Source organism: Larkinella arboricola (genome assembly GCF_003259745.1).
GTDB lineage: Bacteria > Bacteroidota > Bacteroidia > Cytophagales > Spirosomataceae > Larkinella > Larkinella arboricola.
The window spans coordinates 945,643-1,052,218 of sequence record NZ_QLMC01000002.1 but is presented as its reverse complement, the minus strand read 5'-3'; the positions used below and the strand labels follow the sequence as shown (position 1 = coordinate 1,052,218).

64 protein-coding genes, 1 tRNA gene and 2 pseudogenes (1 of these 67 cut by a window edge) are annotated in these 106,576 nt (G+C 53.7%); 35 read left to right on the top strand and 32 right to left on the bottom strand.

Features of this window, described 5'->3' with window-relative positions; translation table 11 throughout:
- The 7 genes from LX87_RS11385 to LX87_RS11345 form a co-directional block, all read left to right on the top strand.
- Positions 1 to 2,700, top strand: a 2,700-nt coding sequence (locus tag LX87_RS11385; RefSeq protein WP_211325295.1) for a PKD domain-containing protein, incomplete at its 5' end; no start/stop codon positions are given.
- A gap of 432 nt (positions 2,701 to 3,132) precedes the next feature.
- The gene (locus LX87_RS11380; RefSeq protein WP_229310628.1) at positions 3,133 to 3,570 is read left to right on the top strand and encodes a YsnF/AvaK domain-containing protein; all 438 of its coding nucleotides are present in this window, start codon (positions 3,133 to 3,135) and stop codon (positions 3,568 to 3,570) included.
- Positions 3,571 to 3,606: 36 nt separating this feature from the next.
- Positions 3,607 to 4,494 (top strand): YsnF/AvaK domain-containing protein, encoded by an 888-nt coding sequence (locus tag LX87_RS11375; protein WP_111628308.1) that lies wholly within the window; start codon positions 3,607 to 3,609, stop codon positions 4,492 to 4,494.
- Between the two features lie 771 nt (positions 4,495 to 5,265).
- Complete coding sequence (locus tag LX87_RS11365) at positions 5,266 to 9,018, top strand: malectin domain-containing carbohydrate-binding protein (RefSeq protein ID WP_111628306.1); 3,753 nt, start codon at positions 5,266 to 5,268, stop codon at positions 9,016 to 9,018.
- 465 nt (positions 9,019 to 9,483) lie between these two features.
- Complete coding sequence (locus LX87_RS11355) at positions 9,484 to 12,108, top strand: malectin domain-containing carbohydrate-binding protein (RefSeq protein ID WP_170139346.1); 2,625 nt, start codon at positions 9,484 to 9,486, stop codon at positions 12,106 to 12,108.
- 268 nt (positions 12,109 to 12,376) lie between these two features.
- Positions 12,377 to 14,569 (top strand): malectin domain-containing carbohydrate-binding protein, encoded by a 2,193-nt coding sequence (locus LX87_RS11350; RefSeq protein WP_111628303.1) that lies wholly within the window; start codon positions 12,377 to 12,379, stop codon positions 14,567 to 14,569.
- Between the two features lie 341 nt (positions 14,570 to 14,910).
- The gene (locus LX87_RS11345; protein WP_111628302.1) at positions 14,911 to 16,929 is read left to right on the top strand and encodes a PAS domain-containing sensor histidine kinase; all 2,019 of its coding nucleotides are present in this window, start codon (positions 14,911 to 14,913) and stop codon (positions 16,927 to 16,929) included.
- A 111-nt stretch (positions 16,930 to 17,040) separates the two neighbouring features.
- Here the strand turns inward: LX87_RS11345 and LX87_RS11340 are convergent, their stop codons facing one another.
- Both LX87_RS11340 and LX87_RS11335 read right to left on the bottom strand, forming a co-directional pair.
- On the bottom strand, positions 17,041 to 18,750 hold the full coding sequence (locus LX87_RS11340) for a RagB/SusD family nutrient uptake outer membrane protein (RefSeq protein ID WP_229310627.1): 1,710 nt from the start codon (positions 18,748 to 18,750) through the stop codon (positions 17,041 to 17,043).
- A gap of 32 nt (positions 18,751 to 18,782) precedes the next feature.
- Positions 18,783 to 21,695, bottom strand: coding sequence for a SusC/RagA family TonB-linked outer membrane protein (locus tag LX87_RS11335; RefSeq protein WP_229310626.1), 2,913 nt, complete (start codon positions 21,693 to 21,695; stop codon positions 18,783 to 18,785).
- A 457-nt stretch (positions 21,696 to 22,152) separates the two neighbouring features.
- On the opposite strand from LX87_RS11335, the gene LX87_RS11330 reads away from it, so the two are divergent.
- The gene (locus LX87_RS11330) at positions 22,153 to 23,343 is read left to right on the top strand and encodes a T6SS phospholipase effector Tle1-like catalytic domain-containing protein (protein WP_111628299.1); all 1,191 of its coding nucleotides are present in this window, start codon (positions 22,153 to 22,155) and stop codon (positions 23,341 to 23,343) included.
- A 31-nt stretch (positions 23,344 to 23,374) separates the two neighbouring features.
- On the opposite strand, the gene LX87_RS11325 is transcribed toward LX87_RS11330, so the two are convergent.
- The 3 genes from LX87_RS11325 to LX87_RS11315 form a co-directional block, all read right to left on the bottom strand.
- Positions 23,375 to 24,391, bottom strand: coding sequence for a dienelactone hydrolase family protein (locus tag LX87_RS11325; RefSeq protein ID WP_229310625.1), 1,017 nt, complete (start codon positions 24,389 to 24,391; stop codon positions 23,375 to 23,377).
- Positions 24,392 to 24,502: 111 nt separating this feature from the next.
- Entirely contained in the window at positions 24,503 to 25,603 is a 1,101-nt protein-coding gene (locus LX87_RS11320; protein ID WP_111628297.1) for a hybrid sensor histidine kinase/response regulator, read from the bottom strand.
- A 52-nt stretch (positions 25,604 to 25,655) separates the two neighbouring features.
- Positions 25,656 to 29,003, bottom strand: coding sequence for a PAS domain S-box protein (locus LX87_RS11315; RefSeq protein ID WP_111628296.1), 3,348 nt, complete (start codon positions 29,001 to 29,003; stop codon positions 25,656 to 25,658).
- Between the two features lie 1,218 nt (positions 29,004 to 30,221).
- On the opposite strand from LX87_RS11315, the gene LX87_RS11300 reads away from it, so the two are divergent.
- The 4 genes from LX87_RS11300 to LX87_RS11285 all read left to right on the top strand — a co-directional run bounded on the left by LX87_RS11300 (position 30,222) and on the right by LX87_RS11285 (position 37,238).
- Positions 30,222 to 32,627: a beta-galactosidase gene (locus tag LX87_RS11300; protein ID WP_170139345.1), complete on the top strand. Its 2,406-nt coding sequence runs from the start codon at positions 30,222 to 30,224 to the stop codon at positions 32,625 to 32,627.
- A 270-nt stretch (positions 32,628 to 32,897) separates the two neighbouring features.
- Entirely contained in the window at positions 32,898 to 34,526 is a 1,629-nt protein-coding gene (locus tag LX87_RS11295; RefSeq protein ID WP_111628292.1) for an NADP-dependent glyceraldehyde-3-phosphate dehydrogenase, read from the top strand.
- A 220-nt stretch (positions 34,527 to 34,746) separates the two neighbouring features.
- Positions 34,747 to 35,637 carry a cupin-like domain-containing protein gene (locus LX87_RS11290; protein ID WP_111628291.1) on the top strand — a complete coding sequence of 297 codons (891 nt, stop codon included), beginning with the start codon at positions 34,747 to 34,749 and terminating at the stop codon, positions 35,635 to 35,637.
- A 197-nt stretch (positions 35,638 to 35,834) separates the two neighbouring features.
- On the top strand, positions 35,835 to 37,238 hold the full coding sequence (locus LX87_RS11285; RefSeq protein WP_111628290.1) for a glycoside hydrolase family 140 protein: 1,404 nt from the start codon (positions 35,835 to 35,837) through the stop codon (positions 37,236 to 37,238).
- 48 nt (positions 37,239 to 37,286) lie between these two features.
- On the opposite strand, the gene LX87_RS11280 is transcribed toward LX87_RS11285, so the two are convergent.
- Both LX87_RS11280 and LX87_RS29365 read right to left on the bottom strand, forming a co-directional pair.
- Positions 37,287 to 39,011 carry a thiamine pyrophosphate-dependent enzyme gene (locus tag LX87_RS11280; RefSeq protein WP_211325294.1) on the bottom strand — a complete coding sequence of 575 codons (1,725 nt, stop codon included), beginning with the start codon at positions 39,009 to 39,011 and terminating at the stop codon, positions 37,287 to 37,289.
- On the bottom strand, positions 38,993 to 39,103 hold the full coding sequence (locus LX87_RS29365) for a twin-arginine translocation signal domain-containing protein (RefSeq protein ID WP_374755121.1): 111 nt from the start codon (positions 39,101 to 39,103) through the stop codon (positions 38,993 to 38,995). The genes LX87_RS11280 and LX87_RS29365 overlap by 19 nt, the downstream gene beginning before the upstream one ends.
- A 215-nt stretch (positions 39,104 to 39,318) precedes the next feature.
- Between LX87_RS29365 and LX87_RS11270 the strand changes: the two genes are divergently transcribed.
- A complete protein-coding gene (locus LX87_RS11270; RefSeq protein ID WP_111628288.1) occupies positions 39,319 to 40,230 on the top strand; it encodes a cation diffusion facilitator family transporter in 912 nt (303 codons plus the stop codon).
- Positions 40,231 to 40,285: 55 nt separating this feature from the next.
- On the opposite strand, the pseudogene LX87_RS29105 reads toward LX87_RS11270, so the two are convergent.
- Positions 40,286 to 41,755 (bottom strand): annotated as a pseudogene (locus LX87_RS29105) (putative Ig domain-containing protein); the annotation flags it as partial.
- Between the two features lie 370 nt (positions 41,756 to 42,125).
- On the opposite strand from LX87_RS29105, the gene LX87_RS29100 reads away from it, so the two are divergent.
- On the top strand, positions 42,126 to 42,440 hold the full coding sequence (locus LX87_RS29100) for a hypothetical protein (protein WP_229310623.1): 315 nt from the start codon (positions 42,126 to 42,128) through the stop codon (positions 42,438 to 42,440).
- A gap of 137 nt (positions 42,441 to 42,577) precedes the next feature.
- Here LX87_RS29100 and LX87_RS29360 read toward each other — a convergent pair.
- A pseudogene (locus tag LX87_RS29360) lies at positions 42,578 to 44,416 on the bottom strand (leucine-rich repeat domain-containing protein); the annotation flags it as partial.
- 172 nt (positions 44,417 to 44,588) lie between these two features.
- Positions 44,589 to 45,503, bottom strand: coding sequence for an alpha/beta fold hydrolase (locus tag LX87_RS11260; RefSeq protein ID WP_111628286.1), 915 nt, complete (start codon positions 45,501 to 45,503; stop codon positions 44,589 to 44,591).
- A gap of 153 nt (positions 45,504 to 45,656) precedes the next feature.
- On the opposite strand from LX87_RS11260, the gene LX87_RS11255 reads away from it, so the two are divergent.
- The 4 genes from LX87_RS11255 to LX87_RS11240 all read left to right on the top strand — a co-directional run bounded on the left by LX87_RS11255 (position 45,657) and on the right by LX87_RS11240 (position 49,984).
- Complete coding sequence (locus tag LX87_RS11255) at positions 45,657 to 46,385, top strand: hypothetical protein (protein WP_111628285.1); 729 nt, start codon at positions 45,657 to 45,659, stop codon at positions 46,383 to 46,385.
- A gap of 237 nt (positions 46,386 to 46,622) precedes the next feature.
- The gene (locus tag LX87_RS11250; protein WP_111628284.1) at positions 46,623 to 47,609 is read left to right on the top strand and encodes an SPFH domain-containing protein; all 987 of its coding nucleotides are present in this window, start codon (positions 46,623 to 46,625) and stop codon (positions 47,607 to 47,609) included.
- 18 nt (positions 47,610 to 47,627) lie between these two features.
- The gene (locus tag LX87_RS11245) at positions 47,628 to 48,731 is read left to right on the top strand and encodes a TFIIB-type zinc ribbon-containing protein (protein WP_111628283.1); all 1,104 of its coding nucleotides are present in this window, start codon (positions 47,628 to 47,630) and stop codon (positions 48,729 to 48,731) included.
- Positions 48,732 to 48,982: 251 nt separating this feature from the next.
- Complete coding sequence (locus LX87_RS11240; protein WP_111628282.1) at positions 48,983 to 49,984, top strand: ABC transporter ATP-binding protein; 1,002 nt, start codon at positions 48,983 to 48,985, stop codon at positions 49,982 to 49,984.
- On the opposite strand, the gene LX87_RS11235 is transcribed toward LX87_RS11240, so the two are convergent.
- The gene (locus tag LX87_RS11235) at positions 49,981 to 50,676 is read right to left on the bottom strand and encodes a head GIN domain-containing protein (RefSeq protein WP_111628281.1); all 696 of its coding nucleotides are present in this window, start codon (positions 50,674 to 50,676) and stop codon (positions 49,981 to 49,983) included. The genes LX87_RS11240 and LX87_RS11235 overlap by 4 nt on opposite strands.
- Positions 50,677 to 50,743: 67 nt before the next feature.
- A complete protein-coding gene (locus tag LX87_RS11230) occupies positions 50,744 to 52,126 on the bottom strand; it encodes a sulfatase-like hydrolase/transferase (protein WP_111628280.1) in 1,383 nt (460 codons plus the stop codon).
- A 63-nt stretch (positions 52,127 to 52,189) separates the two neighbouring features.
- Here LX87_RS11230 and LX87_RS11225 point away from each other — a divergent pair, with 63 nt between their 5' ends.
- From LX87_RS11225 to bshB1, 5 genes are all read left to right on the top strand, one after another.
- Positions 52,190 to 52,822 (top strand): 7-carboxy-7-deazaguanine synthase QueE, encoded by a 633-nt coding sequence (locus tag LX87_RS11225; RefSeq protein ID WP_229310622.1) that lies wholly within the window; start codon positions 52,190 to 52,192, stop codon positions 52,820 to 52,822.
- Positions 52,777 to 54,804, top strand: a complete 2,028-nt coding sequence (locus LX87_RS11220; RefSeq protein WP_111628279.1) for an OmpA family protein — start codon at positions 52,777 to 52,779, stop codon at positions 54,802 to 54,804. The genes LX87_RS11225 and LX87_RS11220 overlap by 46 nt, the downstream gene beginning before the upstream one ends.
- Positions 54,805 to 55,002: 198 nt before the next feature.
- A complete protein-coding gene (trxB, locus tag LX87_RS11215; protein ID WP_111628278.1) occupies positions 55,003 to 55,956 on the top strand; it encodes a thioredoxin-disulfide reductase in 954 nt (317 codons plus the stop codon).
- 145 nt (positions 55,957 to 56,101) lie between these two features.
- Positions 56,102 to 57,175: a M23 family metallopeptidase gene (locus tag LX87_RS11210; RefSeq protein ID WP_111628277.1), complete on the top strand. Its 1,074-nt coding sequence runs from the start codon at positions 56,102 to 56,104 to the stop codon at positions 57,173 to 57,175.
- A 61-nt stretch (positions 57,176 to 57,236) separates the two neighbouring features.
- Entirely contained in the window at positions 57,237 to 57,971 is a 735-nt protein-coding gene (gene bshB1 / locus LX87_RS11205; RefSeq protein WP_111628276.1) for a bacillithiol biosynthesis deacetylase BshB1, read from the top strand.
- A 28-nt stretch (positions 57,972 to 57,999) separates the two neighbouring features.
- Here bshB1 and LX87_RS11200 read toward each other — a convergent pair whose 3' ends face one another.
- From LX87_RS11200 to LX87_RS11185, 4 genes are all read right to left on the bottom strand, one after another.
- Positions 58,000 to 58,551, bottom strand: a complete 552-nt coding sequence (locus LX87_RS11200; RefSeq protein WP_111628275.1) for a hypothetical protein — start codon at positions 58,549 to 58,551, stop codon at positions 58,000 to 58,002.
- An 84-nt stretch (positions 58,552 to 58,635) separates the two neighbouring features.
- A complete protein-coding gene (locus LX87_RS11195) occupies positions 58,636 to 60,069 on the bottom strand; it encodes an efflux transporter outer membrane subunit (RefSeq protein ID WP_111628274.1) in 1,434 nt (477 codons plus the stop codon).
- A gap of 17 nt (positions 60,070 to 60,086) precedes the next feature.
- Positions 60,087 to 63,263: an efflux RND transporter permease subunit gene (locus LX87_RS11190; protein WP_111628273.1), complete on the bottom strand. Its 3,177-nt coding sequence runs from the start codon at positions 63,261 to 63,263 to the stop codon at positions 60,087 to 60,089.
- Between the two features lie 51 nt (positions 63,264 to 63,314).
- Complete coding sequence (locus tag LX87_RS11185) at positions 63,315 to 64,352, bottom strand: efflux RND transporter periplasmic adaptor subunit (RefSeq protein WP_229310621.1); 1,038 nt, start codon at positions 64,350 to 64,352, stop codon at positions 63,315 to 63,317.
- A gap of 375 nt (positions 64,353 to 64,727) precedes the next feature.
- On the opposite strand from LX87_RS11185, the gene LX87_RS11180 reads away from it, so the two are divergent.
- Together LX87_RS11180 and LX87_RS11175 are read left to right on the top strand one after the other, a co-directional pair.
- Positions 64,728 to 65,798 (top strand): sensor histidine kinase, encoded by a 1,071-nt coding sequence (locus LX87_RS11180; protein ID WP_111628272.1) that lies wholly within the window; start codon positions 64,728 to 64,730, stop codon positions 65,796 to 65,798.
- Between the two features lie 15 nt (positions 65,799 to 65,813).
- Complete coding sequence (locus tag LX87_RS11175; RefSeq protein ID WP_111628271.1) at positions 65,814 to 66,536, top strand: LytR/AlgR family response regulator transcription factor; 723 nt, start codon at positions 65,814 to 65,816, stop codon at positions 66,534 to 66,536.
- Between the two features lie 4 nt (positions 66,537 to 66,540).
- Here the strand turns inward: LX87_RS11175 and pdxH are convergent, their stop codons facing one another.
- Complete coding sequence (gene pdxH / locus LX87_RS11170; RefSeq protein WP_111628270.1) at positions 66,541 to 67,182, bottom strand: pyridoxamine 5'-phosphate oxidase; 642 nt, start codon at positions 67,180 to 67,182, stop codon at positions 66,541 to 66,543.
- Positions 67,183 to 67,275: 93 nt separating this feature from the next.
- Here pdxH and LX87_RS11165 point away from each other — a divergent pair, with 93 nt between their 5' ends.
- The 5 genes from LX87_RS11165 (at position 67,276) to LX87_RS11145 (ending at position 75,605) form a co-directional block, all read left to right on the top strand.
- Positions 67,276 to 69,510 (top strand): DUF349 domain-containing protein, encoded by a 2,235-nt coding sequence (locus tag LX87_RS11165; protein WP_111628269.1) that lies wholly within the window; start codon positions 67,276 to 67,278, stop codon positions 69,508 to 69,510.
- 103 nt (positions 69,511 to 69,613) lie between these two features.
- Positions 69,614 to 69,686, top strand: a tRNA-Thr gene (locus tag LX87_RS11160).
- 1,151 nt (positions 69,687 to 70,837) lie between these two features.
- A complete protein-coding gene (locus tag LX87_RS11155; RefSeq protein WP_111628268.1) occupies positions 70,838 to 73,042 on the top strand; it encodes a hypothetical protein in 2,205 nt (734 codons plus the stop codon).
- A 5-nt stretch (positions 73,043 to 73,047) separates the two neighbouring features.
- Positions 73,048 to 74,214 (top strand): hypothetical protein, encoded by a 1,167-nt coding sequence (locus LX87_RS11150; RefSeq protein ID WP_111628267.1) that lies wholly within the window; start codon positions 73,048 to 73,050, stop codon positions 74,212 to 74,214.
- A gap of 365 nt (positions 74,215 to 74,579) precedes the next feature.
- Positions 74,580 to 75,605, top strand: a complete 1,026-nt coding sequence (locus LX87_RS11145) for a rod shape-determining protein (protein WP_111628266.1) — start codon at positions 74,580 to 74,582, stop codon at positions 75,603 to 75,605.
- Between the two features lie 102 nt (positions 75,606 to 75,707).
- On the opposite strand, the gene LX87_RS11140 is transcribed toward LX87_RS11145, so the two are convergent.
- The 3 genes from LX87_RS11140 to LX87_RS11130 form a co-directional block, all read right to left on the bottom strand.
- Positions 75,708 to 76,709: a chemotaxis protein CheB gene (locus LX87_RS11140; RefSeq protein ID WP_111628265.1), complete on the bottom strand. Its 1,002-nt coding sequence runs from the start codon at positions 76,707 to 76,709 to the stop codon at positions 75,708 to 75,710.
- Positions 76,710 to 76,760: 51 nt separating this feature from the next.
- The gene (locus LX87_RS11135) at positions 76,761 to 81,671 is read right to left on the bottom strand and encodes a PAS domain S-box protein (protein ID WP_111628264.1); all 4,911 of its coding nucleotides are present in this window, start codon (positions 81,669 to 81,671) and stop codon (positions 76,761 to 76,763) included.
- A 651-nt stretch (positions 81,672 to 82,322) separates the two neighbouring features.
- A complete protein-coding gene (locus LX87_RS11130) occupies positions 82,323 to 82,577 on the bottom strand; it encodes a hypothetical protein (protein WP_111628263.1) in 255 nt (84 codons plus the stop codon).
- 421 nt (positions 82,578 to 82,998) lie between these two features.
- Between LX87_RS11130 and LX87_RS11125 the strand changes: the two genes are divergently transcribed.
- A complete protein-coding gene (locus LX87_RS11125; RefSeq protein WP_111628262.1) occupies positions 82,999 to 83,184 on the top strand; it encodes a hypothetical protein in 186 nt (61 codons plus the stop codon).
- Between the two features lie 126 nt (positions 83,185 to 83,310).
- Here the strand turns inward: LX87_RS11125 and LX87_RS11120 are convergent, their stop codons facing one another.
- From LX87_RS11120 to LX87_RS11105, 4 genes are all read right to left on the bottom strand, one after another.
- Positions 83,311 to 83,727: a helix-turn-helix domain-containing protein gene (locus LX87_RS11120; RefSeq protein WP_111628261.1), complete on the bottom strand. Its 417-nt coding sequence runs from the start codon at positions 83,725 to 83,727 to the stop codon at positions 83,311 to 83,313.
- Positions 83,728 to 84,204: 477 nt separating this feature from the next.
- Positions 84,205 to 84,468 (bottom strand): hypothetical protein, encoded by a 264-nt coding sequence (locus LX87_RS11115; RefSeq protein ID WP_111628260.1) that lies wholly within the window; start codon positions 84,466 to 84,468, stop codon positions 84,205 to 84,207.
- Positions 84,469 to 85,102: 634 nt separating this feature from the next.
- The gene (locus LX87_RS11110; RefSeq protein WP_111628259.1) at positions 85,103 to 85,492 is read right to left on the bottom strand and encodes a response regulator; all 390 of its coding nucleotides are present in this window, start codon (positions 85,490 to 85,492) and stop codon (positions 85,103 to 85,105) included.
- A 191-nt stretch (positions 85,493 to 85,683) separates the two neighbouring features.
- The gene (locus tag LX87_RS11105) at positions 85,684 to 85,872 is read right to left on the bottom strand and encodes a hypothetical protein (RefSeq protein WP_111628258.1); all 189 of its coding nucleotides are present in this window, start codon (positions 85,870 to 85,872) and stop codon (positions 85,684 to 85,686) included.
- A gap of 178 nt (positions 85,873 to 86,050) precedes the next feature.
- Here LX87_RS11105 and LX87_RS11100 point away from each other — a divergent pair, with 178 nt between their 5' ends.
- Positions 86,051 to 86,857 carry an MBL fold metallo-hydrolase gene (locus tag LX87_RS11100; RefSeq protein WP_111628257.1) on the top strand — a complete coding sequence of 269 codons (807 nt, stop codon included), beginning with the start codon at positions 86,051 to 86,053 and terminating at the stop codon, positions 86,855 to 86,857.
- Positions 86,858 to 86,996: 139 nt separating this feature from the next.
- Here LX87_RS11100 and LX87_RS11095 read toward each other — a convergent pair whose 3' ends face one another.
- The 4 genes from LX87_RS11095 to LX87_RS11080 form a co-directional block, all read right to left on the bottom strand.
- Positions 86,997 to 90,485, bottom strand: a complete 3,489-nt coding sequence (locus tag LX87_RS11095; RefSeq protein ID WP_111628256.1) for a PVC-type heme-binding CxxCH protein — start codon at positions 90,483 to 90,485, stop codon at positions 86,997 to 86,999.
- Between the two features lies 1 nt (position 90,486).
- Positions 90,487 to 91,749, bottom strand: coding sequence for a GDSL-type esterase/lipase family protein (locus tag LX87_RS11090; RefSeq protein ID WP_111628255.1), 1,263 nt, complete (start codon positions 91,747 to 91,749; stop codon positions 90,487 to 90,489).
- Between the two features lie 97 nt (positions 91,750 to 91,846).
- Positions 91,847 to 93,745, bottom strand: coding sequence for an AAA domain-containing protein (locus tag LX87_RS11085; protein WP_111628254.1), 1,899 nt, complete (start codon positions 93,743 to 93,745; stop codon positions 91,847 to 91,849).
- A 56-nt stretch (positions 93,746 to 93,801) separates the two neighbouring features.
- Positions 93,802 to 94,293 (bottom strand): GNAT family N-acetyltransferase, encoded by a 492-nt coding sequence (locus LX87_RS11080; RefSeq protein WP_111628253.1) that lies wholly within the window; start codon positions 94,291 to 94,293, stop codon positions 93,802 to 93,804.
- A gap of 279 nt (positions 94,294 to 94,572) precedes the next feature.
- On the opposite strand from LX87_RS11080, the gene LX87_RS11075 reads away from it, so the two are divergent.
- Both LX87_RS11075 and LX87_RS11070 read left to right on the top strand, forming a co-directional pair.
- Entirely contained in the window at positions 94,573 to 95,838 is a 1,266-nt protein-coding gene (locus LX87_RS11075) for an MFS transporter (protein ID WP_229310620.1), read from the top strand.
- Positions 95,839 to 95,926: 88 nt separating this feature from the next.
- Complete coding sequence (locus LX87_RS11070) at positions 95,927 to 96,718, top strand: NIPSNAP family protein (protein WP_111628251.1); 792 nt, start codon at positions 95,927 to 95,929, stop codon at positions 96,716 to 96,718.
- Positions 96,719 to 96,763: 45 nt separating this feature from the next.
- On the opposite strand, the gene LX87_RS11065 is transcribed toward LX87_RS11070, so the two are convergent.
- The 4 genes from LX87_RS11065 to LX87_RS11050 form a co-directional block, all read right to left on the bottom strand.
- Positions 96,764 to 97,615: a hypothetical protein gene (locus tag LX87_RS11065; RefSeq protein WP_111628250.1), complete on the bottom strand. Its 852-nt coding sequence runs from the start codon at positions 97,613 to 97,615 to the stop codon at positions 96,764 to 96,766.
- Positions 97,616 to 97,785: 170 nt separating this feature from the next.
- The gene (locus LX87_RS11060; protein ID WP_211325292.1) at positions 97,786 to 99,255 is read right to left on the bottom strand and encodes a RagB/SusD family nutrient uptake outer membrane protein; all 1,470 of its coding nucleotides are present in this window, start codon (positions 99,253 to 99,255) and stop codon (positions 97,786 to 97,788) included.
- Positions 99,256 to 99,382: 127 nt separating this feature from the next.
- The gene (locus tag LX87_RS11055; protein ID WP_111628248.1) at positions 99,383 to 102,811 is read right to left on the bottom strand and encodes a TonB-dependent receptor; all 3,429 of its coding nucleotides are present in this window, start codon (positions 102,809 to 102,811) and stop codon (positions 99,383 to 99,385) included.
- A 130-nt stretch (positions 102,812 to 102,941) separates the two neighbouring features.
- Positions 102,942 to 104,039, bottom strand: a complete 1,098-nt coding sequence (locus tag LX87_RS11050) for a FecR family protein (protein ID WP_111628247.1) — start codon at positions 104,037 to 104,039, stop codon at positions 102,942 to 102,944.
- A 207-nt stretch (positions 104,040 to 104,246) separates the two neighbouring features.
- On the opposite strand from LX87_RS11050, the gene LX87_RS11045 reads away from it, so the two are divergent.
- Positions 104,247 to 106,576, top strand: partial view of a VCBS repeat-containing protein gene (locus LX87_RS11045; protein ID WP_111628246.1) — the 5' portion only. Its footprint extends 1,015 nt past the window's final position; the window shows 2,330 of its 3,345 coding nt (coding positions 1-2,330); it begins with the start codon at positions 104,247 to 104,249; its stop codon lies off the right edge, out of view.

Sequence of the window (106,576 nt, the reverse complement as noted above, 5' to 3'; positions counted from 1 at the left end):
AACCACATCACCTTTGCCGTCGACGGCATCAACATCGATGATACCCACGGGGGCGTCTTTGAGAACAACAAGATCTACCGCGATGGCTCGGCCCGTTACCCCACCACGCTGGTCAATCACGTGCTGGTGATGAACTTTGCCGACAACGTGGCCGTGCTCAACAATCTCTTCAAGGTCATCAACGGACCGGCTCAGAACAGCAACGATGGCGAGACGATCATCGCCGAAGGCGGAGGCAAGACCCGCCCCGATGAAGAGACGGGCACCGTCAGCGGGGCTTCGGCCACCACCCTGCGGGATGATAGTAAGAACTGGGGTAGTGTCAAGCAAAGTCCGGTAGTAGCCATTGTAAACGGCAAGGGCATGGGCCAGTGGCGCAAGATCGTCAGCCGCAGTGGTAACACGCTGACGCTGGACCGGGCCTGGGCGGTGGTGCCGGGGGCGGGCAGCCGGTATGCCATCTTCAACTGGGGTGCTCAGAACTGGCTCATCAAGGGCAACACCATGGAGGGTAACCGGCGGGGCATTACCTTGTATAAGAATGCCACTACGCAGGTGGCCATTGTCGACAACACGCTGCTCAACAGCGGCTCGATTGACCTGATGCCTTCCCAGCAGATGCGGGGCAGTATGCAGACGTTGATTCCTATGTATAACAACCAGATTGTGGGCAACAATGTCTCGAACACCGACCGCAGCAATGGCAACTTCATTGGGATTCACCCGGTGCAGCACTCTCAGGAGAAGACCTTTGGGACGACCTCGATCGGGTTGGAGATGCGCGGCAACCGGCTGACGGCGGGAGTTCCCAATGTGGGGGCGGTGGTGGATGGGGATCCGTATCCGGAGGGGTATTTGAACTATCTGGAGTATCACCCGCCGGGCAAGTTCTATGTTGATGAGCAGATTCCCTCGGTGCTGGGCAGTATCCTGGAGAACAACACGGCTATCAACTGTGATCATGCGATCCATCTCAACACGGGCACTTATAATACCTATGTATGTGGAACGAATGTAAGCAATGTCAAAAATTTAGTGAATGATGTGACCTTCGATAAGGTGAGCCACGGGGCGGTGCAGACGGGTTCGTGCACGCCGATAGCGGCTCAGCTGACGGCGGATGCAGGAGCGGACCGGACGCTGGTGCTGCCCACCAACAGTGTGGTGATTACGGGTGTGGCCACCAGCAGTCCTGCTGACAACATTGCCAGTGTGTCGTGGGTAAAGGTGTCGGGTCCGAACCCGGCCATCTCAGGACAGAGCACCTTGAATCTGGCCTTGAGCAAGATGCCGGTGGGTACTTATGTGTTCCGGCTGACGGTGAAGGATAAACAGAACCGGCAGGTGACCGATGAGGTAACGATTGTAGTGGCGTCTTCGGGTTCTCCTTCTCAAACGCCTGAGCCGTCAACTCCCTTAGCGCCTTCAACCCCACCATCGCCAAGTACGGATCAGCAATCGGTGGCCAGCTTTAGTTTGATGAATGCCGATACGGACAGGGAAATTGAAGTATTGTCTGATGGAGAGGTCTTAAACCTGGCGACGTTGCCGACGCGGAATCTGAACATCCGCGTCAACACCAACCCCACGCTGGTAGGGTCGGTCAAGATGGAACTGACGGGTAGACAGACCAAAACCCAGACGGAAACAGCCGCTCCTTACGCTTTGTTTGGCGATACGGATGGCGATTATAGAAACTGGACACCCACCACCGGTAGCTATACCTTAAAGGCAACACCGTATACAGAAGCAGGAGGAAAGGGAACCGCTGGTAAAGCTTTAACCATCAACTTTACGGTGGTGGACATGGTGGTTAACCGGGCTCCGGTGGCACCGGCATCCATTGCCGGGTTGTCGGCTCAGGTGGGCGTTTCGTTCACTTCGGGGGTACTGGCGGCTTTTACCGATCCGGAAGGCGGCTCATTGGCGTACACGGTCAGCGGCTTGCCACAGGGTCTGACATTCTCACCGCCCAGTCGGGTGATCAGCGGTACGCCCACGCTGGCGGGTAGCTTTACGCTGATTTATACGGCGACTGATCCGCAGGGCGCAACTGCCCAACAGAGCATGACACTCATCGTAAACCCCGCTGCTCCCGCCCTGGTAACCGGAAATTTTGAAGGTTTTCTGGATAAAGTGGAATGCGGCACAATCCGGGGCTGGGTGTGGGATAGAAACAAGCCCAATACCCCGGTTACCGTCGAGTTTTACACTGGCTCCACCGTCTGGGGGCGCACCGAGGCAAACATCTACCGGTCTGATTTAAAAACGGCAGGCAAAGGCGACGGAGCTCATGCCTACAGCTTCGAGGTGCCAGCGTCATTAAAAGGAACCGGTTCGAATGTGATTTATGCCCGGGTGCAGGGGAGTACGTATGTACTGAAAGAATCAGGTAAAACGCTCAACTGTCCTGTTCCGGCCCGGCTGTCGGCCGAAAGCCCCCAGAAGCTTCAGGTTGTCGTATTGGGCAATCCGGTTTCGGATCAGATACGGATGGAAGTGCTTGGCGCTGAAGGGAAACCCCTGCGGTTGCTGGTTACAGACCTGAGTGGCCGGCTCGTTGCCGAGTCGCAGGTTGATCAGGCCAGCGCCGTCGAACGTCCAGTGCTATCGGTTAGTAAAGCCACAACCGGTGTGCTGTTGCTCCAGGTCATCATTCCTGGGGAGTCCATAACTGTCAAAGTGCTGAAAGCGCAGTAAGAGAAGGCCACACCTACGCTATGTTAGGTTCTCCGGCAGATTCAGGCCAACAAAGTCCAAACGTTAAGTAATCGGCAGGTTTTTAGGTACCCACGTTATTAGCCAGCAGAAAATCGGCCAGCCCATACTCTCATGGGCTGGCCGATTGATTTATAGCTATTCCAGGCAAATTCAGGGTGCAAAGGGTCAGACAAATCCGCATCCGCAAGACAGATCCGTTTATGTTCTCGACTGATATTCAAATAAATAATACTGATAGGTCCACTTAAGGGATTAATGTAGAAAAAAACTCTTTTTCTGTAGAACGATCTACCCGCATCCCTCCTCCAGCATTTCTGTAAAGCGCTGGTTTTTAGTACTTCTTTCAACTTTCGGGCGCTGGCATAGATCTTGACAATTGGGGGTAACAACTTACTCGTGGGTCCAATATATATGATGCCGCAGCAACAACCCTCTGAAAACCAGCCTGTCGTGCAGAAGCAGACGATTCCAGTCATCGAAGAACAACCCGTGTTTGGTAAGCAGGTGGTTGAAACCGGGCGGGTGCGGGTTACCAAACGGGTCTACGAGGAAGAAAAAAACTTCGAACTTCCGATGCTAACTGAAGAGTTCGAAGTGGAACGGGTACCAATAAACCAATACATCGAATCGCCACCGCCAGCCGTCCGCTACGAAGGTGATACGATGATTGTACCGGTTCTGCAGGAGGTTATTGTGGTGGAAAAACGGCTGATGCTGGTCGAGGAGGTCCGCATCAATAAGCGGCAACGCATGTCCAAGGTGTCGAAATCGATAACGCTTCGCCGGGAAGAAGTAACCGTAGAGCGAACTGCCATTCCACCAGAAAATGAACAGCAAGTAAGTAGTTAATTATCTCAATTATTCAACGTTAAATTAGAAGAAATCATGGCACAAACAGTGATTGGCTTGTTCGACAATGAAATGGAAGCCAGAGAAGCCGTCGAGAAGCTGGTAAGCAAAGGGTTTACGTATGAGGATGTTGACCTGTCAACGCAGAACGCAGCGCTTTCAGAAACCGATCAGGCCACTTACCGCACCAGTAAAGACGACGAGGAAGGTTTTGGCGATAGCATTGGCAATTTCTTCGGGTCTTTGTTTGGCAGCAGTGATGAGGCCGATCGGTATAGCGAAGTAGCCCGTCGGTTAAAAGCGCTGGTCACGGTACATGCTCATTCCTCGGAGGAAGCCGAACGGGCAGCCGATATTCTGGACGATGCCGGTGCCGTGGATGTGAATGAACGCGCCAATCAATACGGCTATTCATCGGGCCTAAATACCACTGCAGGAACGGTATATCCGGAGTCGGATACGGCTTTGACCAATACAATGCGCACCGACATTGATATCGATAACCTGACTGACACAACCCGTGTTGATACGGATATGGATAAATCGATTCCGGTGATTGAGGAAAACCTTCAGATCGGTAAACGGGAAGTAACAACGGGGGGCGCCCGGTTGCGAAGCCGCATTGTGGAGCGCCCCGTGGAAGAGACGCTTCGGTTGCGTCAGGAGCGGGTAAGCGTTGAACGTCAATCGGTTAATCGGCCAGCTACGGCAGCAGATTTAGCGAACTTCCAGGATGCGGAAATTGAACTGACGGAACGGGCAGAAGTACCTGTGGTAAACAAAGAAGCACGGGTAGTGGAAGAAATTTCGCTAAGTAAAGAGGTAGACGAACGGGAAGAAACAATTCGCGATACGGTTCGTAAAACGGAAGTGGATGTTGAAAATCTGGATAAAGATCAATTCCGGGATCGAACCATTGATTAAAAATAGAATAACAAGTCAAGTAAAGAAAAAGAGATCGCTCATCATCAGCGATCTCTTTTTCTTTTAACAGCATCCTGACCAGAGGAGCGGACGTGACGAAATCATCAGGTTGTCTGCTGTATAGGCTGTGAAGTCACTTCGTGTAAAACCGTTAACTCACTTTTTTTCTAATACGTTTTTAATTTCTGGCCACGTTCTCTGCGATCCTGCCACCCCTGGCAACACCACTCTTTTCAAAACAGCATATGATCGGTTATGGTCTGAAGGGTAGGGCTTAATGTTCAAATAAATAGACAGATAACGTATAATAAAGTAACTGATTTTGCTTTCAATAACCGCTTGATTGTACGTTAGAAGAGGAGTTTAGTACGAAGTTTTGAACGCTATCCGGTTTGCTTCTTTTCTTGCGTTCTCTAATAAATTTTTAATATTTGCGTCCGTTACTTTCTTCATGTGATGATTTCTCCGGATTTCATCAAGGAGCTGGCTTGGCGACTGCTGTTTAACCACATAGCCAAGAAGCTGAGCCATATCCTCTCTTATGCCCAAACACGGTGCTGAACTTTAGCCCTGTAGGCGGCTGGGTTTGAGCATACAATTCCCTTGTCACACCAGGAATCTGTTGATAACGTTCAGGCTGCATAGGCGTGCCGTACACGGCTAATGGGTAGCGGTGGGCCTCTGTCTATTTGACGGAAAGACTTCATCCGTAAGTGCCTGTGCGCCCGATTCAATGCCTCTAATACATTTTAATACCTAACTCAACTTCGAATGAAACAAATCGTACGGAAACTCAAAGAACACTGGATTTTAGGGTGTTGCCTAAGCCTCCTGATTTTCGGTCAACGTCAGACGTATGCTGATAACCAGAACCGATTTAGCCGCATTAATCCCGCTCGACATGCGGAGCGGACTTCCAATAAAACAGAGGACCGGGCTAACACCCACCTGACAACCCTCGCCAAAAAAGCCCTTGCACTCGGGGCGGTAACTGTGCAGGGGGAGCTAAAGAAATGGCATAAAATCACCCTGCTGATTGAAGGTCCTACTACCTCCGAAACCAACGGCTCCAATCCCTTCCTCAACTACCGGCTCAACGTAACCTTCACCAACGGTTCTAAAAAATACGTGGTGCCGGGCTACTTTGCCGCCGATGGCAATGCGGGAAATACCGGGGCGACAGCAGGCAGTATCTGGAAAGTCCACTTCGCACCCGACCAAACCGGTACCTGGACGTACGCGATCTCCATGCGTAGCGGGACCAACATCGCCGTCAGCACGGATGCCGGTACGGCCGTATCCGCCCTCGATGGCAAAACGGGTTCTTTTACGGTATCAGCATCGGATAAAACCGGGTCGGACCTGCGGGCCAAAGGGCGGCTCAACTACGTCGGGGCACACTACCTGCAATTTGCCGAAACCGGCGAGTACTTTGTGAAAGGGGGCGTGGATTCGCCCGAGAATTTCCTGGCCTACGACGATTTTGACAACACCCCCGACAACGGAGGCAAACGCAAAAGCTGGAGCCCGCATGTGCAGGACTGGCGCTCGGGCGATCCCACCTGGAAATCGACCAAAGGCAAAGGTATCATTGGAGCCATCAACTACCTGGCCAGCGAAGGCCTGAATGCCTTTTCGTTTCTAACCATGAACATTGCCGGTGACGAAAAGAATGTTTTTCCGTACGTTTCTTCCAGCGACTACACCCGCTTTGACTGCTCGAAGCTGGATCAGTGGGAGGTGGTTTTCAATCATGCTGATAAGTTAGGTCTGTATCTGCACTTCAAATTGCAGGAGCGGGAGAACTGTAACCTGCTGGATGGGGGTAATCTGGGGGTGCAGCGGAAGGTGTATTTCCGGGAGTTGATTGCCCGCTTTGGTCACCACTTGGCCCTGAACTGGAATGTAGGGGAGGAAAACATCCAAACTGACCAGCAGCGCAAGGACATGGCGGCTTATCTGAATGCGACCGACCCTTATAAACACCCCATTGTGCTGCACACCAATATCAAAGAACACGATGCGGTTTATACTCCGTTGTTAGGCAGTAAGTCTGAGTATGTGGGCGTATCCAATCAGTCTAATTGGAATTATGTGTATGAAGAAACCCTGAAATGGGTTCAAAACTCGGCCAATGCAGGTAAGAAGTGGATTGTTGCCAACGACGAGCAAAACTCGATGGGCGTCGCCTGCGATGCCACCTATACCGGAGATCGGGGAACGGTAGCCGACAATCAGGACGATATCCGTAAGAAGTCACTCTGGGGATGCCTGATGGCCTCCGGGGCCGGGGTGGAGTATTATTTTGGTAATCTGACGGGCGAAACGGATTTGACTGCCGAAGACTTCCGGTCACGGGCGAAGATGTGGCGCTATAATCGCCACGCACTGAACTTCTTTAAGGCCCACGTGCCCGTAACGGAAGTCAAGCCGTTGGCGAGTGCAAGCCGGGGATGGTCGCTGGGCAAAGAGGGGCAGCTTTATGTCGTGTACTTACCCGATGGAGGCAGTGCCAACCTGAGCCTCAGCAGCAGTGGTACCTACACGGTAGACTGGTACGATCCCCGCAACGGAGGTGCGTTACAAAAAGGGTCGGTCAGGAGTTTATCGGGAAGTGGTACAAAATCGCTCGGCAATCCTCCTAATTCGGCGGGTCAGGATTGGGTGGTTCTGATCAAGGCGGAGGGCGAAACCGTTGCCTCTTCTTCCTACCGGATCAACGTGGGGGGCGGGAATTACACCACCTCGGATGGTAAAGCCTACAGCGCCGATAACTACGCCAGCGGAGGCAGCACCTATACGCGGGTGGGCGACATCACCAATACAACCCAGGATGCGCTCTACCAGACCGAACGCAACGGCGCCTTTTCATACAACTTTCCCATCAGCAACGGCACTTATACGGTCGTGCTACATTTTGCCGAGATTTATGCCACGGGCGTCAACCAGCGTAAGTTTAACGTCGATATCGAAGGCCAGCGCAAACTAACCGAGTATGACATTGCGGCCAAAGCGGGCGGGACCTGGAAAGCCGTCCAGGAAAGCTTTACGGTGGCCGTAACCGATGAGATGCTGACAATCAATTTTCTGAACGGTAGCATTAATAAAGCAAAGGTGTGCGCCATTGAGATTTTGAAAGGGGGGACGGCCGTCGTTACCACGCCGTTTAGAATTAATTCGGGTGGGGTCAGTTGCATCACCCCGGACGGCAAGGCTTTTGGGGCCGACAGTTACTTTAGCCGAGGGGATACCTATACCCGTGCGGGCGACATCACCAACACTACCCATGACGTGCTTTACCAGACCGAGCGCAACGGCGCCTTTTCGTATAATTTCCCCATCAGCAACGGCACTTATACGGTCGTGCTACATTTTGCCGAGATTTATGCCACGGGCGTTAATCAGCGCAAGTTTAACGTCGATATCGAAGGCCAGCGCAAACTAACCGAGTATGACATTGCGGCCAAAGCGGGTGGAGCCTGGAAAGCCGTGCAGGAAAGCTTTACGGTGGCCGTAACCGACGGCCTGCTGACGGTAAGCTTTTCGAATGGAAGCATCAATACGCCCAAGATATCCGCCGTTGAAGTGCTGGCTCCAACTACCAACACCGCACCGGTACTGGCGACGATTGGGGCTAAAACCGTCAACGAGGGCAGTGTGTTAAACGTCCCCTTATCGGCCACCGATGCGGATGGGGATGCGGTGACAATAACGGCCACGAACCTGCCTGCCTTTGCCAGTCTGAGCAACAATGTGCTGACGTTTGCTCCGGGCTCTCAGGCAGCGGGCAGCTACGCCATCACCGTACAGGCGACGGATAGCCGACAGGCCACCGATCAGGAAACGTTTACACTGGTGGTCAATGATGTACCAACGGCGGGTCCGGCGGTGGTTAACTTTACCCTGATGAATGCTGACAACGAGCAGGCAATTAAAGTACTGACCTCTGGTGAGCAACTGAACCTGGCGACGTTGCCGACGCGAAATCTGAACATCCGTGTCAATACCAACCCCACGACCGTAGGGTCGGTCAAGATGGTGTTGAGTGGTCAGCAGAAACGCACCCAGACCGAGACGGGCGCTCCCTACGCACTTTTTGGAGACAGCAACGGAAACTACAACAACTGGACACCAACCGTGGGCACATACAGCCTGACGGCTACGCCCTACAGCGGAGCCAGTGGCACAGGGACAGCAGGAACGGCGCTCACAATCAGCTTTCGGGTAATCAATCAGGCGGGTACGGCAAAAATAGGTGTAGAAGCCGATGCCGAAGAACTGCCGGTGGTTTACTACCCCAATCCGTTCCAAAACTCGTTTACTTTAAAAGTCCCAACCCGCCGGGAAGGGCCCTTGCCGGTACGGCTTTACGACGGCTACGGGCGGCTGGTGTATAAGCTGACGGATTTGTCGGACCATCAGCAGGTGATTGATCCGGGGCAAGGGCTGGCTGCCGGTTTGTATGTGCTACAGATCGGGGAGGGCCAAAGCGCCCGACGCTATAAGCTGATGAAAATCCACTGACAAAAATCCCTCCTGCCGAGCAGCAGGAGGGATTTTTGTATTACTACCGGGTAGTTTATGCTGCTCCGGTAGGCTTTGCGTTGTACCCAGCCACGTATACATATGAAGGTCCGTACAATAATATTTACAAATTCGTATGGGCGCAAAAGCTTGTATTTTTTAATCTCTTTTTAATTTGGTGCAGGCTTTTCCGGAAGCCGCTTTACCTGCTGTTTTAATTCGATCTGGCTACTTATGTAACCTCCTAGTTGATCGCACAGCCGTTAGCTGCCAGTCTCTAATCGTTAAAGGCCATTCCGGTCTACTAAAAAATCAAGTACAGAAAAATGCCTTTTCTTATCTTTTGTAATACACATAATACACAGTCAGGAACGAAAGAGCGGCTTACGTATAGCACAAAGGATGCTATGCACGTCGCTGTATATCCTATCGTTCCGAAGCATTTTTAACTTTTTTCCCGAGTATATGAACCTACTACGTTTACGTTTATCTGTCTACCTTTCCTGCCTGCTGATTTTGCTCAACCTCTGGTCGGGTTTTGCCCTCCAGGCCGCTCCGGCCCTCCAGGACCCTTTCTACCCGGTCTGGACACCCCGGACCCCCGGTCAGAACAAACGCGTTGAGGCTCCCAGCATTGTCTACAACAAAAAAATCTACGTCTTTGCCGGACTCAATCCGAAACTCGACATCAACAACTCCAACGAAGTCTACGACCCGGCCACCAACACCTGGACCTACATTGCCCCCATGCCCCTCGATGCCCAGGGCAAACCCCAGGCCCTCACTCATAACGGTATTGCCCTGGTCGACAACATCGTCTGGCTGGCCGGCGGACGCGTCGGTGACAACCCGGGGCCGGTTACCGATAAGGTCTGGCTCTACAACCTGACAACCAACACCTGGGCCGAAGGGCCGCGTCTGCCCGCACCCCGGGCGGCTGGTGGACTGGTGCGTCTGGGCCGTCGGCTGCACTTCTTTGGCGGCTTTGGTCCGGCCGTCTGCAACGACGACAGGGCCGATCATTTCGTCTACGACCTCGACCAGCCTGCGCTAGGCTGGCAGACGGGGCTGGCTCCCCTTCCCATACCCCGCAACCACTTCGGTACTGTTACGGTGGGCGGTCAGATCTACGCCATTGGTGGGCAGTACGGCCACGACTGTGGGGGCGGTCAGGATCAGAAAATGGTGCATGCGTATGACCCCGCCACCAACACCTGGACCCAGAAAAAGGATCTGCCCTATGCCAACTCCCACATTGAGCCGGGCAGCTTTGCGCTGGATGGTAAGATTCTGGTCACCGGTGGAGAACGCAATGGGCAGAATATCCTGCAATACGATCCGGCTACCAACAACTGGACGATCATCGACCAGATGCCCACGGCCCTGATTGCGCCTTCGGCGAAGGTGATCGATAACTACTACATTGTCTCACACGGCGGGGCACCGGGCAGTCAGCAAAGCCAGGAAGCCGCCTGGATCAAGAGCATCACCCGCAGCAAAAACACGCAGCTTGATTTCTGGCCTAATCAGTTGACGGCTTCGGCCGCGGCTGGTCAGCAGGTTACGGTAAAGGCCCTGTTAGGAACCTTCTCCGATCAGGCCACTTACACCATCAACACGGCCTCCTTACCGGGCTGGCTAAAGGTCAAGACGGCTTCCGGTACCACCGATGAGGCTGGTGCACCGGTGGAACTGACGCTGAATGCCGCGGGTTTACCGGCGGGTAATTACAGCTACACCCTGACGGCAACGGCAGCCGGTTACAGTCCGGCCAGTGTGGAGGTCCGCCTGACGGTGGAGGGCGGTTCAGGGGCGCCCACGCTGCTGGCGCGCATCAATGCGGGCGGTCCGGCGGTAACCAGTAACGGGGTGTCCTGGAGCGGCAGTGAGTATTTTTTTGGCGGTAAAACCTACACTAATTCCAAGGTGAAGGAGATTGCCGACACGCAGGATGATGTGCTCTACCAGACCGAGTACAGCGCCACCAGCAACCTGAGTGGTTTTGGGTTTGCCATGCCGGTTCCGGTTCCGGGTCAGTACACGGTGAAGCTGCACTTTGCCGAGATTTATTGGGATGCTACCGGCGGTCGGGCAGGTGGTGTAGGCCAGCGGGTATTCAGTGTGAACCTGGAGGGTGGCCCTGTCGAGCTGGCTAACTACGACATTTTGGCCGATGTGGGCAGCATGCGGGCAGTGGTCAAGACCTATACCGTGGAGGTCGGTGACGGGGTGTTAAACATTGACTTTTCAGCCTCGGCCAACCAGCCCAAAATTTCGGCCATTGAAGTGATGGGTCCGGCTCCGGCTTCTTCAGAAAGTGTCCGGTTAAACGCCGGGGGAGCGGCTTTTCTGGCTTCGGGCAGTCGGCAGTTTGCCGCAGACACGTACGTCACGGGCGGCAGTACGACAACGGTGGGGAACGTACAGATTGACAACACCGCCGATGATGCCCTCTATCAGACCGAACGCTATGGCACCTTCAGTTACAATGTCCCGGTAAGCAATGGTTCCTACAACGTAATCCTGCACTTTGCCGAGACGTATTCGAAGGTGATCAACGGAACCATCAGCCGCAAATTTCATGTGGATATCGAAGGCCAGCGCAAGCTGACCGAGTATGATATTCTGGCTAAAGCCGGTGGGGCCTGGAAAGCCGTGCAGGAAACGGTTGGTGTGACCGTCAACGATGGCGTTCTGACAGTAGCTTTCGTGCCGGGATCATCGCAGAATCCCAAGGTCTGCGCCATTGAAATTGTGCCGACCACGGTTTTGGCCAGTCCGTCACGAATGCTGTCAGCAACGGTAGCGAATCCTGAAACCACCGGGAAGGCTGACCTACAGGTTAAAATTCTGGGTAATCCCATTCAGCAGGATGGCCTGGACGTTGAGGTGCAGGGGGCAATGGGCCAGCCGTTGCGGTTTAAGTTGATCGACGCAAAAGGACAGGTTGTTGCCGAACATGAAGTCGCTAAAGCGGGTATTCGTGAGCAACACCGTTTGTCGGTTACCGGACAGGCTGCGGGTTTATTTTTCCTGCGGGTCAGTACCCCGGAGCAAAGCCGGACCCTGAAAGTACTAAAATCAGAATGATTATAACAAGCAGGCCCGTAATACGGTTTGTAGTTAAAAATATCCCACGTAGGGAAATTTGTCCAACGCCCTGATTCTATACCAGTTACTTGAATCGGGTAGAGGGTCGGTTACTTCCCCGCCAACAGGTACGGCGGGGAAGTGAAATGGCGGGGTAGCAGCCCTCCGGAGCCTGCCACACCAGATTTAAACAGTAAAGTTTTCCGGATTTATTATGTATGGTCGTACCGTTAAATGTCAACAATGGTAAGTTAAACGCTAAGTTCTTATGAAAAACGCTCTTTACTTATTACTAATCTGTTTACTGGTCCTTCGAACGGGGACATCGGTAATCGCACAGGGGACGACGTGTCCGGCTCCTTATGAGGAAAAAAACGGGATAGTCGTTATTGAAACCGAGAATCTGGGCCTGCCTTCGGGCTGGCAGAAAAAAACCGCTGTTGGCGGCTATACCGGCAGCGGATACATTGAATGGACGGGGGCTGAAAACTTTTCAAGAACCGGCGTGGGCCTGATCGAAACTACCGTCAAAATCAACCGAACCGGAAAGTACATCTTTCAGTGGCGCAACCGGGTAGGTAAAGGCAACTCGCTGACCGAACACAACGACACCTGGCTGCGCTTCCCCAACGCCAGTGACTTCTACGGCGAGAAAGGTTCCCGCAAGGTCTATCCGTATGGAACCGGAAAATCGCCCAACCCCAACGGTGCCGGGGGCGATGGCTGGTTTAAAGTCTATTTCAATGCCGGTGTCTGGGACTGGGCCTGGACAACCTGGGTTAGTGACCGCGATCCGATGCAGATTGTGGTTGAGTTCGATACCCCCGGCATCTACAAGCTACAGATCTCGGCCCGGTCAGCGGCCCATTTGCTCGACCGGATGGTGATGTTCCATTCCTCGGTGAGCGCTTCAACGGCTCAGGCGGCTGCCGAAACCAAATGTACCACCGGCAGCACACCCACCAACCAGCCCCCGGTGGTCTCTACACCGATTCCGGATCGTACTGCAACGGTGGGCGAAGCGTTTAACTACACCTTCCCGACCAACACGTTTAGTGATCCTAACTCAGACGCCCTGACGTACCGGGCTACCTTATCCAGCGGAGCTGCGCTGCCTTCCTGGCTAACGTTCAATGCCACTAACCGCACCTTCAGCGGGGTGCCCACCGGCACCGCCACGTTAACCGTTCGGGTAACGGCCAATGATGGCAAAGGAGGCCAGGTCAGTGACGATTTTTCCCTGCGCGTCAATGCCGCTCCAAGCAGTCCGGCTACGACCTACCGCATCAATGCCGGGGGCGGCAATTACACCACCTCGGACGGCAAAGCCTACAGCGCTGACAACTACGCCAGCGGAGGCACCGCCTATTCGCGTTCGGGCGACATCACCAACACCACCCAGGATGCGCTCTACCAGACCGAACGGTATGGTAACTTTACCTACAATTTCCCCATCAGCAACGGTACATATACGGTCATTCTGCACTTTGCCGAGATTTACGCCACGGGTGTCAACCAGCGCAAGTTTCATGTGGACATCGAAGGTCAGCGTAAGCTAACCGAGTATGACATTACGGCCAAAGCGGGTGGGACCTGGAAAGCCGTTCAGGAGAGCTTTACGGTGGCCGTCAGTGACGGTACGCTCAACGTGCGGTTTCTGAATGGGAGCGTCAACAACGCCAAAGTCTGTGCCATTGAGGTGGTGCCGGCTGGGTCGGGTATTGCCATTCCCTACCGCACGAATGCGGGCGGCAATAGCTTCACCACCTCGGACGGCAAAGCCTACAGCGCCGACAACTACGCCAGCGGAGGCACCGCCTATTCACGTTCGGGCGACATCACCAACACCACCCAGGATGCACTCTACCAGACCGAACGGTATGGCAATTTTTCGTATAACTTCCCCGTTGCCAATGGTACGTATACGGTCATTCTGCACTTTGCTGAGATTTATGCTACGGGTGTCAACCAACGCAAGTTCCATGTGGACATCGAAGGTCAGCGCAAGCTAACCGAGTATGACATTGTGGCCAAAGCGGGCGGGACCTGGAAAGCCGTCCAGGAGAGCTTTAGTGTCTCGGTCAGTGATGGCACCCTGAACGTACGGTTTCTGAACGGTAGCGTCAACAACGCTAAGGTCTGTGCCATCGAAATCCTGCCCGCCGGTTCGACGGCCCGGTTGGCCGATTCTTTGGCTCCGGCCAGCGCCGAAGGAGGGCCGGTGGTCCGGACGTATCCGAATCCTACGCCGGGAACGGTAACCATCGACGGAATCAATACAACCTGTTCCGATTTTCGGGTTACGGTAGTTCAGGGGCTTTCGGAGTCAGAGCCTCAGCAGGTAATCACCTCTGATTCTCAGGTACAGTTGCAACTGGGGAACTTGCCCACGGGATTGTATATACTGCGCATTCGTCAGTGCGGCAATTCACTCACGGAAAAAGTCATCGTTGCCCCATAACCGAGGGGTATTGCACGGACTAGAAACGTGCTTTTAAGGTATCATGAAATGGATTTTGGTCTGTAAGCGCCAAAATCCATTTTTTTTAAGACGAAACCCGACCCTGGCTCTGCTTTTTCAGCTTACGTTCAACCTATAACGTTACCGTAAAGAAACCGCGTTTGGGGGGCGGATGGCGGTAGTTTTGACAGAGCGGATGGGACTCAAAGCATAGAAAAGTACCCCCATGATGGTACCATAAAAAAGGATTGTTGACTTCCTGAAGAGGAATGCCGGGCTTCGTTGTTTAGTTTTTACTACCTTCATGGCCCTGTAAAAGTCATGTTGTATTCGCTTTTACCATGCTACCGAATTTCGAATTACTGCTTCAAAATATTCCTGAAGCCCTGTTTATACTCAATATCGATGGTTATATCACCTACGCTAACCCGGCGGCCAGTACGATTACCGGGTACGCCAGTGACGAGTTAATCAACCAGCCGCTTACCCGGTTTTACCCCAATGCGCATGATGCCATCAGGACGGAGTATGAACTGAGCCAGGTTCGTAAACATGGAAAACTGATCACCGAAGGGTGGAAGTTAAAAAAAGACCAGACCCCATTTTGGGCCGAAATGACGCTGGCGCCCATTTACGACAGGCAACAGACGCTCACGGGTTATAATTGCCTGCTACGGGATACGTCGGAAAAAAAACAGCGGGAGCTTGCGCTTCGGGAAAACGAAGAACGGTTTCGGCTGATGGTGGAAGGGGTACGGGATTATGCCATTTTTCTGCTGGATGTCAACGGCTATATAACCACCTGGAACGAAGGCGCTCAACGGACGAAAGGGTACAGCTCCGGGGAAATTATTGGCAAACACTTTTCCACGTTCTATACCCTCGAAGACCTCGAAGACCGAAAGCCGGAACGCGAACTGAAAATTGCCATTGCAACCGGCAAGTATGAGGAAGAAGGCTGGCGGGTCAAAAAGAACGGCTCGGTTTTCTGGGCCAATGTGGTGATTACGGCCCTGTTCAACAGCGAGAATAAGCACATTGGTTTCTCGAAAGTAACCCGCGATCTGACCGAACGAAAACAGGCTCAGGAGTTACTGCGCCTGAGCGAAGAACGGTATCGCTCCCTGGTCGAGCAGGTGACGGATTACGGAATTTTCATGCTGGATGATAAAGGGCGTATCATTAGCTGGAACGAAGGAGCCCGACGAATAAAGGGGTACAACGCCGAGGAAATCATCGGGAAATACTTTTCGATTTTTTATACCCAGGAAGACCTGTTTAACAATAAGCCAGCGAACGAATTAAGAATCGCCATAGAAGTTGGTAAATACGAAGAGGAAGGCTGGCGGCTTCGGAAAGACGGCAGCCTGTTCTGGGCGAATATCGTGATTACGGCGGTTTATAATACGGACGGAACACTCATTGGTTTTTCAAAAGTAACCCGCGACCTGACCGAACGAAAAGCGGCTGAAAAAGCCCTGCGGGAAAGCTACGATCAGCAACGGATCCTGGCGGAGCAGTTGAAAATGACCAACGAAGAACTGGCCGCCATCAACGAAGAACTGGCCGTAACGAATGATGATCTGGCCGAAACCAACCGACTGCTGCTGCGTTCCAATCAGAGCCTCCAGCAGTTTGCCTATGTCGCCAGCCATGACCTTCAGGAGCCGCTGCGCAAAATTATTTCGTTCAGTACACTCTTGCAGGAACAGTATGCGGAGCGGTTAGGAGAGGGAACCGATTACCTGGAGCGGATGCAGTCAGCGGCCAGCCGTATGTCGACGCTCATCCGGGATTTGCTGGCTTTTTCACGGCTTACGACCCGGAAGGATACCGCCGGTGTTGTCGCGTTAACGGAGGTCGTGAATCAGGTGCTAACGGACCTTGATTTGACCGTTCAGGAAACCGGGGCTACTGTGGAGGTCGAACCGTTGCCAACCGTATACGGCGATTCCTCGCAGTTGCGGCAACTTTTTCAAAACCTGATCAGTAATGCCCTTAAGTTTCGCCGGGCCCAGGTGACCCCTGTGATTCAGGTGACCACGCACCTGATGCCTTCGGTAGACCTTCCGCTTTCCGTAAAACCAGCCCGGGCCGCTGCGGCTTATCACCGGTTCGATGTGTCAGACAACGGCATTGGCTTTGAGGAGAAATACACCGAGCGCATCTTTGAAGTCTTCCAGCGGCTGCACGGGCGGAGTGAATATGCCGGAACCGGTATTGGTCTGGCCATCTGTGAGAAAGTAGTCATGAACCACGGCGGGGCCATTACGGCGGTCAGTAAGCCGGGTGTGGGCAGCACCTTTATTGTCTACCTGCCTGCCGAACCCAACTCCATGCCCGTTGCGCAGGCTGAATAAAAAGTCAGGGACGCTTTCGTGGGTTTGAAAAATAAAAACAGCCGCCCCGAAAAATGCTATTCAGGGCGGCTGTTTACCAGATAAGGCCGGTTTCCGGTTACAAATAACCAATTAATATCCGGGGTTCTGTTTGAGTTGGGGAGACACATTCAGGACGTTCTGACCGATGGGGAAAATGGCGGTATGATCGTCGGGATCGGGTTCCTTGTCCCACCACCGGCCGGTATTGAACACGCCCCAGCGAATCAGGTCGGTCCGTCGGCGTCCTTCAACCAGAAATTCGCGGCCCCACTCATCGAGCATTTCCTGATCGGTTAGCTGACTGCCATCGGGTTTGTATAAACTCGGCGAACCCGCCGGGTAGTTTCGCGCCCGCACTGTGTTGAGCAGCACCGCAGCCGCAGCCTTGTTGCCCGCCCGGTATCGGCACTCGGCCAGTGAATAATAAATTTCCGCCAACCGGATTTCGGCATAGGCCGAAGAAATCTTGTTCGGATCGTCGCTGGGGTAGAAGGGGTATTTAACCGGAAAGACGCCCGAGCTGTGATCGCCGTGGTTCATGTTCGATTCCTTGTCGGCGATTTTGGTGCCGGGCTTAGCCCCCAGGAACATACCGACCTGATCCCGGAAGAAAAGCGCGTACGGGCCCTTGCTGCCCCGGACGGTATCCACCCTGCCGCTCGAATTGACATAGGGCAGATAACCGTACAAAAACATACCTTCCCGTTTGCTGTTGCCCAGGTTTTTATACTTTTTAACCCGGTAATCATCCGCATATTTCTGGAACTTTATGAACGGCTTGCCCAGCGCAAAATTGTACTCTACGCTGTCGACATCCCGGCCCGGTTGCAGGGCATACTTCGGGTTGGAGTCGCCCCAGTCGGTAAAGCCGAAGTAGCGGGGGGCCTGAATGGGCATGGCCCACCAGTACATACCGCTGTCGTACTGCCAGTGGGTTAAGCCGAAGCTGCCGGGAAATCCGAAAATGGTTTCCGGCGAGTTGGCGTTGTTGTAATCAAACGGCGCATCCCAGCGTGTTTCCAGGGCATAATTACCGTATTTGCCCGCAATAATATCCTGGCATACGGTCGCGCAGTCCGCAAACCGGTCGGTGCCCGTATAGACTTTCGCGTTAAGGTACAACCGGACGAGCAAAGCGGCTGCTCCACCCTGGGTCCAGCGGCCAACGGCGTTTTCGCCCAGACTCTGGCGGGTGGGCAGTTTGGGCAGGGCGTCTTTCAGCTCCTGTTCAATGAAGGCCACGGCCTCCTGGGGTGGTACCTGCGGCCCGCCCTGGCTCTGGCCCTTTATTTGGGTCACCAGCACAATGTTGCGGTAAAGGTCCAGCAGACGGATGTTCAGCCAGGCCCGCAGCGTCCGGAGTTCGGCAATCATACCGTCCAGTTCGGCCTGGGTCATTTCAAATTTGGCCGGGTCGGTAATGCCCTGCAAATCTTCCAGCGAATTGGTAGCCAGGTTAACGCCCTGATAGAGTGCATTCCAGGCGTCGCTGGTATACCCGTCGTTGGGCGTCCAGGTGTGGTAGTGAACCCGCTGGAACTGCCCGCCGTCGTACCAGTCGCCCTGGCGGTTGATGGTCATCAGTTCGTCGCTGCTGTTTTCCTGAAGCATGAAGGTGTTACCGCCCTGAATACTCCAGTAGCAGTGTTCAAACGCCCGCAGAAAGTCCCGGGTTACGTCGGCCCGGGTTTGTAAAAAGTTTTCGGACGTAATCCGGTCATAGAGAACTTCGTCCAGATTGGTGCAACTGCTGACGACCAGGAGCAGTGACAGCGCCGTCCACCGGAGTATGGGAGCCATAAAAGGAATTCGTTTCATGGTTGGTAAGCAGATTAAAGAGTAAGTTGAAGACCAAGCAGCAGTTGGGTGGTCGATGGATAATACGACAGCGAATTGTTTACACCGGGATACAGACCGTTCACCTGAATCAGATCCGGATCGCCCCCGGTAAATTTGGTGAACGTGGCCAGGTTGCGGCTCGTCGCGTAAATTCGGACCGATTGCAGAAATTTAACCTTCAGCGGCTGGGTGTAACTCAGGGTTACGTTGTCGAGTTTGACGAAGCTGCCCGATTCCAGAAAATAATCCGACAGGGCCGAGTACGTGGCTGCGTTGGTTAGTCTGGCGTATTTGCCGCCGTCATACGCCGATTTGAGCGTGTTCGCATTTTCCTGGGTGGCCGGTGTTCCCAGGTAAAACGCGTAGGTATTGAACAGGTCATAGCCGAACGTACCCCGGAAGAAAAGGCTCAGATCCCACTGCTTGTATTTGAAGTTATTGCTCAGACTGCCCGTGAATTTCGGCAGACCGTTGCCCACAAACTGCCGGTCGTCGTTGGTGGCTTTGTTGGCCAGAATGACGTTGCCGTTTCGGTCGTATACCTGCAAGGCCCCGGTTTCGTCAACACCTGCCGATTTTAACGTGTAAAAGCTGCCGATTCGGGTGTTTTCCCGCAACCGCTGGATGTTGCCCGGACTGCCCGGCGCGGGCATTCCCACCACATCAATGTAGGTCTGGCCCTGGTAGGCATCGTTGGAGAACGACACAAACTTGTTGCTGTTGGTGGCCCCCACGAAGGCTAGATTATAACTGAAATCATTCCGGTTGACGACCGATGCGTTCAACTGGATTTCCAGCCCCGAGTTTTTCATCGTACCTACGTTGGCAAACGTGGTTCCCTGAATGTTGGGCGGGTTGGGCACCGAATAATCCCCGAGCAGGTCTTTGTTGGTGCGGATGTAGTAGTTCAGGCTACCCGAAAGCCGGCTGTTGAGCAGTTCAAAATCAAGACCGACGTTGAAGTTGATGGCTTTTTCCCAGCGGAGGTTGTAGTTCGTGTTCTGACTCGGCCCCCAGACCTGATACGAGACTCCGTTGTAGAGGTAATAACCGTATCCGCTGTAGGTATCCAGCGACAGGTAATTGCCAAAATCCTGGTTACCGGTTACCCCGTAATCCGCCCGGAGCTTCAACTCGTTCAGCCAGGGAATACCCTGCAAAAACGATTCCTGGGTGATGCGCCAGGCTGCCGAAGCCGCCGGGAAATTACCCCATTTGTTGTTGAAGCCGAATTTGGATGACCCTTCCCGCCGGAGACTGGCCGACAGGTAGTATTTCTGATCGTAATCGTAGTTCACCCGTCCGAAAAACGAAATCAGTTTCGAACTGTTCCGGTACGAACTTACGCCGTTGACGCCCGAGGTCAGGTTCCAGGTGCCCGAACCCAGGTTGTTGTAGGTCAGTACGTTGGACGGGAAAAGCTGGTTGGAAGCATCAAAACCGGATGAGGTAAACAACTGGTAGGAATAGCCGCCCAGGAGCTTAACGGAATGTTTCTGAACGTCCAGCGCGTAATTGCCGGTCCATTCAAAGCTTTTCTGGTCGTTTTCGTCCAGGTCCTGAGAGGCCGTATTCCGGCCACTGCCGTTGAGTACCGTCGTCAGGGTGGAGGGCGTAAAATTGTAATTTCGGAACGAGGAGTTTACCTGACCGATGGTCACCGTTGAATAGAGGTTATCGAGCAGATTCAGCCGGAACGACGCGTTGAGGTCCAGGTATTTGATTTCCTGCTCGGAGCGCACTTCCCGGGCCCGCTCCACCGGGTTGTTGGCGAAAAAACCGGTGGTGATGTACGCATACCGGCCGTTGTTGTCGTAGACCGGCTGTGTGGGGTTGAGCGTCAGGGCGTAGTTGAAACCGCTGTAATCGGCCAGATTGGTCCTGGCATACCGGGGGGCCGCGCTGAAGGTAATGGCGTACAGGTCGTTGGCTGAGGTATGGTTGATGTTGACCCGGCCGCCGTACTCTTCCTTCGAAGACCGCAGGTCAATACCGCCCGCGTTCCGGTAATCCACCGACGTGAAATAATTGGTTCGGGTGTTGCCGCCCGAAAATTGCAGGGTGTGTTTCTGCGAAAAAGCCGGGTTGTTGCTGACGGTTTTCATCCAGTCGGTATTGCCGCCCAGGTCCACGCCCCGCTTATTGGCCAGAAATTCATCCCGCGACAGCACCGAAAGTTGGTTGGTGATAAAGTCAAAGGCGGTGTAGCCGTCGTAAAATATGCGGGAGTCGGCGGTGCCTTTTTTGGTCGTGATGACAATGACCCCGTTGCTGCCGCGCGTTCCGTAAATAGCCGAAGCCGCCCCGCCCTTCAGCACGTCGATGGATTCAATCTCGTTCTGGTTGATGTTGTCCAGGTTACCGCCCGGAACCCCGTTGATGACAAACAGCGGCCCAAGCCCCGCACTCCGGGAAGAAACCCCGCGAAGCTGGATGTTGGGCGTGGAGTTGGGGTCGGCATTGGCGGTGTTGGTCACCGATAAACCGGCCACTTTTCCCTGAATGGCCATCAGCGGGCTGTTGCTTCCCACGCGGAGCAGGTCCTTGGCCGACAGGTGGGTAATGGCGCTGGAAACCTCTTTCCGATTGAGCGACCCGTAGCCCACGACGACGACTTCATTGAGGGTTTTATTGTCCTCCTGAAGCGTTACCTGCACAGACGAGCGGCCATTGAGCGTCACTTCCTGGGAGGTGAACCCCACGTACGAAAAAACGAGAATGTTGGCCGTTGTCGGCACCTGGAGTTGGAACGTGCCGTCGGGATTGGTGGTGGTTCCGGTGGTGGTTCCTTTCACGAGGATGGATACGCCCGGTAAGGCGCTGCCTTGTGAATCGACTACTTTTCCGGAAACCGTGCCGGGGTTTTGCGCGCGCCCCGTCAGCGTTCCCGCCAGGAGCAAAATCAAAAGAAACAGCGTCCTGGGCAGGAGCCGTAGACCGTGTTGGGATGGAAGCCTTCTGGACCTTCCACATGAATTGTTTAGGTCAGGATACATACTAAAGATTGGTTAATAGTTAATTGTTTAAATAAACAAAGACTTCTGGCTCTTGGGAAAGCGCTGGTGGACCCGCCAAATCCGCAGTCATCAAGCCAGTATGCCTGTCGGCCAATTCAAGCAGAAAGCCAGTGCGTTCAAAAAATATCGATTCCGGGTTGTAAGCCGATAAATAAGGAAAACGGGCTTCTGTTGACGGCCTATAGGCAGTACAATCGTAAAGTTTATTCGCGTTAATCTTTCGGGATTGTTGATAATCTTATCCTGTAGTCCGGCCTGTCTACGTCCGCTAATTATACGTTAAATAAAAACCCATTCGCGGCCCGGCTCTTTTTCAGTAATTTATGTTTGCCAAACCCTGAAAATCATGAGCAAGAAAATTATTGTCTGCGCCGACGGCACCTGGAATGAGCCCGAGCAACTGGACCGGGGCAGCCTGGTGCCCACCAATGTCGTTAAAATTGCCCGTGCCCTGGCACTGGCCAAGAAGCCCGATCAGGAAGATATTTATTACGACCTGGGTGTGGGCACCAGCGGCTGGCTGGACCGGCTGCTGGGGGGCTTAACCGGCAACGGGTTGATGACGAATATTTTTGACTGCTACCACTTCATTGCCGAACGCTACCAGCCCGGCGATAAAATCTACCTGTTTGGCTTTAGTCGGGGGGCTTACACGGTCCGTAGTCTGGCCGGATTGATCTGTAATTTTGGTCTGGATAAAGAACTGGTGAATCTGGATCTGATTCGCACCCGGCACGAGCAGCCCGCCATTACGACAGCCGCTAACCGACCCGTCGAGGAATCCCGGCAGAAGGCCAACGCTTCGCACAACACCCTGCGGGAATTGAAGGGGGCCTACCAGAAAATGAAAAGGCAGCAAAACCCGGCTGCGGTTGACGAGTACCAGCAAACCCACGATTGTTACCATCCCGGTATCGAAATGATTGGCGTCTGGGATACCGTCGGGGCGCTGGGAATACCGTTTCCCATTCCGAAAGAAGTCCTGCCGGATAAAGTGGCTACCTGGTTGACGAGTCGCCTGCTGGGTGTCTACCGGTTTCTGAACGCCGAGCTTAATCCCAAAGTAAAAGCGGCCTACCACGCCATTTCCATTGATGAAAACCGCCGGTCGTTTACGCCGACGCTCTGGAACGAAACCAGTCTCACCGGTGAGCAGACCGTGAAACAGGTCTGGTTTGCCGGTATTCACAGTAACATCGGCGGAGGGTATGCCGATGCGGGGCTGTCGGATAACGCCCTGCTCTGGATGATCCGGCAGGCCGAGAAGCACGGTTTGGAATTCAGTGAATCCTACCTGACCCGAAACCTCCATCCCGATGCCTTTTATGGCGAGTTGCGGGATGAGCGGTCCCGGCTGCTCAAACGGATTTTATTTCGGAAAGGGCTGCGGCAAATCGAGATCCTTTGCAAAGGGGCCGGGGCCAGACCCATTATTGCCGAAAGCGCCATTGAACGGCAGTCATCCACAATCTGCAAACAGAAATATAAACTGAACTTGCAGAAGGATTTTACGTATGAAGTTGAAAAAGGGTTTTAGCCTGATCCACGCGCTCCGTCGGCGGGGTGGTTTACGCCCGTTTCAGATGCCGGGCAAACGTTTCTTTTACGCGCTGCCACATGGCTTCCGTGAGTACATGGCCCTGCCCCTCCTCAATAAACGACGTGAAATTCTGGGCAGCACCGGCTTTCTGGTAGGCCGCAGCGATGCGCGGCAGGCTCGCCCGGACAAATTCAATCGGCGAACCGGTATCCTGGGCGCCGAAGTTGAGATGCAGAGCCCGGGGGGCAATGAGAGCCGCAATGTCGGGCGTATCGCCAAACTGAGTCCAGCCGGGAACAAAGTTCGGAAAGCAGTGCAGCAGGTGTTCGTGTTCAATGGCTGCGTAACTGGGCAGGCAGCAGTTTCCGACCAGGCACTTCAGCCGGGGTTCGAGCGGCCCGACCAGCCAGGAATGCGTCGAGCCCATCGAATGACCGTAACAACCGAGCTGACTCGCCAGCACGTCGGGGCGGCTCGCCAGGTAATCGACAGCCCGGCGCATTTCCAGAACGTTTTTCCAGGCCAGACTGCGGCCCCGCACCACCTGCCGCAAAAATTCGAAGCGTTCGTAATCACCCTTTTTTAATTTGCCGGTCGGGTCCTGCCGTTCCTCAAAACAGAGGGTATCCGGACACAGCACGACGTAGCCTTCCCGCACCAGGGCAACGGCGGTATGGTGCATGGGATTACCGGCCAGACCGGCGGGCTCCGACTTGCCCAGGTGGTATTCGCCGTTGTGCTGATGCCAGACCGCAATGCCGGGTGCTGGCTGCCGGGCCGTTGCCGAATCCGGAATCAGCAGCAGCGCCGGAACCCGTTCCTGCGGCTCCACTTCGTAAGTGATTGATTCAATGCGGTATCCCTCTTTCCGGATGGTTTCCCGAAGCTTTGGTTGCAGCGGAGTTGCTTGCGGAAACGGCCCGCCCAGGCAGGTCTGGTAGTGCTGGAGCAGGGTGTCGGCCAACGGTTCCGGCAAATCCGTTCCACCCGGAAGCTGACCGACGGTTGCCAGTGCGCCGAGGCTTCCCAAGAGCTGCGTTTTCATAAAATCCCGTCTATTGCTCGAAAAAGGTGTCTTTTCCATAGGTGCCCGCTTCATGATCTCAGGGTTTCATCTTAAAGCCCTGAAAATATCACAAAAAGCGGGTTTGACGAACTAATTTAGCACTTGCTGAAAAATAATTGTTACGGATGTTTCGCCCTCCGGGGTGCTCTGAATCGTCAGGGTGCTCTTTTTGAAATCCAGCAGCTTTTTAACGATTGACAACCCCAGGCCAGAACCCTGCTGTTCGTAGATTTTACGATCGAACTGGGTATAAGGGGCAATCCGGGCAATATCTTCCGCCTTAAAAAGCTGCCCCACATTCGAGATGCTCAGGTGGTAATTGATGCCTTCCGGCCAACCGCTGATCCGGATGGAACGGGCACCCTTCGAAAACTTGCAGGCGTTGTCGATCAACTCGTCTAAAATGATCCGCACACTGGTTTCCGAGCAGTCAACAACGGCGCTGACAACCTCAATCTGACAATCGATTTCCTCATCCTTCCGCTCCCTGACCTTGGCGATCTGTTGCTTCACAACGTCGGCATCAATTCGGGAAATACCGTTGGTGAAAAATTCAAAGGAAGAATCGGTAGGGTTGATTTGCTGAAGTTCCTCGATGAATCGCAGGTTATCCAGCGATCGTTTCAGGCGGAGCGCCGACGCTTTAATCATCGACAGCATCGACAGCGTATCTTCTTCGTTAAACTCCTGATAATGATCAAGTAGTAGGCTGGTGAAGCCCAGAATACCGCTGAGCGGAGTGTTGTATTCATGCGTGGAGACGCTGGTGAGGCTCCGGCGAAGCTCTTCCAGGCGGGCCTGCAGGCCGGCTTCCCGCAGGGCCTCACGCTGCAACCGGCTTTCGATGGTCCGCAGCAGGCTATCCAGCGTGAACGGTTTGGTCAGGTAGTCATCCGCCCCCGAAACCATTCCCCGGCGCACATCAATTTCTTCGGTTCGGGCCGTCAGAAAAATAAAAGGCACGGTAGCCAGTGAACGGTTATTCCGAATGGTATCCAGCACTTGATAGCCGTCCATCTCCGGCATCATAATATCACACAGGATAAGATCCGGCGGAGAGACCATCGCCTGACTAATCCCCTCGCGGCCATCCGGGGCGGTAGAAACCTCGTAGCCTTTCAGACTCAGTAAGGTGGCTACATTTTCCCGGATCTGAATCTCGTCCTCAATCAATAAAATTTGCGTTGCCATACAGTCCTTTTAAAAAATGTGGAAATGGGTTAACACGTTCGGGTGGTAGCCTTTATTGGGTTGGTTCAATGGGTAATCGGATGGTAAACGTTGTTCCTATTGATTCGGTACTCTGCACACCCAGCGTGCCGCCGTGAAGCTCCACAAATTGCCGGGCAATGACCAGCCCCAGCCCCGTGCCCTGAATGGCTTCGGTGTTGCGGGCCCGGAAAAACGTCTGGAACAAGGCCGGAATATCGCTGGCGGGGATGCCAATTCCTTTGTCGATGACCTTAATAACCAGCTCGTCCGGTTCAAACTGGATCACCAGATGCGGGTCTTCCTTTGAAAATTTAAAGGCATTGGACAGCAGGTTAGTCAGAATGTGCCGGATCAGCTTCTCGTCAAGGAATGCGTGGAAGGGCGTTCCTTCTACCGAAATCTGAACGGAGCGTCCGTCGGGCTGATGGCTAAAATAATCGCTGACCACCTCCTTACAAACCGACACAACATCCACATAACGGGGAATGAAGGCAATTTTACCCGCTTCGATTTTGCCGATACTCAGCAAATCCGAAAGCAGGCCGTTTACATTCTGAATCTGTTGCTGGATAATACCCAGTTTATCTTCAATGAAGGGCCGGGCGGTAGCGGGGGGCTGTTCCAGATACAACTGAATCAGATCGATACTGGTCTGGATGGCCGTCAGCGGGGTCCGGAACTCGTGCGAAGCCGTTGCCACAAACTGGGATTTGAGCTGGTTCAGTTCCTGCTCCCGTTGCAGGGATTTTTTCAGAATAAACTCGGTTTCCTTCTGACTGGAAATGTCACTGACGATGCCAATATAACGCGATGGATTGCCCCAGCAGTCTTTCGAGACAAACGTTCGGATCTGGAGCCAGCGGATCTCCGTGCGGTCGCCTTTCACCCGACACTGAATGCTGACCTCCTGTCCCTGACGGTATTTGGCAAACTCGGCCATCACCATCGGCCGGTCTTCCTGTAGAACCGTATCGAGGAACGACATATCTCCGTACGTAACCTGCTCAGGATCAATACCAAACACGCGTTCATAGGCCGAATTGATGTATAATAATTCAAACGGCTCGATGGAGTGAATCCAGAATACCTCGTCTACGTTCTCGGCAATCTCGCGAAACCGCTGTTCGCTTTCCCGCAAAGCCTCCTGGGCCTGCTGCCGTTCGGTGATGTCGCGGGCAGAACCATACACCAGGTTATCGATTCCGATGGCGTTCCATTCCACGATGCGGTATGTGCCGTCTTTTTTGCGAAACCGGTTAATCTGGTTACGAATAGGTTGGTGAAGAATATTGGTCAGCAGGTTCTGGAAAACAAATTTCTGCTCGTCGCGGTGCAGCAGATACAGAAACGGAATCGCCATCAGTTCGGCCTCCGAATAACCGAGTGCCAGTTGAAAGGCCCGGTTGGTTTTCAACAGATTGCCCTGCGTGTCGGAAATGCAGTGCATATCCAGCGCTCCGGTAAAAAAGGTGTTAAATTCCCGGTTTTTCTGCTGGAGGTTTGCTTCGGCGGCTTTCAGCGCGGAAATATCCGTGGCAATACCGACATACCCGATGACTACACCGTCTTCGTCCTGAAGGGGGGTTGTAACCAGAAGAACAGGAACATGCTGGCCATTTTTACCCATCACAACGCACTCGGTATTGAAAAAGCCATCGCCAGCGATTGTGGCTGCGAAGTAATTCGGCGTTTTGTTTCCATCTACCGGATGCTGGAAGGATACGAAAGGAACCGGGTTGTCGATGGGGCCGGGCTGAACGTACGTAACGCGTCCGATCAGTTCGTCGGCCTGATACCCTATTAGTTTTTCGCAGGCCCGATTCGCTGTACGGATCACACCGTTCTGATCGGTCGATAGAATGGCCTGACCGGCATGCCTGAGAATGGCTTGCTGGAGCGTCGATAATTCCGTAATGGTCCGGGTGCGGGCCGCCACCCGTTGTTCGAGTTCCTCGGTATAATTCCAGAGCTGCTCATCGAGCTGTTGCTGATACAAAGCGATGGCTAACTGGCTGGCCACTTCCTGGGCAATATCCAGGTACTCCTCCGTAAAGAAAGACGGCTTTGCCGAGGTCATGGTAAAAATACCGATACACTTCTGACGACTATGCAGCGGCATCACCAGCAGGGACTGGTATCCCTGCCCGTAAAAATTCAGCTCCGGCGGAATACCGGGCGTGTCCGGTTGCAGGTCAAATAAATATACCGGCTGATGGTCGGGAAAAAACGGACTCGTAAAGTAGTGGATTGGAAACGACAGGTTGGGCTTCGGTATGGTCAGTCCGTTTGCAATCCGGTATTCGGCGGTGGCCAGTCCCGTTCCCTGATCGATCCGGAACAGGGTTAACCGTTCGCAGGGAACCAGGGCGTTGATGTGCCGCATGGCCAGCAACAGGGAAGGGTATTCGGACGAACCGGGGCTGAGCAGGGCCTGATCGATGACGTGCAAGCCGGCCAGACGCTCGTTGATGCGCCGGGTGTCGCTTTCCTGTTTAAGCCGTTTTTGTACGGTGCCAATCAGTGAACTGAACGTTTGCAGCAGCGAAATGTCGTTCTCATCCCAGGTCTGGAATTGCCGGATGGCGTAAAATCCAATGTAGCTCGTCGTGTTTTCGTCCCGCGTCAACGGAAAGATCATCAACGACCGCATGGGGATAATATTAAAAAGAGCGCCTTCCGCAACGGCTTCGGGGGGCAGTTTGGAGCCGTCGAGCTGGAGAACGCGTTCAGTTGCCAACTGGTCGTGCAGCCAGTCCTGGTTGTTAACCGGCAGATTTTGCAGGTGTTCTTTTCGGGGGGTAATGCCGGGGGCACACCATTCGTGGGTGCAGTTCCCATATTTCCGGTCCGTCGAAAAGGTGAAAATCGAAGCCCGGTCGGCGCCGTTGTAGGTTGCCACCCGGCCCAGTGCTTCGACGAGATAGGTATCCAGATCGGCGGCATCGATGTTAATCAGCCGAGCCGAAATTGACGAAATGATGGACTCCATTTCCAGCCGCCGTTGCAGTTCCCGTTCGGTTTTTTTCTGCTCGGAAATGTCCTGTAACGTGATCATTACCTGATTATCCAGTGGGGTTAAGGTCACGTAGAGCCATGTACGATGACCTTTTGGGCGAAGCTCGACGGTAACCTGCTGCGGTTGTCCCGTTTGGAGGACATCCGCTATACGCACCAGAAAATGGTCTTCCGTTACCAGAAGAAACGCGTTTACGGGCTGGCCGATCAGTTTTTCTTCGGGTTGTCGGAGGATTTGCGAAAAAGCGCGGTTGACCATCCGGTACTGGAAATCAGTAATTTCCTGCTGGCCATTGCGAATAGGTTCAACAAAGGCTACACCCTGAGGAGAAGCACTAAATAAAACCTGCAATAGTTTGTCCATACTAAACCGGATAAAGGGTGTATTTCGTCAATACACGTGTTCAAATTAAGTTCCCTACAAGCGAGAGGGCTAAAAAAACATATCGTACACCGAACCATGGTTCCCGGTAACAAAGAGTTTACAAGTCAACCCGGACTTAATGGATGGATTTAAACGGGCGCTGGATACCCGCTGTACCGGGTTAGCGTCTGTCCATCTGCCTGTCTTTAACAGACACCGTTGAAAGAATGAGCCATCAGAACGCAGGAATCGAACTAAAAATGCTTCTCATGATGGGTTGGGATAACTCATTGTCTGATAAAAGAAACGGCATTTATGGTGATTTGTTCGTCTTTGTCAAGGCCGGTTACAGACAGAAACGGAATACAATATCTTTTCTAATGAGTAGGAAATGCAAATTCCGTACCTAAGCCGGAGCCGGAACCTAAAAAGTTACTATTTCATTTTCGGGGGTTACAAAAACGTTATCCGAATCAACTCCTATGAGCATCGGATGTATGGTGACTAATTACCGCTATTGCGTGATCGCACAAGTCTATACGTTTTATACGTTTATGTAGGTTTGTTTGGAGAATAGGAAGAAGCGAAGGGCGAAAATGAAAGGAGCTGTGATCTCGGAAAAATAGAATATAAATGAGAGCCAGTTATTCATTCGGGCCCGGGGCGAATGAATAACCTCTTCAACCATCCTCGGAAGGATCGTGACCGCCTACCGATCCCTACGCGCCGGATCATGAAAATTGAGAAAGGATGGTTTGTTTTGCAACCGGACCAACGGAAACGAATGCGTATAAAGGAGACCGGGCTGCAATTCATGAGCAATAGAATAAATGAAATGCTTTTCCGGGGCGGCATTTTAAAATCAAATGCGCCATCTACCGGCGCATTATGGCGGAATAGTCTGCTGAAACGGACGGATACCGGCTTGAAAATCAAATCCTGCTGTGCCAGAAACCAATCCTGCGGGACTGGCTTTCTCGGGTTTGTGAATATCTTGCTGACGAAGTGTTAGTGAGTGGTTATCAGGCATTCGTGAGATTGTCCGGATGGGTAGAGCGGTTTGACGGTGGCGTTCTGGACGTTGAAAAGTTGATTCCTTCCTGAGTGCGGACGATCAGGGGTAGCCATCCCGGAGGCTGCAAAACCGTTCGGTTAGAACGGTTTGTAAAGATTGCCTGGATGCGGAGCCGGGTCAGGCTGATTGAGTACTATACTAGTATGTACATTGATTGTCAACGCAACGAAATGGAAAACAAACCGTTAGTACTTCTTCACCTTGCGCTCTTCTTTGGCTTCAGTTTTCTGTCAATTGGCAGCCAGGCCGCTCCGGTCATGCCGACGGCCAGCCAACCCCATACCGTCTCCAGCGGGCTGGCTCCCGTCAACCAGAAGCGGTTTCTGGGCGTGACGATCTTTAATTTTGAAACCGATCCGAAAATAGACGACGAACGCATTGCCCATTCGGCTGCTGCGGGCTGTAATGCGGTTGAAATTACGATCAACTGGGATATGGTGTATCCGACCCGCCAGAGCACGCCCAACTGGACCGTGGTAGACTCCCACATTCAGACGGCGCAGCGGCTGGGCCTGAAAATCGCGCTGCGCCTTTTTGTAGGGCGGGAAAACTCGCGTCTGGGCGGTTTCTGGTCGGAAAACGAAACGATGGTGGCGTCCGATGGAACCCGGACAACCGGTATCGGAAACGTTCAGGTGAGTTTTGCCCACCAGCCCGCCATCGAATCGGCAAAAGACTTTGTGGAGGAATGTACCAAACGGTATCACTATTTACAGCAGCAGAATCAATTGCTGTTTATATCGGTGGTGTCCTCTCCGGCGCTGGAAGCCGAGTTTTCGCCCGTATATACCAAAGAAAATCTGAAAGGACCCATCGGGTTTGACTACAGCAATTCGATGAAAAACGCGTTCCGGGAGTGGCTGCGGGCGCGGTTTACGCTGACCCAGCTAAACAGCCGCTGGGGAACCCGTTATGGCGACTGGAATGCCGTTAACCCGCCAACCGGCAGTACCGGCGATCCGTTCAGCGTTTATATGGCCAATCGTCAGGGAAAAGACTGGTATATCTTTCGGCACCGGCTGCTCGAAACGTTTCTGAATGACATGACCCAGACAATCCGGTCGGTCGATGGTGCTATCCGGGTTGTGAATCAGCATGGAGCCGTTTGGGACCGGCTGAGTGGCCTGCGGGGAACGGCCGGATTTAAAAGCCTGAATCAGAACGCCGACGGTTTGAAGTTTAACGACGGCCCGGACTATAATCACCGGTTTTCGATGGATGTAGTCCGGAGCAACCTGAAACCGGGGGCCTTCATGATCAACGCCGTGGACGGTATGTTCCACAAGTCGGTATCCATTAACACGTATTTTGCGCAGGTACAGGAGTGTCTCGAACACGGTGCTTCGATGATTACGCTGGCCAATTTCGGCAGTGATGCGGCCCGGCCGGTGCTGACGGCTTTGGTCAGGAAGGTGCTGGATGCCGGTTTACTCGACAAACCGGTGACGCAGGTACAGACCGGCAGCACCATCAGCTATACACTTTCCGAAATACTCCGGGATTTCTACGCGCCCATCAGCATCCGCTGGACGGAGCAGTACAACAAATCAGGAAAAAAGCCCGTGAACGTAACCCTGGTTGAAGATCTGCTGGACGAAGAAGCCGATCCGTCGCAGCCGGTTGAAAACCAGCCCCCGACGGTTATACAGCCGTTTCCGGATATGAACATTCCGGTTGGCAAACCGTTCAGTCTGGCCCTGGGCAAACAACATTTTCAGGATTCGGACGGTACCATTGTCAAACTGGAAGTCAGTGGCCTGAAGGGTGGGTTAACCTATAATGGTACGACAAACCGCATTACCGGAACGCCAATGGCGGAGGTTCACATGGTTGTGGTGGCCACGGCAACGGATAACGACGGTGCTTCGGTGATCGATAAGTTTGCCATTCGAGTGAAGACGAGTCCGCAGCCGCAACCGGGTGGCGAAGAACCCGGGGAGCCGGGGCCGGTTGTTGTGACCGGCAATTTTGAGGGTTTTCTCGATAAGGTGGAGTGCGGAACCATTCGGGGGTGGGTCTGGGACCGTGATAAGCCCAATACGCCCCTGACCGTAGAATTCTTCGCCGACGGTCAGCCAATCGGCACAGCCGAGGCCAATATTAACCGGCCCGATCTGGTAGCGGCTGGCAAAGGAAATGGCAGTCATGCCTACCGTTTTACAACCCCGGAGAGCCTGAAAGACAACCGGCCCCATGAGATCAGCGCCAAAATTCTGAACAGCAACTACACCCTGAAATACGCGCCCAGGATGCTGACCTGTCCGTCGTCGGCCCGCCTGTCGGCTGAACAGAAGCCGCCATTGAAGGTAACGGTTTGGGGCAACCCGGTCGATGACCAGGTACAGGTGGGTCTACAGGGCGCCGAAGGCAAAGCCGTTCGCTACCAGCTCACCGACATCCGCGGTCGGGTGATTCATCACCGGCTGGTTGAAGCCGCCCGGGCTATTGAGAACCAGCAGTTCGGCGTTGGCAGCCAACCGGCCGGAATCCTGATTCTGCGGGTGGAGAGCGGGCAGCAGACCGTTACGGTGAACGTGCTGAAGAAATAGGGAGTATCTGATTTTCAGAAACAGCCCGAACTTTCGGACTGTTTCGGCCTTTTTAAACCGAAAAGGGCCAGAAGCTGATTTTAATCAATTTTTCATTTCCATCATTTGCGTCGATTAGCAACAGTTTCCATACTTTTGCGTGCCTGATTCAGAACATCAGGACCATCTTCTCTTCATCGACTTCGTACGCGTATCGACCGGCCTGCTTTGGTAAGGACGGTTTTTTTGTATCGATTAATTCGCAATCATTACCATTTCTATATTGATCGTATGACGCAATTATCGCAGCAGCTGGAAAGCTTGTTTCCGACCGAAGATCAGATTCCGGACGAATTCCGGATTACCCCCCTGCATCAGCGGGACTATTTGGTTGATGGCGAAATCCGTTCCTGGGACGGCCCCACGCAGGAAGTTCTCTCCCCCGTATATGTTCGGACGGCCGAAGGACTGGTCCGGAAAGTGATCGGCAGTTACCCGCTTCCGGCAGACGACCAGGAAGCCCTCGACGCCCTCGATGCCGCCGTGCGGGCGTATGACAACGGGCGGGGCGAATGGCCGACCATGTCGGTAACGGCCCGTATCCGGTGCATGGAACGCTTCGTGAGCAAAATGGTGGAGCAGAAAAAAGAAGTGGTTAACCTGTTGATGTGGGAAATTGGCAAAACGCTGGGCGATTCGATTAAGGAATTTGACCGCACCGTGCAGTACATTTCCGACACCATCGACGCCTTCAAGGACCTTGACCGGGCCGGTTCGCGGTTTCGGATTGAAGAAGGCATCATTGGGCAAATCCGGCGTTCTCCGCTGGGCGTGGTGCTGTGCATGGGGCCATTCAATTACCCGCTCAACGAAACCTACACGACCCTGATTCCGGCCATTCTGATGGGCAATACGGTATTGTTCAAGCCGCCGAAACACGGCACGCTGCTGCACCATCCGCTGCTCGAAGCCTTCCAGACTTCGTTTCCGAAGGGCGTTGTCAATACCGTCTACGGGCGGGGTGCCACCGTGGTACCAACCCTGATGAAGTCCGGGAAAATCAACGTGCTGGCCCTGATTGGCTCCAGCCGGGTGGCCGATAGCCTGAAGAAAATGCACCCCAAAAGCAACCGGCTGCGGGCCGTGCTGAGCCTCGATGCCAAAAACGCGGCCGTGATCCTGCCCGATGCCGACATTGAACTGACGGTTAAGGAATGCATGCTGGGCAGCATGTCGTTCAACGGGCAGCGGTGTACGGCCCTCAAAATTCTGTGGGTACATCGCTCGCTGGCGGATGCTTTCCTGCAACGGTTTGGCGAAGAACTGAACAAACTCAAACCCGGAATGCCCTGGGACAAAGGCGCTCAGGTGACACCACTGCCCGAACCCGGCAAACCGGCGTACCTGGACGAATGCCTGCGCGATGCCGCCGGGCAGGGCGCCCGCGTGCTGAACGAAGGGGGCGGCACCGCTGTCGAGTCGTTTGTTTTTCCGGCGCTGGTGTATCCGGTTAAAGAAGGTATGAAGCTCTACCGCGAGGAACAGTTTGGTCCCGTCGTGCCGGTGGTTCCGTTCGACGACATTGAGGAACCGATTCGGTATATCATCAACGCCGATCACGGCCAGCAGGTCAGCATTTTCGGGACGGAAACCGCGCAGATTGCCACCCTGGTCGATCAGCTGGTCAACCAGGTAAGCCGGGTCAACATCAACGCCCAGTGCCAGCGCGGGCCGGATACGTTCCCGTTCACGGGTCGGAAAGATTCGGCGGAAGGAACGCTGTCGGTGGAAGATGCCCTGCGTTCGTTCTCGATCCGGACCGTGGTGGCAACCAAGGATACTGACCCCAACAAAACGATCCTGAACACCATTGTGGAGCAGCATCAGTCCGAGTTTTTATCGACTCATTTCGTGTTCTGATCACCGACGCTCAGGTGCTGACCCTCAACCCGCTAGTCCACTGTCCGGTCATTTTCAGAGGCCGGATTTTGGGCAGCGGGTTCGTTTTTGTTTTTTGGATAGTTTTAACCTTGTTTTAATGCATTTCTAGTCATATTTTCCGCTACTTGTGTGAACCCTTAGGTAATTTTAGCGTGTTAACTGCTGTGAATTTTAGTTGTAAACCACACTGATTATCGATATGGCTATAGAATTATTACCGATCGATCGCGTTTCCAAAGTCGATAAGGGCCTTTTTCAACAGGAATACTTCAAAAAACACAAGCCCGCCGTCATTAAGGATTTTTGCCACGACTGGCCCGCCTACCAAAACTGGTCTTTCGAAAAACTGAAGGAACGGGCCGGACACCTGACCGTGGATTTATACAACAACAAACCCGCCGACCCCGACAAAAGCACCATGTTTGTGGATGAGCGCATGAATTTCGGGGAATACCTCGACAAGATTGCCTCCAACGAAAAAGTTGAACTGCGGATTTTCCTCTTCAATATTTTCAAGCACATTCCGTCGCTGAAGAACGACATTCTGAAGCCGGATCTCGTGGACGGGTTTATGATGAACCTGCCGTTTATGTTCTACGGCGGAGCCGGGTCCATTGTGCACATGCACTACGACATCGATATGTCGCACGTCTTTCTGACGCAGTTTGTGGGGCGTAAGCGCGTGGTTCTGTTTGCTCCCGAATACACACCTCTGTTGTACCGCTTGCCGTTTTCGGTGATTACGTATACAAACGTCAACAACCCCGATTACGAAAAATACCCGGGTTTGCAGCACGTCAAAGGCTACGAATGTACACTGGATTATGGCGAAACGATCTATATTCCAGCCGGTTACTGGCACTACATCGAGTACATCGACGGTGGGTACGCCCTGGCGCTCCGGGTGCTCAACGAGTCGTGGCTGAAACGGGCTCAGGGGGCCTGGAATCTGCTCGGCGAAATGCGAATCGACAACTTCATGAAGAAATACTTTACCAGGCCCTGGTTTGAATACAAAAACCGCAAGGCGTTTGAGAACGCGAACGAAGCCATCAGGCAGTTCAGCCGACCGGAGGAACTGGTGCTGTAGAAAGCAGGGGTGGAGCACATAGACAGAAAAATAAGGTACGCTGATAAACCGGGTAGGTGGTTGAGCGTACCTTTTTTGTTGTCTTAACTCATAATTTATCCTGCCTGGTTGATAGAATTTCAAAAATCGCCTACCTTCAGGCCGACAATACTCTACTCTACTGTACTTGGTAAAAACGGTTACTTCCTACTCCCTTTATGAAACGCTGGATGATTCTGGCCGGTCTGCTGCTGGCAAATTGGCTCTCGTATGCCCAGAAACCTTTTTCGCACGGTCGTCTGCGGGTTTCCGACAACAAACGGTATCTGGTGCATCAGGACGGTACGCCGTTTTTCTGGCTGGGCGACACGGCCTGGGAGCTTTTTCACCGGCTGAACCGCGAAGATGCCGACCGGTATCTCAAACGCCGGGCCGAACAGGGCTTTACGGTTGTGCAGGCGGTGGCTCTGGCAGAACTCGATGGCTTGAATGATCCGAACGCGCTGGGGGAGAGGCCATTGCAGAACAACGATCCGGCCCAGCCTAACGAAGCCTATTTCAAACACGTCGATTACATCATCGGAAAAGCCGCCGAAAACGGTATGGTGGTGGCACTGCTGCCCACCTGGGGCGACAAGCTCAACAAATCGACCTGGGGAAAAGGCCCGGAAATTTTCAACACCGCCAATGCCCGCGCGTTTGGCCGCTGGATGGGTAACCGCTACAAAGACCGGGATAATATTGTCTGGGTGCTGGGCGGTGACCGCACCCCGCGCGAAAACTCAGACGATGTGGCCGTCTGGCGGGCGATGGCCGAGGGCGTGGCCGAAGGAGTGGGTGGGAACGACAAGGCCCTGATGAGTTTTCACCCGCAGCCCAACGCGCTGGAAATGGGCGGCTCGTCGCACTGGTTTCACAACGACAACTGGCTGGATTTTAACATGCTCCAGAACGGGCATTGCCGTGATACACCCACGCACGACAAGATCGCCTTTGTGTATAACCGAACACCGGCCAAACCCGTGATCGACGCCGAACCGATTTACGAAGACCACCCGGTTTGTTTCAATGTACAGGATCTGGGCACCTCCAACGCCTACGATGTGCGGAAATACGCGTACCTGGATTTATTTGCCGGAGCGCACGGCCACACGTACGGTTGCCACGACATCTGGCAGATGTATTCGCCGGGCAAAGAACCCGTCAACGGCCCGCATTTTGCCTGGTACGACGCCCTGAACCTGCCGGGAGCCAGCCAGATGCAGTTTGTCCGGCGGCTGATGGAATCGCGGCCGCTGCTGGACCGGGTGCCCGATCAGTCGCTGATTGCTGAGAATAATTACGTTCCGGCCGAGCGGATTCAGGCCACGCGGGGCAAGGATTACGCCTTTGTGTATACCGCAGCCGGAAAACCGTTTACACTGCAACTGGGCCGGATTTCCGGAAAAGAGGTGAAAACGTACTGGTTTGATCCACGCAAGGGGGAGGTAAAACCGGCGGGCACGTTTGCCAACCAGGGCCGTCAGTCGATGAAACCACCCACGACGGGCTATGGTCAGGATTGGGTACTGATTGTGGACGATGCCGCCAAAAACTTCGCCATGCCCGTGGCCGCCCAGTAACGGTTTTTATAACAGGCTATTCACGAATAGCCTGTCGATAAGAAACGGTTATTCAAATTTGTTTTGCGCCACTTTGTCGGGAGCCGCCGGGGCCTGATCGGGGTCTACGAGCACTTCAATGACGGCGGGCCGGTTCGACGCGAAGGCGCTGGTCAGCGTGGAGGTAACTTCGTCCTTTTGGGTGCAGCGGTATCCTTCCGCCCCACAGGCTTCGGCTACTTTGGCAAAATCAATGGAGGTCAGATCCGCGCCGTAGACGGGATAGCCGAGGGCTTCCTGTTCGTAGTAATCCATCGACAGGCTATTGTTCTTGAACACCACCACTTTTACGGGCAGGTTGTAGCGAACGGCGGTTACCATTTCGCCCATCAGCATCGTAAAGCCGCCGTCGCCCACCATCGCCACACACTGCCGACCGGGATACGCCAGTTGGGCCGCTATCGTGTACGGCAACCCCGGGGCCATTGTCGCCAGATTTCCCGAAACCGCCACTTTCTGATTCGGACGAATCTGCCAGTGCCGGGCCGTGAAGACCGTATGAGCGCCGGTATCGATGGCAATGACGGCATCGTCGTTCAGTAACCTGCTCACCTCCGCAACCAGAAACTGGGGCTTAATGAGCTTGGCGTCTTCGTTTTCCACCTGGGCGATGGTTTTCCGCCAGTCGGCCATGCGCTGCTGGGCCAGTTGCAGAAAACTCCGGTCGGTTTTAGCCTGAAGTTTCGGCAGAAGGGCTTTTAACGTGGCCTGCACGTCGCCGTTGATTCCGATTTCGACCGGATACCGGAGCCCGATGCGCTTGGGGTCGCGGTCAATCTGCACGGCCCGGGCGCGCCCGTCTTTGGGGTAAAAATCCACGTACGGCATGTTGCTGCCCAGAATCAGGAGCGTATCACACTCTTCCATCATCTGCTTGGAGGGTAGCGTTCCCAGATGACCAATGCCGCCGGTGGTGTAGGGCGAATCGTCGGGGAGCAGGGCTTTACCCAGCAGGGCCTTCGCCACGGGCGCCCCGAGTTTTTCGGCCACCTGTTCCACTTCGGCGCGGGCCGCCAGCGCCCCGCGTCCGGCCAGAATCATCACCTTGTTACCCGCGTTCAGCAGGGCAGCTGTCGCATCCAGTTCGCCCGTAACGGGTGTTTCGATGCGCGGCATGTAGGTTGAAGAGGCCCGCAGGTTTTCGCCGTCTTTGGACGCTTTGTCTTCCGACAACGGCTTTTTCTGGATATCCTTGGCAATTGCCAGATGCGCTACGCCGGGCGTAGTCAGGGCGGTTCGGCAGGCCAGGTCTACCACGGTCTGGGCCTGCTGCGGACCGTTGATCATGACGTTGTAGACGGCAATGTCTTTTACCATCGAAACCGTGTCTACTTCCTGGACGTACTGCGTACCCAGCAGGTCGTGAAACGGAGCGCCGGTAATGGCCAGCACGGGCGTATTTTCCATCGCAGCATCCCACAAGCCGTTCATCAGGTGGACCGCGCCGGGACCGGACGTGCCCAGGCAAACACCCAGCTTGCCGGTGTATTTGGCGTAGCCCGCGGCCATGAAGGCCCCTGCTTCTTCGTGTCGTACGGCAATGAATTTGATCTTGTCCTGCCGTTTGCGGAGGGCTTCCATGATGGGATTGATCCCGTCGCCGATTAAACCAAACACCACTTCGACCTGCCAGGCAATCAGCTTGTCGATCAGGATGTCGGCGGTGGTTTGGGCGGGATCGGCGGTTGTCATAACGCCAGTCTGGGCGGTTTGTACTAGCTGCTCTGTTTCCATAGAAAAATACGGGTTGCGGAAAATGCGACCGCGCCTGAACCGGCGGCCTTCTTCATAAACTCTCTGCGGGAGGATCGGTTGGCAGATTCTATTGAAAAAGAGGATAACGGGCAACGAAGACCGGTTTACTAAAAGAGGGATGGTATCGGTTAAAAAGAACTTGATAAGCCGTTGCTACGACCGAATGAAACGGATCAGGAGGGTTTGACAAACGTGCTGAAGGGGTCTTGCTCCGCCAGAAAAATAAGGATTTGGCCTGTGTGGAGGAGAGAGACAAACATACGGTTTTGAAAACGGTTCAGCGGGTATGGCATCAACAAAAACAGCAATCTACACGGCTTTGGGGGCGAATCTGGCCATTGCCGTTACTAAATTTATTGCCGCCGGTGTAACCGGTAGTTCGGCGATGGTTTCCGAAGGAATTCACTCGCTGGTCGATACGCTCAACGAAGTGCTGTTGCTGCTGGGGATGAACCGGAGTCAGAAACCCGCCGATGAGAAGCGGCCGTTTGGCTATGGCCGGGAGCTTTATTTCTGGTCGTATGTGGTTTCGGTGCTGATTTTTGCCGTTGGCGGGGGCGTCTCGTTCTACGAAGGCATCACTCATTGGCAACATCCCAACCCGATCGAAAATGCGCAGTGGAATTACATTGTGCTGGGTATCGCGATTGTGCTGGACACGACGTCGCTGGTGACGGCCGTGAAGGCCTTTAATGCGCAGCGGGGAAGTCAGCCGTTCTGGTCGGCGGTGAAAACCAGCAAGGACCCCGCAACGTTTGTGGTGCTGTTTGAGGATGCTTCCGACGTAATCGGGCTGGTTCTGGCGTTTCTGGGCGTATTTCTGGGGCATCAGCTGAATAACCCGTACCTCGACGGAGCGGCTTCGATTCTGATTGGCCTCCTGCTGACGGCGGTATCCATCTTACTGGCCCGCGAAAGCCGGAGTTTGCTGATGGGAGAGGGCGCTGACCCGGCGATTGTTCAAAAAACCGCTGCGCTGACGGAGGCTGACCCAGACGTTATGACGTTGTTGCAAACGTTAACCTTTCAGATGGGGCCGGAGCAGATTGTGCTGATTCAGCGGGTGGTTTTTCAGCCGGACCTGAAAACCGAAGCCATTGCGGAAGGCATCACCCGGCTTCGGCAAACCCTTCAGGCCGCCGAACCAACCATCCGGCAGGTTTTCATCGAACCGGCCCGTTTACCTGATCCGGTATAAAAAAATCCCTCAGCCCGGCGCGAATCCAGACTGAGGGATAAAAGGCATAGTTAACTTACTGCTTTACCACTTTCAGTATCACGGACCGGGAACCGCTGGTTGTTTTTAGCAACAGCAGACCGGCGGGCTGATGGCCGAGGGGCAATGTCTGGCGTTCAATAACGTGGGGTTGTTCGACCCGGCGCTCACTGATCACCCGGCCTTGTGCGTCGGTGAGTTGCAGGTGCATTGACTGACCGGCGGCTCCCCTCACTTCCACTTCCAGCGCATCCTTCAGAACGGGGTTGCCCAGCACCGTCACCGCCAGCTCCGTACCACGCTCGGCTGATAACCGGCCCGCGGTGGGGCTACAGGTCAGGGCTTTCCCCGACCATTTCAGCACGTAGCCCGAACCGGCTATCCGGGCGCTGATCAGGCGGGTCTGGTTGTCTTTCAGGACCGTAGGTACGTCAAAACTGTACGCATGAGCCCCGTTGCCTTTGGCCGCGTTCTTTAAATCATCGCGGTAAATATTGGCCACCGCACTGCCCCAAACCGTATTACCGGTATAAAACTCAATATGGACCGGCGCATTGGGTTTGTTGCGATCCCAGGCCCAGCCGCGAATGGTGCCGCACTCGACTTTGTCCAGATACCCGTCGAAGTCGCCCGTTACCGGCGTGGTGGCGGGGGCGTTCACCGTCAGGCTGACGCTCAGTCGGGTTGTCTGGTTCTGGTTATCGGTAGCCGCATACGTCAGCCCGAAGCTACCCGATTGCATAGGTGTGCCACTAAGCTGGCGGGTGGCCGTGTTGAAACTCAAACCGTTGGGCAAACCGCTTAGGCTATACGTTAGCGGACCGCCTTCGGGGTCGGTGAAAACGGGCAATACCGTCGAGAAAGCCGTACCCTGTTGGGCGGTTAAAGCGTTGACCGTCGGCGCTACCGGCGGCTGGTTGATGGGGGGCGTGGTGCCTCCCTGACACATGATGGTTTTGGCCCCGCCTTTGAGCAGGAAAGTGCCACCGGCTACACGGGCCGAAAGCGAGTGGGTTTTTCCATCTTTCAACGAAGCCGGAATGCTAAAGTAGAAAGCGTGTTGAGCATTGCCTTTGCCAGCACTGAGCAAATCCTGGCGAAAAGCATCGGCCAGGACCGTGGCGATAACCGTTGAGCCGTCGAGGATTTCAACAAGAATGGGCGTGTTGACTTTGTCGCGGTCCCAGACCCAGCCGTGGAAGGTTTCGCAAGTTGCGCCGTCGAGGTGACCATCAAAGTTGCCCGTTACGGGTGTGCCGGTAGTGGCATTGACCGTTAGGAGGATGCTCAGGCTTGTGGTGGCATTCTGGTTGTCAGTGGCCGCATACATCAGCCCGAAGTTGCCCGACTGCGTGGGCATACCGCTGATCTGGCGGGTGGCCATGTTGAAGCTCAAACCGTTGGGCAAACCGCTCAGGCTGTAGGTCAGCGGACCGCCTTCGGGGTCGGTGAAAACGGGCAATACCGTCGAGAAAGCCGTACCCTGTTGGGCGGTTAAAGCGTTGATCGTCGGTGCTACGGGTGGCTGGTTGGTGGGTGGCGTGGTGCCTCCCTGACATACGATGGTTTTGGCCCCGCCTTTGAGCAGGAAAGTGCCACCAGCCACACGGGCCGAAAGTGAGTGGGTTTTTCCATCTTTCAACGAAGCCGGAATGCTAAAGTAGAAAGCGTGTTGACCGTTGCCTTTGCCAGCACTGAGTAAATCCTGGCGAAAAGCATCGGCCAGGACCGTGGCGATAACCGTTGAGCCATCAAGAATTTCAACGGCAATGGGCGTATTGACTTTATCACGATCCCAGACCCAGCCGTGGAAGGTTTCGCAGTCGGCTCCGTCGAGGTGACCGTCGTAATTGCCTGCTGCGGGAGACGCTGCCACGGTGACGGCAAAGTTGGCCGGAGCGCTGGTGCAGCCGCCCGAGGTGCAGGTGGCCGAGTACACCACGTTACCGGGTGTGGTGGTAGCAACGGGAATGGTGCTGCCGCTGCCGCTGGTGTTGTTGGTAGCCGACCAGTTGATGGTACCGCCTTCGCAACCCGAAACCGTCAGGGAAACCGAAGCCGTATTTTGCGCAATAGGTTGGGTAACGCCGGATTTCAGCGTGAGGGAAGGGGATGGGACAGAGTTGCTGCCGGGTTCGTTTCGGCAGAATGCGTCAAAATTGCCTCCGCCGGGCAGACCGGGGTTGTTATAGAATTGGACGTTTTTGCCACATAATGCGCGTAGAGATTCGGGGAAGCAGCCGCTAAGATTGTTGTCGGATAACCAGATAGCTTTCAGATTTGACAGTTGTCCTAAGTCGGAAGGAATAGGTCCATTTAATTGATTTCCATGTAAATGGAGGTATTCTAATAAAGATAACTTCCCTAAGCTAGATGGAATCTTTCCACTCAGCTTGTTGTAAAATAATTGAAGAGATTCCAACTTCGATAAATTGCCCAATGCATCCGGAATTGGTCCAGCTAGTTCATTGAAGTTTAAGTAGATTTGTCTGAGGTTGGGTAAATTGCCTAAGCTTGCCGGAATCGTGCCGCTTAGTTTATTGTTATCCAGATAAATGCGGTCAAGTTTAACCAAATTTCCTATCTCGCTAGGAATGCTACCTGATAATTCATTTTCGTTTAGGACAAGCGCCTGTAGGTTAACTAAATTACCGATACCATTAGGGATTGATCCCGTTAGTTTGTTGTTACTTAGACCAAGTCCTAACAAGTTGACAAGTTTTCCTATACTATTAGGGATTGATCCGGTTAAGTTGTTGTAGCTCAAATTTAAGTTGAAAAGACTTGTAAGTTCGCCAAGATTATCAGGAATCGTTCCCGTTAACTGATTACCACCTAAAATAAGACTATTTAGATTCTTCAAATTAGCCAAGGTGAGTGGGATAGTACCCGTCAATTTATTGCCATAAAGTTCGAGCGTCATTAGATTCGAAAGATCTCCAAGGTAACTTGGAATTGTACCTTCTAGCTGATTATTATTTAACGAAAGTCTTATAATGTTCGTAAGCTTTCCTAAACTGGCCGGAATTGGACCTGTTAGTTGATTATTGTATAATAAAAGCGCATTCAGATGAGTCATATCACCCAGTTCACTTGGGATTGAACCAGTCAGTTTGTTGTTATTTAATCGGATTTCTGATAAAGTAGTTAACTTACTCAAACTTCCGGGAATGGACCCAGTTAATTCGTTATTATGTAATGAGAGGGACAGTATTTTAGGAAACTCTCCAAATGTATCGGGAATTGGTCCAGTCAGTTGGTTATTATTCAAATGTAGAGTATAAAGTCCTTCTAAATCTCCTAGACTGCTGGGAATGGAGCCCGTCAATTTGTTGTTGTTTAGCGTGAGTTGGAAGAGGTTCGTCAGATTGCCCAAGCTACTAGGAATATTACCACTTAGCTCGTTATTATCTAATGTAACGTTACTCATTCCAGTTAGCTTACCCAGACTTTCGGGGATCGAACCCGTGAATTTATTTTGTTCGAGATGGAGGGAAGTCAGGCTGGAAAGATCACCTATATTACCTGGAATTTCGCCACTTAACTGATTGATGGCTAAATTAAGGCTTTCGAGCTTTTGCATATTCAAGACACTCGAGGGGATGGGACCGGTTAATTGATTCTCGCGCAGAAGCAGCATTTTTAGATTAACTAAATTGCCTATGCTATTCGGAATTGACCCACTTAATTGATTGTGGATCAGAAAAAGCCCTTCTAATTTAGTCAGCTTTCCAATTTCTTCCGGAATCGTTCCGCTAATACCGTTGTTTCGAAGTTCGATTTTTTTTAAGTGGATCAGATTCCCGACGCTCTTAGGCAAGGAACCCGTTACGTTATTGTACATCATACTTAACTCCGTCACGCGCCCATCCGTGCAGCCAACCCCGTACCAGCCGCACGGGTTGTTGTCCTTTAGCCAGCCCGCCGAATTAATCCAGCCGGAACCGTTGGTAGAATTGTAGAAGTCCGTCAGCGCGGCATAATCCGGGTGCTGATCGGCGTTGGAAGCCGTGGACAGTAACGGGGTTAGCAGACAAAAACTAATCAGCAGGGAGGCCAGTCGAGTGGTTAACGGTTTGCTGTTGAGGTGCTTTCGTAATGTTTGCCAAATAGAAACGGGAACGGCAGCGTTCTGCCGGGAAGAAAAACGGGCGTAGAAATGGAGCATAAGCAGGTGAAACAAGTAACGGTCGGATCTATACGGTAAAGTTTAAGTTTACACAAAAGTACCAGCCTTCTGCTTTATTATTAGGTATTATTACTTATTAAATTTTGATAATTTATTAATTGGTACAAGCCGGTTTGGGAAAGGAGATTTAACCCGCTGGTTGTCAGGTTGCCTAGCTGTTCTGTGGTCTGGCGTTGCGCAACTCGTCAGAATCTTCCGCTTTTTGTCCGGCAAAATTGATAATGAGTCGGTTAACGCGGTCGGGGGCTTCGTGCTGCACCCAGTGGGTGGCTTCTTCGATGTAAACCAGCTTACCCCGGTCGCACAGTTCAATGCTGGGCTGGGCCAGTTCCCGGATTAATGCCTGATCGCGGGTACCCCAGATCAGCAGCAACGGCACCGTAACGCGCGGGTTGTCGGGCAGTTGCGGCCCCTGCTGCACCAACGCCCGGTACCAGTTGATCATGGTCTGGATGGCGGGCTGGCCAGTCGGGCCGGGTTGCGCCCAGGCTTGCCGGTATTGAACCAGATCGGCAGCTGAAAACGTGCCAGGTCGACTGGTTCCGCGGAGCGCCCGGGTTGCGCCCCACCAGTTGCCGAGCCGGACCAGCCATTCGGGCAGAACCGGTAGCTGGAAAAAACCGATGTACCAGCTTCTGAGCAATTGCTGAGGGTTTTTGCGCATCACCTGGGGCATCACCGACAGATGCGGCATATTCAGACAAACCACCCGATGAAGCCGTTCGGGATGGTTGATGGCCAGCCACCAGGCTACCCCGCCACCCCAATCGTGCCCGACCACCGTGGCCCGTTGCACCCCTGCGGCATCCATAAGGCCCAGAATGTCAGCGCCGAGTTTATCCAGCGTGTATGCCTTGATTTCCTGTGGTTTGTCGCTAAGGTTGTAGCCGCGCTGATCGGGTGCCCAGACCCGGAAACCGGCTGCGGCCAGGGCGTCGATCTGGTGCCGCCAGCCGTACCAGAACTCCGGAAAACCGTGCAGTAAAATCACCAGCGGTCCGTCGGTGGGACCCGCTTCTACGACGTGCAGCCGGATCTGGTTGGTTGAGATATAGCGTGATTGCATAAACTTCTAACGGGCGGTTTACGGCACGAGTTTATGAACATGATTGTATGGCCCGGATTTCATAAGCTTGATTTACCCGAAATTTTGTAAAATGAGCCCTGAAAAAAGCCTCTTGACGGCTGTGAAGCGTACGGAATTAAATCCTGATAACGAATGAACGAACGGCAATTAATCAAACACGTGCAACAGCAGTATAGCTGGCTTAAAGTGAATCTGGAGCAGGCTGAACGGATTTATAGATTTGAACAGGACAAAAATTTACCATCGAATACCCATTACTTTTCGGAATGGGAGGAATGGGACTTTGAAAGAGCCTCCTTTCAGGCTATTCTGACGAGCGAGCAATTTGCAAAATACGAAGAAAGACAAAAAGAAGTAATCCGAAACGCCCAAATCAGCCGGGTTGAAGAGGATAAAGCCAGGCAGAAGGAGATAGCGTATCACCAGCGGTTATTAGAGATTTATGACCAGATTCTGCCTGACTTTTTTAAAAATCCAAGGATAAACAACCCCATTTTCTTCGAAGCCACCAAAATCGACTTCCTGAAAGCGGAATACAGACGGTATTTAACCGAAACCAAGAAAGCGTTGCTGGTCGATCACTTCCGGTTCTGTCGGACGTTGATGCCTAGGACCTTGAAAATATCCTTGTTACAGCACCAGCTATCCTGTGTGTGGCCGGATTATTTTTCGTTTAAACGTCGAATGGACGAACCCACGAAGGCCACCGCACTGTATCTTGAAAAGAAACTTTCCTACATCGCTGATGAAACGTATGAGTTTGTGACCAAAAAAATGGATGAACTCAATTCATTGAATGAAGAGAATCACAGGGAAATCATGAAAACATTTCAGTGGACCCGTTATCACCTATGGTCCTGATACGCCCCAGGAGATACGGCAAACCCTGTTGATGAGCGTGTTGCTGCTGGACAAGGATCAATACGGCTGGCAGGACTAAGCCCCGTACGTCGCTCCGGGAATCAGGACGTTTAAGTCGGTTTCCGGGCCGTTTATAAAATTGAACGTCGGCGGGTTCGGTTTTTTTCCGTAGAATTAAGCCGTTAACCATCAAAACCCTCACGGTAACGGTTCCGCAAACCGTCGCCAACCGACATTATGGGACTTTTTGACTTTATCCGCAACGAATTCATCGAGGTCATCGACTGGGTCGATACGTCCAACGATACGGTCATCTGGAAATTTCCGGACAACGGCAACAACATCAAATACGGCGCCCAACTGACCGTGCGCGAATCGCAGGTGGCGGTATTCATCAACGAAGGCCGCATTGCCGACGTATACCAGCCCGGCCGCTACGAACTGACCACCCAGAACATGCCGATTATGACCACGCTGCGGTCGTGGAAAATGGGGTTTGAGTCGCCGTTCAAAGTGGATATCTACTTTGTTTCGACCAAACAGTTTACCAACCTCAAATGGGGCACGCAGAACCCGTTCATCGTGCGCGACCCCGAACTGAAGCAGGTGCGCGTGCGGGCCTTCGGCGTGTTCGCCCTGCGGGTGACCGACGCCGGAAAGTTTATCAAGGAATTTGCCGGAACCACACCCATTGTCCGGATTGGCGACGTGGAAGACCAGCTGCGGTCGGCCATCGTGACCAACTTTACGGACACCATCGGTGAAGCCGGGATTTCGGTATACGATCTGTCGCGGAACTACAAGGAAATTGGTGATAAGCTGCTGCCGCTGCTCCAGTCTGATTTTACGGGATACGGTCTGGAACTGACTAAATTTTACGTTGAAAACACCAGCCTGCCGCCCGAAGTTGAAGCCTTCCTTGACAAAACTACGCAGATGAACATGGTGGGGGATATGGCCCGGTTCCAGCAGTTTCAGGCCGGTATCGCCCTGGAAGATGCTGCCGAGAGTGGGGGAGCCGGGGGCGCTGCGGTGTTGCTGGGTGGTTTGGGTAATTTCATGCAGAACACCAATGCCGCTAACGCTCCGCAGCAGGCGGCCCCCAAAGAAGATAAAGCCGAGGTGATGAACCTGCTCAAGCAACTGGGCGAACTGAAAGCCGCCGGGATTCTGACGGAAGAAGAATTTGCCGCTAAGAAAGCAGAACTGCTAGCCCGACTGTAATCGCGCATCTTTTTCAACATGCAACAGTCTCCTTCCGAACTTTCCGACCTGGTTCGGGCTCCGTGTAAAACCTGCGGAGCCCAACTGAAATTTTCGGCTGAAAAACAGAAGCTAAGCTGCGACTATTGCGGCAATACCGAAGATATTCCGTTTACAAGAACCAATCTGCACGAAAATCCGCTCGCATTTCGGGTGGAGGATCGGCAGTTGCCCAACGCCCCAACGGAAGAAAAACGCCTGTTTACCTGCCAGAACTGCGGGGCCAAAACCACCGTCAACTACGACGCGCCGACGATTACCTGCGCTTTCTGCGGTTCTAAAAACGTTAACCCCGACGCCCAGAAAACCCGGCTGATCGAACCGGCGGGGGTGCTGCCGTTCCGCATCTCGAAAGAACAGGCGCTGCAACGGTTCAAGGGCTGGGTGGGCAATAGCTGGCTGGCACCGTCGGATTTGTCTGCCGGGGCCATGCTCGACAACCTGCACGGTATTTACATCCCGTTCTGGACGTTCGATGCTCAGGCGTATTCCGAATACGCGGGCGAAGCCGGATTTTATTACTACGTTCCGGTGCAGGTGCGTGATGCCAACGGGAAAATCGTGACGCAGCAGCAACAACGGGTTCGGTGGGAATACCGCAGCGGTTCGCATCAGGCGTTTTACGACGATATGCTCGAAATGGCCTCCCGAAAATTGTCGCAGCAGGAAAGCCAGGTGCAGGAAGCCAGTCGCTTCGGTTTGGAGGAGGTGGTCGATTACGACCCGCGGATTCTGCTGGGCTGGGAAGCCGAAGTCTACAGCATCGATCTGGAGGAAAGTGCCCGCAAAGCCGAAGAGACCATCCGAAACCGCGAAGTAGACGCCTGTGCCGCGCAGTTGGGCGGTGATACGCAGCGCAACCTCAACGTCGGGACAACCCTGACCAACCAGACGTTCAAGCACATTCTGCTGCCGCTCTGGATTTGCATGTACCACTACAACGGCAAACAATACCGCTTTCTGGTCAACGGGCAAACCGGCCAGATTGCGGGCGAACGGCCCACCTCAGCCTGGAAAATTGCCCTGCTGGTGGTTGCTTTTCTTCTACTGGTACTGTTTTTCTACTGGCTGGGAAAACGGTAAGGCAGAAGGTGAAGGCGCAGGTGTCAGACGGACCGACCGGAGCGCCTTCTTTTTAGATCCTTTATATAAAATCATGCGCATTTTTTCATTTAAATCATTTGAAACGACGGCGCAATTATTATTTTCAAAAGTATGGGTCTTATGGACCCGTTACTGTAATTTTACAGCTTCGGAAAAGACGGTTTTGGCTTCTTATAGAGTTAACGGCTTGCTGAACACTTCATTACACGCACGGAAAAGGTCATCATCAATTGCTTGAGTCAGTTCATCTTGTAAAAACCTTTGGGGACGTCACGGCCGTTCGGGATGTTTCGTTGGGTATAAAGCCGGGTGAAGTCGTGGGACTGATCGGGGCCAGCGGTTCCGGAAAAAGTACCCTGCTGAATCTGCTGGCGGGGCTGCTCGATTTGACCAGCGGCACGGTAACGCTCAACAACGAGCGCGTCAAAGGTCCGGCGGAGCAGTTGGTAGCGGGCCATCCGCACATCAAACTGGTGCATCAGGAATACCAACTGATGCCCAATGTCTCCCTGCGCGAAAATATTGCCTACGCCCTGCGGTTCTACGAAAAACGGTATCAGACGTATCGCGTCGAACAACTGATTCAACTGTGCCGGCTGGAAGCGATTCAGCACCGGCTACCCCGGCAGGCGTCCGGGGGCGAAAAACAGCGGACGGCCATCGCCCGCGCCATCGCCGAAAAACCCGCCGTGTTGCTGCTCGACGAACCGTTCAGCCACCTCGACCTGCCCAACCGGGAGTTGATTCGCGGCATGTTGCTGGATCTGGTGCGCAACGAAAAAACCGCCTGCCTGTTCGTGACCCACGACGCAACGGATGCCCTTTCCATCTCCAGCCGCATTGGCATTTTGCAGGACGGCCAACTGGTGCAGATGGGCGTACCCATGGAAATCTACCGTCGGCCTTACAACGCCTACACGGCCCAGATGACCGGTCCGGTTAACCTGATTCGGGCCAAATACCTGCCGTTGATGGGGATCATTCACGCCTACCCACCGAATGCGCTGGCCTGCGTGCGTCCCGAACAGATCCGCCTGACCGACCGCGGGCGTTTCGGCGGAACGGTCCGGAACATTTTCTTTAAAGGCGCTTTCATGGAAGTAGAGGTCGAAATAAACCGGTTTGTCAACCTGACGTTCCTGGCGTCGTCCACCGAAAAAATCAAGGTCGGGCAATTGGTCGGCCTGGAACTGTCGCCCGAGTCTGTTCATTGGATGCGCGGTTCGGCTTAGTCGTCCGATTTTTTCTCGTTGGAAATAACGGTTTGTGGATTGCCCCGGTGCGAAACATCGGCTCCCCCGCGCGTGTTTTTTTCCAGTCGTCTCGTTACCGTTACTGATGCATCACTGGCCCCGGATGCCCGGATGATTGCTTCTTCGGCCGTCAAATCATACGCCGACAGGTCGGAAGCGCCCGAGATTTCCACGTCCAGATGCTGCACCCGGCCCCGCAGTTTCGTATCCGATGCTCCGGAAGCTTTGATGCGAATCCGGTTGGCCGTGATGTCCTTCATGGATAGGTCAGCCGCTCCGGAAAGGTTGATTTCCAGTTCGTTGCTGTCAAAGGCGTCGTTTACATCGCCATCCGACGCCCCGGAAAGCGTGATGCCCCGCAAGGCTGGCATGGTGATCAGTAGCCGGGGCGACCGGCGGTTTTTGCCCGGAAGCCAGGCACCGGCGGGTCGATTAAAACGGGCCACCAGCACGCCATTTTCACTTTTCACCGACAGGTATTCGGTTTCGCCCGGCGACAGATTGGCCACAATGTCAAAGCTGCCTTTTCGTACTTCCACGTCAATGGCGTTGGCGACATCAATGCGGTCAAATGGCTTGATGCTGAATTGTTTGGTGACCGACTGTGCTTCCGAAAAGCCCGTTACCAGCGAAGCAATCAATAGAGATAGATACAATCGTTTGGTTTGCATGACTACGTGTCAAATTGGTATTTTTCTTAATGTAGATGCGGGATGGGGGCCGAAAGTTGCACCGGAATTAGTTTCTTTTTTGCCAGGGCACCGAACCGCTCTGGCGGATGTGGTCCATCAGCAAACGGGTTAGCTGGGCGGCTTTCGTTTTTTCCCGACCGGCCAGATCGGTCGTTTCCCTTGGATCGTCTTTGAGGTTGTACAGTTCGTAAGGCGAGAATGGGTTAGGTTGCAGCAACTTCCAGTCGCCCAGCCGGACGGCCTGTGTGGTAAGCCCTTTGTACGTATCGGTTCCTTCCCGCCGGATGAAAAAGAGCGGTCGCAGGTGAATGGGTTCTAGCGCCGAACTGGCTGGCTCATTGTCGGTTAACAGTGGTAGCATCGACTTTCCGTCGAGCGGGGCGGTGGCTTTCTGGCCGGTCAGTTCCAGAAACGTCGGCAGCCAGTCGATCAGTTGCAACCGCTCGTCCGATGTCCGGCCCGGCTGGATGTGACCCGTCCAGGCAACGCCCGCCGGAATGCGGATACCGCCCTCATACATCGTTCCCTTGAACGCCCGGACGGGGCCGTTGTTGGCCTTGCCCGGTCCCCAGCCGCCGTTATCACTCGTGAATACAATCAGGGTGTTTTTCAGTTGGCCGTTGGCTTTCAGCGTCGACAGCAGCCGTCCGACGTTGGCGTCCATGTGTTCGATCAGCGCCACAAGCTTCGCCCGGGTGGGGTCAATGCCCGGTTCGCGTTGCTGGACGCGTTCGAGCCAGTCGGCGGGGGGCTGCAACGGGTTGTGGGGGGCGTTGTAGGCGAGGTACAAAAAGAACGGTTTGGCGCGGCCCTTACGGGAAGTAACGTACCGAATGGCTCCGTCGGTAAACACATCCGTCGCGTGGCCGGGTGGATTGACCACCTGCCGGTTGTGGCGCATGAAGTTGTGTTTGTTGCGGAGTTTGGTATAATAATCGTCCATCATATCGCCCAGAAAACCGTCAAATTCCAGAAAACCGCGTTCGTTGGGGGTGTTGGGCGATTCCAGACCCAGATGCCATTTGCCGACCAAAGCCGTATGATAACCGGCTTTTTGCAAATAATCGGGCAGGAGTGGACCGGGGGCCAGGTAGCCCCAGCTATCGGTGGAATCGTCGCGGATGACGCCCGGAACCCCCATCCGTTCGGGCCAGCGCCCCGACAGCAGCGACGCCCGGCTGGGCGAACAAACCGGACTGTTGGCGTAGAAACTCGTGAAACGCAGTCCCGCCCGCATCAGGCTGTCGATGTGGGGCGTTTTCAAATCGGTTGCGCCGTAGCAGGAGAGGTCGCCCCAGCCGAGGTCGTCGGCGAGAATAAAAACAAGGTTGGGTTTCGGGCTTGGCGCAGGGGGCTGAGGAGGAATGGACGAAACACCGATGCCGGCCAGCAGCAGGACGGTCAGGGAGGTAAATAGACGGTATTTCATAAAGGCTGCGGAAAGCCGGGAGAATAGGTAAAGCATCGCCCGCAAATTCTGTAACTTTGTGGCATGAATCAAGTTCTGGAACAACAAACTGACACCGTACAACGGCTTCCGGTCATGGAATCGTTCTATACGCTGCAAGGCGAAGGGGCGCATACCGGCAGAGCCGCGTACTTTATCCGACTCGGCGGCTGCGATGTGGGGTGTCACTGGTGCGACGTGAAAGAGTCCTGGGATGCCGACGCCCATCCGAAATACCCCATCGTTGAGATTGTCGAAGGTGCCCTGCAACATCCGGGCCGGATGGCGGTTATTACCGGGGGCGAACCGCTGATGCACGACCTGACGGGGTTGACGCTGGCCTTAAAAAAAGCCGGTTTTCAAACAAATATCGAGACATCGGGCGTTTATCCCGTGAGTGGCGTGTGGGACTGGATTTGTTTTTCGCCCAAGAAATTCAAACAGCCGCACCCGGGCATTTTTGAACAGGCCAACGAGTTGAAAGTAATCATTTACAACAAAAGCGATTTTGCGTTTGCGGAGTCCTTTGTACCCCTGCTGCAACCGCATTGCAAATTGTTTTTACAACCCGAGTGGAGTCGTTCAAATGAAATGCTGCCTCTTATCGTTGAGTATGTAAAACAGCATCCGCAATGGCAAGTTTCGTTGCAAACACACAAGTACATGGATATTCCGTAGGGCCGGGACGACGTTCGCCGGCCCGGCGACGTTCGGAAAGGAAAAAGGGAGCAGGCAACATAAGGAAGTGCCTTTTTATTCTTTCGGTTCTTTTAGCGTTTCCTCCGTTTTTCCTTTCCTCTTTTGCCCAGAACAAAAAAGCCGTTGAGCTTTATAAGAAAGCCGTCGATGCCGTCGCACAACGGCAAATGCCCGAGGCTCTGGAGTTGTTTCATCAGGCCGTCGAACGGGATACCGGCTATACCGAAGCGTATCTGAAACTGGGGCAGGTCTACGAATTTATGCGCCAGCCCGATCAGGCATTGCAGGTCTATTTACGGGCCATTCGGCAGCAGCCCGACAAACCCGGTACGGGTCTGGCCTATCAGTTTGTCAGCGCCTATCAGCTCAAAAAAGGGAATTATCAGGTGGCCATCCCGTATATCCAGCAGTATCAGAAGCTGTTTCCGCCCAATTCGTTGCAGTGGAAAAGGGTGGACCGCCTGCTGCAAACGGCTCGCTTTGGCGCTCAGGCGGTGATCAACCCGCTGGCCGTGAAGCCCCAGCCGTTGTCGGCCACGGTCCAGGCGTTTCCCTCGCAGTATTTTCCGGTGCTGACCGCCGATGAACAGACCCTCGTCTACACGGTTCTGAAACCGGAGGGCGACGAAGACCTGATGGTGGCGACCCAGAAAGGCGAAACCTGGGGACCTCCCGAATCCATTTCGGCCCACATCAACACGCCCAACAACGAAGGTACGCCGTCGCTTTCGGCCGATGGCCGGACGCTGGTGTTTACGGCCTGTCAGGGGCGAACGGGTTACGGGAGTTGTGATCTGTATATCAGCCGCAAAACCGGTAACACCTGGTCGGAACCGCAGAACCTCGGCCCGGCGGTGAATACCCGCTCCTGGGAGTCGCAGCCCGCCCTGTCGGCGGATGGTCGGCGGTTGTATTTTGTCTCCGACCGGAAAGGGGGCGTTGGCCGGCGCGACATCTGGTGCAGCGAACTGGGCGAGGATGGCGAGTGGAAAACGCCTTACAACCTGAAAAGCATCAACACGCCGTTCGACGAAGCCTCGCCGTTTATTCACGCCAATGGCCTGAGCCTGTTTTTTGCGTCGGAAGGACACATGGGGATGGGGGGCTACGATCTGTTTGTGGCCGACAGTACGGCGTCCGGCTGGTCGAATCCGCAGAATCTGGGGTACCCCATCAACACCGCCGACGATCAGGCGGCCCTGTTTGTGTCGGCCAACGGCGCGCGGGCTTATTATTCGCAGGAACAATCCTCCGGTGACGGTAAACAACGGTCCAAACTCTACGTCTTTGATTTGCCCGAACCGCTGCGGCAGAAGGTCCGGCCGGTTAGCTACCTGAAGGGGCTGGTGGCCGATGCCCGCACGAAAAAACCGCTCCAGGCAACCATCGAGTTGATTGACCTGACGACCAATCAACTCGTAACCCGGGTGCAGTCTGACCCGCAGACGGGCCAGTATACGGCGGTGCTGCCCACGGGCGGAGAGTATGCCCTCTACGTGGTGGGGCCGGGCTATCTGTTCAAAAGCCTGTCGTTTGACTTTACCCAAAAGCGCGAAGGGGAGGGGCTGACAATGAGCGTGCCGCTCGAGCCAATCAAACCGGCGGATGGTAGCGCGCCCGCCAAAGAAACCCTGAACAATATTTTCTTTGAAACCGGACGGTATGATCTGGAAGAGAAGTCGCGGACGGAACTGGACCGGCTGGTGAAATTTCTGGAAGTGAATCAAACCGTAAAAATTGAGGTTTCCGGGCATACCGACAACCAGGGCGGAACGGCCAATAACCTGGAACTGTCGAAAAAACGGGCGCAGTCTGTGGTGGATTACCTGACCAAAGCGGGCATTGTACCAACCCGTATTAAATCAGCCGGTTACGGCGAAACCCGTCCGGTGGCACCCAATACAACCGACGACAACCGGAAGCTGAACCGACGGATTGAATGGCGGATTCTTTCCGTATAAGTAGGCATTAAGTCTGAAAACGAATCCGTAAAGTGACTTTAAGACGGATAAATGTTCATTATTCATGGTTCATTGTACAATAACCGTTAACTTGGTTTCGCCGGGAATTTTTTGCACCTTTGCGCTTGTTTTTTCAGTGTCTGGCCCGCTTTTACTGTGATTGCCGACCCGATAAAACACTCAATTCTTCGTCAGCCAATGACCACCGAACACGTCAACTGCCTTATTATTGGTTCCGGCCCGGCCGGATATACTGCCGCCATTTATGCCTCCCGCGCGGGCATGAAACCCGTTTTATACCAGGGAATGCAACCGGGCGGCCAACTTACCATCACCAACGAAGTCGATAATTTTCCGGGTTATCCCGAGGGCGTCAACGGCCCCCAACTCATGATGGACCTCGAGCAGCAGGCCCGCCGGTTTGGAGCCGATATTCGCTACGGGGTAGTAACCGCCGTTGATTTTTCCGGCCCGATGCACAAAGCCGTGGTCGACGATCAGCAGGAAATCAGTGCCAACGTCGTTATTATTTCAACCGGTGCGTCGGCCAAGTGGCTGGGGCTGCCGTCGGAAATGCGGCTGAACGGTCTGGGCGTTTCGGCCTGTGCCGTGTGTGACGGCTTTTTCTTCCGGGGTAAGGATGTGGCTATTGTCGGAGCCGGGGATACGGCGGCTGAAGAAGCCAGTTATCTGGCAAATTTGTGCCGGAAAGTATACATGATCGTCCGTCGGGGCGAAATGCGCGCGTCGAAGTTCATGCAAAACCGGGTAAAATCACTACCCAATATTGAGATTTTGTGGAACACCGAAACGCTGGAGGTTCTCGGTGAGGACGGCGTGACGGGGGCGCTGGTTAAAAATGCGGTAACGGGTGAAGAACGGGTACTGGATATTTCGGGCTTTTTCGTCGCGATCGGTCACCAGCCCAATACCGCTATTTTCAAAAATTACCTTGAACTGGACGAAACGGGATACATCATCACCGAAAAAGGCAGCACCCGCACCAATGTACCGGGCGTTTTTGCCTGTGGTGATGCCCAGGATAATATTTACCGCCAGGCGATTACGGCCGCCGGTACGGGTTGTATGGCCGCCCTGGATGCCGAACGGTATCTGGCCATGAAAGAAGTTGAAATGCACGCGGAAGCGTAAAAGAAATTTATAACCACCACAAAAGAGAATTAAAAGTTAAGAGTTAAAAGTTAAAAGTAGTCGCTCGTCGTATTGAACGCGTCAGCCTACTTTTAATTTTTAACTTTTAATTCTTAACTCCTTTTGGCAAACTTTACCCTTAAGGATGAGAAAACTGGCAGTCTGGTGGCTGTTCGCCAGCGTTTGCTGTCTGGCAAGCGTAACGACCGTGGAGGCTCAGGAGCGAGGCAAATTCAAGAAGAACCTGAGTATTAAGCCTAAGAAAACGGAAACCCAAACCCCGAATTCTCCCACGCAACAGCCCACCCAAGAACCGGAAGAGGAGTTTGAACAGGAAACATCCAATCTGCGCTTTAACAATCAGTTTGAACCCAAAAAAGAAGTCAACCCCGTTGTGGCCGAGGACACGTCTACGATCGACGAAGGCGAACCGGCAGTCGTGGAATACATCGACTCCGTTCAGGTGGGCGACGACTGGGTGAAAATTGCGGACTATTACGCCATCTGGGACCCCCACAACGTTGACCCCTACGGGATTGATCCCCTCCAGTTTGACGAAGTAATTGACCTGAAGTTATACGATCCGGCGCTCAACCGGTTCTGGTCGGCCCCGACGGTCGATGGGAAAGTGACCTCCATATTTGGCCCGCGCTGGGGACGGTGGCACAAAGGGATGGACCTCGATCTGGAAACCGGCGACCCGGTTTACGCGGCTTTCGACGGCATTGTGCGGATTGTGGGGTGGGACGGCAACGGCTTTGGGCGGTATCTGCTCGTGCGGCATTACAACGGTCTGGAAACCATTTACGGCCACTTGTCGAAAACGCTGGTTGAGTCCGGGCAACTGGTCAAAGCGGGCGATCAGATTGGTCTGGGCGGTAATACCGGGCGCAGTTTCGGTTCGCACCTGCACTTCGAAACCCGGTACGAGGGAAACCCGTTTAGTCCGACGCACATTTATAATTTCCCGACCAATTCGCTGATTTCGGACCATTTTATTCTGACGGCTTCCGTCTGGGATTACCTTCGGGGAAAAAGTGTGAACATGGCCGGGTTTAAGCCCCGTTACAAACGCACGGTATTACACCGCGTTCGTTCGGGGGAGACGCTCACCAGTATTGCCCGGCGGTATGGCCTGTCGGCTTCCACGCTGGCCCGGAAAAATCATATGTCAACCCGCTCACGGATTCGTCCGGGGCAGAAACTGCGGGTTCATTAACGTACTAAAAGCGTGGGGTCGTTTCTCAGGAATCTCTACGTATGGCTGATCTTTTGAACGAATGAAACTCGACTTACTCGTTATCGCTGTTCACCCCGACGACGCCGAACTGGGCAGCGCGGGAACGATTCTTTCCCTGGTTGCGCAGGGTAAAAAAGTTGGAATTGTTGACCTGACCCGTGGGGAACTGGGGACGCGGGGTACGCCCGAAATCCGGTTGCAGGAAGCCGCTGCCGCAGCCCATATTCTGGGATTGTCGGCCCGCGAAAACATGAATTTTCGCGACGGTTTTTTTCGGAACGATGAAGAACACCAGCGCGCGCTGATTGCCGCAATCCGTAAATACCAGCCGGAAATTGTCATTGCCAACGCCATCACCGACCGCCACCCCGACCACGGCCGGGCGTCGGCTCTGATCGTTGATGCGTGTTTCTATTCGGGTTTGCGCCAGATCAAAACCGTTGATAATGTGGGGGCTGATGCCAAAGGCGAAGCGCAGGAAGCCTGGCGTCCGAAGGTGGTTTATCACCTGATTCAGGACCGTTACATCAAGCCGGATTTTATCGTCGATATCACCGATTTTTACGAGAAAAAACAGGAATCGCTGCTGGCCTACAAGAGCCAGTTTTATGACCCCAACAGCACTGAACCCATGAGCTACATTGCCAGCAAGGAGTTTATGGAATTCCTGCGGGCCCGTGCCGAAGAATTTGGGCACGTTATCGGCGTCAAATACGGCGAAGGTTTCACCGTTGACCGCACGATTGGGGTGAAAAATATTTTTGACCTGATCTAGCCGGTTTCAAGTGAACCAGCGATCAGATCTATCCAATTAAAACGCCGATCAGGAACAGAACACTAACCCCCAACAGCCCGCCGATCCATGCCCAGGTCCTCGGAATCGCTTTCCGTTCCTGATAATTTTGGGCAGCTTTAACAAACAGCAGGCCGGGAAAACCGAAGATGACCCAGACCGCGCCCAGATTAAACCAGCCCGTCGCCGTCATGTTCCCCAATCCCTGAGCGGAATAGTCTACCCAACCCGCCAGGATCAGGAGTTTTACAACCAGTTCGGCGGTCGGATAAATGAGCTGGGCGCTGGCGGCTCCGCTCAAGCCGGACAAAATCATCCAGTGTGGAAGCTTCTCACCCCACGGCTGGATGCTTGCCAAGGCCATTAAAACCGTCAGGAGCCGCAGTATGCACGCCCCTAAAATGATCCAGCCCGTTTCGCCAATGATTTCACCGTTAATCAGGTGACTGTAAACCCACATGGCCAGGACTACCACAATAAACAGTCCGACGAACCCGGTAATTGTGTAAACCGGCCACCGGATGATGGGCTTTGGGGCAGCGCGCAAAATGTCGTAGAACATGAAGGAACGGTTATCGCAGTAAAAGAGCTTTAATTAACAGCTTGTCAAGCACTTTGACAAATCAAACACGTTCATTTCCGGCTATTACTGCCAGCCGCCACCCAACGCCCGGTATACGCTCACCATGGCACTCAACCGCTGCTGCCGGACCTCGGCCAGCGTGAGTTCGGCCTGTAACACATTGCTTTGGGCGGTAATGACTTCCAGGTAGTTAGCCAGGCCGCTTGCGAAAAGTAACCGGGCGTTGGCAATTGCTTTCTGCAACGTTGCTACCCGCGTAGCCGCAACCTGCTCCTGTTCCTTCAGCTTCTCGACCTGCACCAGCGCATCGGCTACTTCCCGGACGCCGTTGGTAACGGCCTGCCGGAACTGGATAACGGCCTGGTCGTGCTGAATCCGGGCCACTTCGATCTGCGTTTTGAGTTGACGCCGTTGGAAAACCGGTTGTGTCAGTCCACCCGCGACACTATAGAACAGCGATGCCGGAAACATAAACCAGTTGCTGGCCTGAAAAGCGTTGAACCCGCCACTGCCCGAAATCACCAGCGCCGGGTACAAGCTCGCTTCGGCTACTCCAATCCGCGCGTTGGCCGCTACCAGATTCAGTTCGCTGACGCGCACATCCGGACGGTTGGCCAGCAACTGCACCGGAACGCCTACCTGCAACGTGTCGGCCACCGGAACGTTTTCCAACCGGCTGGCGCGGGGAATACCGCCCGGCATATCGCCCAGCAACTGCCGAAGTCCGTTTTCTTCGATGACAATGGCCTGTTCCAGTCGGGAGCGGAGCAGGGCCGCCGTTTGCTGTTGTCCCCGGGCCTGATCGACGGCCAGTTCGGTCACATCGCCACTTTGTTTTTGCAGGCCGATCATGCGCACAATGGAATCGCTGAGCGCGAGGTTGCGCCGGGCAATGTCAAGTTGGGCGTCCAGGAATAACAGGTTGAAATATCCGTTGGCGACGTTGGCAACCAGCGCGGTACGGACGGCTTTGGCCGCTTCAAACGTTTGCAGATAATTGGCTTGCGTTACTTCGTTCTGTCGCCGGATTTTGCCCCAGATGTCCAGTTCCCAGGATACGCCGAGGTTTGCGGAATAATCCTCCAGATGCCGACTGCCGATGAAGTTTTCCAGACTCAACCCGTTCAGGCTGTTTCGGGATGGTGTAATGGTGGACGCTGTAACCTGGGCGTTGACCGAGGGCAGCAAGGCGTAGCGGGTCTGGCGGAGGTAGGCGCTGTTTTCTTCAATCCGCTTGACGGCGATTTGCAAATCGAAATTATTCGTCAGGGCCGTGCTGATGAGTTGCTGTAATTCGGCGTTCTGGAAAAACGTGCGCCAGGGTAGACGGGCGACGGTGTGGGTATCGGTATCGGTTGTTGACACCGAGCGAAACTGATCCGGCACCGCAAGCGTCGGACGCTGGTAGTTGCGTCCAACCTTGCAGGCGGAAAGAGAAAGGACGAGGAAGACAAAGCCCAGTAAGGTGTGCCCGCTCGAAATTCGTATGGATTGCATGGAGTTACTAAATTCGATCAATGATTGGTATACAGTTCTTCGTTAGCCGTCTCCGCTTGTGGAACCGGTTTGCGACCACTGATTTTCTCGTGTAATTTCTGGAAGATGACGTACAGAACCGGCACGATAAAAATGCCCAGCGCCACGCCCGTTAGCATGCCCCCGGCAGTACCGATGCTGATCGAGTGATTGCCTTTGGCCGAAGAACCCGTAGCACCCATCAGCGGAATCAGGCCCACGATGAAGGCAAACGAGGTCATCAGAATGGGACGTAGCCGCAGTTGGGCGGCTTCCAGCGCCGACGCCACCAGCGGCATACCCGCCCGGCGTCGCTGAACGGCGTACTCAACAATCAGGATGGCATTTTTAGCCAGCAAACCGATCAGCATGATCAAGCCGACCTGCACATAAATATTGTTGTCGATGTCCACCAGATTGATGGCCCAGAACACGCCCAGAACACCCGTCGGAACGGACAGGATTACGGCCAGTGGCAAGAGGTAACTTTCGTACTGGGCCGCCAGCAGGAAGTAGATAAACACCAGACTGAGTCCGAAAATAAGCCCGGATTGACTACCCGCCGAAATCTCTTCCCGGGTCATACCCGTCCATTCGTAGGTGAAACCCGTGGGCAGGTGTTTCTGCGCTACTTCCTCCACGGCTTTGATGGCGTCGCCGGAACTATAGCCCCGCCCGGCCTGACCGTTAATGATGACGGCGTTGAACAGGTTGTTGCGGGTTACGGCTTCAGGACCATACACGCGTTTCAGGGATGCAACCGTCGTAATGGGCACCATCTGGCCGGTCACATTTTTGACGTAAATACTGTTGAGCGACGCTGGATCGGTCCGGTACGGACTGTCGGCCTGGGCAATCACGCGGTAAAATTTGCCAAACCGGTTGAAGTCGGAGGCAAACGTGCTGCCGTAATACACCTGCATGGTTTGCAGAATATCGCTGGTCGATAGGCCGAGTTGCTTGGCTTTCTTGGTGTCAATTTCCAGCGAAAACTGGGGCGTTCCCGTATCGAACGTCGTGAAAGCCGCGCCGATTTCGGGGCGCTTGCCTAGCTCTTGGACAAACTTCGTGGCCGTGGCGCTGAGCTTGTCAAGCGGTCCGCCGGTACGGTCCTGCAACACCATCTCAAAACCGTCGACGTTCCCGAAACCCGGAACCGTTGGCAACGTGAAGACATCAATCCGGCCTTCGTTAAACCGTCCCAGTTCGCGGTTTACAGTATCGACTATTTGCGTCAGATCCTGAATAGTACCTCGTTCGGCGTACGGTTTCATATTGATGAACCCTGCTGCGTAGGACGGGCTGGCCGAGTTGGAAATGATGTTGAAACCGTTGATGGCAAAATGCCCCCCAACAGCCGGAATGCGGTGCAGGGCCGCGTCAACTTTGGCCGTTACTTTCTGGGTCCGCTGCAACGAGGCTCCAGCTGGTAGTTTGAGCGAATAAGCGATAAAGCCTTGATCTTCAGACGGAATAAAGCCGGTTGGCGTCGTGCGAATCAGCCAGACGGTGACGGCAATGACGAGCGCCAGCCCGCTGATACCGACCCATTTGTGCCGGATCAGCATCCGGATAACGCCCACATACCGGCCCGTTACGGCCGTAAAGCCCGCGTTGAAAGCCGTGAAAAAGCGGGCCAGGAAGCCCTTCTTTCCCGATGTTTCCTTGTCGTCTGCGTGTTTGTTGGTCAGCAGCAGGGCGCACAGGGCCGGGCTCAGCGTCAGGGCGTTGACCGCCGAAATCAGGATGGCGATGGCCATTGTGAACGCAAACTGCTGATAGAAAACGCCCGCCGGTCCGTCCATGAAACCAACCGGCACAAACACGGCGGCCATAATGAGGGTGATGGATACGATAGCCCCCGAAATTTCCTGCATGGAGCGCAGGGTGGCCGTCCGGGCCGAAACCCGTCCGTCGTTTTCCATCCGGGTATGCACGGCTTCCACCACCAGAATGGCGTCGTCCACCACAATACCGATGGCCAGCACCAATGCAAACAGTGTCAGCAGGTTGATGGTAAAACCGAACAACTGCATGAAAAAGAACGTGCCGACAATGGCAACCGGTACCGCAATGGCCGGAATGAGGGTCGAGCGGAAATCCTGCAAAAACAGGTACACGACGATGAACACCAGAATAAACGCTTCGATCAGCGTGTGCGTCACCTGGTCAATGGATTCGTCGAGGTAAGTTTTCGTGCTATATTCCACCGAGTAGTGAACGCCTTTCGGAAACGCTTTAGCGGCTTTGTTCATGATGCCCAGCATGGCAATCTGAATGTCGTTGGCGTTGGAACCCGCAGCCTGGTAAATGGCAATACCGATGCCCGGTTTCCCGTTGATTTTGGTGTCTCCGCTGTAGGTGAACGACCCAAATTCCAGCCGCGCGACATCTTTCAAAAGAATCGTTGAGCCGTCGGCGTTGGCTTTCAGGACAATCTCGTCGAACTCTTCGGGTTTGCTGAACTTACCCTTGTACTTGATCACGTATTCGAAGGCTTCGCGGCTGCTTTCGCCAATCCGACCGGGGGCGGCTTCCAGGTTTTGCTCCCGAATTGCATTCAGGACTTCCTGCGCCGACAAACCGTAGGCCACCAGTCGGTCGGGTTTCAGCCAGACGCGCATGGCGTAATCTTTTACTCCAAACACCATGACCTGACCCACGCCGTTGACCCGCTGCAATTCCGGGATGATGTTGATCTTGGCGTAATTTTGCAGAAACGTTTCGTCGTAAACGGCCGCATTGCTGGTCAGATCGAAGATCATGATCATGCTGTTCTGCTGCTTCTGGGTGGCAATACCGGCCTGCACCACTTCGGCAGGCAGCAGGCTCGTGGCCTTGGCCACGCGGTTCTGGACGTTGACGGCCGCCAGGTCGGGATTGGTGCCTAGTTTGAAAAAAACGTTGATTGCAACCGAGCCGTCGTTACCCGCCGACGAAGTCATGTAGGTCATGTTTTCGACCCCGTTGATGGATTCTTCCAGGGGTGTTGCTACCGAGCGGGCCACCACTTCGGCGTTGGCACCGGGGTAGGAGGCCGTAACCTGCACACTTGGCGGGGCGATGTCAGGAAACTGGGTGACTGGCATGGTCAGCAGGGAAATCAGGCCCAGAATGACCAATAGAATCGAGATGACCGTTGCCAGAACCGGTCGTTCAATAAATATTTTTAACATGGCGAGAAAGGATCTGTGACGAAAAAAAGTATGATAGGCGCGGAATCGGGCCTACAGGTTTTTCGTCAGTTCGTTCGTTGTTGTTTCTTGTTTCGGAACAATGGGGTCGCCATCCTGAAGCCGGTCCAGACCGTCGCGGACGATGCGCTCACCGGGCCGGACGCCCTCGCGGATCAGGTAAAAATTGCCGCTCTTGCCCAGCAGTTGAATCGGTCGGCTCTGCACTTTGTTGCTGTCGGACAGGGCAAACACAAAGACTTTATCCTGCCGCTCAAATGTCGCTTCCTGCGGGATGGCTACGGCCGACTCGTGTACCTGCGGAATCCGGATGCGGCCCGTAATGCCCGACCGCAACAGGCCGAGTTCGTTGGGGAAAATCGCCCGGAAACTGATGGCACCCATCGCCTTGTCGAACTGCCCGGAAACCAGCTCGATCCGGCCTTTCTGGCTGTACGGCTTATTGTCGGCCAGCAGGAGTTCAACCGGCGGAAGCTGCCGGATTTTGTCGGTCAGGCTGCGGCCCGCCGACTGTTGGGTAAATTGCAGGAAATCCACCTCGCTCATCGAAAAGTACGCAAACACATCCCCAACGTCCGATAGGGTGGTTAACGGCTGGGGTTCGGCCCGACCCACCAGACTGCCCGGTTTGTAGGGTAGCCGACCAATGTAGCCGTTGACGGGGGCTTTGATGACCGTACGGCTCAGGTTGGTTTTGGCCGTGCTGACCATCGCCCTTGCCTGTCCGACCGCGGCTTTGGCGGCTTCATAGACCGACTGGGCCGATTTGAGCTGCACATCCGAAACAACCTTGTTTTCGACCAGTGGACTCAGCCGGGCTACTTCCAGGGCGGCTTTGTCCTGGTTGGCGATGGCCATCATCAGATTGGCTTCGGCGTTGCTGAGTTGCTCGCGGTAGCTGCGTTCGTCGATGCGGAACAGCGGCTGGCCTTTGCGAACGGCGGCCCCCTCGTCTACGTAAATCTGCTCTAGATAGCCTTCTACCTGGGGCCGGATTTCGACGTTCACCTTGCCTTCGAGCGTGGCCGGAAATTCCTGGAAGGTGGTCATCGTGGCCGTTTTTACCTGCACAACAGGTAGGGTTGGTACCTCCGCGGTGGTGGCGGCTTGTTCCGTGGACGAACCACAACCCGCTAAAAGTATAATCGTTAGAATAGATAGCGTCCCGTTAGTCCAGACCTGCTGGCGAATACTCCATTTTTGGGAAACTGCTTGGAAGAGGTGGGGAAATACGTTAAAATGGTGTAGAAAATACCCGGAAAACATTGTTTGCATGACCTTGCCAAAGGGTAATTGGTTGCCTTTAGCCATGCAAAAGTGAAAGGCAATAATGGCCATGACAAGTATAGATGACGTATAAAGGCAAAAGCAGGACGAATGCAATTGGTCATCTATTGTTGTTGGTTTGGACTGGCCGCTGTTATTTTGTTTATCGATTAGTCAACTATGGTACAACGAATTCAGACGTGCCCCCACCAGCGCTGGTTACAGGAAGTCCTGCTGTTTCTGGGTTTTTTTACCCTCAACTCATTGACATCCTGGGAGCTTATCAACTCTAGTTCGCTGTTGGCCCGAGAGTTTTTATACTTCTGTCTGCTGTACGGTCATGCCCAGTTCCAACGGTTTTTTCTGTTACCTAAAGTGCTTGATAGCCAACAAGCCCGGCGGTACGGTTTTTGGGCGGTTGTAACCCTGCTGCTTTTTTCGGTTGTATTGATGTTTGTCAATGACTGGCTTTGTACAGAAGTGTTAAAACCAAATTTTACGCCCGGTCTGATTTACCTGTATACCGTGGCAAGTGCCACAGTAAGTTTACTGTTATTCAATGTCCCTCTATTAGTTAATCGGTTTTACCAGCAACGTCGGCAGCAGGAAGAATTCAAAATGTGTATGCAGGAGATGGAACTGAGTGTGCTGCGCTCTCAACTGAATCCTCATTTTCTGTTCAACACGCTCAATAATCTGTATGGCGTCAGTCTGCACGAACCCGCCCGCACGCCCGACATGATCATGCAGTTGTCTCAGTTGCTGCGGTATCAGCTCAACAGTACACGCCGGACCTGGGTGCCGCTGACCGACGAGCTGGAGTTTCTGACCAGTTACATTTCCCTGGAAACCGAACGCGTTGGCAGCCGTTGCCGGGTGCATTTCAACGGGCCAGATGATCAGGAAGCCACGGGTTATGTGGTGGCGCCGATGATGTTGATGCCCTTCGTTGAAAACGCGTTCAAGCACGGCACGGCGGGTATCAGGGCCTGCGAAGTGAAGGTAGATGTCAGCATCGAAAATGGTCGGCTACGGCTGTATGTGGTCAATACCGTACCAGCCCGGGCCAAAGCGTCAGTGTCAACGGGCGTGGGGCTCGAAAATACGCGCCAGCGGCTGGAAATGCTTTATCCCGGTACACACCAATTGACCATTGAGTCTTCCGCCGATCAGTATACCGTTGAGCTGATCCTGCCTTTGCAGGACCATTCCATCAACTATCCCTTAAATGCCGAACTGGCAGCCGTCTAAGCAACCCCCAACTCTATGGCCGAACCCATCCGCTGCCTGATTGTGGACGACGAAATTGCCGCCCATTACGTTCTGGAAAACTACATCGGACGCGTCGACCGGCTGGTGCTGGCCGGACAATGCTACAATGCGCTGGATGCCATTAATTTTCTGCACCGCGAGCCCGTCGATCTGCTGTTTCTAGATATCAATATGCCCGAACTAAGTGGTCTGGAACTGCTGGGCGCACTGAACCACACGCCCCGTACCATTCTGACGACGGCCTACACGGAGTTTGCGCTCCAGAGCTACGACTACGGCGTTACGGATTACCTGGTCAAACCGATACCGTTTCCCCGGTTTTTGAAAGCCGTTGATAAAGTGCTGAACCTTTCCATCCCGCTTACGGCGTTGCCAGCGGCTCCTGTGTTAACCCCCAAACCCCCGGTCGATTCCATCGTGGTCAAGGTCGATGCGGACTGGGTGCGCGTGCAGTTTGACGAATTGCTATATGCCCAGAGCTGGGGCAATTATGTCAAGCTGTTTTTGCCGGGCCGGATGCTGCTCACGCCCTTGACCACCTCCGAACTGGAAAGCCGTCTGCCCGCCGATCAGTTTATCCGCATTCACAAGTCTTACATTGTCGCCCTTAGCAAAATCGGGCGGCTGAGCGGCAACACGCTGCACATCGGCGAAACCGAATTGCCGGTGGGTATTACCTTCCGACGCGAATTAACCGAGCGGCTTCATAACTCTTAACTTCCTAGGGCGAAAGCCGTTCGATTACCCAGGCTTCGTTTTCTTTCCGGTACAAAACCCGGTCGTGCAGACGGCTGGGACGGCCCTGCCAGAACTCGATGCGGTCGGGGATGAGTCGGTAGCCCCCCCAGTGCGGAGGACGCGGAACGGGTTGATTTTCAAACTGCTGCTCCAGTTCCTGCTGCCGTTGTTCCAGTGCCGCGCGGCTTTCAACCACTGAGCTTTGGTGCGAAACCCAGGCGCCAATCTGGCTTCCCCGCGGACGGCTTTGAAAATAAGCATCGGATTCGTCGGCGGTTACCTTTTCAATGGTACCTTCAATGCGAATCTGCCGTTCCAGTTCCGGATAAAAAAAGGTGAGGCAGGCAAAAGGGTGAGCCGTCAGTTCGCCCCCTTTCCGGCTCTGGTAATTGGTGAAAAACGTAAAGCCTTCTTCATCAACGCCTTTCACCAGCACAATGCGGCCGGAAGGGCGGCCATCCGAGCCTACCGAAGCCAGGTGCATGGCGTTGGGTTCGAGGACGTCTGCACTGAGTGCTTCGGCAAACCAGCGCTGAAATTGAGCGAATGGGCTTGTTAAAACATCCGAGGGGTCTAAACCGTTAAGGGTGTACTCTTTTCGTAGTTCGGCCAGTGGTGACAGCATAAATAGGTGGTTTCGGACCGTTGGGGAATTTGTAAGGAAATATAATCCGCTTTTTTTAGTATTTTTGCAAAAGTAACGATTCCCAAAAATCGTATGGCTAGCGAAGAGCAAGAAATAACTGAACGCAAGGACCAGAATCCGACACCTTCTCCGGAAGTGAAACCGGATACTGAGCCGACTGATGCGGTTGATTCAACCGAAGAAACGACAGGTCAGGCTGAAGAAGAACCCACTGCCCAACCGGCTGATGCCGTGGAAGCGGCTACCGAACCGGAGCAGACGCAGGAACCTGCCGGTATGGTAGGTGCCGAACCGGAACCCGCTGTAGAAGCCGCCGGAGAGGAACCCACCCAAACCGTGGAAGCGGAACCGGTAGCGGAGGCAGAAGCGACGTCTGAACAACCGTCGGCGGTGGAAGAAACCACGCAGGAACCAACAGCCCGGGTGGAAACAGCCCCGGCAGAACCGGCTGGCGAACCCACAGCGGACCCATCGGTTGACCTGGAGATGCATCAGGATCCATCGGAAGCAACCGAAACCGAGCTGGAAGAAGCGGCCCCTTCGGTGGATTATAGTCAGTATACCAAAGCCGACATGGTGGGTGTGCTCGAAAAGCTGCTGGCTTCGCTCAAAAGTGAGACGGCTTCTCCCGCGGATTACCGTCGGGCCGATGAGGTGCTAAAGGAAATTCGTCCGTTGTTCGATCAATCGAAATCCGCCGACCGAACGGCCGCTTTGCAGCGGTATGTTCAGGAAACCGGTTCGGATGAAGGGTTTGAATACCGGCACGATGACGTGGTAAGCCGGTTCGAAAGTCTGTACAAGCAGATCAAGGACCAGAAGAACCAGTACTTCCAGCAACTGGAGAAGGCCAAAGACAATAACTTTAACGTTAAAACCGAACTGTTGCGCCGGTTGCGCGAACTGGTGGAAGCCGACGAAAATAATGCCGGTGACCCAAAAACCAGCTGGAGCGGCTTTAAGCAGATTCAGGACGAGTGGAAGGCGGCTGGCAACGTTTCCTCGCCCCATAACGCGACGCTGTGGGCCACATACCACGCGCTGGTGGATCGATATTACAGCAACCGCAACATCTATTTTGAATTAAAAGAACTCGACCGGAAAAGAAACCAGACCCTGAAAACCGAACTCTGTGAGAAGGTTGAAGCCCTGGTTCAGGCGAATGAAGGCAACCCGGTAACCAAAGCGGTTATCGACGAAGCCAACGCCCTCTTCGAGGAATATAAACACATCGGCCCGGCCCCCAAAGCGGAGCAGGAGGTCCTGTGGCAACGGTTTAAAAAGTCGCTCGATACCTTATATGACCGTCGGCGCGGCCAGAATGAAGAAATCCGGCGGGAAGGAGCCCAGTTGTACGAAGAGAAATCAAAACTGTACGAAGAACTGGTTCCGTTCACCTCGTTTACCTCGAACAGTATCAACGACTGGAACGAGAAAACCCGTGAGGTAATGGCGCTTCAGGATCGCTGGAACGTGATTCGGGGACCCATGCCCCGGGACGAAGGAAAAGAACTGAGCAAGAAGTTCTGGGCTGCCCTGAAGCAGTTTTTTCACCACAAAGGCGAGTTTTTCAAACAGCTTGAGAGCAAACGGGAGCAGAATCTGAAAGCCAAAACCCGGTTGTGCGAGGAGGTGGAAGCCATCCTGGAATCGGATGAAGAGTCGGCGGAGGCTACGCAGAAAGTGATTGAACTGCAACGGCAATGGAAAACCATCGGGCAGGTTCCGGAAAAGTTCAAAGACTCCATTTTTGAACGCTTTAAAGCGGCCTGCGACGGTTTCTTCAATAAAAAACGTTCGCGCAATCAGGCGGTTGAAAAAGAATTTGAGGAAAATCTGGCAAAGAAAATCAGCCTGTGTGAGCGGATTGAAGCCGCAGCAACCAGCGAAAACGCCGATCTGACCCTGCTGAACGAATTCAAGAAAGAGTGGTCACAAATCGGGTACGTGCCGAAAAAGGACATGCAGTCGATTCAGAAGCGCTACATCAATGCCGTCAATTCATTCGTTGGAGCGAGCGGTAAAATCTCATCCCGGGAAAAAGAACGGCTGACGCTCGAAAACGAAGCCGAGCTAATTCGGGAAACGGGTTCGACGCGCGATCTGTATAAAAAAGAGGGTGATATTCGCCGGAGAATGACGACGCTGGAAAACGATATTGCGGTGTATAACAACAATATCGAGTTCTTTAGCCGGTCGAAAGGAGCGGATAAACTGCGGGCTGATATTGACAAGAAAATTCAGGCGGCCCAGAAGCAACTGGATGATCTCAAGCACCAGCTTAAGGTGATTCGGGAAGCTCAGTAAGAAAAAAAATAGCGCTTTTTAGAAAAATAAAGGCGGCTTTGTTTGATTGAAAGGCTAAAAACGCTACCTTTGCACCAGCTTTTCGAAAAAGCCAAACGGAATTGCCTCCATAGCTCAGCTGGTAGAGCAACTGACTTGTAATCAGTAGGTCGTTGGTTCGATCCCGACTGGGGGCTCTTTAAAGCACTTGCGAGAAATCGTAAGTGCTTTTTTGTTTTGGCCCGGCAGCAGGCTTCCCGGTCTAGATCTGCCCCGGCGTGTTGCCTTTACTTCTCTCGTCGATTATCGCCGTATTTACAAGACCCTTCAGGCTGTGGTCAGGGACCATAGGATAAAAGAGACAGGGTTCACCGATTTATTTTGGAATGAATTTTGTGCAGAAAAGGGCAAACGGGATCAGAAGGGCCAATTCCGCATTTCGGATTGGCGTCCGTTATTTTCTTTTTCGCTTGTTCTGATTAGTTTGGTGTGTAAGCAACTGAATCTCAATAACCGATGTCGTTCAGGGATGTGAAGTCTGGGGTGTATGATGATCTTTTCGGCCGGTTTAGTAACAATTAGTGAACGGCCTTGGAAGCCGCTACTTTTGGGTAGTTCGGGGGTTAAGACAAAATACTCATCCGAAAACAGCCGACAAAGAATATTTATGCCTACGTTGCTTCGTCAAGAAATCTTCGATAACTTTCGCAAGTGAAACGCCCGGTATTTACGGTCCAACGAAAAGATTCGCCTGTTGAACAGACGGATTCATCGCATGAACCAGAAACTTTTTGTCCGACAATTGCCAGCTATAATTAGGTAGTACTCACACGGATACATTTATATAAAAAGGGGCTGCGGGGGTGGATTGGATGCTGATTCGTTTTACACCGTATAGTCCGTAAAATTGCTTAATGAAGTATCGGGTGCGTGTGGATGTGCTGGAGTGCTTAAAATCTGCGTGGACCATGACCCAAACCGCTTCTTGAACAATTCAACTAAATTATGCAGGCCATCTTGTACAAGCCTAAAACTAGTTGCCAGGTTGACAATACTCGCTCTAATTTCCGCAGCCGGCGGTCAACGCTGGTCATTCAGCGGTCTGATAATCAAGTGTATAACCATGTGTTGCTCAGTAGGTAGGCCAACGGTTGAAATCCGCCGGTTTCAGACCGTTGCGGGGTGTTTGGTCATCCAGGCCGAATATTGCCGAATTTGCACTAAATTATTAATCCGATACAGTTAACTTTAAACAACGTTAATGAAAAATTCAGTAACCGTACGCAGTTTTCGTTTTTAGCCTACCTGTCCTACTTTTAACCAGGTTTTTACTCTAATCAAAACTAATATGACCTCATCTTTTACCCGGGAACAGCAAATCAACTCGATTATTGGAAAACGACAGGCTTTAGCGAAAAAGTTAAATAACATCAGACAACAACTGACTTCTTTGAATGCGGCCATCGACGTGATGGAGCAGCGACGCGAAGAAATCTTTAACTCGACCAACAACGAAACCGTTCGATTTCGCTTATTAAGCATTGAGCTTGACCGGCTTCGGCAGAGTATCATTTCAGAAGAGCAGAACATTACCCGATACCACTCCCGTTTTGCCCGCAAAACGCTCAACATTGGCGTTGTTGGTTTGGCCCGACAGGGAAAAAGCCGACTCCTTCACAGCCTGTCCGGACTGGACAGTAACGCGATTCCTGCCGGTCCTTTCGGACATTGTACGGGCGCGCGCAGCACGATCGTGCACAATCCCGCCCTGGACCCGCGCGGAGAAATCTATTTTTATACGAAAGACGAATTTGTCCGTAACGTTATCGCTCCGTATTACAGTGAGTTACTGGACTCTTCGCCCCCTCCGGCAACGCTGGACGAGTTTGAAAGCCGGCCCCTGCCAACCCTGCCCATTGAGAAGCAGCAGAGTGTAAGCGCCCGCGTTAAATACGCCCAGCTGGAGCTATACAAAAACCACCTGGCGGATTATAAGCCACTCCTTTCGCAAACGTCGCCGAAATACGTGCCGATTGATACCGTGCGCGAGTATATCGCACAGGATGATTCGGCCGGGCAGCGCGTATTTTTCAATTACCTGGCCGTTCGGGAAGCGCGCGTCATCTGTACATTTCCGCACGAAAACGTTGGCGATATTGCATTCATTGACATGCCCGGGTTGGGTGATACGGGTCTGGTGGCGGAAAACTGGCTGCTTAGCGCCCTGAGCAATGATGTTGATATTGTTCTGTTTGTTAAAAAACCGTCCGGTCTGGGTGAAGTCTGGAAACCCCAGGAAATCGACCTGTACGACACCACACGGGGCGTATTCCCCGAATTACCGCTGGAAATGTGGTCGTTTCTGGTGATGAATCACGTTCGTTCCTCGTCACCGAACGAAGACAACCTGCGGAACTGCGAACGCTTGCTGGGTGAGAAATCCGAACAACTGAAGTTTGCCGGCTCGGTGATTGCCGACTGCTCCAGCCCCGATGAGGTGAAGGAACGGGTGCTTCAGAACGTGCTGGATTACCTGACGCAGAACATCGAGCGGATTGACCATTTATACGTAAATTCCCTGTATGATCGGTTAAGGGGGTTACAAAGCCAGGTGAAGGCCGAGATGCAGAAGGCCAAAGAGGCTCTCGGTACGGTTTCGGAATCGACGCCGTTTAACTTCAACAGCTTTAACCGCCTGTTCCGGGATGTCATCAAGCGAGTTTACAGCGGTTTTGAGCAGTTAATAAAAGAATTGCGCGATCAGCGTGAAATCCCGGATGCCTCGTTTCAGGAGTACGTCTCCAGAGCGCAGGAAAATGCGTATGCCGATTCGGGCATTCCCAGCATCGAGCAGATTGAAGATACCCGGAACTTACTCGGGGGGTATAAATCCGCCTGTGAATACTACCTTAACTACAACCGGACTCACCTGACCCAGCATTTTGAGAGCCTGGAAGAAGGGTTAAGCCGTTCGGTTGAATCGGTGAAAGTACAACTGGCGGAAGTATTGCGAAATGCCTACCAGGGGCGACTGAATCACCTGAGCTCCAACATCGGGACCTCATTTTTGCGGGATGTAACGACCCAGTTGGGGGATCAGTACCCGGCTCTGCATCCTGCTTTTGAAATGCTGATCGACTTTAAACTTTCGTACCAGGGCTTTTTCTACTACCGACTGCGCCGGCACCTCGATTACCTGACGCCCGATACCGGAATGGCGGAACTGAGCGTGAAGCCGACCGCCAAGGAAATCCAGGATCTGCTGATTGCAATGCACAAAATCGTACTGGAAAACCTGAAGGATGAGTTACTGTACTGGCCGATTGAAATCAATCACGCCATTTTTGCCATGATCGAACAATTTGTCGATAAAGTACTGCGGTCTGAAAATGCACTGGATGAGTGGCAATCTTTTTATATAGAAAACCGCGCCAAGGTGTGGCCAGAGAATTTTCAGGAGCTATCGGTTAATAATGGGTTAAGATGGCAATGGCTAGAAATCACTGAGCGTCTGAGTACCATAAACAAATCCATTTTAACATTCGAAAGTTAACGATTATGCTTACAGAATTTAACATCACCGTACTTGGATCAGCGCGCGCCGGTAAGACTAGTCTGCTTTCGTCGATATATAACCAGTTTTCGCAGGTTATTGGAGAAGAAAGCGATCTCGAAATCAAGCCGGTAGGTGAGGCCGATGCCCAGTTGGAAAAGCAGGTGGCCGATTTGCAGAGCGCGTTTAGCAGCGGTACGCAAATGCCGCTGAACAATGCCGATGTCGTTCCGGCAACCACAATCGTTGGTGAAAAAAGCATCACCAAAATCGATTATGACTATAACTTTGCCCGGAAAAATAACAAATACCGAAACGGGTCCAGTAAAAACGGCCTGCCCGATCTGAAGCAGCTTTTCAACCTGGGGCAGAAGAATAAAAAGCCAAAAGTTATTCTGGGTAAGAACGGGTCAACGGATATCGGTTACCGCTTCAACCTGGGGCAGAAGAATAAAAAACCGAAAGTGCAGCTGGTTCTCCGGGATTATCCCGGAGAGCAGATACTGGACAATTCCAAAGAAGTGATTTACCGCATTCGCGAATGCGCCGTCACGATGATTACCATCGATACCCCGGCCCTGATGGTGGAAGGGGAGCGGTCGCTTTCCTGGGCGTTTCATAAAGACCGGAATCTGCTCGAAAAAGGCAAAAACAGCAGCAGTATGCAGGCGATTTTTCAGGAAGCCTATAAGGGGCTGAAAGAAAAAAAGCTGGTGATTCTGGTGCCGGTGAAATGTGAAAAGTGGATGAAAGACGCGGCTTCTGCCAACCAGTTGCTGGACCGGATCAAAACCGGGTACAAAAGCCTGCTCGATCTGTTTGCCAGCGAGGAAATGCAGGACAATGTAGCGGTGGTGGTAACGCCCGTCGAAACCATGGGGAATGTGGTGTACGCGTACATGGATAAATCGGACAGCTACTCCCCACAGTTTATGAAACGCGGCATTGCGGCCCAGTTTGACCCCCGTTATTGCGATCAGCCGTTGCGGTATATCTTACGGTTTGTGCTCAAACGGTTTCTGGAAAGCCCGGGGTTCTGGTTTGAATGGTTTGGAAACGACAAGCCCTTTCTGAACGCCATTGACGACTTTGCCAGAGGCTGTAAGTCCGATCCGTCTCTGGGCATTCAAACCAACGGTTTTACGATCATTCAGGGCGGGCAGTTGTTATAACGTCGGGAAAACCGTCTTCATTTCCATTTGAATCAGCAGTAACTATGAATTAATGGTATACGTGGTCTGGACTGAAAAGAGAGATCGAATAGGTTTGTGGCGGCCCAAACTGAAACACAGGAGCGACGCTTTCGGTTTTCAGATTTGAAGGCTGGCCTGAATGGATCGCATTTTTCAGACCGTACTGATTATAACCGGGTAACGAACCGACCCGTCAGCGTTTCCGTCAGGCATCACTTTTTTTGTGAGTAGAGCTTGTTTGTATAGCTTAAAACAAGTTGAAGGTATCTTCGCTATATTGATACGTTTTTTCTGCCGCTTACGCCAACTACTTATCAATTTCCTACGAAGGAGGGGTCATCTACATGGGGTTCTTTAACTTTTTATCCAGTGACATTGCAATTGACCTCGGCACGGCCAATACATTAATTATTCATAACAACGAAATTGTTGTGGATGAACCGTCTATCATTGCTATCCATAAAGTGAGTGGCAGTGTGTTGGCAATCGGGCATAAAGCGATGCAGATGCACGAGAAGACCAACGAAAACATTAAGACGCTGCGTCCCTTAAAAGATGGCGTCATTGCCGACTTTACGGCGGCAGAATTGATGATTCGGGGACTGGTGAAAATGATTGGCAACGGCAGTAAATTATTTGCTCCGGCTCACCGCATGGTGGTTTCTGTTCCCTCGGGAATCACGGAAGTGGAAAAACGGGCGGTTAAGGATTCGTGCGAACACGCGGGGGCCAAAGAAGTTTTTATGGTGTATGAGCCCCTGGCCGCAGCCATCGGAATCGGAATTGATATTACCAAGCCCAATGGTACAATGGTGGTCGATATTGGCGGAGGAACCACTGAGATTGCCGTCGTGGCCCTGTCGGGCATTATCTGCGAACAATCCATCCGGACGGCGGGTGATGTTTTCACGAGCGACATTGTAGATTACATGCGCCGGGAGCATAATCTGCTGATTGGGGAGCGGTCGGCTGAGCAAATTAAAATAGGCGTGGGTTCGGCGTTGCCCGAACTGGACAATCCGCCACCGGATTATGAAGTACGGGGCCGGGATCTGATGACCGGTATTCCGAAAGAAATCAAGGTTACCTACAGCGAAATTGCCTATTCAATTGATAAGTCGGTTTCCAAAATTGAGGAAGCCGTGATGAAAGCCCTGGAAAATACCCCGCCGGAACTGGCGTCGGATATTTTTGCCAACGGGATTCATCTGACGGGCGGTGGGGCCATGCTGCACGGTCTGGACAAGCGCCTAAGCGCCAAAACGCAGCTCCCCATTCATGTAGCCAGCGATCCTCTGAAAGCGGTTGTGAAGGGCACGGGTGAGGTCATTAAAAATCTTGAGCTGTACAGATCCCTGCTGATGGGATAAATCAAACAAGCCCGCGCTTTAAAAAAGTTTTTCCAGAGAATACCGCCTTTTGCCCGTCAGGCGCTGAATCGGTTCGGCTGCAAATGGATGTAGGATAAACCGTCAGCTATCAAATTTGTGCTGCTCAAAGATGAAATTCCGGAGAACGTCAGACCGTTTACGGGTTTCTTTGGCTTTCGCAAAGTATTCCTGAGCCGTCTCGTTGTTTCCTTCCGACAGCACTTTGCCCGATTGCTCGAGCAGGATGATGGTTTCCTCCAGCGATTTTACCGACTTCCACAGATTTTCTTCGACGGTTTTACTTACTTCCGCCAAAAGCGAACTGGCCGTGAAGGCATGGCCGGTATGGCAACGATACCGGATAATCTTGCCTTCTTTAATGCTCACCAGGCTGCCATTGCATTCCGGGCAGGTGAGGGGCGTCAGGGCGCCCATGTCCAGGATTCCCATATTGAAAGCATTGTCTTGAGCCGCAATGTTAATCTCGGCTTCCAGTCGGCTGGCTTCTTCTTCTTCGATTACGGGTTGCTCGGGTGCCGGTTGTTGCGTCAGCTCAACCAGGAGTTCAGCCATTTCGGACATCGGGACGATATGATCGACTTCAACGTACTCCAGCACGCTGCGGGGCATACTGGCGTACAGAGCATCTTCGGGAGACTGAATGATTCCCAGCCCGCCCAACCGTTTCACGGTCCACAAGCCCGAGGTGCCGTCATCCAGGAGTCCCGTCAGAACGACTCCGATCACACGCGAGCCGTAGCGGTAAGCCGCCGAGCGGAACAGCGCATCAATCGAAGGCCGGAAGCGGTTTTCTTTCGGGCCTTTTTTGACAATAACCTGGTCGTATTCAATCAATAAGTGGTGATCGGGCGGAGCCACGTAAATATGTCCGGGCTGAACCAGTTCACCGTCTTCCGGATGGTGGACTGGCAGATAACCTACGTGTTCCAGAATTTTGGGCAGCAGGCTGGGAGCGTGGGGCGACACGTGCTGTACAATAAAGATCGACGCGCCGAAGTCGGCTGGTAAACCGGCCACGAGTTCTTTCAACGCATAAACGCCACCCGCCGATGCGCCAATAACAATAATATCCCGTTTTGCCATAGCTTTTTTATGATAACTCTGCCCGGCCGGTGATGTTTAATTTAGGGCAAATCAATCGGCTGAGCCAGCGCTGTACCGGCGCGGCCAGGTAATCCGGAAAACCGTCCCGGTTCCCAATTCGCTTTCCACCTCCAGTTGAGCCGACAGCAGATTACAAAGCTGCCGGACAATCGACAGACCAATGCCTTCTCCGGTATTGTCCGAAACCGCTTTGGAAGCGGGCCGGGAAGAATCGTCGGAAGGGCTACCGGAAGGCCGCCGGAACGATTCCAGCACGTCTTCAGGGATGCCCGGACCGGTATCCTCGACCATCAACGTCCATTGATTTTCCGAATCAGCGCCCTGCCAGCGAACCGTTATGCCCCCCTGCCGGGTGTACTTGATGGCATTGAGTACCAGATTCTGAACAATGCGCTCAATTTTCAGAGAATCACCTTCTACCAACAGCGGAGTGGTGCCTTCGGTCCGGAACCAGAGCCCTTTTTCGGTTACCAGCGGCTCTACGGTTTCGCTCTGGTTTTGAATCAGTTGAGCCACGTCGAAAGTGGTAAGCTGGACAGTTTCCTGACCGGATTCCAGCCGGGCGTAATCCAGGAGTTGGGTCAGCATCCGGGTGGCCTGGCGCATGTTCCGTTGCAGCATTTCGAACATTTTGGCGCGTTCTTCCTCCGAGGAAACCATCGTCAGCAGCGAAGCCGCGCCCGAAATCACGCCGAAGTTACCGCGCAGATCGTGGGAGGTTTCCCGCAGGAACTGCCCGCGCTGGCGAATATGTTGGCGCAGTTCTTCCAGCGTGTTCAGGGATTGGTTGGAGGCCCGGAGTTCTTCGAGCCAGTGGTCCTGCTGTCTTTCGGCTCGTTTGAGGGCGGTAATATCGAGGCCCGTCACCACAACGCCCCCGTCGAAGCGGGTAGCGGATACAGCCGTCCACCCCTCCGAATCGCCGGTGGGCGAATGCTCTTCGTAAAACGGTTCGCCGGTCAGCCGGATTTGTTTGAGCCGTTCCAGGGTCTGCTCCCGCCAGAGCAGGCTGGCGATCTGCTCCACCGGCAGGCCAATCAGTTCCTGGGCCGGTGCTTGCTGCAAATCGGCGAATTTATGGTTGCAGACGGCCAGCCGGAAGTCTACTACCTGATCGGGGTTGTCGTTCTCGAAAACGGCCTTAAGGTAGGCGATCCAGGCGGGGGAGCTATCGAGTATGGCTTGTAAATTTTCCGTCAGTTCCTGAAGCTGGGTAATGTCGCGGGCGATGGCCAGCACGCTTTGCACCGTGCCATCGCTGTCCGGTTCGGGCACCATGCGGGAAAAATACAGCGTTAAACCGTTGGGAGTCGGAAACGAGTTATAATGTTCCTGCGGTTTGCCGGTGGCGAAAACCTGTTTCAGCTTGTCCATGTAAGGGACCGCAATGGAGTCGGGCTGGCCCATTTCCTGATTGGTTTTGCCGAGCAGGTCTGAAAGCGGAGTGCCGGTTTTGGCCTCAAAAGCCGTGTTGGCAAAGAGCAGTTTTAACTCTTTATTCCAGCGGGTGATAATATCCGGGGTGTTTTCAACCAGGGTACGGAATTCTTCTCCGCTTTTACGCAATTTTTCCTGGGTCAGCATCACATCCGTAATATCCTGCTTGAAGCCCACCACTTTGAAAGGCTGGCCGTTTCCGTCCCGAATGATTTCGCCCCGGACGTACAGATAACGCATTTGCCCATCGGATCGGAAAATTCGGCGAACGTATTCAAACGGCAGGCCGTCCTGCATGGCCTGTTCAAGGTGCGCATGGGTGGGAGCCAGGTCATCCGGATGGGTATGCGCGTCAATAAAATTCAGGGTAAGCTCTACGCTATGGGGCTTATACCCAAACAGCCGGTACAGTTCGTCCGATGCCAGCATGGTTGGGCTGGCAAGTTCCCGTTCGTAACTGCCGATGCGGGCAATCATCTCGGTCTGATTGAGCAGGGTATTGGCTTCGGCCAACTCGTAGGTTCGTTGCTGCACCCGCCGATCCAGTTCCTGATTCAGTTCTTTTTGCAAATGAACGTCCGCGCAGGTGCCGATGTATCCGTTGAAAACCCCGTCGGGCGAAAACGTGGGCTGGGCCTGTTCAAGCATCCAGCGGTATTCGCCATCGCTGCGCAGCAGACGGTATTCGGTGGTGAACGGCTGGCGGTCGGCAAAGCGGGCGTGGTAGGTGGCCAGATACTGCACGCGGTCGTTGGGGTGAATGCCCTGGGCCCAGCCCTGTCCTACTTCCTCCTCCAGCGTACGGCCCGTGTAGTTGAGCCAGGCCCGATTCAGGTAGGTATACCGCCGGTCGACACTGGCTACCCAGGTCAGGGCGGGTGAATTGTCGACGATGGCGTGGAACCAGGCTTCGCGTTCCTGCGACAGCCGTTGGGCCCGGCGGTGCTCGGTAATTTCCTCAATGGCCATCAGAATGGCTTCCTTTCGCTGCTGACGGACCACCCGCCGGGCGTTGAGCAGCAGCACTTTCTCCTGACCGTTTGGTAAGACGTACATAAACTCAAACCCCTGAATCTGAATGTCCTGGGTTATGACACCCGCCAGCCGTTCGCGCAACCGGGCGCTGTCCCACTGCCGGCCATTTAGCTCGTACAGCAGACGGCCCTCAACATCCTCCCGCCGAACGTCAAACATTTCGTAAAAGGTCGAGTTGGCACTCCGCACGCGCAGGTCGGCGTCCAGCACAAGCGTGGCTTCGCGCAGGGTGGCAAAAATGGCTTCGGCAAACTCGTAGGCTTCCGAAAGCTGCTCGTTTCGGACCTGGAGTTCCTGGTTGATCGTCAGCAGTTCTTCATTGGTCGATTCGATTTCTTCCTTACTGGTTTCCAGTTCTTCATTAATGCTCTGCAATTCTTCGTTGCTGCTGACGATTTCTTCGTTGGCCGACTGCAACTCTTCGTTGCCCGCTTCCTGTTCCTCGATCAGCGAATGCATGTCGCGTCGGACGTTCGCCAGTTCCTCTTCCAGTTCTTTAATCCGGCGGTTGCGCGCCTTTACAGGGCCGGTTTCGGGAGCCACCGGTGCGCTGGTTTCCTGAAAAACAATCAGAAACAACCGGTCTTCGCTGTCGCTTTCGAGCGGAGCCGCTTCGATGGCAACGTAGTGCGTGGTGCCGCCTGCTTTCATTTCCAGCCCGTTTTTACGGACGGGTTGCCCCGATTTGAGCACCTTGTGAACGGCATTGCGCAACTCGAACGACAGCGAAGGCCGGGCCATTTTGAGCAGGTTCAGACTGGCCCGGCCTTGGGTATGCTCCAGGTACAAAGCCGTTGATCCGCGAAAGCTCAGAATGTCCAGATCCTGATTAACGACCACACTGGCCGGTACATACTGGTTAAGCAGCAGGGCATCAATCCGCTGTTCGAGGTCGTTGACGGGCAAAGCGGGCGGGCGGGCGGACGAAACCCGCCGGGATACCGGCGGGGCCGGGCTGACCTCGATGGTGCGGGGCTGGAGTTCAAAACTAGCCCGCCGGGCCACATCGTTTTTACGGGCAAAAATTTTATAGGCTTTTTCGACGGGTGTAAACAGGGAGGCCGACGAACCCACGGTTTCGGACTTGCCCAGCAACAAATACCCCCGCGGATTGAGTCCGTAATGGAACATGGTCAGAGCCCGGCGTTGCAGACTGCCGTTGAGATAAATCAGTAAATTCCGGCAACTCACCAGATCGACCCGCGAAAAGGGAGGGTCCTTGAAGATGTTGTGGGGCGCAAAGACGCAGAGGTCGCGGATGGATTTGTTGATCCGGTATTGGTCGTCCTGCTTGGTAAAAAAACGGTGGAGCCGCCGGGGCGATACGTCCATAATTTCCGAGCGGGAGTAGCTGCCCAGCCGGGCCTTGGCAATGGCGCTTTCGCTCAGATCCGTAGCAAAAATCTGAATAACCATCGACGAGGCCCGTTCGCCAAGGACTTCCATCAGCAGCATGGCCAGCGAATAAGCTTCCTGCCCCGTCGAGCAGGCCGGTACCCAGATGCGCAGGGGTTCACCTTCGTTGTTTTCGGCGATCATGCGCGGGAACAGGACCTTCTTGAGGTACTCCATTACTTCGGCATCGCGGAAAAACGAGGTTACATTGATCAGCAGGTCGCTATACAGCAGGTTGGCTTCCTGAGGTTGCTGCCGAAGGTACTGGGCATAATCTTTCAGGGTTTCCAGTTTGTAGAGTAACATCCGCCGGATGATCCGGCGCCGGATGGTGGTTACTTTATACTGACTGAAATCGACGCCGACAGCCTTCCGCAGAAAGGTCAGGATGGGTTTGAGTTCTTCATCGGGGGGCAGGCTTTCCTCACCCTCTTCGGCCTGAGCCGTCGACTGAAAAATATCCGGCTGCTGGCTGAGTCGCTCCAGCTCGCTGGCGATCTGATGGGGGGGCAGCACCAGATCCACCACGCCTTCGGCAATGGCCGAACGGGGCATACCCTGATAAAGGGCCGTATGGTCCTGCGCAATCGTAATGCCCCCGGCTTCTTTAATGGCTTTTAGCCCCTGCGTTCCGTCGCCATCCAGCCCGGATAGGATGACGCCGATGCCGGTAGCTTTCTGGCGGGTGGCCAGCGAAACAAAAAACCTGTCGACCGGCATGTGAGCCACTTCCTCTTCGATGCCCGTGCTTTGCTGCCGGGCGAAGTGCGTCAGCAGGCCGTCGATAATTTCCATGTCTTTACCGGGCGGGACAACGTAAAGATGGTTTGGGAGGATCCGTTCCAGATCCCCGGCTTCGACCACCGGAATCCGGCTTACCTCATTGAGAATATCACTAATCTTATGTTTTGCATTCGGGTCCGGGTGCTGCACATACACAAAAGCAAAACCCGTTGTGGGCGTTAATTCCGCCAATAGGACCGACAAAGCTTCGAGTCCCCCCATGGATGCTCCAATGGCCACGACTGGAACGGGTTGATCGAGAGTCTCCTGAAGCGATTTTCGTTTGGCCATAAGTTACTGCGTAAAGTTCATACACAAAAGGATTGCTTTTCCCGGCCGGACTTGACAAGTCCGCACGCGTGTCGGCCCATCAGGATGGCTAGCTACTGGCAAGACTTTATAAAACGGTTACCGTTGCTACTATACGATTCATTCAGGAACCGTAACGTTGGCCCACTGGCAAACGCGGTTCATGCTAAATAAACAAAAAACGACTCGAAGTTACCATTAAAATCAGTCTTTGGTCAAGTTGAAATTTTAGCGTCTGTGCACTTTGCGGGTGGAGTTTGTCATTGCGGCAGTCAATTTCAGGAAGGGCGTAGAGCGTCTGTGGTAGAACCCTTCAAACCGGTTCTAGCTATACAGCCAAAGCGAGCGTCCTGGTAACTATCTTGGAGAAAATAGAAACAATGATGGGTGCCGGATGGGAAAGGCGGTGTATGAACGGGTGAATTATTCTTCAGACATCTGTTCGTTACGGCACAAAAGTTGTGTATAGCTTCTCAACCGTAACTTTTTCACCTGGTACTCATGAACCACTGTATTGATTTTGTTCCTTTTAGCACGCCCATGAAGCAATATCCCTGGGCTATGCTGTTTGTTTTTGGCCCGACCTTTCGGTTCGGGTATTTTATCTCGGCCAACTGAGGTCCTGATGCTCCGTTAATACGGATTTAAAACCTGTTCATATTCCGTCTGAAGCTCCCGAATGGCCCCGTCGATGGGCATACCATCAAAAGCGTCCAGCGGCAGGCTCATTTGCTGTCCTTCCTGATCCGTCAGCGTAGCAGAGCAGAGTTGGTAGCCCGTCGCGACAAAGAAATTCAAGGCGTTGATGTGCGAATCCAGGTCAGCGGCATAGAAGCTGTGGTTGAAACGTTCGCCCGTAGGAGAGTCGATGGTGAAGTGTAGTAACATGCGAATAGCAGACAAAAGAATGATCTACCAATAGGGACAGCTATGCCGTCGTTGCAATAATACCAGAAGAAGTTTGCACCCGCAACCCGGTTAATAAGAAACCCGAAAACGGATTTTGCACGGCATCCCCGACTCCCGGAACCGATGGTAAAACAGTTTTTAGTCTGATAATTGAAAAAAAAGCCTTTATTAATTTTTATTTGTCCACATAATACCAAAGAAAACACCGTAAACCGGCTATATTAATTAAAAAATTGATAAACTATTTTTCATATTAAGCCGTTTACTCAATAAAAAACGCTCAATAAAAACTCCTGTTAATACAATCACGTTATAAATATCGGATTGCTGTCTTTCTCTTAATGAGTTTGGTGGAAGAACGATAGGATTGCCTGCATTACTGTTTAACCTACGTCAACCCATGAAAAAACAGAGCCTTATTTTAAATGTGCTGGCCTTCTTTTTTGCTTTGGTTACCACGGCCACGGGTGGTCTTTTGCAGATTGCCGGTGCAATGGTGGCGCTTGGCCTTTGTGCGGGGGCTTTGATGTTTTCTTCGGCCCATAAGGTGGACGAGAACAACAATCCGGTGTCGTCGGATTTATAAGGGCGTACTGTAGCTAGCGCCTGTTTCGAATGAAAAGGCCGTCCTGCTGTTTCTGTCGGCAGGAAACAGGAAAGAACGGACAACGAATCCGTCGTCGGTTCCGAGTGCGTTCAACCAGTTGAGACTTTATCCACTTGCCGCTTGCAGCCTTTTGACAAACCGGCGTAGGGTATCACGGCTGATGGGCACGGTAAGCGATGAGTTTACATACTTCAGGGCCAGATGCATATTGTTGGGATACAACGAAAAAGCCTGCTTAATGCGCTCCACCTGCTCCTTGCATTCCAGGCTTAATTTGGGCTTTACTCCCCGGCCCGGCTTATCTTTGAGCGCCTGAATTCTCCCTTCTTCCCACCGATCCATCCAGTTGTAAATGCTGCGACGATCCACATTAAAAAGGTCCATTAGTTCCCGCGCGCTCAGGCCGTAATAGCTGTAAAGAATACACTGACAGCGTTTTTGTAAGACGCTGCTTCCTTGCTGAAAAGCAAAATAACGAAGTTGCTTGATCTCTTCGGGAGATAAATTCTTTATGGCTCTCATAATAAACAAAGGTTGAACAGAGAATTTATACAGAGAAAAAGCACCCACTATAAAGTGAGTAATTGTAGTCTAATATTCTATTGTACAATCTGTTAGGTAGCAAATTTAGTGCGAGAATCATGACGTACCAACCCCACCGTTGCCCTCTATATAACGAATGTTGAAAAATTTATAAATTCAGGTAGGAGGGTGACCGTGAGCGTTTGGCCTAAGTAAGCAGTAGGAAATAGCGTTTCATCGCAAAGACGCTGGTTGCCAGACCGTATGGTTTAGACAAAAGCGGTATCAATATTCAATGCATTCTTGGACTCTGACTAGTAATTCCTTTAAAATTACAATGAGAAAAAAGTGGTTTCTGCCGGGAGGGCAAACCAGATAGCCGATTGGCTGACAGCCAGGGCGTCAGTTCTATGGATGACGAAGCCGTTTTTTGAAAATCACTCGACCGGTGAAAAAAACGGATGCTCACCCAGGCCATTAGCTCAACGACTTCTTCCGGGGCACCGCCGACACGATGGTATGTCCTTCCAGCGCCAGTGCTTTGGCCGACCGGGTACACACCACCCAAAAAAGTTCTTGCTGCTGGTGTTTGACAATGGAATAGTTTCTTCCCAGCACCCGGTATAACCGATTGCATTCGCGTAAGGCCTCGATATGGCTGTTGTATTGACGCTGTTGTGTTTCGTACAGGGCTTTGGCCAGCCGACTCAGCCGGAGGTAGGATCGAATCGATTCAAACATGATGTTCTTTTTCAGTTAACGGACTAACCCGTCCATATCGCTCTACAAGTACGGTGGTGCCAGCAGGCAGAAAGAGCGATAAGCAGCAAAACAAACTTTAAAAGAGAGCCTGGCCGGGGAGCCAGGGCTCTCGCATAACGTTGAGTAAACCAGATTCATGAAAGCAAATGCTATACCAGGGACCGAAAAGTGACGAAAATCAGGTCGTATTTGCGGGTTTATTAACCCGGTTAGGCAAAATTGTACTTTTGCGATATTAATAAGTAGAACAGAAAAACAAACCCGGCTTAAGCAAGCCGGGATGTAATCTTTTTCTCTGTCCTACCTATACTCCGGTAGTACCCTCTTCCAGGCAAAATTAGTGCCATGTTACTACGCTGCCTTTATAAGTTACATATATTCATTTAATATTCCCAGGGCGGTTCAAGCCGGACGGAGAACGGGCCTATTTGGGGTGAAGTGCTGTCTGGTAATATAGGGGCTTACTTTCCTGGCGTTTTACTAAAACCGCCTAAAAACGAAACCCCGGCGTTAACCGGGGCTTTATAGGCCACTGTTTTTGATGGCGGGATGGCCGGGGAGCCACTGCCTGATTTGTAAGGTGTCTGGTAAACCAGCCTGGTGTCCTCTACCGTCAGCGTATTTCGGAAATAGGCTTTAGCAGGGTTTCGATCTTTTGCAGCAGGTCCGGAATCTCAAACGGTTTCGGCAAAAACGCATCGGGCGTTGACTGGATAACGCCCTGCCGGGCAATGGGCAGTTCAGCCCCCGACATTAAAATGACAGGTATCTTACGGCGGGAGGCCTTTATGTTTTCCAGGACTTCAATCCCACTTTTCTGGGGCATCAGCAAATCCAGAAGAACTAAATCGGGTTGTTGCAGGGAGGAAACAAGCCAGTCAATAGCTTCCTGACCGTCTTTAGCAATCAGTACCTCGTAGCCGGCTTTGGTTAAATGGATGGTTAATAACTGCCTGTACGTGGCGTTATCATCAACGATGAGAATGGTTTGTTTGCGATTCATTTTTTCTTGTTACATCCTACGGTGTTAATGCGGATTCATTGGGCTTAACGATACGATCCTGACGACTCCAATCCGCCCCGGAAAAGATTCGCTAAATAGTATACAGTTGAAATATCAATTCCTGCTCTTGCTGTCGTTAGTTCGGAACCGAGACCTGGACGAAGAAATGGTACAATCTGATCAATACGAATTCAGTCGCCCAACACACCGTCGATCAGAGCCGGGAAACTAATGGAAGCACGGTCCTGATCGGGATGCTTTTCCTCCCCGGTATGAAATCCCATCAGCAGGGCCAGCCGCCACCCCGAACGCCAGGCTCGGTAGACTCCCCTGAAACCGATAACGTTGGCCAAATCCCGAATATCCAACTGAGCGGTCATACAAAGGTAGTGGAGGGCTGTCACGAAGATGACATATCTACTAACAATAGCTTAATTCAGACTCTTTTTGTTTGTTACTTTGAGAGCAATGTGTTTAAATATTTAGTTAACGGCACAAAGGCTGCCCGAAGCAACGCTGAAAACCGTTCTCTATCCTGATATCGCTCCATTAAAAGCCATGAACGACTCGTTGATCTGCACTACCTGCGGCACGCAGTATCCGCCCCATCAGCCGCTGCCCGATTTATGCCCCATCTGCAACGACGACCGACAGTATATTCCGGAAAACGGCCAGCACTGGACCCGGTTGTCGGCCCTGAAAGAAACCCACCGCGTGCGGATCAGTCCGCTAGCCGAACGGATCTGGAGCCTGAAAATGCAGCCGGATTTTGCCATCGCGAACCGGGCATTACTGGTCCAGTCGCCCGGCGGCAACATTCTGTGGGACTGTATGCCGCTCCCGGACGACCCAACGGTTGCCTTCATCCGGTCGGTCGGCGGGCTGAAAGCGATTGCTTTTTCGCACCCACATTATTATACGACCATGAACGAATGGGCCGCCCTGTTTTCCTGCCCGATTTACATTCATCAGCACGACCAGCCGTGGATCATGTACCCCGGCGAAGCCGTCCGGCTCTGGACCGGGGAACGTTACCAACTCTGGGACGGTATTCAGATTGTCCATACGGGCGGGCATTTTCCGGGTAGCTGCGTGCTGCACCTGCCGTCGGAAACCGACCGGGGAACGCTGCTGTGCGGAGACAGTCTGTTGCTGTCGCGCAGCAAACGCCATCTGGCGGTGATGTACAGTTACCCCAACCAGATTCTGCTGCCCCGGAATGAGTTTGCCGCTTTCGACCAGCGAACAGCCGGTCTAGCGTTTGATAACCTCTACGGGGCATTTGATCAGCAGGATCTGAGAGGAGACGCCATGACGGTTTTTACCACGTCCATGCAACGGTATCGGGACAGCTACGGCTTGTAAGTCCGTTCAGGGTACGGTTTCAACAGCCCATCCTTTCGCGGTCTGTCTACTCAATCAATCATTTTGTCTGACTTAAAAACGGGAAAACCGACGCCTTGGCGTCGGTTTTCCTTACTAACAGCACGACTACTTTCTCCGCTTATCGCCCCATAACCAGCCGCGTCTGGGCGGGAGCATTAGCGGCATCCTGTAATTGAAGGCTCAGGGAAGCGTCCTTGTAAGCAGCCCGGTCGACGGCCAGCGTCACAGTATGAACGCCCTGCGGCAGTTCGGCAACCATGCCCTGTTCGTTGAGTTTAGCCGGTTTCTGACCAATCCAGGCGGTAATTCCCGCCGTTGAATTAAACGTCAGATTTACATTTCCCGGACTAACCACCTCAATTTCGAACCGCACAAAGCTGTATCGTTTGTTGGCCGTGGCGTCTACCACCGGTAATTCATCCATCGGCAGGTCACCGGCTACTTTGCTGTAAACCGGCTGCCAGAACGCTTTTGCGTTGTCTTTGGCGAGGTAGCCAACGCCTTCCGTCTGAATCCTTTTTGACAAATCTTTACTGGCCGAAACGGTATTCCAGCGCCGGACAAACCGGGCCGTAGGCACGCGGAACTTACCGGATTCACCCATTTTGGAAAGAAAACCGATCAGGTCGATGAATTCCTGCTTGTCCAGTCCGGCCGTCAGACCGGCGGGCATCAGGGAGCCGGGTACGCGTTCGACGGTGCTGATCTGGCTTTTCGGCACGGAAACTTCCTGACCCGAAATGTCGCGCACCACAATGTCAGAGGTGCCGCTGCCGACGATGTACCCCATCATCTCGCTGCCGTCCTTTTTGGCGACCCGTTGTAATTCATACCCTTCTTTGATGGAGAGGTTCGGGTAAAGAATCGAGCGGGTAATGGTTTCGATGGGCGAGCTGGTTCCGAGGCTGCTCAGATCCGGTCCGATGCGTCCCCCGGCTCCGCCAATGGCGTGGCAGGTCTGGCAGGTCAGCGCGGCCCGGCGGAAAATCAGTTCACCTCTGGCCGGATCGGCGGTTTCCCGGACCAGTTGGGCCAGTCCGCTGATTTCCTGCGCCGACAGTTCCTGCGGCATTTTTTCGGGCGGCAACACCCCGCCGGACGCTTCCAGCGCGGTTGTCAGCAGTTTCACGTTTTCGGTATTACGCCGGTTGTAGGGCACCCGCTGCTGGAGCATTTGCCGTCCTTCTTTCGCCCGGTTTGCCGGAATCTTTTTCGCGGTCAGTTCATCGGCCAGTGCCTTTGCGCCCTGCCGGTTGGTCAGAAACGCGGTAAACAAATCAGAAACGTCGGTTTGGGCGGGTAACGTCCGCAACAGGTCCGCACCGACTTTGGCACCATCCGTCACGTTTACGGCCAGCAGTTGGGCAGCCGCCAGCACACGGAGTTCGGCGGGGTTTTTGGTCGTGGTCAGGTCGGTCAAAAGCTGCCGGGCTTTGTCCTGATCGAGGGAAGCCAGGGCGTTCAAAGCCGCTTTTCTTGTGTTTTTGTCGCCTTTCTGGGCCAGGTTGACCAACGTTCCCGTCAGGTCTTCCAGCCGCCACAAACCGATCAGCCGAATGGCGCTGGTGGCCACGGCATCGTCGTCATGCTGAATAAAACCGGTCAGGCGGTTCAGGTTCTGCGTCGGCTTCACACCCCGGCGGGCGGCTTCCTCCAGGGCACCAAGCTGGGCGGCTACGGCTTTGCTGTTGCGGGTGTTTTCCTGTACGGCTTTTTCGAAAATACCGTTCAGATCGGCTGATTTGCCGTATTTGGCGATAGAACTCAGGACGTCTTTCTGGTATTCATCCGGTATCTGGTCTTTCTGGTAAAGCTGCGTCAGGAGCGAAACCGCTTCGGGGCTGCTCACCGATTTGAGGGCAAATGCGGTGTTTTTGGCGTTGCCGAAAAAGCCCGGTTCTTCTTTCAGGCGGCTGGCCCACATCGGTTCCAGTTCCCGAACGGTTTGCCAGAGCGCGTAGTCCAGAAATTCGTCCATCGGTTTGTCCAGCACCGTCAGCGCCGTGCGGGCGGCTTCGGCCGAGGGTACGGTCCGCAGCGCAATCACGGCTTCCATCCGAACCTGCGGGTGGTTGTCGGCCACGGCTTTGGTCAGCAGGGCCGGAACGTCTTTGATCTGGTGGTGCCAGAGCGATAGCGCCCGTACCGCAGCCGCCCGCGCCTGGGGCGTTTTGGCGTTCAGCAGCGTCCGCAGAAGGGGGGCGTTGACCACTTCCAGCGTTTGGTAGGTCCAGAGTGCTTCGAGCAGGTGGTGTTCGTACTGGGCGTCGTTTTTATCAAGATCCTGCACCCATTTTTGCAGCGCCGGAACCACTTCTTTGGCTCCCCGGGCTTTCAGCACCTGTTTGGCCTGCGAACGGGTCCAGTCTTCCGGCAGTTTGAGGGCGTCCAGCAGTTCGGTGACCGAGGCTTTGGTCAACTGCGGTTTTTTCACCAGCGGACGGTTTTTAGCCACAATCCGCCAGATGCGTCCGTGCTGCTGGTCCCGGCGCGGATCGTGAAAATCCACTTCGCCGTGCTGAATGATCGGGTTGTACCAGTCGGCGACGTAAATCGCCCCGTCGGGCCCAACGGAAATATCCACCGGGCGGAAGGCCACGTGATCGGTCCACATCAAATCGTCCAGTTGCTTCGACGCGTAGCCGCTGCCCTGTTCTTCCAGCCGGAAGCGGTTGATCCGGTTGGCGCGGAAGTCGTTGGTAATCAACGTGCCCTGTAGGTCGTCGGGCAGGTGGCGGCCCGAGATGATGTCCAGGCCGCTGTGTTTGGGCTGCCCCGGATTCAGCCCGCGCAGAATGCGGGCGGCCCCCGGCGCGGTGACGAACGTTGCCCCCGGAAAGCCGTAGTTAATGCCCTCGCCCCCCGCACCGTCGGTCAGAAACGACTGACCCCAGCGGTTGAACTGAAGCCCCCACGGGTTGATCAGGCCCCGGACGTACACGTCCATGTTCAGTGATCGGGTATTCAACTGCCAGGCCCCACCGCCTTCGAGCCGTTTGGTGCCCTGGGGCGTTTCGACGTGGCTGTAGATGTAAATCGACTGGTTGAAATACATTAGCCCCTCCGGACCCCAGCGGAACGTGTGAATCAGGTGGTGCGTATCGCCCGTACCAAACCCGTTCAGGATCCGGCGTTTTTTATCGGCTTTGCCGTCGCCATCTGTGTCGGCAAAGTGCAGGATTTCGGTGGAGTTAGCCACGTACACCCCGCCATCGCCGGGCAGAATACCGGTGGGCGTAATGAGTCCTTCGGCAAAAACCGTCGATTTGTCGGCTTTGCCGTCGCCGTCCGTATCTTCCAGGACAAACACCTTGTCGTTGGCTTCCTCGCCGGTTTTCAGGTGCGGATAGGCCGTGCTGCTCACAACCCACAACCGACCGTCGGCGTCCCAGTTCATCTGAATGGGTTTGGCCACCAGCGGCTCGGCGGCAAATAGCGTAACTTCAAAGCCGTCGGCGATTTTAAAGGATTCCAGTTCCTTTTTTATATCTGGATTCGGAATGTCTTTGCGGTCGTCCTGGTGGAAGGCTGCGGTCATCACCAGCCCAACCGGCAGGATGATGGCGCGTAAAACTTTCGGAAACCGTCTTATTTTCAGGGATTTCATGCTACTTCAACAGGGTAAGAGAATAGACTTTTGATTGGGGCTGGCGGGTCAGGGCTATCTGACTTTCGAGCCACTTGATGAGGATATTCTGTTCTTCCAGCCCCTTCACGTGCCGTCCCTGCTCGTAGGAGCGGAAACCCAGAATGTAGGTCTGGTTGAGCGGGCGGTACTGGAAATAAAACAGTTCGTTCTTTTTCAGGATCATCTGGCGCAGTTGTTCGGCCTGGGTGTAGGAAGCGCCCTGCCGGATGGGAACGCCCTCGGCCCACTGTTTTGCCGAAGCCGTAACCACCTCGTCGTTGTCGGCTGTCAGGGTGTAAAATCCTTTTTTCAATCCGGTGATTTTAAGCGTCCGGCCATCGGACACCACCGTGCCGGTTTCCGGGTCCTGCTCGGGTAAGGGCAGCGGCAGGTAGCTTTCGTCCATCGTGAATTTTACGGTACTGTTTTCCTTGCCAGCATCAAGCACCCTGACCGGAGCCGCTGCTTCGGCACCGTTTTTACCCACGTTGATGGTAACGGTTTGGCCCGAGGGAGCCAGGCCGAGCCCTTTTTCGAGAATAGTAGCCAGGTGATAATAGCCGGTTTCGTTCAGGTGAACGCCGTTTTCCAGAATGGGCGCTTTCCGGCTGAGTTCCTGAATCGGTTTGTAGAGGTCGATAAACCGTTTGCCCCGTTCGGCTGCCGTTTTGGCGATTTCGGCCGCGTAACGTTCGAGCATGGCGTTGCGTTGGGTCACGTTCTGCGACGAATCAAAAGCGACCACCGGAATAGGGGAGAGCAGGATCGTCTGGGCGCCCAGTTGATCGATCTTGTCGAGCAGTTTGGTCAGGCCTTCCTTAAACCGGGGCAGACCGGCTTCCCCTTCCTGCGCTTCCACCCCGCCGTAGCCCAGAAAAACCAGCGTCGGTTTGGCCTGCGTCAGTTGATTCATCAGGTGTTCGTAGGCCGTCGGCGGGTTGGTGAACGTGCTGCGGGCGTCGCCAAACACGTTGTCGCCCGTCCAGCCGAGGTTACGGAACGTCACAAAGCGGTCGGGAAAGCGGGTAGTCAGGGCCAGTTCCAGGTAACCGTACTGAAAATCATTTTCAAACAGCGAATTTCCGAGAAAAACCACCCGGTCGCCATCTTTCAGCTCAAAGGGGGCGTTGGCAGTCTGGGCGGGTGACTGGGGTTTATTCTGGGCTAGCGCCCGTCCGTTCGGAAGCGTAAGGAGAATAAGTAAAATTGTACCAAGCGTGGCCGTAGCCTTAAGCTTTCTCATGCATTGTCAATTAAAGATAATCAAAGGGTTTTAGTTATTACAGAAAAAGGCAGTTCAGGGGCTATTTCTACTGACAGAAAGCCGTTTCAAAACCAACTTAGAGCCATTCCCAGGCACTTCGGTAGCCGTTGAGATTTTCGGAATAGGTAATAAAATCGGCGTAGAAAGGCAGCCCGGCCAGCGTCGCACTGTCGCCCACGATGATCAGTTTTTTGCGGGCGCGGGTCATGGCCACGTTCATCCGGCGAATGTCCGACAGAAAGCCGATGTCGCCCGCGGCATTGCTCCGGGTCATGGAAATATAAACAATGTCCCGTTCCTGTCCCTGAAAACTGTCGATGGTGTTGACCGAAATTTTCGGCAGGTAAGGCTGCAACTCCGGTGTGTGGAGCAATTGTTCGTTCAGGGCGACCAGTTGCTGCTTATACGGCGAAATGATGGCGATGGTCGGGAAGTTATGGGGCAGATAATGCGGACCCAGTTCGGCTGCCAGCTCAGTTAAGTGCTTCATCAACAGGGCCGCTTCCTCGGGGTTGGTGGAACTGGTGCCTTCGAGTTTTTCGTCAAAACCGCAGCCCGCCGTATCGATGAATTGCAGCGACGTATCGCCCGCAAACAGCGCATGAGCCGCCACCGATGGGTGCGCCTTGACCTGATTGGCGTAAAACACCTGCGACGAATAGCCCATAATGTGCTCGTGCATCCGGTATTGCTCCTCCAGCAGACTGACGGCTTCGGGGTGTAGGGCGACGCATTTTTCGAGCAGGGTGGTATTCAGTCCTTTGCGGGCCGCTTCCTGCGATTTGATGGTGGGCGGCAACTGGCAGTGGTCTCCGGCGAAAACCACCTTCTGGGCTTTCAGAATCGGAATCCAGCAGGCCGGTTCGAGCGCCTGCCCGGCTTCGTCGATGACGACGGTATGGAAGCGGAGATTGCGGATCATGTACTGGTTGGAGCCTACGAGCGTGGCCGTAATCACCTGCGCTTTGGCAACCAGATCATCAATGACGTACTGCTCAATATCCGTCACCTCCTTCATAATCCGGTGGGCTTCGTCAAACAGGGCTTTCCGCTGATCGCGTTCGGCTTTGCCGAAATTGCGCTTGTACTTATGCGCCATGTTTTTAAACTCACCCGCCTGTTTCTTCAACTTTTTGGTTTCCTTCATCTGGGGATGATCGGCCATTTTCTGGTCCAGGGTGAGGGCCATGAGCCGTTCCGACACGCGGGCCGGATTACCCACCCGCAGGACGTTCAGGCCCTGTTCGTGGAGTTTTTCGCTTAGCAGATCGACGGCCGTGTTGCTGGGTGCCACGACCAGGATTTGTTTATGATCCTGTTTGATCAGCGCCCGGATGGCCTGGACGAGCGTGGTGGTTTTGCCGGTGCCCGGAGGACCGTGGACGATGGCCAGTTCGTTGGCCGCCCGAATTTTATCGACCGCCCGTTGCTGGCTTTCGTTTAGTTGCGGTATTGGAAAAGGCGCAATATCGGCCTGAAATGTCGGGGACGCCTGGCCCGTTAAAATTTGCACCAGCCGGTTTTGCGGTTTGTCGCTCAGGGTGCTGGCCAGCTTGAGCGCGTCCTGCATTTCGTCGTAGCTCTTGTCGTCAAACAGCAGCTCAACGCCCAGTTTGCCATCCCGCGACCAGTCGGGCAACTCGTCGGTCAGCAGGGTAATTTTGAGCCTATTGCCGCTCTGGTAGGAAATGGTGCCTTCCACCCGGTCGGTTTTCGGGTCGTGATTGCTGAAAAACAGGGCGGGCATTCCGGCCCGGAACTGGTGCGAAATATCGTGGTGCGTGGTGCGTTCCACCTCCACCGTCAGGTAATCTCCCCGGCTGGGCTCGGAGCCCCGGATGGCAATGGGGTACCAGGTCAGACCGTTGGCCCGGCGCTCGGCAATGGAGGTGGTTTCGGTGAGTTTGCGGTATTGGGTACGGTCTTCTTCCCGTTCAATTTTTACTAACTCCAGCAACTGTTTAAAGTAATCCATTCACAAAGGTAACGCTTATTCCCGCGCTCCGGAAATGGATGAAAGCCCTGTTTTCGTTAAAACCGCTGTACGTAATACTGGCAAAGAAAGGTTTGCCCAAACTCCTCAATCGCCCGTTGGTAGGTCGGCTCAAAACCGTTGTGTTCGTAAAACCGCATCAGGGCCGGGCGGGTGGCATCGGTTTCGAGCTGAATTTCGTGAATGCCCCGTTTCAGGCACTCGCTGCGGCAGAATTCCAGGATCGGTACGAACAGGTTTTGCCCGGCAAAGAGCCGCCGAATCGCCAGCTTGTGAATGAAACCGGCGGTGTGGTCGGGCACGTCTCCGTAGTATAGCGGGTCTTTCCATTGCAGAATAAACGTAGCCGCCGGAACTCCATCGGCGTAGAGGACGTAGCAGTTGTCCCGCGTGTAGTCGTCAAACAGGTTTTCGGCGGTGAGCGTATCGGTTTGCCACAATTCCTGCCCGGATTCGGTGAGCCACTGGCCCACTTCGCGGACAATCGCCAGAAAATCGTCGGGCCGGTCATTACGAAACGTAAACGTCATGGTGTTGAGTCGCCTTTTGACAAGGGAAAGGTTTCACGGTTTGATCGGTTACAAGGTAACGCACAACGTTTTGAAAATTGTTCACCAGCGTAAAAATCCGGTTATTACATAAAGTTTTGTTGAAGCATTGTTAAACAATTGAGTTACCCGCGTGGTTAGCGATACGCCTTTCTCTGTCTGGCCGAATGTCTGGTCGGGTTGTTGGGCATAACCACAGACTGTATGCCCACGGCCCGGCCCACATTTCGTTACCCATTGATACTGAGTCAAAACCGTCTTTTGCGGTACGCCGTTTTTTTCTATCTGTACATGATGCAGGGCCTTCCGGCGGGTTTTTCCCTGACGGCGCTGGCCAATTACCTGACCGCCGAGGGCGTGAACCCGTCGGTGATTGGTTCATTTGCCGCCGTGGTCGGGTTGCCCTGGGCGTTTCAGTTTGTCTGGGGAACCGTCATTGACCGCTACCAGGGTTCGGCGCTGGGACGGCGGGAACCATGGGTCGTGGGGGCGCAGAGCCTGGCTTTTCTGGCCTCCCTGAGCCTGTTGCTGGTTCGCAATCCGGTGACGCAGGTACAGACGCTGGCCTGGCTGTTTTTTGCCCACAGCATTTTTGCGTCGGTGCAGGACGCGAGCGTTGATGCGATGGCCATTTCTGTCATTCGGGAAGAGGAGCGGGGGCGCGTCAACGCGTTCATGCGGGCGGGTTTTCTGCTGGGTACGGGGCTGGGCGCGGCCGTGTTTTCGCACCTCCTGCGCCGATACGGTTTTTTCAGTGCGGCCCTGACCTTATCGCTTAGTTTGCTGGTCCTGACACTGTTGACGTTTTTCATCCGCGAACGCCCGGAGGATCGGCTTTTGCCGTTCAGGCGGAAATCCCAGACGGCTTTTTCGGAACCGATTGTCCGCCCAACCGTCTGGCGTTCGCCCGATTTCCGGTGGCTGTTTTCGGAGTTGTTCAAAGGCTTGCTGGCCCGGCGGAGTCTGGTGTTGTTCGGGGCGGTGGTGGCCGCTTACCTAAGCGTGAGCCTGTTTGTGCGCGCTTACAATTACCACCTGATTCAGGTGCTGGGCTGGGCCGATACGTCGGTTTCGTTTCTGACGGGTACGTACGGAATGCTCGTGGCGACGGTTTCGGCGCTTGTGGGTGGCTACCTGGCCGACTGGCTGGGCAACCGCCGTTTTCTGCTGATTGTGCTGGCGCTCATTACCGGGTATCTGCTGATTTTTAACCTCATCGCTGAATCGTGGCGGTGGCCTTCGGTGGCCCAGGCCGGACTGATTGCCTTTTATTTCATGGACCCGTTTATCAGTGTGGCCGCCATGCCGATGCTGATGGCCGTCTGCCGTCCGGGCGTGGAAGGGTCTCAGTTCACCACGTATATGGCTTTCGTTAATTTGTCGGATATTGCCGGAACGTATCTGGCGGGGCAGGCGCTGCTGTACACCGGGGCGCCGGTGATCGGCTTGGTGGCGGGCGGTCTGGTCGCGCTGGCGTTGCTGGCGGTATTTTTTCTGGTGCGGCTTCCGACGGTTGTGGCCCGGTAGGCGGACCGTTGGCTTATTGAACAAAACGGCACCGGGTAGACCTGACTATTTTTTCTACTTTCGTGGAAAAACCGTGTCAGCACTTTCAATGAAAAGACGTCAATTTGTCAAATCATCCCTTTTAACCACTTCAGCGGCTGGCCTGCTGCATCCGCAGGAGCAGACCGCCAGTTCGCAGAACACCGCGCCGGAATTTTATGAACTCCGGATTTATACGCTCAAAAGCGGTAAACAGCAGAAGATGGTGGAGAATTACCTTCAGAATGCCGTGATTCCGGCGTATAACCGGCTGGGCAGCAAAACCATTGGCGTTTTTACCGAATACCTGCCGCAGAGCCAGAGCAAACTGGTGGTGGTGATTCCGTTTACGTCGCTGGATGAATACTTTAGCCGGGCCGAAAAATTAGGTAAAGATTCGGCGTATCAGCAGGCAGCAGCGGATTATCTGAATGCCGAAGCGACCAATCCACCGTACGAACGCATCGAAAGTTCGCTCATGCGGGCGTTTGCGGACATGCCCAAACTGGAAGCGCCCGAGAAGAAACCGCGCATTTTTGAACTGCGTCGCTACGAAAGCCACAATGAAACCGCTGGGAAAAAGAAGATTGAGATGTTCAACGAAGGCGGGGAAATCAAAATTTTCAAGCGGGTAGGGCTGACACCGGTTTTCTTCGGCGAAACGCTCATTGGCGCTTTCCGCCCGAATCTGACGTATATGCTGACGTTCGACAACATGGAGGAACACGACCGTAACTGGAAAACGTTCGGCGGTGATCCGGACTGGAAGAAGGTGAGCAGCCTGCCCGAATACGCCAACGACCGCATTCTGTCGAACATTACCCGGATGTTTCTGGTGCCGACGGCTTTCTCGCAGATTTAACAAAATTACTACCGGGAGCATTTCACGCTCCCGGTAGTAAAAATCCTACTGCGGACACGTCCATTCGTAGCCGTTGATTTGCAGCCGGATTCGCGGGTCGTCGGCATAGGAATACCGCTGGATCTGGTATTTGAGCCGTCTGGCGTTGTCATAGATATAGTACAGGTCGAACTCCATCTGGACACCCGGTATGATTACGTGCATATCGGTACGCAGGTTTCGATCCGATTTGCCAAAGAACGTAACCGGATCCGGGACGGGGTTCGGCCTGGTTAAATCATACTCGTAGAGGGTAATGTTTCCGCCTTCGTCGGCTCTGACCAGATTGCCGTTTTCAATCGTATACCGGCTGGGTCCCCGGCGGATGACATATCCCTCCGCATCGTAAGTAACGTTCCTGTCGATGACCATCCCCTGGCTGTTGAGAGTATACGAGTCGTTATACGATGGGGGAACCGGATAGTGGAAATAATTGGGGGTGTACTTCAGGTCGATTCGAGTCGGCGAGGTATAGGTATACTCGTTGGTAATGTCTGCTGTCGGCCTTTTCAATCGATTAACGGTTTTGATGACCCGTCCCTGGGCATCGTATTCATACGAGGTATTGCTTTCTTCGGCACCGATCCGGTACGTCTCATCTTTCCAGCCGATGGCGTAGGAAATTCCGTTAATTTCCTGAATGTCGCGCACGATGAATGGGGTAAAGTTCCAGCCTTCCACCTGTGCACCCAGCGTAACGGTTTCACCGGGTTGAATGGCGTGATAATTCAGGCTGGATAATCGTAAACTAATCCGGCAGGGACTTGATTCCGAAGGGGGTAAATGATCCTGGACGGTGCAGGAACCAAACAAAAGAATGAAGCAGGCGGGGAGAAAATAACGTATAAGGGTCTGCATGGTAGGAGGGGTTTAGGCTACTCACATAGACATTTTTTTCGGCCGGATCGTTGGAAGCTAGGTCTTTGAAATTTTTATCAAAATAGTTGAAATGTTATAATTCGGCAGGGCGTAAAAAGAAACCCCACCGATTAGCGGGTGGGGTTCTGGCAGAGAAACGGGAATGACTTTTACCGGGGCGGATACTGCGTCAGGTTTTTCATCAGATCCAGTTCCGCCGTCGGCACGGGCCAGAATTCGTGCTGACCCTTCACGAAGCCTTTTTTGCTCAGTTTTTCTTCGAGTTGTCCCCAGCGGGCCAGATCATAAAACCGGTGGCCTTCGTAGACCAGTTCCACCCGGCGTTCGTTCTGGATGATCGTGCGCAGACTGGCCTGGGCCGTTTGCGTAACGGGAGCCAGTCTGGCCCGCGCCCGGACCTCGTTGAGCGGTTTGAGCGCATCCGCCGAACGGCCCAGCTCGTTGAGGGCTTCGGCCTGGTTGAGCAGCACTTCCGCGTAGCGAATGATGGGGTAGTTCACGTCGAAGTTGTCCACCTGCGCCATGATTTTACCTTCGGGCAAAAATTTGCGGACGTTGGCGTTGTTGAAATACTGCGTGCGCATGGGCAGGCTCGGAAATGGTTTCGGGCCGGTTCCGTCCACGTCGATGGAGTCGGCGGGTGTGGCCCCGGCAATCAGCACGGATTTCCGGCGAATGTCGCCGGGGGCAAACAGTTTTTTGGATTCTTCACTGGGTGTGTACCAGTTGGCCCAGCCGATGGTCGGACTCCACATGGCCGCAATGGAGTTTTCGGAAGCATCCGTAAAGTAGCCCGGCGCGAAGCCCACCGATTGAAAATCCATCAGGGATTCGGAACTGTTTTCGGCCTGCCCGTTGAATATCGAAATGTAGCTGGGTACCAGCCGGTACTGGCCCAGTGCCACCACCTGCTGCGACGCGTCGGCGGCCTGTTGCCATTTTTTCTGGTAGAGGTACACCCGGCCCAGAAAGCCCAGCGCGGCCCCTTTGGTAACCCGGCCCACCGGGTTGCTGGCGGCTACCGGCAGGTCCGGAATGGCCGCGGTCAGGTCGGCTTCAATTTGCTGGTACACCGTGGCCTGAGGAGTTCGGGCCAGATCAGCGTATTCGGGCTGCGTCAGTACTTTCGTAAAAAAAGGAATGTCGCCAAAGGTAATCGTGAGGTTCCAGTAGTAGAGTGCCCGCAGAAATCTGGCTTCGGCCAGGTACTGCTTTTTAAGGTTCTCGTCCATGGTAACGGGCGGCACTTTTTCCAGAAAGGTGTTTGCCCGGAAAATGCCTTTATAGGCGTCGTACCAGCGCGCCCGCGAAAACGGGTTGTCGGGAAACCACCGGAAATCGCTGGCGTTTTTGAAGTGAAACCCGTAATCACCGGTGTCACCGGTTTTTTCGTCAATATCGTCGGACGGACAACTGCCCAGCACAAAAACGGCTTCGCGGTAAACACCCTTTTGGCCAATCACGTCGTAAACGGCCGTCAGGGACTGTTCTACGTCTTTAGCGTCTTTAAAAAAGTTGGATTCGGCAACGCCGTTGGTGAATTCCTTGGTAATAAAGTCTTCTTTACAGCCTGTCACCAGCGCAGCCGTCAGCAGAAGAGAAAGGATGCTGTATTTCATGGTTTCTTTCATTATCGAGTTGGTTATTTATGAGAGAAATGAGAGTAGACGAAAGACAAGAGAAGGCGGAAACCTTTATCTCATGTCTGTTATCTTATGTCTCATGTCTCCTATCTTTTGTCTCCCTTTAAAAATCAAGCCGGATACCGAGTGATGAGGTCCGGGCCTGCGGGTAGAGGTCGTTATAGATACCGGCCCGGGCGCTGTTGTTGTCGTCGAGTCCCACCTCCGGATCAACCCCGCTGAACCTGGTCAGGACGAACGCATTCTGAACCGCCAGGTAAACGCGCGCGGAGCTGACACCCAGCTTTTTAAGGCCCGCTCCGCTGATGGTGTAACCCAGTTGAATGTTTTTCAGGCGCAGGTACGAACCGTTCTCAACCAGGTGGCTGGCCACGCGGCTGTTCAGGTTGGGGTCCGACAGGATGGGGCGCGGAATGCTGTTGCTCGTACCCGGACCGCTCCAGGCTCCGGTAACAGTTTCGATTTTGTTCCAGGCCCGGCCCGAACTTTCCAGACTCGTGCGGTTCAGGTTCAGGATGTCGTTGCCGCTCACGCCGAAAAATTGCAGGCTCAGGTCGAATTTCTTGTAGCTTGCCTCCCCGCCGAAGCCGTAGGTAAACGAAGGCGTCGGGTTACCGATAATGGTTTTGTCAGATTCATCAATTTTGCCGTCGCCGTTCAGGTCTTTGTATTTAAAATCGCCGGGGGCGGTTCCGGCGGCCTGGTAGGGCGTGGCTTCGTTGCCGTCTAGGGCGTTGGCGGCTGCCACTTCAGCCGGTGTCTGGAACAACCCATCTGAAATCAAACCGTAATACACGCCCAGCGGCTGGCCTTCGCGGATGATCGTAATGGCGCCCGAACCCGGATAGGTTAAGCCAACAATGTCCCGGCTACCCCCCAGCGACACCACTTTGTTGTCGTAGGTTGTCAGGTTTCCGCTCAGGCTATACCGGAGTTCTCCCGCCGAACTACGATAACCCAGGTTAAACTCCATTCCTTTGTTGGTCAGACTCCCTACGTTGCGTACGGTTGACTGCAAACCCGAAACGCCCGGCAGCGTCAGCGTCAGCAACATATCCGTCCGGGTCCGGTTGAAGTATTCGGCCGAAAAATTCAGGCGGTTGTTGAACAGACCCGATTCCAGACCGATGTTGTATTCTGTCACGGTTTCCCATTTGATATCAGGGTTGCCGAGGTCGCTCAGGGCGGCTCCGATGGACGACTGCCCGGTCTGATTGCCGAACGCGTAGTTGAAACCACTGCCAACCCGGGCCAGGTACATGAAGTTACCGATGGCGTCCGAACCCACCTGTCCCCAGCCTGCCCGAATTTTCAGGTCGCTGACCACGGCATTCTTGGGAAAGAAACTTTCTTCCGAAATGCGCCATCCCCCGGAAATGGATGGGAAAATCCCATATTTTTTGTTGGCCCCGAACTTGGAAGAACCGTCCTGGCGGAGGTTGACCGTCAGCAAATAGCGGTCGGCGTAGCTGTAGGAAATCCGACCGAAAACCGACGCCAGCGATTCTTCACCCGAATTGGTGTTGGTATTGAGCGATTTGGCGCCCTGGCTGGCGATTTCCTGAAAGGCATCCGTATCATAGGAAGCATTTTGATTCGCCGAGCGGTATTTGGAGTCCAGTGCCGTGGTACCCAGCAAAAAATTCAGGTTGTGCTTTCCAAAATCGTGCGTATACGTCAGCGTATTTTCCCAAATCCAGGTGCGGCCCAGCGAGGAACCGACGTTCAGCGACGATAAACCCGCCGAGTTGAGCAAACCCGCTGTCCAGATACGGTTGAAGGTGTAGGAGGAGCCGGAACCGACGTTGCCCGAAAAACTGGTTCGGAAAATCAGGCGTTTAACCGGTTGGTATTCGGCGTATAAATTGCCAATCAGGTTGTAATCTTCATTGTCGATTTTCGGGCGAAGCTGATCGAAAACGGGGTTTGCCGGGCGCTCAAACCGGCTGTCGGTCGGTCCCGCAAAGGTCCCGTCGTCGTTGTAGACTGACATGGTGGGCAGGGTCTGGTAAATGTTCGTGAAAACCCCACCGATGAACTGCCGGTTGCCCGCGCCATTGTCCCGGCGGTTGATTCGGGCAATGGACAGGCTGTTGCCGATTTTGACCTTGTCGGAAATCTGGTTGTCGGTATTCACCCGCACCGACATCCGTTCAAACCAGGTCCGGATCATCATCCCGTCGTTGTTGAAGTAGTTGGCCGACACAAAGTACTTGTTTTTGGCTCCTCCACCCGCAATCGAAAACTGGTGTTCCTGAATCTGGCCGGTCTGCATCATTTCGTCGATCCAGTTGGTGCCTTGGCCCAGCGTGGTGGGGTCGGCATACGGCGCGGGTTGCCCGGCGGCCACGAAAGCCGCGTTCATGTTCTGGCCAAATTGTGTGGCATTCAGCGGATTTGGGAGTTTACGGGTCGGGTTCTGAAGGCCGTAATAACTACTCCAGCTCAGCCGCGGTGCCCCGGAGCTGCCGCGTTTGGTGGTGATGAGCACCACGCCGTTGGCCGCCCGCGTACCGTAGATAGCCGTCGAGGCCGCATCTTTCAGAATGTCAATGGATTCGATGTCGTTGGTGTTGATCGTCGCCAGCGGGTTGGAGTTTTCGCTGTCACCCCCGCCAATCTGCACGCCGTCAACGATGTAGAGCGGGTTACTGTTGTTGATGGCCCCAACTCCGCGAATCCGGACGCTGATACCGCCCCCGGGCTGGCCGCCGTTGGTGGTCACGTAGACGCCCGGAACTTTGCCCTGTAGGGCGTTGTCAAAACTTGGCGACTGTACTTTTGCAATTTCTGACGCTTTGACGGAAACAATCGAGCCGGTAACATTGCTTTTTTTCTGTTCGCCGTAACCCACCACCACCACTTCATCCAGGGATTTGTCACTGACCGACAAAACAAGATCAAGGGTGCTCCGTCCGCCAACGGCCAGTTCCTGCGAAGCGTATCCTACGTAGCTGAATACCAGCGTAGTGTTTGCATCCGGCACCACAATTCGGTACGCTCCGCTGGCGTCGGTGGTAGTGCCCCGGGAGGTGCCTTTAATGACGACGTTAACGCCCGGCAGCCCTTCGCCTTTCTCGTCGGTTACTTTCCCGCTGACGGCCTGGTCCGCTACGGCTTCGGCGGATGCCGGATCGGAAATGAAACCGGTATTCGGGCTATTGACGGTTTCTTTGCGGAGAATGATGGTTTTGCCGGATACTTCGTAGGTCGCCCGCAGCGGTTTGAGCAGGTCGTCCAGCACTTTCTCCAGATTCTGACCAGCGGCTTCATAGGTTATTTTCTGGTGCGACGGAATCAGCCGGGAACTGTAGACAAACTGGATGTCTGCCTGCTGCTCAATTTCCCGAAGCACGCGTTTAATTTCAAGTTGTTTAGCCCGCAGGGTTACTTTCCGGGCCAGCAGGTCCTGCGCCTTGCCGTCGAGGGCGAAAGCCGTTCCAACCGCCCAGGTCATCAGCAACAGGGGTAAAAGTCCAACGCGCATAAGTAACCGGAGGGAAAGGGTTCGGTAGAAAAAAAATTCTTTCATACATTTGAAGGGTTTTGTTTGGAATTAAAGGTTCGGCAAAATCATCCCCTTACCCGGCAAAACCGGGTCATGAGTTCGTTCAGGACGGGGCACTTCCGGTCATTCATGCTGCAACATGAATGACCTTTTACTACTCACTACAGCCTTTTACGTCGAGCATCAACTGACCGTTCTGCATGGAATAGCTGCCGTTGAGGGCCGTGCAGATAAACTGAAGCATTTCGTGCAGGGACTGGTCGGTAAACCGGGCCGTCAGCGGGCAATCGCTGACCTGATTTTCGTCGTAACGAATGCTGATTCCATACGCATCTTCCAGCGTTTTCAAGACTTCCGGCAAGGGCGTATCGTCGAACTCAAACCGGTAAAAAACGGGATCCCGTTCGGTTTGGGCCGCCCGCAGTGTGCTTTTCGTCATGCGGGCTTTTTTTCGGGAATACTCTACCTGCTGACGTGCTTTCAGCACCACTTCTTTCGTATTCGGCGATGCGGTCGTTTGTAAATGATCACGGTGAAAAACCGCCACCCGACCCGTTTTTACTTTTACCGAAATGCCGGGATCATTTTCAAAAGCCCGGACCGAGAAGCTGGTGCCCAACACCCTGGTGACGATTTCACCGGCATAGACCAGAAAAGGCCGTTTGGGGTCTTTGCGAACTTCAAAAAAAGCATCCCCGCTCAGGTGGACCTCCCGCTTATTGGCTTCAAAAACCGTCGGAAACCATAGCTTGCTTTGGGGCTGAAGCACGACCACACTACCGTCGTTGAGGTTCACCAGCATTGGTTTTTGGGTCAGGTTCTCGCGTTCGGTAAACCGGAATTGAGGTTGTTCTTGTACCGTCAGTGGCGGGTCGGTGAGGGGAGTTCCGTTCCGCTGCGTCCAGAACCAGCCGCCAACGGCGAGGAGAAGTACAACAGAGGCTGCGGCCACCCAACGGGTACGGAATAACCAGACCGGACGAACTAGCCGACCTTCAGACCCCTGTTCCGTGGCCTGGGCCACAATTTGCCGTACCGATTCATTCAGCTCAAATTCATCCAGGGGCACTTCCCGGACCTGCAACGCCAGCACCAGCGCCCGGGCCTGCTGGACAACCGCCTTTTTCTCCGGGTTTTCGGCCAGCCACTGTTGCCAGATTGCATCGGATGCGGGAGTTGGGTGCAGCACCCAGTCCCGGAAAAGATCATCCCAGACAAATTGTTCAGCAGTGTAAGAAAGATACTGTTGCATTGGATTGCGTGACCGGTTTAAACGATGATAGACTGAAGGGTGGGCGGGATACTATCATTCCGCTAAAAAAAAATCCATTTCTTTTTTGACGGCCCAATCCTGAAAAGTCTGGGGGATTTTTGCGTTCGGTAGGGTATCTGGCGAGTGGTTTTGTCTACTAGGAAAAAGAAGCAGTCTGCTTCGTTCCTAAACCGTTTGTCTTTTTCTATGAAAGCCGTTCTGCCGCTGGTCGGCCTGCTGCTAGGATTGTGGGCCTGCCACTCCGCCGATGAGAAGCTGTTTACCCGAATGCCGTCGGACGAAACCGGGGTCTATTTTCAGAATAAAGTAGCTGAGGACGAGCGGCATAATCTTTTTGATTACCACCTGGTGTACAATGGCGCGGGCGTCGCGGTAGGTGATTTGAACAACGACGGTTTTGCCGATTTGTACTTTGCCGGGAATCAGTCGGGCGACAAACTGTACCTCAATAAAGGCAACGCCGACGGTGAATCGCTGCGCTTTGAAGAGGCTACGGAAACGGCCGGGATTCAGCCGCGGGGCTGGTCGGTAGGGGTGACGATGGTGGACATCAACGCCGACGGTTTACTGGACGTTTACGTCTGCAAGGCCGGGAATTATCCGGGAGCGGAACGGGCCAACCAGTTGTACATCAATCAGGGAGCAAAGAACGGTGGGGCGGTTCGGTTTAAAGAAAGTGCCGCGCAGTACGGTCTGGCCGATACCAGTTACACCACCCAGGCGGCTTTTTTCGATTACGACAAAGACGGCGATCTGGATGCGTATTTGCTCACCACCACCGGTCTGGTTCAGAACCCGAACAGGATCGAACCGGCGGTGACCGACGGCAGCGGTTTTTCGCCGGATAAACTCTACCGCAACAACGGCAACGGTACGTTCACGGACGTAAGCGGGCAGGCCGGAATCCGGCACGATGGTCTGGGGCTGGGCGTAGCCGTGGCCGATCTGAACGACGACGGCTGGGACGACCTGTATATCTCCAACGATTTTCTGAACAACGATTACCTGTACATCAACAACCAAGACGGCACCTTTCGAGAATCCGTCGGGCAGTATTTCAGGCACCAGAGCCGGTTTTCGATGGGCAACGACGTAGCGGATGTCAACAACGACGGGCGGCTGGATGTCATGACGCTCGATATGCTGCCTGCCGACAACCTGCAACGCAAAAAAATGACCGGCGCGGGGCACTTCGAGCAGTTCGAACTGGAGCTGCGGGCGGGGTATCAGCCCCAGTACATGCGGAATATGCTGCACGTCAATCAGGGAAAAACCCCGGACGGGCAGGTGTTGTTTTCCGAGATTGGGCAACTGGCCGGGGTACACGCAACAGACTGGAGCTGGGCACCCCTGTTTGCCGATCTGGACAACGACGGCCATAAGGACCTGTTTGTGACCAACGGCTATCTGCGCGACATTACCGATCTGGATTTTGTGGCTTATAACGTTACGTTCTGGCAAACCGGCAACACCAAAGCCGACTTCCGGCGCTCCACCATCGAACGGGCCGCTAAAATGCCGTCCTGGAACAACGTCAATTTCTTTTTCCGAAACCGGGGCGACCTCACCTTCGAAGACGCAACCGCCGATTGGTTTGGTGATAAAACCTCGCTCTCGAACGGGGCCGCCTACGCCGATCTGGACAACGACGGCGACCTGGATCTGGTCGTGAACAACATCAACGAAGATGCGTTCATTCTGCGGAATAACGCGCCCAAAACTCATTTCCTGGATGTGCGGCTGAAAGGTTCGGGCAAGAATACGTTTGGACTGGGCAGCACGGTGACGGTTTTTGCGGGCGGGCAGCGGCAAACGCAGGTGCAGGCCGTGACGCGGGGGTATGCTTCGTCGGTGGATTACCGGCTGCATTTTGGACTGGGAGCCTCTCAACGGGTTGACTCGCTGGCGGTGATCTGGCTCAACGGAAACCGGGAAGTCCTGCGAAATATACCGGCGAACCAAACCGTAACGCTGAATCAGGACGGGGCTAAACCGTATGCTAAACCGAAATCAGCACCCGAAAACCGTCTTTGGGTTGATGCAACGGCCCGGAGCGGTGTCCGTTACGTTCACCAGGAAGAACCCTTCATGGACTACAGCACCGAGGTTTTGCTGCCGCACAAATTTTCGCAACTGGGGCCGAAGCTGGCGGCTGGCGATGTCAACGGCGACGGGCTGGAGGATTTCTTCGTGGGTGGGGCCTACGGGCAGTACGGTAAACTGTTTATCCAGACTGCCAGTGGGTTTCGGCAGCAGGCTTATACCGACGAATCGCGGCCCAAGCAGGAGGAAGATACCGGAGCGGTGTTTTTTGATGCCGACGGCGATGGCGATGCCGATTTATACATTGTGAACGGTTCCAACGAGTTCGATGACCGTTCGGTGTATTTGCAGGACCGGCTTTATCTGAACGACGGAAAAGCCGCATTTAGCCCGGCTCCGCAACAATTGCCCGTTATCCGGCGGAGCGGGTCCTGCGTCCGGGCGGCTGATTTTGATAAAGACGGCGACCTGGA

Excerpts from the sequence above, each read along its gene's own strand:
- LX87_RS11380 (WP_229310628.1), top strand. The coding sequence starts at position 3,133 with ATGATGCCGCAGCAACAACCCTCTGAAAACCAGCCTGTCGTGCAGAAG.
- LX87_RS11375 (WP_111628308.1), top strand. The coding sequence starts at position 3,607 with ATGGCACAAACAGTGATTGGCTTGTTCGACAATGAAATGGAAGCCAGA.
- LX87_RS11365 (WP_111628306.1), top strand. The coding sequence starts at position 5,266 with ATGAAACAAATCGTACGGAAACTCAAAGAACACTGGATTTTAGGGTGT.
- LX87_RS11355 (WP_170139346.1), top strand. The coding sequence starts at position 9,484 with ATGAACCTACTACGTTTACGTTTATCTGTCTACCTTTCCTGCCTGCTG.
- LX87_RS11350 (WP_111628303.1), top strand. The coding sequence starts at position 12,377 with ATGAAAAACGCTCTTTACTTATTACTAATCTGTTTACTGGTCCTTCGA.
- LX87_RS11345 (WP_111628302.1), top strand. The coding sequence starts at position 14,911 with ATGCTACCGAATTTCGAATTACTGCTTCAAAATATTCCTGAAGCCCTG.
- LX87_RS11340 (WP_229310627.1), bottom strand. The coding sequence starts at position 18,750 with ATGGCTCCCATACTCCGGTGGACGGCGCTGTCACTGCTCCTGGTCGTC.
- LX87_RS11330 (WP_111628299.1), top strand. The coding sequence starts at position 22,153 with ATGAGCAAGAAAATTATTGTCTGCGCCGACGGCACCTGGAATGAGCCC.
- LX87_RS11325 (WP_229310625.1), bottom strand. The coding sequence starts at position 24,391 with ATGAAAACGCAGCTCTTGGGAAGCCTCGGCGCACTGGCAACCGTCGGT.
- LX87_RS11320 (WP_111628297.1), bottom strand. The coding sequence starts at position 25,603 with ATGGCAACGCAAATTTTATTGATTGAGGACGAGATTCAGATCCGGGAA.
- LX87_RS11315 (WP_111628296.1), bottom strand. The coding sequence starts at position 29,003 with ATGGACAAACTATTGCAGGTTTTATTTAGTGCTTCTCCTCAGGGTGTA.
- LX87_RS11300 (WP_170139345.1), top strand. The coding sequence starts at position 30,222 with ATGTACATTGATTGTCAACGCAACGAAATGGAAAACAAACCGTTAGTA.
- LX87_RS11295 (WP_111628292.1), top strand. The coding sequence starts at position 32,898 with ATGACGCAATTATCGCAGCAGCTGGAAAGCTTGTTTCCGACCGAAGAT.
- LX87_RS11290 (WP_111628291.1), top strand. The coding sequence starts at position 34,747 with ATGGCTATAGAATTATTACCGATCGATCGCGTTTCCAAAGTCGATAAG.
- LX87_RS11285 (WP_111628290.1), top strand. The coding sequence starts at position 35,835 with ATGAAACGCTGGATGATTCTGGCCGGTCTGCTGCTGGCAAATTGGCTC.
- LX87_RS11280 (WP_211325294.1), bottom strand. The coding sequence starts at position 39,011 with ATGGAAACAGAGCAGCTAGTACAAACCGCCCAGACTGGCGTTATGACA.
- LX87_RS11270 (WP_111628288.1), top strand. The coding sequence starts at position 39,319 with ATGGCATCAACAAAAACAGCAATCTACACGGCTTTGGGGGCGAATCTG.
- LX87_RS11260 (WP_111628286.1), bottom strand. The coding sequence starts at position 45,503 with ATGCAATCACGCTATATCTCAACCAACCAGATCCGGCTGCACGTCGTA.
- LX87_RS11255 (WP_111628285.1), top strand. The coding sequence starts at position 45,657 with ATGAACGAACGGCAATTAATCAAACACGTGCAACAGCAGTATAGCTGG.
- LX87_RS11250 (WP_111628284.1), top strand. The coding sequence starts at position 46,623 with ATGGGACTTTTTGACTTTATCCGCAACGAATTCATCGAGGTCATCGAC.
- LX87_RS11245 (WP_111628283.1), top strand. The coding sequence starts at position 47,628 with ATGCAACAGTCTCCTTCCGAACTTTCCGACCTGGTTCGGGCTCCGTGT.
- LX87_RS11235 (WP_111628281.1), bottom strand. The coding sequence starts at position 50,676 with ATGCAAACCAAACGATTGTATCTATCTCTATTGATTGCTTCGCTGGTA.
- LX87_RS11230 (WP_111628280.1), bottom strand. The coding sequence starts at position 52,126 with ATGAAATACCGTCTATTTACCTCCCTGACCGTCCTGCTGCTGGCCGGC.
- LX87_RS11225 (WP_229310622.1), top strand. The coding sequence starts at position 52,190 with ATGAATCAAGTTCTGGAACAACAAACTGACACCGTACAACGGCTTCCG.
- LX87_RS11220 (WP_111628279.1), top strand. The coding sequence starts at position 52,777 with ATGGCAAGTTTCGTTGCAAACACACAAGTACATGGATATTCCGTAGGG.
- trxB (WP_111628278.1), top strand. The coding sequence starts at position 55,003 with ATGACCACCGAACACGTCAACTGCCTTATTATTGGTTCCGGCCCGGCC.
- LX87_RS11210 (WP_111628277.1), top strand. The coding sequence starts at position 56,102 with ATGAGAAAACTGGCAGTCTGGTGGCTGTTCGCCAGCGTTTGCTGTCTG.
- bshB1 (WP_111628276.1), top strand. The coding sequence starts at position 57,237 with ATGAAACTCGACTTACTCGTTATCGCTGTTCACCCCGACGACGCCGAA.
- LX87_RS11200 (WP_111628275.1), bottom strand. The coding sequence starts at position 58,551 with ATGTTCTACGACATTTTGCGCGCTGCCCCAAAGCCCATCATCCGGTGG.
- LX87_RS11195 (WP_111628274.1), bottom strand. The coding sequence starts at position 60,069 with ATGCAATCCATACGAATTTCGAGCGGGCACACCTTACTGGGCTTTGTC.
- LX87_RS11190 (WP_111628273.1), bottom strand. The coding sequence starts at position 63,263 with ATGTTAAAAATATTTATTGAACGACCGGTTCTGGCAACGGTCATCTCG.
- LX87_RS11180 (WP_111628272.1), top strand. The coding sequence starts at position 64,728 with ATGGTACAACGAATTCAGACGTGCCCCCACCAGCGCTGGTTACAGGAA.
- LX87_RS11175 (WP_111628271.1), top strand. The coding sequence starts at position 65,814 with ATGGCCGAACCCATCCGCTGCCTGATTGTGGACGACGAAATTGCCGCC.
- pdxH (WP_111628270.1), bottom strand. The coding sequence starts at position 67,182 with ATGCTGTCACCACTGGCCGAACTACGAAAAGAGTACACCCTTAACGGT.
- LX87_RS11165 (WP_111628269.1), top strand. The coding sequence starts at position 67,276 with ATGGCTAGCGAAGAGCAAGAAATAACTGAACGCAAGGACCAGAATCCG.
- LX87_RS11155 (WP_111628268.1), top strand. The coding sequence starts at position 70,838 with ATGACCTCATCTTTTACCCGGGAACAGCAAATCAACTCGATTATTGGA.
- LX87_RS11150 (WP_111628267.1), top strand. The coding sequence starts at position 73,048 with ATGCTTACAGAATTTAACATCACCGTACTTGGATCAGCGCGCGCCGGT.
- LX87_RS11145 (WP_111628266.1), top strand. The coding sequence starts at position 74,580 with ATGGGGTTCTTTAACTTTTTATCCAGTGACATTGCAATTGACCTCGGC.
- LX87_RS11140 (WP_111628265.1), bottom strand. The coding sequence starts at position 76,709 with ATGGCAAAACGGGATATTATTGTTATTGGCGCATCGGCGGGTGGCGTT.
- LX87_RS11135 (WP_111628264.1), bottom strand. The coding sequence starts at position 81,671 with ATGGCCAAACGAAAATCGCTTCAGGAGACTCTCGATCAACCCGTTCCA.
- LX87_RS11130 (WP_111628263.1), bottom strand. The coding sequence starts at position 82,577 with ATGTTACTACACTTCACCATCGACTCTCCTACGGGCGAACGTTTCAAC.
- LX87_RS11125 (WP_111628262.1), top strand. The coding sequence starts at position 82,999 with ATGAAAAAACAGAGCCTTATTTTAAATGTGCTGGCCTTCTTTTTTGCT.
- LX87_RS11120 (WP_111628261.1), bottom strand. The coding sequence starts at position 83,727 with ATGAGAGCCATAAAGAATTTATCTCCCGAAGAGATCAAGCAACTTCGT.
- LX87_RS11115 (WP_111628260.1), bottom strand. The coding sequence starts at position 84,468 with ATGTTTGAATCGATTCGATCCTACCTCCGGCTGAGTCGGCTGGCCAAA.
- LX87_RS11110 (WP_111628259.1), bottom strand. The coding sequence starts at position 85,492 with ATGAATCGCAAACAAACCATTCTCATCGTTGATGATAACGCCACGTAC.
- LX87_RS11105 (WP_111628258.1), bottom strand. The coding sequence starts at position 85,872 with ATGACCGCTCAGTTGGATATTCGGGATTTGGCCAACGTTATCGGTTTC.
- LX87_RS11100 (WP_111628257.1), top strand. The coding sequence starts at position 86,051 with ATGAACGACTCGTTGATCTGCACTACCTGCGGCACGCAGTATCCGCCC.
- LX87_RS11095 (WP_111628256.1), bottom strand. The coding sequence starts at position 90,485 with ATGAAATCCCTGAAAATAAGACGGTTTCCGAAAGTTTTACGCGCCATC.
- LX87_RS11090 (WP_111628255.1), bottom strand. The coding sequence starts at position 91,749 with ATGAGAAAGCTTAAGGCTACGGCCACGCTTGGTACAATTTTACTTATT.
- LX87_RS11085 (WP_111628254.1), bottom strand. The coding sequence starts at position 93,745 with ATGGATTACTTTAAACAGTTGCTGGAGTTAGTAAAAATTGAACGGGAA.
- LX87_RS11080 (WP_111628253.1), bottom strand. The coding sequence starts at position 94,293 with ATGACGTTTACGTTTCGTAATGACCGGCCCGACGATTTTCTGGCGATT.
- LX87_RS11070 (WP_111628251.1), top strand. The coding sequence starts at position 95,927 with ATGAAAAGACGTCAATTTGTCAAATCATCCCTTTTAACCACTTCAGCG.
- LX87_RS11065 (WP_111628250.1), bottom strand. The coding sequence starts at position 97,615 with ATGCAGACCCTTATACGTTATTTTCTCCCCGCCTGCTTCATTCTTTTG.
- LX87_RS11060 (WP_211325292.1), bottom strand. The coding sequence starts at position 99,255 with ATGAAATACAGCATCCTTTCTCTTCTGCTGACGGCTGCGCTGGTGACA.
- LX87_RS11055 (WP_111628248.1), bottom strand. The coding sequence starts at position 102,811 with ATGAAAGAATTTTTTTTCTACCGAACCCTTTCCCTCCGGTTACTTATG.
- LX87_RS11050 (WP_111628247.1), bottom strand. The coding sequence starts at position 104,039 with ATGCAACAGTATCTTTCTTACACTGCTGAACAATTTGTCTGGGATGAT.